The sequence below is a fragment of the Nocardioides sp. Bht2 genome, assembly GCF_047308515.1.
GTDB lineage: Bacteria > Actinomycetota > Actinomycetes > Propionibacteriales > Nocardioidaceae > Nocardioides.
This window is the reverse complement of record NZ_JBLBWI010000001.1, coordinates 675,074-788,083: the sequence shown is the minus strand read 5'-3', so window position 1 is coordinate 788,083 and position 113,010 is coordinate 675,074. Positions and strand designations below refer to the sequence as shown.

104 protein-coding genes, 1 tRNA gene and 1 pseudogene (2 of these 106 only partly in view) are annotated in these 113,010 nt (G+C 68.8%); 55 read left to right on the top strand and 51 right to left on the bottom strand.

Annotation, left to right across the window (positions count from 1 at the left end; genetic code table 11):
- The 4 genes from ACLM5J_RS03755 to ACLM5J_RS03740 all read right to left on the bottom strand — a co-directional run.
- On the bottom strand, positions 1-26 hold the 5' portion of the coding sequence (locus ACLM5J_RS03755) for a hypothetical protein (protein ID WP_413654714.1). 415 nt of this gene lie to the left of the window's left edge; the window shows 26 of its 441 coding nt (coding positions 1-26); the start codon lies at positions 24-26; its stop codon lies off the left edge, out of view.
- Between the two features lie 172 nt (positions 27-198).
- Positions 199-984, bottom strand: coding sequence for an SDR family oxidoreductase (locus ACLM5J_RS03750; RefSeq protein WP_413654713.1), 786 nt, complete (start codon positions 982-984; stop codon positions 199-201).
- 74 nt (positions 985-1,058) lie between these two features.
- On the bottom strand, positions 1,059-1,652 hold the full coding sequence (locus ACLM5J_RS03745) for a copper resistance protein CopC (RefSeq protein ID WP_413654712.1): 594 nt from the start codon (positions 1,650-1,652) through the stop codon (positions 1,059-1,061).
- Complete coding sequence (locus tag ACLM5J_RS03740) at positions 1,637-2,209, bottom strand: hypothetical protein (RefSeq protein ID WP_413654711.1); 573 nt, start codon at positions 2,207-2,209, stop codon at positions 1,637-1,639. The genes ACLM5J_RS03745 and ACLM5J_RS03740 overlap by 16 nt, the downstream gene beginning before the upstream one ends.
- Before the next feature lie 144 nt (positions 2,210-2,353).
- On the opposite strand from ACLM5J_RS03740, the gene ACLM5J_RS03735 reads away from it, so the two are divergent.
- From ACLM5J_RS03735 to ACLM5J_RS03705, 7 genes are all read left to right on the top strand, one after another.
- The gene (locus ACLM5J_RS03735) at positions 2,354-2,704 is read left to right on the top strand and encodes a hypothetical protein (RefSeq protein WP_413654710.1); all 351 of its coding nucleotides are present in this window, start codon (positions 2,354-2,356) and stop codon (positions 2,702-2,704) included.
- On the top strand, positions 2,701-2,928 hold the full coding sequence (locus tag ACLM5J_RS03730) for a hypothetical protein (protein WP_413654709.1): 228 nt from the start codon (positions 2,701-2,703) through the stop codon (positions 2,926-2,928). Before ACLM5J_RS03735 ends, ACLM5J_RS03730 begins: the two co-directional genes overlap by 4 nt.
- Positions 2,929-3,009: 81 nt before the next feature.
- A complete protein-coding gene (recC, locus tag ACLM5J_RS03725) occupies positions 3,010-6,354 on the top strand; it encodes an exodeoxyribonuclease V subunit gamma (protein WP_413654708.1) in 3,345 nt (1,114 codons plus the stop codon).
- A complete protein-coding gene (locus ACLM5J_RS03720; protein ID WP_413654707.1) occupies positions 6,351-9,710 on the top strand; it encodes a UvrD-helicase domain-containing protein in 3,360 nt (1,119 codons plus the stop codon). Before recC ends, ACLM5J_RS03720 begins: the two co-directional genes overlap by 4 nt.
- Positions 9,707-11,503: an exodeoxyribonuclease V subunit alpha gene (gene recD, locus ACLM5J_RS03715; RefSeq protein ID WP_413654706.1), complete on the top strand. Its 1,797-nt coding sequence runs from the start codon at positions 9,707-9,709 to the stop codon at positions 11,501-11,503. Before ACLM5J_RS03720 ends, recD begins: the two co-directional genes overlap by 4 nt.
- A gap of 85 nt (positions 11,504-11,588) precedes the next feature.
- A complete protein-coding gene (locus ACLM5J_RS03710) occupies positions 11,589-12,311 on the top strand; it encodes a hypothetical protein (RefSeq protein WP_413654705.1) in 723 nt (240 codons plus the stop codon).
- 104 nt (positions 12,312-12,415) lie between these two features.
- Positions 12,416-13,738 (top strand): hypothetical protein, encoded by a 1,323-nt coding sequence (locus ACLM5J_RS03705; protein WP_413654704.1) that lies wholly within the window; start codon positions 12,416-12,418, stop codon positions 13,736-13,738.
- Positions 13,739-13,777: 39 nt separating this feature from the next.
- Here the strand turns inward: ACLM5J_RS03705 and ACLM5J_RS03700 are convergent, their stop codons facing one another.
- On the bottom strand, positions 13,778-14,626 hold the full coding sequence (locus tag ACLM5J_RS03700; protein ID WP_413654703.1) for a polysaccharide deacetylase family protein: 849 nt from the start codon (positions 14,624-14,626) through the stop codon (positions 13,778-13,780).
- A 158-nt stretch (positions 14,627-14,784) separates the two neighbouring features.
- On the opposite strand from ACLM5J_RS03700, the gene ACLM5J_RS03695 reads away from it, so the two are divergent.
- Positions 14,785-15,930 carry an acyl-CoA dehydrogenase family protein gene (locus ACLM5J_RS03695; protein ID WP_413654702.1) on the top strand — a complete coding sequence of 382 codons (1,146 nt, stop codon included), beginning with the start codon at positions 14,785-14,787 and terminating at the stop codon, positions 15,928-15,930.
- A gap of 20 nt (positions 15,931-15,950) precedes the next feature.
- Positions 15,951-16,511, top strand: a complete 561-nt coding sequence (gene thpR, locus ACLM5J_RS03690; RefSeq protein WP_413654701.1) for an RNA 2',3'-cyclic phosphodiesterase — start codon at positions 15,951-15,953, stop codon at positions 16,509-16,511.
- A gap of 17 nt (positions 16,512-16,528) precedes the next feature.
- Here the strand turns inward: thpR and ACLM5J_RS03685 are convergent, their stop codons facing one another.
- A complete protein-coding gene (locus ACLM5J_RS03685) occupies positions 16,529-17,143 on the bottom strand; it encodes an ACT domain-containing protein (protein ID WP_413654700.1) in 615 nt (204 codons plus the stop codon).
- Positions 17,144-17,264: 121 nt separating this feature from the next.
- On the opposite strand from ACLM5J_RS03685, the gene ACLM5J_RS03680 reads away from it, so the two are divergent.
- Positions 17,265-18,215, top strand: a complete 951-nt coding sequence (locus tag ACLM5J_RS03680; protein ID WP_413654699.1) for a 1,4-dihydroxy-2-naphthoyl-CoA synthase — start codon at positions 17,265-17,267, stop codon at positions 18,213-18,215.
- A gap of 27 nt (positions 18,216-18,242) precedes the next feature.
- Here the strand turns inward: ACLM5J_RS03680 and ACLM5J_RS03675 are convergent, their stop codons facing one another.
- A complete protein-coding gene (locus tag ACLM5J_RS03675; protein WP_413654698.1) occupies positions 18,243-19,397 on the bottom strand; it encodes a tyrosine-type recombinase/integrase in 1,155 nt (384 codons plus the stop codon).
- Positions 19,398-19,411: 14 nt separating this feature from the next.
- Positions 19,412-19,987: a hypothetical protein gene (locus ACLM5J_RS03670; RefSeq protein WP_413654697.1), complete on the bottom strand. Its 576-nt coding sequence runs from the start codon at positions 19,985-19,987 to the stop codon at positions 19,412-19,414.
- 111 nt (positions 19,988-20,098) lie between these two features.
- Between ACLM5J_RS03670 and ACLM5J_RS03665 the strand changes: the two genes are divergently transcribed.
- The 9 genes from ACLM5J_RS03665 to ACLM5J_RS03625 all read left to right on the top strand — a co-directional run bounded on the left by ACLM5J_RS03665 (position 20,099) and on the right by ACLM5J_RS03625 (position 25,720).
- Positions 20,099-20,290, top strand: coding sequence for a helix-turn-helix domain-containing protein (locus tag ACLM5J_RS03665; protein WP_413654696.1), 192 nt, complete (start codon positions 20,099-20,101; stop codon positions 20,288-20,290).
- On the top strand, positions 20,235-20,996 hold the full coding sequence (locus tag ACLM5J_RS03660) for a helix-turn-helix domain-containing protein (RefSeq protein ID WP_413654695.1): 762 nt from the start codon (positions 20,235-20,237) through the stop codon (positions 20,994-20,996). Before ACLM5J_RS03665 ends, ACLM5J_RS03660 begins: the two co-directional genes overlap by 56 nt.
- Positions 20,997-21,269: 273 nt before the next feature.
- Positions 21,270-21,629 (top strand): hypothetical protein, encoded by a 360-nt coding sequence (locus ACLM5J_RS03655; protein WP_413654694.1) that lies wholly within the window; start codon positions 21,270-21,272, stop codon positions 21,627-21,629.
- Between the two features lie 284 nt (positions 21,630-21,913).
- Positions 21,914-22,192: a hypothetical protein gene (locus ACLM5J_RS03650; protein ID WP_413654693.1), complete on the top strand. Its 279-nt coding sequence runs from the start codon at positions 21,914-21,916 to the stop codon at positions 22,190-22,192.
- Positions 22,189-22,626, top strand: a complete 438-nt coding sequence (locus tag ACLM5J_RS03645) for an HNH endonuclease (protein WP_413654692.1) — start codon at positions 22,189-22,191, stop codon at positions 22,624-22,626. Before ACLM5J_RS03650 ends, ACLM5J_RS03645 begins: the two co-directional genes overlap by 4 nt.
- Before the next feature lie 456 nt (positions 22,627-23,082).
- Positions 23,083-24,366, top strand: a complete 1,284-nt coding sequence (locus ACLM5J_RS03640; protein ID WP_413654691.1) for a phage major capsid protein — start codon at positions 23,083-23,085, stop codon at positions 24,364-24,366.
- Positions 24,363-24,530: a hypothetical protein gene (locus ACLM5J_RS03635; RefSeq protein WP_413654690.1), complete on the top strand. Its 168-nt coding sequence runs from the start codon at positions 24,363-24,365 to the stop codon at positions 24,528-24,530. Before ACLM5J_RS03640 ends, ACLM5J_RS03635 begins: the two co-directional genes overlap by 4 nt.
- A gap of 333 nt (positions 24,531-24,863) precedes the next feature.
- Positions 24,864-25,385, top strand: a complete 522-nt coding sequence (locus ACLM5J_RS03630; RefSeq protein WP_413654689.1) for a hypothetical protein — start codon at positions 24,864-24,866, stop codon at positions 25,383-25,385.
- A gap of 104 nt (positions 25,386-25,489) precedes the next feature.
- Entirely contained in the window at positions 25,490-25,720 is a 231-nt protein-coding gene (locus tag ACLM5J_RS03625; RefSeq protein WP_413654688.1) for a DUF2188 domain-containing protein, read from the top strand.
- Positions 25,721-25,894: 174 nt separating this feature from the next.
- Here the strand turns inward: ACLM5J_RS03625 and ACLM5J_RS03620 are convergent, their stop codons facing one another.
- A complete protein-coding gene (locus tag ACLM5J_RS03620) occupies positions 25,895-26,119 on the bottom strand; it encodes a hypothetical protein (protein WP_413654687.1) in 225 nt (74 codons plus the stop codon).
- Positions 26,120-26,437: 318 nt separating this feature from the next.
- Here ACLM5J_RS03620 and ACLM5J_RS03615 point away from each other — a divergent pair, with 318 nt between their 5' ends.
- The 3 genes and pseudogenes from ACLM5J_RS03615 (at position 26,438) to ACLM5J_RS03605 (ending at position 28,167) form a co-directional block, all read left to right on the top strand.
- Positions 26,438-26,581 (top strand): hypothetical protein, encoded by a 144-nt coding sequence (locus tag ACLM5J_RS03615; protein WP_413654686.1) that lies wholly within the window; start codon positions 26,438-26,440, stop codon positions 26,579-26,581.
- Between the two features lie 60 nt (positions 26,582-26,641).
- Positions 26,642-26,773: pseudogene (locus tag ACLM5J_RS03610) on the top strand (DUF3024 domain-containing protein); the annotation flags it as partial.
- A 452-nt stretch (positions 26,774-27,225) separates the two neighbouring features.
- Complete coding sequence (locus ACLM5J_RS03605) at positions 27,226-28,167, top strand: YwqG family protein (protein WP_413654685.1); 942 nt, start codon at positions 27,226-27,228, stop codon at positions 28,165-28,167.
- 61 nt (positions 28,168-28,228) lie between these two features.
- On the opposite strand, the gene ACLM5J_RS03600 is transcribed toward ACLM5J_RS03605, so the two are convergent.
- On the bottom strand, positions 28,229-31,411 hold the full coding sequence (locus ACLM5J_RS03600) for an SNF2-related protein (protein ID WP_413654684.1): 3,183 nt from the start codon (positions 31,409-31,411) through the stop codon (positions 28,229-28,231).
- Between the two features lie 182 nt (positions 31,412-31,593).
- Here ACLM5J_RS03600 and ACLM5J_RS03595 point away from each other — a divergent pair, with 182 nt between their 5' ends.
- The 5 genes from ACLM5J_RS03595 (at position 31,594) to ACLM5J_RS03575 (ending at position 40,521) form a co-directional block, all read left to right on the top strand.
- Positions 31,594-32,907: a hypothetical protein gene (locus ACLM5J_RS03595; protein WP_413654683.1), complete on the top strand. Its 1,314-nt coding sequence runs from the start codon at positions 31,594-31,596 to the stop codon at positions 32,905-32,907.
- 90 nt (positions 32,908-32,997) lie between these two features.
- On the top strand, positions 32,998-35,595 hold the full coding sequence (locus ACLM5J_RS03590; RefSeq protein WP_413654682.1) for a LuxR C-terminal-related transcriptional regulator: 2,598 nt from the start codon (positions 32,998-33,000) through the stop codon (positions 35,593-35,595).
- Between the two features lie 126 nt (positions 35,596-35,721).
- The gene (locus ACLM5J_RS03585; protein WP_413654680.1) at positions 35,722-38,970 is read left to right on the top strand and encodes a hypothetical protein; all 3,249 of its coding nucleotides are present in this window, start codon (positions 35,722-35,724) and stop codon (positions 38,968-38,970) included.
- Between the two features lie 25 nt (positions 38,971-38,995).
- Complete coding sequence (locus ACLM5J_RS03580; RefSeq protein WP_413654679.1) at positions 38,996-39,736, top strand: DNA alkylation repair protein; 741 nt, start codon at positions 38,996-38,998, stop codon at positions 39,734-39,736.
- An 86-nt stretch (positions 39,737-39,822) separates the two neighbouring features.
- Positions 39,823-40,521: an NAD-dependent deacylase gene (locus tag ACLM5J_RS03575; protein WP_413654677.1), complete on the top strand. Its 699-nt coding sequence runs from the start codon at positions 39,823-39,825 to the stop codon at positions 40,519-40,521.
- 19 nt (positions 40,522-40,540) lie between these two features.
- Here ACLM5J_RS03575 and ACLM5J_RS03570 read toward each other — a convergent pair whose 3' ends face one another.
- The gene (locus tag ACLM5J_RS03570; RefSeq protein WP_413654675.1) at positions 40,541-41,323 is read right to left on the bottom strand and encodes a TetR/AcrR family transcriptional regulator; all 783 of its coding nucleotides are present in this window, start codon (positions 41,321-41,323) and stop codon (positions 40,541-40,543) included.
- Positions 41,324-41,420: 97 nt separating this feature from the next.
- Here ACLM5J_RS03570 and ACLM5J_RS03565 point away from each other — a divergent pair, with 97 nt between their 5' ends.
- The 4 genes from ACLM5J_RS03565 to ACLM5J_RS03550 all read left to right on the top strand — a co-directional run bounded on the left by ACLM5J_RS03565 (position 41,421) and on the right by ACLM5J_RS03550 (position 47,386).
- Positions 41,421-43,541, top strand: coding sequence for an MMPL family transporter (locus tag ACLM5J_RS03565; protein ID WP_413654673.1), 2,121 nt, complete (start codon positions 41,421-41,423; stop codon positions 43,539-43,541).
- A 63-nt stretch (positions 43,542-43,604) separates the two neighbouring features.
- Complete coding sequence (locus ACLM5J_RS03560; protein WP_413654672.1) at positions 43,605-45,512, top strand: anthranilate synthase family protein; 1,908 nt, start codon at positions 43,605-43,607, stop codon at positions 45,510-45,512.
- Positions 45,513-45,527: 15 nt separating this feature from the next.
- Positions 45,528-46,112 (top strand): anthranilate synthase component II, encoded by a 585-nt coding sequence (locus ACLM5J_RS03555; RefSeq protein WP_413654671.1) that lies wholly within the window; start codon positions 45,528-45,530, stop codon positions 46,110-46,112.
- Entirely contained in the window at positions 46,112-47,386 is a 1,275-nt protein-coding gene (locus ACLM5J_RS03550; RefSeq protein ID WP_413654670.1) for an anthranilate synthase component I family protein, read from the top strand. The genes ACLM5J_RS03555 and ACLM5J_RS03550 overlap by 1 nt, the downstream gene beginning before the upstream one ends.
- A 30-nt stretch (positions 47,387-47,416) precedes the next feature.
- Here the strand turns inward: ACLM5J_RS03550 and ACLM5J_RS03545 are convergent, their stop codons facing one another.
- Both ACLM5J_RS03545 and ACLM5J_RS03540 read right to left on the bottom strand, forming a co-directional pair.
- Positions 47,417-48,841, bottom strand: a complete 1,425-nt coding sequence (locus ACLM5J_RS03545; protein WP_413654669.1) for an ATP-binding protein — start codon at positions 48,839-48,841, stop codon at positions 47,417-47,419.
- Positions 48,841-49,539: a response regulator transcription factor gene (locus tag ACLM5J_RS03540; RefSeq protein WP_413654668.1), complete on the bottom strand. Its 699-nt coding sequence runs from the start codon at positions 49,537-49,539 to the stop codon at positions 48,841-48,843. Before ACLM5J_RS03540 ends, ACLM5J_RS03545 begins: the two co-directional genes overlap by 1 nt.
- Positions 49,540-49,713: 174 nt before the next feature.
- On the opposite strand from ACLM5J_RS03540, the gene ACLM5J_RS03535 reads away from it, so the two are divergent.
- Positions 49,714-50,220, top strand: a complete 507-nt coding sequence (locus ACLM5J_RS03535; protein ID WP_413654666.1) for a hypothetical protein — start codon at positions 49,714-49,716, stop codon at positions 50,218-50,220.
- Here ACLM5J_RS03535 and ACLM5J_RS03530 read toward each other — a convergent pair.
- The 3 genes from ACLM5J_RS03530 to ACLM5J_RS03520 are packed head-to-tail and all read right to left on the bottom strand — an operon-like array spanning position 50,213 to position 51,935.
- On the bottom strand, positions 50,213-51,070 hold the full coding sequence (locus ACLM5J_RS03530; RefSeq protein WP_413654664.1) for a fructosamine kinase family protein: 858 nt from the start codon (positions 51,068-51,070) through the stop codon (positions 50,213-50,215). The genes ACLM5J_RS03535 and ACLM5J_RS03530 overlap by 8 nt on opposite strands.
- Positions 51,067-51,564: a low molecular weight protein-tyrosine-phosphatase gene (locus ACLM5J_RS03525; protein ID WP_413654662.1), complete on the bottom strand. Its 498-nt coding sequence runs from the start codon at positions 51,562-51,564 to the stop codon at positions 51,067-51,069. Before ACLM5J_RS03525 ends, ACLM5J_RS03530 begins: the two co-directional genes overlap by 4 nt.
- Positions 51,564-51,935, bottom strand: coding sequence for a phage holin family protein (locus tag ACLM5J_RS03520; RefSeq protein ID WP_413654660.1), 372 nt, complete (start codon positions 51,933-51,935; stop codon positions 51,564-51,566). The genes ACLM5J_RS03525 and ACLM5J_RS03520 overlap by 1 nt, the downstream gene beginning before the upstream one ends.
- A 92-nt stretch (positions 51,936-52,027) precedes the next feature.
- Here ACLM5J_RS03520 and ACLM5J_RS03515 point away from each other — a divergent pair, with 92 nt between their 5' ends.
- Both ACLM5J_RS03515 and ACLM5J_RS03510 read left to right on the top strand, forming a co-directional pair.
- Positions 52,028-53,137 (top strand): histidinol-phosphate transaminase, encoded by a 1,110-nt coding sequence (locus ACLM5J_RS03515; protein WP_413654658.1) that lies wholly within the window; start codon positions 52,028-52,030, stop codon positions 53,135-53,137.
- A 116-nt stretch (positions 53,138-53,253) separates the two neighbouring features.
- Positions 53,254-54,252 (top strand): glutathione S-transferase family protein, encoded by a 999-nt coding sequence (locus tag ACLM5J_RS03510; protein ID WP_413654657.1) that lies wholly within the window; start codon positions 53,254-53,256, stop codon positions 54,250-54,252.
- Positions 54,253-54,258: 6 nt separating this feature from the next.
- On the opposite strand, the gene ACLM5J_RS03505 is transcribed toward ACLM5J_RS03510, so the two are convergent.
- Positions 54,259-54,804, bottom strand: a complete 546-nt coding sequence (locus tag ACLM5J_RS03505) for a TetR/AcrR family transcriptional regulator (protein WP_413654656.1) — start codon at positions 54,802-54,804, stop codon at positions 54,259-54,261.
- A 97-nt stretch (positions 54,805-54,901) separates the two neighbouring features.
- Here ACLM5J_RS03505 and ACLM5J_RS03500 point away from each other — a divergent pair, with 97 nt between their 5' ends.
- The 6 genes from ACLM5J_RS03500 to ACLM5J_RS03475 all read left to right on the top strand — a co-directional run bounded on the left by ACLM5J_RS03500 (position 54,902) and on the right by ACLM5J_RS03475 (position 61,794).
- Positions 54,902-56,425, top strand: coding sequence for an MFS transporter (locus ACLM5J_RS03500; RefSeq protein WP_413654654.1), 1,524 nt, complete (start codon positions 54,902-54,904; stop codon positions 56,423-56,425).
- Positions 56,426-56,546: 121 nt separating this feature from the next.
- Entirely contained in the window at positions 56,547-56,897 is a 351-nt protein-coding gene (locus ACLM5J_RS03495) for an ArsR/SmtB family transcription factor (RefSeq protein ID WP_413654653.1), read from the top strand.
- Positions 56,897-57,841 carry a cation diffusion facilitator family transporter gene (locus ACLM5J_RS03490; protein WP_413654652.1) on the top strand — a complete coding sequence of 315 codons (945 nt, stop codon included), beginning with the start codon at positions 56,897-56,899 and terminating at the stop codon, positions 57,839-57,841. Before ACLM5J_RS03495 ends, ACLM5J_RS03490 begins: the two co-directional genes overlap by 1 nt.
- Positions 57,842-58,139: 298 nt before the next feature.
- Complete coding sequence (gene pdhA, locus ACLM5J_RS03485; protein WP_413654650.1) at positions 58,140-59,321, top strand: pyruvate dehydrogenase (acetyl-transferring) E1 component subunit alpha; 1,182 nt, start codon at positions 58,140-58,142, stop codon at positions 59,319-59,321.
- Positions 59,321-60,307: an alpha-ketoacid dehydrogenase subunit beta gene (locus ACLM5J_RS03480; protein WP_413654648.1), complete on the top strand. Its 987-nt coding sequence runs from the start codon at positions 59,321-59,323 to the stop codon at positions 60,305-60,307. Before pdhA ends, ACLM5J_RS03480 begins: the two co-directional genes overlap by 1 nt.
- An 11-nt stretch (positions 60,308-60,318) precedes the next feature.
- Positions 60,319-61,794 carry a dihydrolipoamide acetyltransferase family protein gene (locus ACLM5J_RS03475; RefSeq protein WP_413654647.1) on the top strand — a complete coding sequence of 492 codons (1,476 nt, stop codon included), beginning with the start codon at positions 60,319-60,321 and terminating at the stop codon, positions 61,792-61,794.
- 126 nt (positions 61,795-61,920) lie between these two features.
- Here ACLM5J_RS03475 and ACLM5J_RS03470 read toward each other — a convergent pair whose 3' ends face one another.
- The 9 genes from ACLM5J_RS03470 to ACLM5J_RS03430 form a co-directional block, all read right to left on the bottom strand.
- The gene (locus ACLM5J_RS03470) at positions 61,921-62,790 is read right to left on the bottom strand and encodes an SDR family oxidoreductase (protein ID WP_413654645.1); all 870 of its coding nucleotides are present in this window, start codon (positions 62,788-62,790) and stop codon (positions 61,921-61,923) included.
- A 42-nt stretch (positions 62,791-62,832) separates the two neighbouring features.
- Entirely contained in the window at positions 62,833-63,528 is a 696-nt protein-coding gene (locus tag ACLM5J_RS03465; RefSeq protein ID WP_413654643.1) for a GTP pyrophosphokinase family protein, read from the bottom strand.
- Between the two features lie 128 nt (positions 63,529-63,656).
- Positions 63,657-65,135, bottom strand: coding sequence for a carboxyl transferase domain-containing protein (locus ACLM5J_RS03460; RefSeq protein ID WP_413654641.1), 1,479 nt, complete (start codon positions 65,133-65,135; stop codon positions 63,657-63,659).
- Complete coding sequence (locus ACLM5J_RS03455) at positions 65,132-66,118, bottom strand: NAD-dependent epimerase/dehydratase family protein (protein WP_413654640.1); 987 nt, start codon at positions 66,116-66,118, stop codon at positions 65,132-65,134. The genes ACLM5J_RS03460 and ACLM5J_RS03455 overlap by 4 nt, the downstream gene beginning before the upstream one ends.
- Positions 66,119-66,191: 73 nt before the next feature.
- Complete coding sequence (locus ACLM5J_RS03450; protein ID WP_413654638.1) at positions 66,192-67,034, bottom strand: S1 family peptidase; 843 nt, start codon at positions 67,032-67,034, stop codon at positions 66,192-66,194.
- Positions 67,035-67,116: 82 nt separating this feature from the next.
- Entirely contained in the window at positions 67,117-68,628 is a 1,512-nt protein-coding gene (locus ACLM5J_RS03445; RefSeq protein ID WP_413654636.1) for a M1 family metallopeptidase, read from the bottom strand.
- A 63-nt stretch (positions 68,629-68,691) separates the two neighbouring features.
- Positions 68,692-69,207 carry a GNAT family N-acetyltransferase gene (locus ACLM5J_RS03440; RefSeq protein ID WP_413654635.1) on the bottom strand — a complete coding sequence of 172 codons (516 nt, stop codon included), beginning with the start codon at positions 69,205-69,207 and terminating at the stop codon, positions 68,692-68,694.
- On the bottom strand, positions 69,204-70,124 hold the full coding sequence (locus ACLM5J_RS03435) for an oxidoreductase (RefSeq protein ID WP_413654633.1): 921 nt from the start codon (positions 70,122-70,124) through the stop codon (positions 69,204-69,206). Before ACLM5J_RS03435 ends, ACLM5J_RS03440 begins: the two co-directional genes overlap by 4 nt.
- A complete protein-coding gene (locus tag ACLM5J_RS03430) occupies positions 70,121-70,951 on the bottom strand; it encodes a maleylpyruvate isomerase family mycothiol-dependent enzyme (RefSeq protein ID WP_413654632.1) in 831 nt (276 codons plus the stop codon). Before ACLM5J_RS03430 ends, ACLM5J_RS03435 begins: the two co-directional genes overlap by 4 nt.
- A 58-nt stretch (positions 70,952-71,009) precedes the next feature.
- Between ACLM5J_RS03430 and ACLM5J_RS03425 the strand changes: the two genes are divergently transcribed.
- The gene (locus ACLM5J_RS03425; protein ID WP_413654630.1) at positions 71,010-72,755 is read left to right on the top strand and encodes a thioredoxin-like domain-containing protein; all 1,746 of its coding nucleotides are present in this window, start codon (positions 71,010-71,012) and stop codon (positions 72,753-72,755) included.
- Positions 72,756-72,763: 8 nt separating this feature from the next.
- Here ACLM5J_RS03425 and ACLM5J_RS03420 read toward each other — a convergent pair whose 3' ends face one another.
- From ACLM5J_RS03420 to ACLM5J_RS03380, 9 genes are all read right to left on the bottom strand, one after another.
- Complete coding sequence (locus ACLM5J_RS03420; protein WP_413654628.1) at positions 72,764-74,014, bottom strand: HipA domain-containing protein; 1,251 nt, start codon at positions 74,012-74,014, stop codon at positions 72,764-72,766.
- The gene (locus tag ACLM5J_RS03415) at positions 74,014-74,280 is read right to left on the bottom strand and encodes a helix-turn-helix transcriptional regulator (RefSeq protein ID WP_413654627.1); all 267 of its coding nucleotides are present in this window, start codon (positions 74,278-74,280) and stop codon (positions 74,014-74,016) included. Before ACLM5J_RS03415 ends, ACLM5J_RS03420 begins: the two co-directional genes overlap by 1 nt.
- Before the next feature lie 120 nt (positions 74,281-74,400).
- Entirely contained in the window at positions 74,401-74,772 is a 372-nt protein-coding gene (gene mnhG / locus ACLM5J_RS03410; RefSeq protein ID WP_413654626.1) for a monovalent cation/H(+) antiporter subunit G, read from the bottom strand.
- Positions 74,769-75,053 (bottom strand): monovalent cation/H+ antiporter complex subunit F, encoded by a 285-nt coding sequence (locus ACLM5J_RS03405; RefSeq protein ID WP_413654624.1) that lies wholly within the window; start codon positions 75,051-75,053, stop codon positions 74,769-74,771. Before ACLM5J_RS03405 ends, mnhG begins: the two co-directional genes overlap by 4 nt.
- The gene (locus tag ACLM5J_RS03400) at positions 75,050-75,628 is read right to left on the bottom strand and encodes a Na+/H+ antiporter subunit E (RefSeq protein WP_413654623.1); all 579 of its coding nucleotides are present in this window, start codon (positions 75,626-75,628) and stop codon (positions 75,050-75,052) included. The genes ACLM5J_RS03405 and ACLM5J_RS03400 overlap by 4 nt, the downstream gene beginning before the upstream one ends.
- On the bottom strand, positions 75,625-77,319 hold the full coding sequence (locus tag ACLM5J_RS03395) for a Na+/H+ antiporter subunit D (RefSeq protein WP_413654621.1): 1,695 nt from the start codon (positions 77,317-77,319) through the stop codon (positions 75,625-75,627). Before ACLM5J_RS03395 ends, ACLM5J_RS03400 begins: the two co-directional genes overlap by 4 nt.
- A complete protein-coding gene (locus tag ACLM5J_RS03390; RefSeq protein WP_413654619.1) occupies positions 77,316-77,771 on the bottom strand; it encodes a Na(+)/H(+) antiporter subunit C in 456 nt (151 codons plus the stop codon). Before ACLM5J_RS03390 ends, ACLM5J_RS03395 begins: the two co-directional genes overlap by 4 nt.
- A gap of 31 nt (positions 77,772-77,802) precedes the next feature.
- Positions 77,803-80,691, bottom strand: a complete 2,889-nt coding sequence (locus tag ACLM5J_RS03385; RefSeq protein WP_413654618.1) for a Na+/H+ antiporter subunit A — start codon at positions 80,689-80,691, stop codon at positions 77,803-77,805.
- 181 nt (positions 80,692-80,872) lie between these two features.
- Positions 80,873-82,756: an acyl-CoA dehydrogenase gene (locus tag ACLM5J_RS03380; protein ID WP_413654616.1), complete on the bottom strand. Its 1,884-nt coding sequence runs from the start codon at positions 82,754-82,756 to the stop codon at positions 80,873-80,875.
- A gap of 171 nt (positions 82,757-82,927) precedes the next feature.
- On the opposite strand from ACLM5J_RS03380, the gene ACLM5J_RS03375 reads away from it, so the two are divergent.
- From ACLM5J_RS03375 to ACLM5J_RS03365, 3 genes are all read left to right on the top strand, one after another.
- Positions 82,928-83,386 (top strand): RrF2 family transcriptional regulator, encoded by a 459-nt coding sequence (locus tag ACLM5J_RS03375; protein WP_413654615.1) that lies wholly within the window; start codon positions 82,928-82,930, stop codon positions 83,384-83,386.
- A gap of 124 nt (positions 83,387-83,510) precedes the next feature.
- A complete protein-coding gene (locus tag ACLM5J_RS03370; RefSeq protein ID WP_413654614.1) occupies positions 83,511-83,945 on the top strand; it encodes a MarR family winged helix-turn-helix transcriptional regulator in 435 nt (144 codons plus the stop codon).
- Positions 83,942-85,366: an MFS transporter gene (locus tag ACLM5J_RS03365; protein ID WP_413654612.1), complete on the top strand. Its 1,425-nt coding sequence runs from the start codon at positions 83,942-83,944 to the stop codon at positions 85,364-85,366. Before ACLM5J_RS03370 ends, ACLM5J_RS03365 begins: the two co-directional genes overlap by 4 nt.
- Here the strand turns inward: ACLM5J_RS03365 and ACLM5J_RS03360 are convergent.
- Positions 85,308-85,871, bottom strand: coding sequence for a hypothetical protein (locus ACLM5J_RS03360; protein ID WP_413654611.1), 564 nt, complete (start codon positions 85,869-85,871; stop codon positions 85,308-85,310). The two genes, ACLM5J_RS03365 and ACLM5J_RS03360, sit on opposite strands and share 59 nt — an antisense overlap.
- Positions 85,872-85,987: 116 nt before the next feature.
- Here ACLM5J_RS03360 and ACLM5J_RS03355 point away from each other — a divergent pair, with 116 nt between their 5' ends.
- The 3 genes from ACLM5J_RS03355 to ACLM5J_RS03345 all read left to right on the top strand — a co-directional run bounded on the left by ACLM5J_RS03355 (position 85,988) and on the right by ACLM5J_RS03345 (position 87,905).
- Positions 85,988-86,428 carry a nuclear transport factor 2 family protein gene (locus ACLM5J_RS03355; protein WP_413654609.1) on the top strand — a complete coding sequence of 147 codons (441 nt, stop codon included), beginning with the start codon at positions 85,988-85,990 and terminating at the stop codon, positions 86,426-86,428.
- A gap of 176 nt (positions 86,429-86,604) precedes the next feature.
- Positions 86,605-87,099, top strand: a complete 495-nt coding sequence (locus tag ACLM5J_RS03350) for a SigE family RNA polymerase sigma factor (RefSeq protein ID WP_413654607.1) — start codon at positions 86,605-86,607, stop codon at positions 87,097-87,099.
- Positions 87,096-87,905 (top strand): hypothetical protein, encoded by an 810-nt coding sequence (locus ACLM5J_RS03345; RefSeq protein ID WP_413654606.1) that lies wholly within the window; start codon positions 87,096-87,098, stop codon positions 87,903-87,905. Before ACLM5J_RS03350 ends, ACLM5J_RS03345 begins: the two co-directional genes overlap by 4 nt.
- A gap of 54 nt (positions 87,906-87,959) precedes the next feature.
- On the opposite strand, the gene poxB is transcribed toward ACLM5J_RS03345, so the two are convergent.
- The 3 genes from poxB to ACLM5J_RS03330 form a co-directional block, all read right to left on the bottom strand.
- A complete protein-coding gene (gene poxB, locus ACLM5J_RS03340) occupies positions 87,960-89,693 on the bottom strand; it encodes a ubiquinone-dependent pyruvate dehydrogenase (RefSeq protein ID WP_413654605.1) in 1,734 nt (577 codons plus the stop codon).
- A 72-nt stretch (positions 89,694-89,765) separates the two neighbouring features.
- On the bottom strand, positions 89,766-91,403 hold the full coding sequence (locus ACLM5J_RS03335) for an ABC-F family ATP-binding cassette domain-containing protein (RefSeq protein WP_413654603.1): 1,638 nt from the start codon (positions 91,401-91,403) through the stop codon (positions 89,766-89,768).
- A gap of 81 nt (positions 91,404-91,484) precedes the next feature.
- Positions 91,485-92,123 carry a DUF2461 domain-containing protein gene (locus ACLM5J_RS03330; protein ID WP_413654602.1) on the bottom strand — a complete coding sequence of 213 codons (639 nt, stop codon included), beginning with the start codon at positions 92,121-92,123 and terminating at the stop codon, positions 91,485-91,487.
- 148 nt (positions 92,124-92,271) lie between these two features.
- Here ACLM5J_RS03330 and ACLM5J_RS03325 point away from each other — a divergent pair, with 148 nt between their 5' ends.
- Together ACLM5J_RS03325 and ACLM5J_RS03320 are read left to right on the top strand one after the other, a co-directional pair.
- A complete protein-coding gene (locus tag ACLM5J_RS03325) occupies positions 92,272-92,805 on the top strand; it encodes a DUF4232 domain-containing protein (protein ID WP_413654601.1) in 534 nt (177 codons plus the stop codon).
- A gap of 102 nt (positions 92,806-92,907) precedes the next feature.
- Positions 92,908-93,339 (top strand): VOC family protein, encoded by a 432-nt coding sequence (locus ACLM5J_RS03320; RefSeq protein ID WP_413654600.1) that lies wholly within the window; start codon positions 92,908-92,910, stop codon positions 93,337-93,339.
- A gap of 49 nt (positions 93,340-93,388) precedes the next feature.
- Here ACLM5J_RS03320 and ACLM5J_RS03315 read toward each other — a convergent pair.
- From ACLM5J_RS03315 to dcd, 3 genes are all read right to left on the bottom strand, one after another.
- Positions 93,389-93,464 (bottom strand) — tRNA-Gly (locus ACLM5J_RS03315).
- A 33-nt stretch (positions 93,465-93,497) separates the two neighbouring features.
- Positions 93,498-94,268: an SGNH/GDSL hydrolase family protein gene (locus ACLM5J_RS03310; protein WP_413654599.1), complete on the bottom strand. Its 771-nt coding sequence runs from the start codon at positions 94,266-94,268 to the stop codon at positions 93,498-93,500.
- 167 nt (positions 94,269-94,435) lie between these two features.
- On the bottom strand, positions 94,436-95,011 hold the full coding sequence (dcd, locus tag ACLM5J_RS03305; RefSeq protein WP_413654597.1) for a dCTP deaminase: 576 nt from the start codon (positions 95,009-95,011) through the stop codon (positions 94,436-94,438).
- A 280-nt stretch (positions 95,012-95,291) separates the two neighbouring features.
- Here dcd and ACLM5J_RS03300 point away from each other — a divergent pair, with 280 nt between their 5' ends.
- On the top strand, positions 95,292-95,792 hold the full coding sequence (locus tag ACLM5J_RS03300; protein ID WP_413654596.1) for a hypothetical protein: 501 nt from the start codon (positions 95,292-95,294) through the stop codon (positions 95,790-95,792).
- Positions 95,793-95,801: 9 nt separating this feature from the next.
- Here ACLM5J_RS03300 and ACLM5J_RS03295 read toward each other — a convergent pair whose 3' ends face one another.
- The 3 genes from ACLM5J_RS03295 to ACLM5J_RS03285 form a co-directional block, all read right to left on the bottom strand.
- Positions 95,802-97,721 (bottom strand): CocE/NonD family hydrolase, encoded by a 1,920-nt coding sequence (locus ACLM5J_RS03295; RefSeq protein ID WP_413654594.1) that lies wholly within the window; start codon positions 97,719-97,721, stop codon positions 95,802-95,804.
- Positions 97,722-97,839: 118 nt separating this feature from the next.
- Entirely contained in the window at positions 97,840-98,259 is a 420-nt protein-coding gene (locus ACLM5J_RS03290; protein WP_413654592.1) for a hypothetical protein, read from the bottom strand.
- Between the two features lie 51 nt (positions 98,260-98,310).
- A complete protein-coding gene (locus ACLM5J_RS03285; RefSeq protein ID WP_413654591.1) occupies positions 98,311-98,940 on the bottom strand; it encodes a TetR family transcriptional regulator in 630 nt (209 codons plus the stop codon).
- A gap of 120 nt (positions 98,941-99,060) precedes the next feature.
- Between ACLM5J_RS03285 and ACLM5J_RS03280 the strand changes: the two genes are divergently transcribed.
- The 3 genes from ACLM5J_RS03280 (at position 99,061) to ACLM5J_RS03270 (ending at position 101,624) form a co-directional block, all read left to right on the top strand.
- Positions 99,061-100,164, top strand: coding sequence for a ferredoxin reductase (locus ACLM5J_RS03280; RefSeq protein WP_413654589.1), 1,104 nt, complete (start codon positions 99,061-99,063; stop codon positions 100,162-100,164).
- Between the two features lie 28 nt (positions 100,165-100,192).
- The gene (locus ACLM5J_RS03275; RefSeq protein WP_413654588.1) at positions 100,193-101,332 is read left to right on the top strand and encodes a fatty acid desaturase family protein; all 1,140 of its coding nucleotides are present in this window, start codon (positions 100,193-100,195) and stop codon (positions 101,330-101,332) included.
- 76 nt (positions 101,333-101,408) lie between these two features.
- Complete coding sequence (locus tag ACLM5J_RS03270) at positions 101,409-101,624, top strand: hypothetical protein (protein ID WP_413654587.1); 216 nt, start codon at positions 101,409-101,411, stop codon at positions 101,622-101,624.
- A 94-nt stretch (positions 101,625-101,718) separates the two neighbouring features.
- Here ACLM5J_RS03270 and ACLM5J_RS03265 read toward each other — a convergent pair whose 3' ends face one another.
- Positions 101,719-105,132: a (Fe-S)-binding protein gene (locus ACLM5J_RS03265; protein ID WP_413654586.1), complete on the bottom strand. Its 3,414-nt coding sequence runs from the start codon at positions 105,130-105,132 to the stop codon at positions 101,719-101,721.
- 194 nt (positions 105,133-105,326) lie between these two features.
- Here ACLM5J_RS03265 and ACLM5J_RS03260 point away from each other — a divergent pair, with 194 nt between their 5' ends.
- The gene (locus ACLM5J_RS03260) at positions 105,327-106,292 is read left to right on the top strand and encodes an EamA family transporter (RefSeq protein WP_413654585.1); all 966 of its coding nucleotides are present in this window, start codon (positions 105,327-105,329) and stop codon (positions 106,290-106,292) included.
- A gap of 10 nt (positions 106,293-106,302) precedes the next feature.
- Here the strand turns inward: ACLM5J_RS03260 and ACLM5J_RS03255 are convergent, their stop codons facing one another.
- From ACLM5J_RS03255 to ACLM5J_RS03240, 4 genes are all read right to left on the bottom strand, one after another.
- Complete coding sequence (locus ACLM5J_RS03255; RefSeq protein ID WP_413654584.1) at positions 106,303-106,464, bottom strand: hypothetical protein; 162 nt, start codon at positions 106,462-106,464, stop codon at positions 106,303-106,305.
- 27 nt (positions 106,465-106,491) lie between these two features.
- A complete protein-coding gene (locus ACLM5J_RS03250) occupies positions 106,492-107,913 on the bottom strand; it encodes an SIR2 family protein (protein ID WP_413654583.1) in 1,422 nt (473 codons plus the stop codon).
- 77 nt (positions 107,914-107,990) lie between these two features.
- Entirely contained in the window at positions 107,991-110,477 is a 2,487-nt protein-coding gene (locus ACLM5J_RS03245; protein ID WP_413654582.1) for a hypothetical protein, read from the bottom strand.
- Positions 110,478-110,507: 30 nt separating this feature from the next.
- Complete coding sequence (locus tag ACLM5J_RS03240) at positions 110,508-111,272, bottom strand: IclR family transcriptional regulator (protein ID WP_413654581.1); 765 nt, start codon at positions 111,270-111,272, stop codon at positions 110,508-110,510.
- Positions 111,273-111,421: 149 nt separating this feature from the next.
- On the opposite strand from ACLM5J_RS03240, the gene ACLM5J_RS03235 reads away from it, so the two are divergent.
- The gene (locus tag ACLM5J_RS03235) at positions 111,422-112,492 is read left to right on the top strand and encodes an MBL fold metallo-hydrolase (RefSeq protein ID WP_413654580.1); all 1,071 of its coding nucleotides are present in this window, start codon (positions 111,422-111,424) and stop codon (positions 112,490-112,492) included.
- A gap of 50 nt (positions 112,493-112,542) precedes the next feature.
- Here the strand turns inward: ACLM5J_RS03235 and ACLM5J_RS03230 are convergent, their stop codons facing one another.
- Positions 112,543-113,010: the 3' end of an MFS transporter gene (locus ACLM5J_RS03230; RefSeq protein ID WP_413654578.1), read on the bottom strand. The gene runs 726 nt beyond the window's last position; only the last 468 of its 1,194 coding nucleotides appear in the window; its start codon lies off the right edge, out of view; the stop codon is at positions 112,543-112,545.

Sequence of the window (113,010 nt, the reverse complement as noted above, 5' to 3'; positions counted from 1 at the left end):
AGGAGCGGGGCGAGAAGGCGTGGCATCGCTGCGATCATGCCAACCGGCTCCGACAGATCCTGAGCTGGTCGCGGTACTGATCCAGACCGGTGGGAGCAGGAAATGACAGACAGTCAGCAAGTGGTGCAAGATGTGATCAGACGCCCAGCAGGTGACCCGAGACTCCTGCTGGGCGTCGTTCATTTCCTGCCGCTCGGGCTACTTGCTGCGCGGCGCTGCCAGGTAGCGGTTCAGCAGTCGCAGAGCCCACGCCGGCGTGACCTGGGCTCCGGAGAGCAGGGCCTTCGCCTGTAGCCCGACGGCACGGTGGACGGGCCCCTTGCCGGCTGCCGCAGCGGCCTCCAGCACTGCCTGCGCGACGTCGTCGGCGGTGAGTCTGATGCCGAGCGACTCAGTGCTGCGGGTGTGCATCTCGTCGGTCATCGCGGTCGCCACGAAAAGCGGCCAGAGCGCCGTCACGCTGATGTCGTGCTCGCGCCACTCCAGATCGAGCGCCTCGGTCAGTCCCCGGACGGCGAACTTGGTGGCCGAGTAGGTGGCCAGCTCAGGCTGCCCGTAGATCGCGGACGCCGACGCCAGGTTGATCACCCGCGCGCCGCGGGTCCGGGCCAGGTAGTCGAACGCGGTGTGGCAGCCGTTGAGGACGCCGGTCACGTTGATCTCGACGATCCGCTGCTGGAGCCGCAGGTCGATCTCCTCGAACCTGCCGGAGGAGAGGATGCCGGCGTTGTTCACGAGCACGTCGAGGGTGCCGTCAGGGCCGACGAAGGTGGCCAGCGCCGAACGCCACGCCTCGGCGTCGGTGACGTCGAGCAGACCGGTGACCAGGTGCTCGCTCGCTGTCGCCTGCGCCAACGAGGCCAAACCCAGCTCGTCGACGTCGAAGGCGCCGACGCGGTAGCCCGCGTTCAGGAAACGGAGTGCGGTGGCGCGGCCGATGCCGGCTGCGGCGCCGGTGATCAGGACATTCGGACGAGAACTCAACTCAACCCCCTGGGAGACGACGCCTCAGTGTGCCGTAGGCCCAAGGGGTTGAGCAGGTGTCTTGCCGGACGGACTCAGCTGGCGGGCGGTGCCGTCGGCTTCGCGTCGTCCTCGTCGTCGCCCTCGCGGCGGCTGCGGACTACCGCGACGCCGGCCAGTCCAGCCGCGAGCACCGCGACGCCGGCCAACAGCCAGACGGCCCACATCGGGAACTCGTCCTGCTCCTGGTCGGAGAGCGACTTCGCGTCGGCGGGTTCGCCGAGGGTGCTGACGTCGCAGGTCATCGGGTCGGCCTGCTCGCCACCCTCGGCGACCTCGAACTCGTAGTTCCCGCGGACCGGGTGGCCGTCCTCGCTCGTCACGTCGTACCGGATCGTGTGGACACCCGGCTCAAGTGCGTCGACGCGGGCACACAGGTAGCTGGTGTCGCCTGCGGTCTTGGCAGCACTGATCGGCAGACCCTTGTCGTCGGCGTCGAGGAGCGCGATCTCGTTCTTGCCGTTCGGGTCGAGTGCCTCACCGAACCGGAGCGCGATCACCTCGGCACCGGGGGCGACCTTGTCACCGGGACCGGGACTGCCGTCGAGCAGGGTGGTGTGCGCCCAGGCGGTGGAGGTGCCGGCGAGGAGCAGGGCGGGGGCCGCGAGGCCGATCAGAAGTTTGCGCATGCCAATCGGTTATCCATCAGTTCGGCAGGGTGCACGACGATCGACTTGGCGGCGTCGCCCACCTTCTGCGGGTTGGTCACGGTTGCGGTTCCGGCGCCCTGGGCGTCGGAGGTGAAGGCGAGGTGGACCTCGTTCGGCGGCTGGTCGCTGCCGGCCGGGTCGAAGGCGAAGTGAGCGCCGCCGTTGTCGACCTGGCACTTGGCAGCATGCAGGTGCAGCATGTAGTCGGTCTCGGCAGCGAGGCCGGTGAGCTCGACGGTGACCGTGGTGCCGTCACCGTTCTCCGCCACCCAGACGTCGCCCGCGACCGAGTCGCTGCCAGGGGGCGCGGTCTTCAGCTTGGTGAACTTGCCGGTCCGGACGTCGGCCCCGGTGAGTTCGTTGGCCGGAGTGGCGTCGGGCTCGTTCATGACGTGGCCGCTGTGGTCCTCGGCCCCGTTGTTGGAGCTGTGGTCGTCGCCGGCGTGGTCCTTGGACTTGTCGTCGTCGGAACCGCAGGCCGTCAGGCTCAGTGCGAGAAGTGCAGCGACACCCAGTCGCAGAGTCGTGGAACGCATGGCCTCCATTGTGCCGGAGGGGAGGTTGGCGGGGGCGGGGACTCCTTCGGGCTCGGTCGGCCCGTGGCGTTGATGGCATAGATCGGACACTTCGCGCCCCCGCCGGTGCCGGTTCTGGAAGGCTGGGCCACGAAGGAGGGCGATGTGTGGCGTTGGACGGACGGGTTGCCGGTGACCGCGGTGTTCTGCGGCGTCTGGGCGACCGAAGCCTGGGGTGATCGTGTCGGCTTCTCGGTAGCGATCCTGATCGGAATCGTGGCCGGGGTGGGCTGGTTCTGGCTCGCGCCTGTCGGGTTCGCCAAGAAGGCCTGGCTGTGGGTGCTGTACCTCGCCGGAGTATGCGTCGCTGGGGCCGTCGCCGGCCAACTGGAGGGGCCGGGACTGTTGCCGGGCGGGCTCGCGGTCCTCGGCGTCGTCGGCGGGCATCTTGTTGCGGAGCGGTTCGCGTGGCAGCGCAGGCCTGCGACGGCCACGCGGCACGAGTTGATCGGGTGAACGTCTCCGCCGACCTGGGTCTGAAGTGGGCGCGAGATGCTGCGCTCCTCGGAACGCTGATGATCGTGGTCACGCTCGGAGCGATGTACTTCGACCGCGGTGTGCCGTGGGGCTTCTACCTCGCGGGTGCCGCTGCCCTCGGCGTCGCCTGGTGGCGCGACTGGAAGTTGGAGCGTCTCCGCATCGAACACGAGGCCGCGGTAGCGCGGTGGGGCCGGCGCTGAACTACCGGCGGAAGCGTGCGGCACACCGTGCCGCGGGTGGCTGGGAGGGCTGTGTCGGAAGGGCGTGGAAGGGTATGCCCCGTGACCTTGCACCTGCACCGCGCCGAGCGCACCGACCTCCTGGCTGAGGGCCTGGGGCGGATGCTCGCTGCGCCGTTGCCGGATCCGTTCGTGCAAGAGGTCGTGGTGGTGCCCGCGCGCGGCGTCGAGCGTTGGCTGGGTCAGCAGCTCTCGCACCGGCTCGGGGTGGGCCCGCGCGGCGGGGACGGCGTCTGTGCCGGGGTGCGCTTCACCAGCCCGCACTCATTGGTCGCGCTCCTTCTCGGCCGGGAGAACGACGACCCGTGGCACCCCGACCGGCTGGTCTGGCCGGTGCTCAGCGCCATCGACTCCAGTCTCGACGCGCCCTGGGCCGCCACCTTGGCTGCTCACCTCGGCCACGGGCTGAGCGGGCCGGACGCCGAGCTGCGGCACAACCGGCGCTACTCCGTGGCCCGCCGGCTCGCCGGGCTCTTCGCGTCCTACGCCACGCAGCGTCCGCAGCTGCTCACCGATTGGCGCGAAGGCCGCGACACCGACGGCGTCGGAAACCCGCTCGACGCAGACCTACGCTGGCAGCCGGAGCTGTGGCGCTGGGTCCTCGACCTGGTCGATGAGCCTGCCCCGGACGCCCGTTTGCTGCGGGTCGTCAGCGCGCTCCGCGACGGTGAGGTCCCCGCCGACCTGCCGCCACGGCTCTCCCTCTTCGGGCATACCCGGATCCCGGCCAGCGAGGTCGAGCTGTTGGCCGCTCTCGGTCGACACCGCGACGTCCACCTCTGGTTGCCGCAGCCCTCCGCCGCGCTCTGGGTGCAGTTGAACGCCGTCACGGCTGCCGGTCCGGTGGCTCGCGACGCCGACACCGCAGGGCAGCAGATCGAGCACCCGCTGCTGGCCACTCTGGGGCGCGACGCGGTCGAGCTGCAACGCACACTGGCTGCGGCCGGAAGTGCCGTCGACCATGAACCGGCGACCGTCGAGGAGGGCAGCGACACTCTGCTCTCCCGGCTCCAGGCGGACCTCCGTGCCAACCGGGTCCCGGTGCCCGGCTCGGCCGCCCCCGATGACGACTCGCTCCAGGTCCACGCCTGTCACGGCCCGGCCCGGCAGGTCGAGGTGCTGCGCGAGGTGCTGGTCGGCCTGCTCGCGGACGATACGACTCTGGAACCGCGCGACGTCCTCGTGATGTGTCCCGACATCGAGACCTACGCCCCGCTGATCCAAGCCGGCTTCGGTCTCGGTGAGGTCGAGCCCGGCGAGCCCGGCCACCCGGCGCATACGCTCCGGGTCCGCCTCGCCGACCGCTCACTCGCCAGCACCAACCCGCTGCTCGCGGTCGCTGCTCGGCTGGTGCAGTTGGCCGGCGGCCGGGTCGGCGCTACCGAGGTGCTCGACCTGCTCGCCACCCCGGTGGTCGCAGGCAGGTTCGGGCTCGACACCGACGATCTGGCCACCATCGCCCGCTGGGTCGAGGAGTCCGGTGTCAGCTGGGGCATGGACGCGGCCGGCCGGGCCGAGTTCAAGCTCGACTCGATCGGCCAGAACACCTGGCGCGCCGGCCTCGACCGAATGCTGCTCGGCGTCGCGATGGCAGAGGGCCACCACGGCCGCCTCGGACCGGCACTACCACTCGACGACGTCTCGTCCGGTGATGTCGAGCTGGTCGGCCGGATCGCCGAGTACGTCGACCGGGTGGCCACCGCGATCGACGCGATCCTCACCGCCACCACCGTCAGCCAATGGATCGCCCGGCTCACCGAGGCGGTCACCGCGATCACCCGGGTCCCGCAGCGGGACGTCTGGTTGGTGGCCCAGTTCGAGCGGGAGCTCGCCGCGATCGCTCAGTCCGCTGCCGAAGAGACCACCCTGGCGCTCAGCGACATCCGCACCCTGCTGGAGCACCGGCTCGCCGGGCGCCCGACCCGGGCCAACTTCCGGACCGGCACGCTGACGGTCTGCACCATGGTGCCGATGCGTTCGGTGCCACATCGCGTGGTCTGCCTGATCGGCCTCGATGACGGCATCTTCCCGCGGGTCCGTGCCGTCGACGGTGACGACGCCCTCGCCCGTTCGCCGCGCACCGGCGAACGCGACCTCCGCAGCGAGGACCGCCAGCTCTTCCTCGACGCCGTCCTGGCAGCCACCGACAAGTTGGTGATCACCTACAGCGGCGCCAACGAACACTCGGGGGCCGAACGCCCGCCGGCCGTCCCGCTCGGCGAGTTGATCGACGCCGCCAAGCAGACCGCGCCCGAGGCGAACGTCGTGGTCCGCCACCCGCTCCAGGCGTTCGACCGCCGCAACCTGGAGCCCGGCCTGGTCTCAGCGCGCCGACCTTTCTCGTTCGACCGCGCGGCGCTGGCCGGGGCCCGGGTCGCCGAGGGAGAGCGTCGTCCTCGCGGTCCGCTGCTCAGCGCTCCGCTCCCGGCCCGGCCGACCCGCGAGGTGTCGTTGGTCGACCTGCAGCGCTTCCACGCCCACCCGGTCCGTGAGTTCCTCCGAAGCCGGTTGGAGGTGACCACTCCGCTGGAGGAGGAGATCGCCGCCGACGCGATCCCGATCGACCTCGACGGGCTCGCCAAGTGGGGCGTCGGGGACCGCCTCCTCAACGACGTCCTGGCCGGTCTCGACCCGGCCGAGAGCATGCTCGCCGAACAGCTCCGCGGCAAGCTGCCGCCGCTGGCCCTCGGCACCCGCGCGCTGGCCGAGATCGTGCAGAACGTCCAGCAACTCGTCAACCGCACTGCGCCGCTGCGCCAGGGCACGCCGCGCTCCGTCGACGTCGATGTCGACCTGGGCGAAGGCCGCCGTCTCACCGGCACGGTGACGGGCATCTTCGGCCACCAACGGGTCGCGATCACCTACTCCCGGATCCGGGCCAAGCAGCGGCTCGCCAACTGGATCGACCTGGTCGCGCTCGCAGCCTCCTACCCGGACGAACATTGGACCGCCTCCGCGGTCGGGCGAGGCCGCGCGGGAGTCACCCAGGCACTGGCCGGACCGCTCGACCATCGCGCTATCGACCACCTACGGGTGCTCGTCGACCTCTACGACCAAGGGATGCGCGAGCCCCTGCCGATCCCGTTGGAGACCGCTCTCGGCTGGGCCGAGGGGCAGTTCCAGGCCCAGCGCGGCAACCCGGCCGACCCGTTGGAAGCGGCCCGGAACGCCTGGTTCCCGCGCCAGGCCCGCGACTTCACCATCGACGGCGACTGCGACGACGCGTCGCTGCGGATGGTCTACGGAGACAAGGCGGAGCTGGATGTGCTGCTCGGTCCGGTCCGTGACGACCAGCCCTTCGCCGAAGCCGGGCACCGGCTCGGCCAGTTGGCCTGGCGGCTCTGGTCCCCGCTGCTGGAGGGTGGCGAGCGGGTGATGTCGCTGTGAGCCCCGACCTCGCCCCGTTCGCGATCACCGATCCGCTGCCCACCGGAACCACGCTGCTGGAGGCCAGCGCCGGCACCGGGAAGACCTGGACCATCGGCGCCCTGGTCGCCCGCTTCGTCGCCGAAGGGGTGGCCACCCTCGAGGAGATGCTGGTCGTCACCTTCGGCCGCGCCGCCAGCCAGGAGCTGCGCGAGCGGGTCCGCAGCCAGTTGGTCGAGCTGGAGGCCGCGCTCGGCGCCCCGGAGACCGTCCCCGGCGGCAATGAGGTGGTCGACCTCCTGATCGGGGTCGACGACGACGAACGCCTGCGCCGCCGTCGCCGGGTCCGCGAAGCACTGGCTGGCTTCGATGCCGCCACGATCGCCACCACCCACCAGTTCTGTCAGCTGGTGCTGCGGAGCCTCGGCGTGGCCGGCGACACCGACGCCGACGCGACCCTCGTCGACGACCTCGACGATCTCGTGGTGGAGGTCGTCGACGACCTCTATCTCCGGGGGTTCGCGCGCAGCGACGAAGGCCCGGCGTTCAGCCGGCGGACGGCGCTCGCGATCGGCCGCGCCGCGATGGGCGACCCGCAGGCCCGGCTGCAACCCACCGACGACGACCCTGCCGGAGGGCCCGGGCGTCGGGTCGCCTTCGCCGGACTCGTCCGCCAGGAGGTCGAGCGCCGCAAGCGGAAGCTCGGTGTCCTGGGCTACGACGACCTGCTCAGCCAACTCGCCGACGCGCTCGTCCACCCGGACGCCCCGGCCCGGGTGCGGATGCGGCAGCGCTGGAAGGTGGTACTGGTCGACGAGTTCCAAGACACCGACCCGGTGCAGTGGCAGGTCCTCGACCGGGCGTTCACCGGTCACGCCACGATGGTGTTCATCGGTGACCCGAAGCAGGCGATCTACGCCTTCCGAGGCGGCGACGTGGTCACCTATCTCGACGCCGCCGAGACGGCCGGGGACCGCCGGACCCTAGGCACCAACTGGCGCTCCGACCCGCCGTTGCTGGACCGGCTCAACACCGTCCTCGACGCGGCCGCGCTCGGTGACCCGCGGATCGTGGCGCGGCACGTCGACGCCGCCCACACCGGTTCGCGGCTGATCGGCGCGCCGGAGCCGGAGCCGTTCACCGTCCGGGTGCTCAACCGCTCCGACTTCGGCTCCAAGGGTCGACGCAAGGTGGCGATCGGGCGGATCCGGCCCGCCGTCGCCGCCGACTGCGCCCACCAGATCAAGGCTCTGCTCGCCTCGGACGCCACCTTCGACGGGCGGCCGATCCGGCCCGGCGACGTCGCCGTACTGGCACATACCGGCAAGCAGTTGCAGCTGGTCTACGACGCCCTCAGCGAGCTCGGCGTCCCCGCCGTCATCGCCGGCGGTGGCAGCGTCTTCTCCACACCTGCGGCACGCGAGTGGCTGGCGCTGCTCGAGGCGCTCGAGCAACCGCACCGGGCCGCCCGCGCCCGAGCGGCGGCGTTGACCGCCTTCGTCGGCGTGGACGCCGTCGCCCTGGACGCCGACCCCGATCTCACCGACCGGCTCTCCCAACGCTTCGTGGGCTGGGCGGGCCTCTTCGCCCAACGTGGTGTGGCCGCGGTGTTGGAGGCCAGCGTGGTCGGTGGCCTCTACGCCCGGGTGCTCGGCGATACGGGCGGGGAACGCCGCCTCACCGACCTCAAGCACGTCGGCCAGGCGCTGCACCAGATGGTGCTCACCGAGCGGCTCGGCCTCGTCGCGCTGGTGCAGTGGCTGCGCCGTTCGATCGCCGAGGCAGCCACCGACACCGGGAGTGAACGGACCCGGCGTCTCGACAGCGACGCCGCCGCCGTCCAGCTCGTCACCATCCACGGCAGCAAGGGGTTGCAGTACCCCGTCGTGCACCTTCCGTTCGTTGCCGACCGGTGGGTCCCCGAACCGGATATCCCGCGGTTCCACGCGCCCGCCGACCACCACCGGGCGCTCGACGTCGGCGGCCCCGGTGGCAGCGGTTGGCACGAGGCGCTCCGGTTAGCCAAGGCCGAGGAAGCGGGGGAGTCGCTGCGGCTGCTCTACGTGGCGATGACCCGCGCGCAGAGCCAGGTCGTCACCTGGTGGTTCCCCTCCACGAACACTCCTGACTCGTCGCTGCACCGGCTCCTGGTCGGTCGGGGGCCGGGCCACGCCGCAGTCCCTGACCGGCACGAGCTGCCCGACAACGACGACGTGATGGTCTACTTCGAGGCCTGGCAGGCCCGCGGCGGACCGACATGGCGACGCGTCGAGCCGCCGGCCGCTTCGCCCGAGCTCGTCTCCGAGGAGCGTTCGCCGCTCGGCGTCCGCGAGTTCGGGCGGGTCGTCGACACCGCCTGGCGCCGGACCTCCTACTCCGCGTTGAGCGCTGCCGCCCAGCAGGCCGCAGTCCCGTCCGCGGGAGCGCTGCGGATCGGTGAGGTGGGCAGCGAGCCCGAGGAGACCCCGAAGACCGACGAACCGGCCGGCGTCGACACCAGCACCTCGCAGAACCAGCGCGCCCAGGAGACCGCCGACGGCGCCGACCCGCTAGCGACCCTGTCGCCGATGGCGACCCTCCCGGTGGGAGCGACCTTCGGTTCCCTGGTGCACGGCGTCCTGGAACACGCCGACCCCCAGGCAGCCTCCTGGCCCGACGAGTTGCGTCGGGTCGCCGCCGAGCAGCTGCTCCGTTGGCCCGTCGAGCTGGATCTCGACGTCCTGGTCGATGCCCTCGTCGAGGTCTGCGCCTCGCCGCTCGGCTCGTTGGCCGGCGACGTGAGCCTGGCGCAGATCCCGCTCACCGAGCGGTTGCGCGAGCTGGAGTTCGAGTTCCCGCTCGCCGGGGGCGACCATCCCACGGTGACAGCTCCGGTCCTGCTCGGCGACCTCGCACCGGTGCTCCGCCGGCACCTGCCCACGGGCGATCCGCTGCTTCCCTACGCCGACGCCCTCGCAGACCCGGCGCTCGGCACCCAGAGCCTGAAGGGCTACCTCACCGGCTCGATCGACGTCGTGCTCCGCGTCGACGGGCGCTACCTGGTGGTCGACTACAAGACCAACTGGCTGGGCCCGATGGGCGAGCCACTCTTCGCCGACCACTACCGGCCGTCAGCTCTGGCCGAGGCGATGGGCCACTCCGACTATCCGCTGCAGGCAGTGCTCTACGCCGTCGTCCTGCACCGCTATCTGCGTTGGCGCCTACCCGACTACGACCCCGACCAGCACCTCGGCGGGGTGCTCTACCTCTACGTGCGCGGCATGTGCGGTGCCGCGACGCCGCGGATCGACGGCGAACCGACCGGTGTCTTCGCCTGGCGACCGCCGACCGCTCTGGTCCTCGAACTCAGTGACCTGCTCGACGGAGGCGCACGATGAGTGAACTGTTCGAGCCGGACGGTCCTTACGACCAGCGGCTCGCCCTGCGTGCCGACGGCACGCTGGCCGCCTTCAACCAGGCGGGTGTCCTCAGTGCGGCCGACGTCCACGTCGCCACCCGACTCGGGGCGCTGGCCGGGGAACACGACCCTTCCGTCCTGCTCGCGGTAGCGCTGGTCAGCCGCGCGGTCCGGGGCGGCTCGGTCTGCCTGGACCTAGCCGAGGCGCGGGTCAGTCTGAGCGAGGTGGCCGCGGAGCTGCCGTGGCCGGAGCTCGACGGCGGCGCGGATGACACCTGGCTGGCTCGCGTGCGGAGCAGCCCGCTGGTCGCCGCGGGCGTGGTCCACCTCGACTACGACCTGGTCTACTTCGATCGCTATTGGCGCCAAGAGGTCCAGCTCTGCGACGACTTGCTGGCCCGTGCCGCGCGTGGCATCACCCTCGTCGATGACACCGTCCTCGCCTCTGCCGAGCGGCTCTTCCCCGGCGACTCCTACGCCGAGCAGCGCGCCGCCGCGCTCGCTGCGGTCGGGTCGCGGACCACGGTGCTGACCGGCGGCCCCGGCACCGGAAAGACCACCACGGTCGCCGGGCTCCTGGCCCTCCTTGCCGCGCCTGGCGGGCGAGCGCCGCGGATCGCCCTGGCTGCGCCCACCGGCAAGGCCGCCGCGCGGCTGCTGGAGGCGGTGCAGGGCGAGATCGCCCACCCGCGGTTCACCGAGGCCGAGCGGGAGGTGTTGGCGGAGCTGAGCTCCTCGACGCTGCACCGGCTGCTCGGTTCGCGCCCCGACAACAGCACCCGGTTCCGGCACCACCGCGGCAACCGACTGCCGCACGACATCGTCGTCGTCGACGAGACCTCGATGGTCTCGCTGACGATGATGGCCAGGCTGGTGGAAGCCCTGCGCCCCGAGGCCCGGTTGATCCTGGTCGGTGACCACAACCAGCTCGCCTCGATCGACGCCGGAGCCGTCCTGGCCGACCTGGTCGCCGGCCTTCCCGACGGGCCCGGTGCACCGGCGGTCGTCGGTTCGCTGCACACCAACCACCGCTCCCAGCGGGACATCATCGAGCTCGGCGAGGCGATCCGGGCCGGTGACGCGGACGCCGCCGTCGCGCGCCTGCAGACGCCGTCCGACGAGGTCACCTACTCCGACCAGACCGGTGTCCTGGGGGACGACCTCAAGGCGAGCATCCTGGAGGTGGCCCTCGCTGTCCGTGCCGCCGCCCGGGCCGGTGATGCGGTAGAGGCGCTGAGTGTGCTCGACCGGCACCGCCTGCTCTGTGCACACCGCGACGGACCCCTCGGTGTCGAACACTGGAACCGCCAGGTCGAGGAGTGGATCGCCGAGGCCACCCGCGGCGAAGGGGACGATCCGCTGATCGACCCCTGGTACGTCGGTCGCCCGGTCCTGGTGCGGGTCAACGACTACTCGCTCGGCCTGCACAACGGCGACGTCGGGGTAGTGATCCGGGAGCCGGACGGATCGGTGCGGGTCGCCTTCCAGAGCACCGGCGGGATCGTCGCGTTCCCGCCGTCGCGACTCTCGGCGATCGAGACCATGCACGCGATGACGATCCACAAGTCGCAGGGCTCGCAGGCCGCACAGGTCACGGTATTGCTACCGGAGGAGGAGTCCCGGTTGTTGACCCGCGAGCTCTTCTACACCGCCGTCACCCGTGCCCGGTTCCGAGTCAACGTGGTGGGTGCCGAGTCGGTGGTGCGGTCGTCGCTGGCCCGCCGGGTCAGCCGAGCGAGCGGGCTGCGACAACGGTTGGAGCCGACCAGGTGAACGCTCAGGCGATCCTCCGGTTGCTCTGACAGCCCGGCACCGGTGCGGCGATGATGTGCGGGCGAGAACGAGCGGAAGGCAGGCGATGAAGCGGATTTCTGGACCCACCCGATGGAGTGCGGCGGCGTTGCTCGTGCTTGCCGGCGTCACCGGTTGTAGCGGCGACGACGACGCGTCCGAGGCGCTGACCGACCGCGACGGCGCGGACGTCGTGAAGACGGTCGCCGCCGATATGGCGAAGGTGAACGCGATGCACGTCTCCGGCGTCTCCGAGGAGGCCGGCACCACGGTGACCTTCGACCTCTCCACGGACCGGGTCGGCCACTGCGTCGGCGAGATGAGCATCGGGGCCGGCAGCAGCCAGTTCGTCACCGACGGCAAGCAGTTCTTCATCAAGGGCAACGACGCTTTCTGGTCCTCGACCACCGAGGACGCCGGCACCGCGAAGAAGGTTCTGAAGTTCATCGGCGGGAACTGGGCGCTGGTCGAGGGCGCCGAGTTCGCCGAGTTCTGCGACCTGGCCAGCATGCTGGAGGGGATCGGCGAACAGCCCGAGGACGCCGAGCTGAAGGTGAGTGACGACGTCACCGTGCACCGCGGCGACAAGGTGGTGAAGGTGGTCTCCACCCGTAAGGACGGCGACGTGACCACCACGCTGGTGACGAGCAAGGCGCCGCACCGGATCGTGCGCAGCGCGCGGACCGGTTCGACCACCTCGACCCTGGAACTCAGCGACTTCGACGTGCCGGTGCGCGCGGTGCTCCCGGCCGAGGGCGACTACGTGGATCTTGCGAAGCTGACGAAGTAGGCGCAGCGGGCCCGGAGTACGGCAGACTTGGTCCGATGGCCCAGCCGGTTTCGGCGCGGGCCCGCGGGGTAGAAGAAGGCTCGGGTACGGGCTAGGAGATGAACGTGGAGTTGCACGAGCAGTTGGCAGCGCTTGCCGCGCAGCGGGGGCGCGAGGTCTTCGCGAACCCGGACGGGTTGCGCGCGGCGCTGGAAGATTTCCTCGACGAGCAGAGTGCCTCGGTCGGAGAACTCAACCTTCTTGTCGACGCCGTCCGCCTCGGCGGACTGGCTCAGGTGGAGGCCAACCTGGCGCGCGGTGCGCAGCCGGACGCCGCCGTCGCGGCAGCCGGTGAGTTCCTGGCCAGGCAGCGCGGCACGACCGAGCAGGGCAGTTGCCAGTGGGCGTGCGCGGCACTCGGCTACGCCGTCGGCATGGTGCCGGCCCCGATCGTGCAGCGGTTGCGCGACTCGTACCGCAGCTCGGGCGCACCGCTGCCGCCGCAGTCCGGTCAGCCCGCCCAGCCGCCGACGGTGTCGCCGGCCTACCCGACCGCGCCGATGGCTCCTGCACAGGGTGGCTGGTCGGCACCGCAGCAGCCGTGGTCCCCGCAGATGGTCGCCGGTGCACCGGGAGCACAGTCCTGGGGAGCGCCGCCGGCCAAGAAGAGCAAGGGTCCGCTGATCGCCGTCGGTGTCGCGGTGGCCGCGGTCCTGATCGGCGGCGGCGTCGTCTGGGCCGTGGTCGGTTCCGGCGACGACAACGACAAGAAGTCGGCGAGCGACCCGACCTCCAAGGTGAGCGAGTCGGGCGGCTCGGACACCCCCAAGCCGTCCGGAGATGCGCTCGCCGAGAAGTCCCCGGTGGAGATCCGCGACGCCGTGGTGGCGCAGATGAAGGACGTGAAGTCCCTCAATATGGCGGGCGAGGTGACCACCGATGGCGAAGAGATGACGATGGACATCTCGATGGACACCACCGGCCGTTGTCAGGGCACGATGGAGATGCAGGGCGGCCGCGCGGAGATCGTCTCCGACGGCACCGACATGTATATGAAGGGCAACGAGCAGTTCTGGATCGTCAGCAGCGGCGAGGCGAACCCGGAGCAGTTCATGCTCGACATGTTCAGTGACAAGTGGGTCCGGATGGCCGGTTCCGCAGCAGACGCCGACGAGTTCTGCGACCTCGACAACATGCTCAGTGAGTTCGTCGGGAACAGTGGCTCCGACGTCGATTTCACGGTCAAGGGCACCACGATCCACAACGGTTCCGAGGCGGTCGAACTGACCTCCGACGACGGCGGCACGATGCTGGTCGCCAACTATGCGCCGTACCACGTCCTGAAGTTGGTGGACACCGGTGACGAACCGGGTGACTTCGAGTTCAGCCGGTACAACGAGGAGCTGAACCTCAACATCCCCAAGGACTACATGGACATCCCGTCCTGATCGGCCGGGCGGTGCGCTGGCGCCGCCCGGGCTCGGCGCTCAGCGCCAGTCGAGGTAGCTGACGCCGGGCTTGGTGGTCCCGAACAGCTGGGTGACGGTGACCAGGGTGAAGCCGCGGCGCTTCAGTTCGCGCACCATCTGCGGAATGGCGTCGACCGTGGTGGGCCGGATGTCGTGCATCAGGACCACCGTGTTCCGCTTCACATGGTTGAGCACCGAGTTCCGGACGTGCTTGGCGTTGCGGATCTTCCAGTCCTGGGTGTCGATGTTCCACAGCACCTCAGCCAGCCCGGCCCGTTTCTCGGCCTTCAGCACCTGCTTGTTGCTGGCGCCGTAGGGCGGGCGGCAGAGCGTCGGCCGGATGCCGGTCGCCTGCTGGATCAGTTGCTTGGTGCGGTGCAGTTGCCAGTCCAGATCCTTCGGCTTGAGCCGCCGCAGATCGGCGTGGTTCCACCCGTGGACGCCGACCTCGTGTCCTTCACGGCTGATCCGGGCGGTGGTCTTCGGGTGCCACTTCACCATCTGGCCGACCAGGAAGAAGGTGGCCGGCACCTTCTGGTTCTTCAAGATGTCGAGCAGTCGCGGGGTGGGCAGGCTCGGACCGTCGTCGAAGGAGAGCGCCACGCAGCGCTTCTTGGTGCAATCGACCGGCTCGAACTCGGCAGGCTGGGGCTTCTTCGACACCGGCGGCTTGCTGTGGGCGTCGTCGTCGGTGGCGAGACCGCCGTCGACCTCGGGCTGGCTGTCGGTGTCGCCCTCGGCACTTGGTGCCTGCTCGACCTGGGTCCGTGACGCCGTCGTCGCGGCGCCCTCCTCACGCAGGATCGGTTGCCCGATCGCCACCATCAGAGCGCACGCCAGCAACAGCACCAGCACGCGTGCCTGCATTCCTCAACCCTCTTCGCTCAGCCCGGCCCCACCCCGGAGCAGCTTTCCATATCCACCTATCCCACGCGGTGGCTTCCCCCAGGGTTGACAGAGCACGGCCTGGAATCTTGTGAAAAAGTCCAAAGGCACGTTGCGAGATCCTGGTTACTCTTTGGTACATGAAGCGCACGATCTACGACGCCGACCACGAATCCTTCCGCGACTCCGTCGCCGCCTTCCTCGACCGGGAGGTCAAGCCGCACCTTGAGGAGCACGCCACGAACAAGGCGTTGCCGCGCGAGTTCTGGCTCGGCGCGGGAGCCCAGGGGTTCCTCGGCCTGGAGATCCCGGAGGCGTACGGCGGCTCCGAGGCCGGCGACTACCGGTTCAACGCCGTGCTCACCGAGGAGCTGAACAAGGTCAACGCCGCCTTGGGCTCGTGCGTCGGTATCCACGCTGACATCACCGCCCCCTACCTGGTCGAACTGGGCACCGAGGAGCAGAAGCAGCGGTGGTTGCCCGGCGTCGCCTCCGGTGAGATCCTGCTCGCGATCGGGATGACCGAGCCGTCCGGCGGCTCCGACCTCGCCGCGTTGAAGACCACCGCCGTCCGCGACGGTGACGACTGGGTGATCAACGGCTCGAAGACCTTCATCACCAACGGCTACTCCGCGGACCTCGTCATCACCGCCGTGCGGACCAGCCCGGAGAAGGGTGCCCGCGGGATCACCCTCTTCGCGATCCCGGCCGACGCGCCCGGCTTCAGCCGCGGCCGCAAGCTCGACAAGGTCGGCCAGGACGAGTCCGACACCGCTGAGCTCTTCTTCACCGACGTCCGCCTCGGCGACGACCACATCGTCGGTGACCTCGACGGCGGCTTCATCCACATGATGCAGAAGCTCCCGCAGGAGCGGCTCGGCTGCGCCATCTCGAACACGGCGCACGCCAAGCAGATCCTGGTCGAGACGCTGCAGTACACGAAGGAGCGCCAGGCGTTCGGTGCCCCGATCGGCAGTTTCCAGCACAACAAGTTCCTGCTTGCCGACCTCTTCACCCGGATCGAGGTGACCGAGGCGTTCATCGACCAGTGCGTGATCGCCCACGACAAGAAGGAGCTCACCTCGGTCGACGCCGCGAAGGCGAAGTGGTGGAGCTCGCAGATCCAGAACGAGGTCATCGACCACTGCGTGCAGCTGCACGGCGGCTACGGCTTCATGAACGAGTACCGGGTCGCTCGCGCCTGGCGTGATGCCCGGGTCTCGAAGATCTGGGCCGGCTCGAACGAGATCATGAAGGAGCTGATCGGCCGCGACCTCGGCCTGTGAGTGGTCCGATGCGGTGTTTCGTGGCCGTGGTTCCCCCGCCCGACGTCGTCGAGGAGATCGACGCGTTCTGGGAGCCGCGGCGCGGAGCCGCTTCGTGGCGGTGGACCGCACCCGAGCAGTGGCACCTCACCCTGGCGTTCCTGCCGCGGGTGGAGGAGTACCTGCTCGACGAGCTGATCGAGAGGTTGGCGGCCGCGGCTCAGCGTCGCGGTCCACTGCGGCTGGCGATCAGCGGCGGCGGTGCGTTCCCCGACGTGGCCCGGGCCAAGGTGCTGTGGGCCGGGCTTGAGGAGGGCGGTGACGTGGACGAACTGTCCCGGCTGGCGACCGGGGCCCGCAATGCAGCGGTGGCGACCGGCGTCGAGGTGGACGGCACCAGGTTCCGGCCCCACCTCACCCTGGCGCGGCTCGGGCATCCGGAGGAGGTGACCCGCTGGTTGCGGGTGGCGGACACCTTCACCTCGGCGCCGTTCGCCGTCACCGAGATGGTGTTGATCGCCTCGCACCTCGGGGAAGGTGCGCGGCGCCGTCCCCGCTACGAGAGGTTGGCGGAGCTCCCGATCGGGTCGCTTGGGACCTGACCTGAGGTGTCACGCCGTCAGGAACGGGAGATGGTGATCGCCAGTCCGATCAGGTGCCCCATCCGGGCCAGCTCCGACTCCAGGTACTCGGGGCCTCCGCGGCGTCCGACCACGACGATGTCGTTGAGTAGCGGCGCGGCGGCGAGGACGGTGTTCTCGTCGTCGCTCTCCACCATCGTGCTGCGGTCGATGTCGAACCAGCCCAGCTCGTCGGGTGCGGCGGAGGTGGAGTGCAGGACGGTGACGCCGTCCTCGGTGCGCCGGACCCGGGCGGCCCAGTCGGAACGGAAGACGGCCGGGATGAGCTCGATCAGCCGGTCGAGGGCCTGGACCGGGTGCTCGGAGAGCTCCTCGACGGCTTCGAGGTCGAGGAAGAGGTTGCCGCCGGCGGCGTAGCGCGAGATCCAGAGGACGTGGACGCCGTCGAGCAGGTTGCAGGCCGAGACGATGGAGTCCGGCATCACCCCGGGCGCGGTCTCCAGCAGCACATCGTCGACCGCGGTGCCGTCGTCGGCTCGGTGCTCCACGACTTCGATCGCCTCGATGTCACCACCGGCTTCACCGATCGCTGCGGCGACCCGGCCCAATGAGCCGGGAACGTCGGGCAGTTCTACGCGCAGTAGGAACGGCATGCACACCACGATAACGACCTCGTGTTTCCGCCGCGTTGCTTCTCGTGGAGTGGTCAGCTGTGGCGCCCTGGCCCGGGGGTCTGATGCGGACGGCGGTGAGCGCCCACTAACGTGACCCACCATGAGCGCTATCGAGGGTGTGTCCCAGACGTTCGACGCTTCGGCCTGGAAGCCGGTGCCGGGGTTCGAGGACCTGACCGACGTGACCTACCACCGGGCGGTGGACCACGGCACCGTCCGGGTTGCCTTCGACCGCCCCGACGTGCTCAACGCGTTCCGGCCCAACACGGTCGACGAGCTGCTGCGGGTGCTGGAGCACGCGCGGATCTCGGCCGACGTCGGCTGTGTGCTGCTCACCGGCAACGGCCCGAGCGAGAAGAACGGCAAGTGGGCCTTCTGTACCGGTGGCGATCAGCGGATCCGGGGGCGTGCCGGCTACCAGTACGAGGCTGACGGCGAATCGCTGGCGACCGGTGCCACGGGCGCCGAGGAGCCGAGCCCGATCGACAAGGCCCGGTTGGCGCGGCTGCACATCCTCGAGGTCCAGCGGCTGATCCGGTTCATGCCGAAGGTCGTCATCTGCCTGGCCAACGGCTGGGTGGCCGGCGGCGGGCACTCGCTGCACGTGGTCTGCGACCTCACCCTGGCCAGCATCGAGCACGGTCGCTTCAAGCAGACCGACGCCGACGTGGGCTCGTTCGACGGCGGCTACGGTTCGGCCTACCTCGCACGTCAGGCCGGGCAGAAGTTCGCCCGGGAGATCTTCTTCCTCGGCCAGGAGTACTCCGCCGAGGACGGCGTCAAGATGGGCGTCGTCAACAAGGCCGTCCCGCACGCCGAGCTCGAGGCCACCGGCCTGGAATGGGGCCGGATCATCAACGGCAAGAGCCCCACCGCCCAGCGGATGCTCAAGTACTCCTTCAACCTCCTCGACGACGGCCTGGTCGGCCAGCAGCTCTTCGCCGGCGAGACCACCCGTCTCGCCTACATGACCGACGAAGCCGTCGAGGGCCGCAACCAGTTCCTGGAGAAGCGGGAGCCGGACTGGAGCCCGTACCCCTGGTACTACTAGAATTCGGCGTTTCCGCAGGTCAACGGGCTAATTGGCCGCCTTGTTCCCCACGTGTTCCCCAAGCGCGGCAGCAACTAGGTCCGCAGCCGCCGTTCGCGTCCGGTCCTCAGCGTTTGGCCACAGGTGGGCGTAGGTCGAGAGCGTGGTGGTTGCGCTGGCGTGCCCCAGCGCCCGCTGCACGGTCACCACGTCGCAGCCCGCAGCGATGAGGCCGCTGGCGAAGTAGTGCCGAAGGTCGTGCAGTCGTACGTCGACGTCGGCCGCGTCCCTGGTGGCCCGCCAGCGCCAGGTGATCGCGTTGTCGTACAGGGGCCCGTTCCCGACGGTGAACAGCCAGCCATCCTCGTGTGGCGGGTGCTCAGCTACGTGCTGGGAAAGGATCGCCACGAGGCCGTCGGGCAAGTAAACGGTCCGCTCCGACCCGTACTTCGGCGGCACTACCTTGAAGGTCTGGCCATCCCGCTGCAACTGCCTCGTCACGCGGAGGGTGCGGCGCAAGAAGTCGATGTCCCCGACCTGAACGGCCGCCGCCTCGCCCTTGCGTAGCCCGGCGAACGCACACAACGCGACGTACGCCCGGAACCCGTGCCGGGTCGATACCCGCTTGTCCTGATCCGCGTTCGCAAGCAGTAGGCCGACGTCCTCGGAGGACGGCAGGCGCATCGCCGCCTCGGCCTTCCGTCTGCGGGGGAGGGCCACACCCTCGGACGGGTCGCGGGCGATCACGCGGTCCGCGACCGCAGCCCGCAGCGCGCCTCGAATGATCGTCATGCGGGTGTCGATCGTGGTCGCCGCCAACGTCGCCGTCATGCCCTTCACCCACGCCTCGACGTGGGACTTCCGCAGGGACCGCAGGGGCACGTCCTTGAACGTGCAGGTGTCCACCGTGCGGTCGGCGTTGTCCCGGGTCGAATCGACCCACACTTGGTTGGGCGACCAGGTGGCGTAGAACCGCGCCAGCGTGACCTTCCCGGCGTTGGGGTCAACCCATTCGCCTTTGACCATCGCTGCCGTTTCGGTGGCCAGCCAGTTGTTCGCGTCAACCTTTCGCACGAACGCCCGCGTGTGGTCCCTCCCGGTCTCGTCGCGGTATCGGCCCAGCCAGCGCTTCCCGACGCCGTGGCGGGCAGTCCGTACCTGCTCGCCGGACTCCTTGTCCGTGGTGAACCACAGGTCCCGCACGTGTGATGTCGCCATCACTCCCCCTTTCGCTGGCGCGTGGTGATGAACCCGCGCTCGGTGGCCCGCTTCACCCAGTTGGACGCGGTGCGGAGGGATGTGTCGAAGTGGTCCCTGACCGCAGCAGTCGGCGCGCCGTCCAGATTGGCCTTGTAGACACGGGCCACTTCGCGGAGTTGGTCGTCGTTCACGCGTCGCCGCGCCTGCTGGACCTTCCGCACGCCTTCGCGGCCCAGATCTGGACCGATCTCCCAGGCGGACCCGGCTTGCGAAACGGAGCGCTTGGCCGCCAGGTATCGGACGCCGTGGTCAAGCATGTCCCTGACGCGGATCGCGCGCAGGTCGGCTGTCTGCACCTCACGGTCATCGGGCTCGACCATGAACGCCCCAGCGCCCATGCATACGGGCCGACCGCCGATGACGGCGAAGGACGCGCGGTGCGCAGCTTCGCCCTCCCGCTCCGACAGAAAGACGACCTCAAACTGGAGTGGCAGGGTCGTGCCGTCATCGCCAACGCCGACGTAGTCAACGTCTTCTGGGACACGGATGACGGTCTGCTGCCCGCCCTGCGTCTTGGGGTAGAACTCGAACATACGCAACTCCTGTGTCAGATGCTTACGCTTCCTAGCGTACGCAATTAGCGCAAACCTAGTCAACGAGCACCACCGGGAACTGCCCGGATGTGATGACGACAGGAGTGCGAAATGCCAGACCACATGACCACGGCCGAGGTTTCGGAACTGATCCGAACCCCGGCCGAGACGGTCCGCTATTGGCGACACATCGGAAAGGGGCCGCGCTCGTTCAAGGTCGGCCGCCGCGTGCTGTACCGGCGCAGCGATGTCGATTCTTGGTTGGAGGCGCAGTACGCCGCCGGGGACCAGGCGGGCCAGTGACCACGTGCGCGACTTCCGCGAATGGGTTCTGTGGTCCGTCGGGGTATCCATCGAAGTTCCCGACGATCCGGCCGTCCCCGAACGAGAGCGCCTCAGGCGCGCAATCGGCCCTGACAGAGCGAGGCGCGTGCTGACCGCCCTGGCGGCCCATGCCGACAATGACGGCCGCGCGTTTCCGTCGGTCGGGACGTTGGTGGAACTGACGCGCCTTAGCCGTTGGACGGTCCGAGACGCGCTCGCTTATCTGGCTGCCGCCGGGGTCATCGCGCAGGCAGGCACACGTGGTCGCGGCGTCGTGGTCTGGCTGCTGTCTCCTGGCGGGGATGCGCGCCATGGCGGGGACCCCCGCCAAGTGGCAGAAACCGGCTCCCTCCTGGCGGGCAACCTGGCGGGCGACCTGGCGGGCGACCAGGCGGGGGTCCCCGACGCTGAACAGGGACAGGAACCTGAACGGATAACTACGGGGTCGACGCAAGCGCCGACCGTGCGTCCCCATCCCCCACATTCGGCCCGACTCGCGGCGGTCGCCGCGCTGCTGTCCGCCGCCGACCGCGACGACCTGGACCCTGGCCTGGTCTGGCATGGGCTGACGACACACGGGGACGTGAAGCACCCGGACCTGTATCTAGCGGCGCTCGGCGAACACGGCCAACTCCGTGGCTACCTGAACAGCCACGAGCACTTGTTGGACGGGGGTACGCCATGACCCTGACCGACGACGACGGGACACCGCTGCGCCGGACCCCTGACGGCGACATCGTGCCGGACGTGGAACCCGCAGCCCCTCGGCGGCGAGCGCCTGCCCCTGATGCCACCGCGCCGACGTTCCCAGCCGGGACGCCGTGCGCGGACCCCGACCACGGCCGCGCCCGGGCATCCCATTGCCCGTGCTGCTGGTCCGAGATCAAGGCCGGTGACCGGCCCATCACCCAACTAGGCCAGCGGTACACCGCTGCCATCGACTAAAGGAGACACCACCATGCCGAACACCCGACAGGGAACGATCCGCCATAAGGATGGCTGCCACGGCGGGCCCCTGAGCGAGTCGACTGGCAAGCGCGGGGACATCCGCGTGAAGTGCGCGATCTGTAAGGCGTACACGTTCATCCCGGCACCACCGACTCCGCAGCCGGAGCCCGTGCCTGCCGCTGTCGTTGCCGAATCGCTGATGACCTACCGCCTCTGGATGGGCTGCGTGGACTGTGGCGCGGACATGTGGGTGACCAGCAACCGACCTCGCGTCGCGCGCTGCCGGAACTGCACCCACGCCCACCGATCCCGGGCGCAGCGTCGCGCCGAGCGGGCCGTCGCGATCAGCAAGCGGCGGGTGGTGGCATGACGGTGTTGACCATCGTGGCCAGCGGTCCCCGCTGCGGCCACTGCAACGGCCCCACCGTTACCGACGGCACCACCATCCGCCGGTCCCACGTCACGTGGTGCCCCAACGCTCGACCCACACCAGCCCCCAGCGCCGCCCCGTTGCTGGTCGCGCAGCCGCAGGACAGCGCCACTGCTGGCACCTGGCGTGACCTGCGGCCAACCGGCGAAGCGGGGCGGCTGGTGCGGCGACATGGCCTGCCGCATGGCCATGTTCCGCGCCCAACAGGAACAGGAGACCAACGCATGACCACGATCCCCGACCACGTACCCACCGACCTCCACCAGCCCGCACAGGCACCGGACTACACCGACGCCGAGATACAGGAGTTCGCCCGGGTCGGCCACCAGTTCGACGCCCCCGAGTCGTTCCTACGCCGCAACGAGATGCTCCTGCTCGGCATCCGCATGCGCCCGGCGTTCTGCCACCACTGCCGCCCCGACTACCGGCTACGCCCGCAGTCCGGCACCGGCTGGGGGATCGAGTGGTTCCATGCCGACGACTGCCCAGGGGTTGATGAATGAGCACCCACGGGCGGACCACCCGCCGATTCAGACGCCTAGCCGCCCAACTGCGGGCCCAGCGTCACCAGTGCTGGAACTACCCGACGTGCCCGGGTATCGACTACGGCGCACCACGCGGACACCCCCGCGCGTTCACCGCCGACCACATCCGCCCGTTGTCGGAGTTCCCTGATGGCGCGGAGGACCCGGCGAACCTGCGGGCGTCATGCCACGGATGCAACGCATCACGCGGTACCGGCCAACCACGGGGACAGACACCAACACCCTTACAGCCCGACGACCTAGTGAACCGACACAACTACAGCCCGGAGGCTGGGGGGCCCGTATCCCGGGACTGGAACCACGACTGGGTAACCAACCGATGGCACCAGGCCAACCCCACCACCCCGTGCGTGTGCCGCACAGTCCCTCAGGAACGCACCTACAGCCCGTGACCACCACACAGACTGCCCCACCCCCCGGACACCACACCCCCGGGGTAGGGGCGTTCCGATCACGGCAGGTCACAACGAGCGGCCCACTCCGCAGGTAGTGGTCCGTTTCCCCCCGGCCTCCCTGACAGGGGGTCGCGCGCGCGTGACCCGCACTTGACCTCCATCCCCCGGCGGATCGTAGGGTTTGGGCATCCGATCACCGGACGAGCGCCGGGGTGGTCAACGCCGAGGAGGAGCCGCAAGGCCAACTCGGCGGAGGAACCACCTGGCGAAGTTCGGCGCAGCGCGGCCAGCGGTATTCAACCCGTCCGTCACGCCGGACCGGACGCCCCACATCGAGGCCAGCGGCCGGTATCCAGCCCGTCCGTCGCCAGTCAGCCCGCCGGGGTCCATTCATCTCGTAACTACGTCCCCGTGCGCAGGCGTCGCCGCGCCGGGGTGAATCGGAGAAACACCATGACGAACAAGAGCATCCTGTCCACTGCGCTGGGCGCGCTGGGCGACACCGGCACCGCGCCGGGCAACCTGACTGACATGCGCAAGCACGCAACTACCGCGTGCCAGGGCAAGAGCCCTGACGACCTGCGGCGCGTGGCCGCCAAGGGCCGGGACGCGATCAGCGACCTGCTCGGCGGCAAGTCTCTGGACGACGACCGGCAGACGCTGGCCCTGGTGGGCGCGGCTGCTGCCGACCAGTTGGAGCGCATCCAGAAGTCCGCCGACCTGATGTCGCGGTTCGACGGCATGGGCCGCGACCCCGAGGACGACGGCAACGGCATCGGCGGCACCATCGGGCGCAGCAAGTCTGACCGCCGGTTCTCGGCCCGCGCAACGCTGGCCAAGGCACCGGCCCGGATGCTGGACCCGCACACCAAGGCGCTGGCTGGCTCCGGCTCCATCGTCGCCCCGGCCGGACTGGTTACCGGCGACCCGGTGCCGCTGGGCCGCCCCGTCGTCGGCCTGCTGAACGTCATCAAGGCGACCGAGCTCGACACCCCGCCGACGTTCGACTACCTGCGGCAGACCACCCGCACCAACAACGCAGCACCGGTCGCCGCAGGCGGCACCAAGCCCACCTCTGCCCTGGGCCTGGAGCGTGTCGAGGACCGGCTGCGGGTCATCGCCCACCTGTCCGAACCGATCGACAAGTACTGGCTGGCTGACCTGTCCGCGCTGGAGATGTTCGTGGCCGATGAGATGGCCTACGGCCTGGAAGTCGCGCTCGAGGCGCAGGTGCTGAACGGCAGCGGGACCGGCGAGAACATGACCGGCATCCTGAGCACCGCCAACATCGGCGTACAGACGTGGTCCGTGGATGGCTGGGAGACCATCCGCAAGGGCATGACCAAGTTGTTCAGCCTCGGCAGCGGCACCCCCGTCGTCGTGCTGAACCCGGCTGACCACGAGGCCCTCGACCTGACCCGCACCACCACTAACGCGTTCCTGGCCCACAGCACGCGCGACATGGATGGCGCGGCGGTCAACAGCCCGCTCGGCGGCAACCCGCTGGCCGCCTGGGGTCTGGGCGTGGTGCTGTCGAACGGCATGCCTGCCGGGACCGGCCTGCTGATGGACCCCGACGCCGTGGAGCTGATGACCGACGGCCAGGTGTCGATGGACTGGAACCCGTTCAGCGGGTTCGCCAAGAACGAACTGGTCGGCCGGTGCGAGGGTCGGTTCGGCCTCAAGGTCACCAAGCCGCGTTCCTGCGTGAAGTTGACCATGACGGCGGCCCCGTGACGGGTCACCTGATCGGCGGGCCGGGGAGCGCCGCTACGGCGGCGTTCCTCATCCCCACCGTCACCGACGCTTACGGCGTGGGTGACCCCCGCGACATCAGCGACGAGACGCGGGACCACTATGCGAACTGGGACACCGTTCCGGCGGACCGCGACAACAACTGAAACCTCTGGCGTCAACGTCACCCCGGCCCGGCACGTACCTGGTTCATGCCCTCCAGCCGGACCACATGGGGAGCGATGGCGAGGAGCGCAGTTCTCCATCAGTGCATTGATCCACCAGCGCCAGAAACGCCCGCTCGCGGCAGATGGTGGCCACGACGGGCAGACGACCGCCCCGAGAGTCCAACGCGATCCTCGGGGCGGTCTTCCGGCAGTTTTCCGCCGCTCTTTGTCGGCACCCAGCGATAGGGTCCGAACTATGAGCAACGACCCCTGCGCGGAATGCGGCTCCCGCGTATACCTCCAGGGATCGTTCGAAGAGCAAGGATCGGTGACATGGACTCGGTTGGCGACACGCTCGGTGCGCTCGACGGCGGCGCTTGGATAGCACTTGCGGCACTAGCGGTCAGCATCTTCACGCTCTGGCGACAACATCGCGCAGGCGGGAGGGCACACTTCACCGCAGAGTGGGAGGACGAGAGAAGCCTCGTATTCGTCAACCATGGTCCTGGAGCGGCCGTCGACGTGAGGGCGGAACTCCAAGGCGGTGATGGTCGAAGTGATCCGGTTGAGGTGCCCTACCTTGCGGCGCTGCAAACAATGCGGATGATCCTCGCTCGTGAACGAGCCTGGGGCGCTGCACCTTCAGGCTCGCTCAGGGTCGGTTGGAATGACAGCCGATGGAAAGCGCAGCAGGTCGACATCGTGTTGCCCGAGCCACCGCGTCGGCCTGCCTCGCTCCCCGGTGCGCGGGTCGGCGCAGGTGATATCGAGAAGGCCATTCGAGCGGTGGCCTCCGACGAAGCGCGCAAGGAACTCAACCAACAGGCGCGCAGGGGCAGACGGAACTCGCGCTAAGACCACCGCCTGCTATGCGTGGTCTAGTCCACTCTCGGATTCTGTCGGCACCGACTGCGACCATCGAATCTCACAGAAGCCGAAGAATCGGAAGGACAAGGAACATGGCAAAGGGCGACATCGAAACTTATTACGAAGACGGTCAGTGGAAGAACCGGCCCCAAGGCAACGACAGGGCGAGCAACACCCATTCCACTAAGGCTGAAGCGCAGGCAACCGGGCGGGGCATGGCTATCGACCGGGGCGTAGAACACGTGATCAAGAAGCAAGACGGAACCATTGGCGAGCGGAACACCTACCCGCGCAGCCGTGACACGAACCCGCCCAAAGGCTGAACTTGGTGCGGCGCAGCGGCCTACGCCCTTCGCCGGGCGCAGCGCCGCTGCGGGCGTTCGTGATGCTGCGCGTGCGTAGGACGTGCGAGCAGACCGGACCCATCGAACGGGCAGGAAAACCTCCGGCTCCGCCCGCCAATCGGAGAGCGGGGCCGCTCTGTTCGTTCCTCGCGGCTATTGCGGCCCCGGCATGTCCGCGACCTGACAGAGAGCGTCCGCCAGAGTGCGCATCTGCGCGGCAGACAGGTCGTCCAGCGCGCCATAGCCCGCTAGTGACGTACGCACGCCGTCCTCGTCGGACCACATCGGCGTCAGGGTGGCGAGCACTTCGCCGCCTGCGATCACGGGTACCTCAGCGCCTACTGCGGTCATCTGTCGGGCGTTCACTGTCCAGGTCATGGCTTTGACGGTAGGTCCCCAGGCGTCTAAAGGGCAGAGGGCAAATCGTCTAAGTTCCGTAGACGCCGAGCGGTGGTCTGACGTTCCCCACCTGTTCCCCAACATGCTCACACCCGGCCAACGGTTGTCACCGCGTTTCCGCAGGTCAGGCCAACATTGCCAACCCTCTCCATCGCTGGCCGCCGACCGTGACAATGTTCCCCTGGTACTACTGATCTGACGCGTTTGCGCAGGTCAGGCGGGGTTCACAGTCGAATGGTCCGCATCCAGTCCGCATAGATTCCGCAAGATTCCGACGGGAGCCACCGATGAGCGGGGTTGATCGGGCTTCCTGAGGTCGACCTTCACCGGATCCGACTGTGGGCGCGTGAGCGCGTTCCGGAGCACCCCTGGGACGAGCTCAAGGTCGACACTGACGTCGCGGACCGACACGTCACCATCGTCGAGGCCCGACCGCTCTAGGACGGCGTGGGCGAGCGCGCCCGGTTCCCGCTCGCTCGCCTGCGCTGAACCAGGACGACCGGGCTGTGGTCGATCTATTGGCGCGATCGAAACCTCAAATTCAACGAGTGCAAGCGGAAGGCGTCGAGCAAGAACGTACAGTCGCTGCTCGACCACATCGGGGACTCGGGCGACCCGATCTTCTGGGGTTGAGTCTTGGTGCGTCACCCGCGGACGATGCGGCAGCATTGCCTGTTGCGTACCTCGGGTCAGCGGGAACGACGTGTCCGGTTGTCACTTATTAAGAGACAAACGGACAGCCAGCTGCCTTGTCCGACACCGAGGCGTGCAACAACGCTCCTGTTGTTCAGTTCTTCCTGATGTTCGAGTAATCCGAACATCAGGAAGAACTGAACGGAGCGTCTCATGACTGACCTGTTGGCCGAACTGATGCCTCGCTTCGAGGAGTACGGACTATGCGTCGACGCGCACCAGCCGCGCAAGCACGACGCTGGCTACGACCTGGGCCTGGTGTTGTCACGAGGCGGCATGTTGCTCGGCCCGAGCCCGATCCCTGAGGGGTTCTTGGATCTGACCGACAGGTTGAACCTCAGATCATCAGCGACTACCTCACGAGATCCGCGGCGCGCTGAGATGATTCGACAATGTCGTGGTTTCGTCGTGAGAAAGAGTCGCAAACTTCACCACCCCTAGGCGCAGCTTCTGCGCCAGAGGTCAAGGATCTGGCGGCGGTCACGCGCATTGCTCGTGAGCATCTTGATGCGGAGACCGCTGAGCGATGGCTGGCCATGGTGCGGCCCGCCGTTCGGCTGGTCGCGGCCTGCGACGGGGACGCCGTGATAGCTCGTTTCGGTGGCCGCCCTGTTGTTCCTGCGGAGTTCGCGTGGCCAGTGTGGGAGGGAGCGGGTCCGTTGTCTTTCGTCGGCGAGATCGACCTGGCGGCGCTCGCCGCGACCGGGTTGGAAACCGGCATCGAGCTGCCTGTCACGGGCCGGTTCTTGGCGTTCTACTTCGACGGCTCGTACAACAACTTCGAGAGCGTCGTCGGTACCTGGGACCGCGAGAGCCTTGCGGGCGCACGGTTGATCCACATCTCCGAACCGCGAACGAGCGGCGCATCCATCGCCCCACCGACCGGAGTGGACGAGTTTGGTGAGCTTCTCTTGAGCGGACGCCAGATCACCACGTATCCAGGTTGGGACCACCCGCTTCTTGCGGCGGAGTTCGACGCTGGGGACCAGGACTCCGAGGCCTGGCCTGCTCATCCGGTCCAGAGCGACGAGTTCAACGAAGCACTGCTTGCGCTGGATGAGGATGACTCCCCACGCCACCAGATCGGCGGTTGGGCCGACGCCGTTCAAGGCCCGGTCGAACTAGAGGTTGCTCAAGCGGCGATCCCCGGGGACACCGTCGATGACGATGCCGCCGTCGTTGCCGAAGCTTCCGTATGGCGCCCGTTGCTGCAGGTGGACTCGGACGACGGCGGACTGATGTGGGGCGACCTCGGGACGCTCTACTGGCTTCGCAGGGAGTCGGCTCAGCCAGCTTCGGACCTGGACCTGATCTCGTTCACTTGGCAGTGCTGAACTGGTCAGCTCGGTTGGTGCTGCCTTGATGGCGCTCCGGTCGGGCTGACGCATCACCGGCCTACGCGAACAGCTCCCGGACGTCGTCCGCGCCGATCCCAGCGCTGAGGGCGCCGTCGCCTGAGAAGACGGAGGCGAAGAGTTCGGCTTTACGTTCCTTGAGGGCGACGACCTTCTCCTCGATGGTGCGCGCGGAGACCAGCCGGTAGACCATCACCGGCCGCTGTTGGCCGATCCGGTGCGCCCGGTCGACGGCCTGGTTCTCGGCCGCTGGGTTCCACCAGGGGTCGAGGACGAAGACGTAGTCGGCTTCGGTGAGGGTGAGGCCGACGCCGCCGGCCTTGAGGCTGATCAGGAACGCATCGCCGTCGCCGGACTTGAACGCGTCGATCTCGGCGGCACGATGCCGGGTGGCGCCGTCGAGGTACCTGACCGTCAACCCCTCCGCCTCCAACCGGGTGCGGGCACGCTTGAGGAAGCTGGTGAACTGGCTGAAGACCAACGCCCGGTGCCCCTCGGCCGCCAGCTCGACCAGATGCTCGGCCAGCACCTCCAGCTTCGCGGAGCCCACCTGCTCGTGCTCCTCGTCGACCAGCGCCGGGTCCAGGCTGAGTTGCCGCAGCCGGGTGAGCGCGCTGAAGATCGCCACCCGGTTGGAGTCGAAGTCGTCGACCAGTCCGAGGATCGCCTGCCGTTCGCGCTGGAGCCACGTGTCGTAGAGCCGCTGGTGGTTCGCGCCGAGGGTCACCTCGAGCACCTGTTCCTGCTTGGCCGGGAGATCGGCGGCGACCAGATCCTTCGTCCTGCGCAGCACGAACGGCCTGATCCGAGCCCGGAACCGCGCCAGGGCAGCGGCGTCGCCCTGCTTCTCCACCGGACGCACGACGTCGTCGACGAATCTCTTCGGTGACGGGTAGAGGCCGGGCGCGGCCACTGAGAGCAAGGACCACAACTCCATCAACCGGTTCTCGAACGGGGTACCGGTCACCGCGAGCCGGAACGGGGCCTCGAGACGCCGCACCGCCTGGTAGGTCTTGCTCTGGTGGTTCTTGATCGCTTGGGCCTCGTCCAGGACAAGGCCGCCCCAGGTCAGGTCGGCGTACGCCTCCGCCTCCAACCGGAACAGCGTGTAGGAGGTGACTATGACGTCGGCGCCCGCCGCGACGTCGGCAAGCGACTCACTGCGCCGCGACGTCGACGCGTCGAGGACCCGCACCTTCAACCCCGGCGTGTGCCGGGCCGCCTCGGTGGCCCACGCCGTCATCACGCTGGTCGGCGAGATGACCAGGAACGGGGCCGCGCCGTGCGCCCGGGCATGGCTGATCAACGCCAACGTCTGCAGGGTCTTGCCCAGTCCCATGTCGTCGGCGAGGATCCCGCCCAGCTCCAGTTGCCAGAGCTGAGCCAGCCACCGGATCCCCTGGAGCTGGTATGGGCGCGGGGTGCTGACCAGCCCCACCGGGTCCACCTCCGGCAGCGACTCCTGGGTGATCAGCGCGCGCGCCGCCTCCACCCAGCGGGCCGCGAGTGCGTCCACCTCGCCGAGCTCGTCGAGTTCGGCCCACAGACCCAGATCACGTTCGTTGACCCGGACCCGCTCGGGCCGTGCGCCACGGATCTCGGCGGCCGCCGCGACCAGCTCCGCGAGCTTGCGGAACTCGGCGCGGTCGGTGGAGAGGTGGAGTCCGCTGGGGAGCACCAGGAGCGGTTGTCCGGCGGTCAACGCACCGAGCAGGTCGGTCAACGGAACCTGCTCGCCCTCGACGTCGATCACCACCCGCAGATCCAGCCAGTCGGTGCCTTCGGCAGCGTCGTCCTCGTCGGCGACGAACTCGATCGTCGGCGCTTCGATCGCGGCCCGGAAGTGCGGGCGCGGACCGGTCTCCACGACCTCGATCGCACGGTGGGCGAGGAGAGCCGGGAGTTCGTCGGCGACGAACTCGACAGCCGCGGCCGCAGTCAAGGTGGCCGCCGGTTGCAGGTGGGCCCATGGCGCCGACTGCTCGCGCAGGGCACGCTCCAGCGCCGGTCGACGGACGGCCGGCGCAGGCAGATTGCTGTCGAGCGGGTAGTCGACGTCGGCGTAGCGCCAACGCCACGAGAGTTCGGCGGTGAGCTCGGTCCACGCCACCACCAGCTGCAACCGTGGCGGGATCTCCTCGGGCAGGCGCACCGAGGAGTCGGAAGAGGTGATCGGCAGTTGCTGGCGGAGCCGAGGGAGGTAGTCGGCCTCGAAGCTGGCTCGGTCGGCCGCCGGAACCTCGACGGCGCCGCCTCGCTGGTGCACCCGCAGCAGCGCCTCGGGGAGGTGGTGGCGGAGCGGCGCGAGGACCAGGCGCAGCTTCGGGTGGCGGGCCGTCGATCCCTCCCGGGTCGGTGCGACCAGTGCGACCGAGTGTGGCTGCCGCCCCAGGAGCAGCAGGGAGTTACCGGTGAGGAACTGGTCCTCGTGCCAGACCCCGAGCCGGAGCTGGGCGCCGTCGGGGCTCGACACGACATCCAGGACGGCGTCGAGAGGATCCGCGGTCGCAACGCTGGAGATCCGTTCGCCACCGAGCAACGGGATGCCGGCCGCCTGGGCCTGGACGAGGAGCTCAGGCAGTTGCGGTCCGATCAGAGTGAGGTCGACGACGTCGCGGGGCGCGGCCCCGGGGACCGCGCGCACGATCCGGTTCAGCACCGCGAGTTGCTCCGGATCGTGGGCGTCGTCGTACTGGGGCGCCTCGGCGGTCGCCCAGGTGATCCCGGTCTTGATCCAGTTGTCCCGAGCACCCTGACGCATCGGCCGTAGCCAGAGCTTCTGGCCGGCTTCGGCGTGCTGGCGGTAGCGACGCCGGTTCGGTGCCGGGATCTCGAACTGCAACGCCAGCCTCTTGCGCGCCGTCGGCGCGGTGCCGGCCTGTTCGAGGGGGACCAGCAACTGGTCCAGCGTGCGCTGCCAGGCCGGCGTCGTCGGGGTTGCCTGCAGAGACTCCGACGACCGGATCTGCAAGAGCGCGGCCGCGGCGTGCTTGCACTGGTAACCGACCGGACAGTCGCACTGCGCCTTGATGGTGTCGCCGTCGATCCGGATGGAGACCCGGTAGGGAGTGCGGCTGCTCCCGGCGACGAGGCCGGTAACCGTCGTCCCGTCGCCGACGCCGCCCTCCACCGCGGTCGAGAGCACCCGGCGGTTCGCCGCATAGCTGCGGCCACGCGCGAGAGTTCCGGGGTCGAAGGCCCGGAAGAGTGCCGCGTCGCTCATCGTCACTCGTCGCATCCGCCCAGGGTCGCATATCGGGCTGGATAGCCCACGATCTGCGCGGAGCCCGTCGGGGCCGACCCGGGCTCGACCTTTCGCTCATCTTCTTGTTCGCCCCCTGGCCGCTCAGTACAGTTCCGGCAACCAGCCGACCGGCGGACGGATGCAGAGGAGCTCGACCGCTCATGACGATCCACTTTCCTGATCTGGCGGAGCGGGTCCGCAGCCAGGCCGAGCTGCAGCCCGACCTCTACGGCGACGTCGACTTCACCGTGATGCCGTACCGGTGGACGGTCGACCCCGACGATCGATCGGCGCTGAGCTCGTGGCTCGCGGAGCGAGGGCCGCTGTTGGCGGACGAGAGCCTGATCGAGCTGATCCGGACCGCCACCCTGCTCGGAGACGTCGTCGCCGATCCGTATGCGGCGCTGGTCGAGACCTACGGGATGAAGGGGCTGATCGGCATGCTGTCGACGGCCTGCCGTGACGGGATCGACGCCGTCCCGGACGCCCCGGACGAGCTGCGCACGTTCCTCGCCTCGATGGAGGCGACACCGGCCTGGCTGGACATGGAGCTCGTGGAGGAGGGCGCTCGCCACTCCCGCGTCCCCGCTGCCTTCCTCTCGCCGTTCATCATGCGGGGCGCCTTCCTCGGCACCTTCACCAACACCTACGCCGCGCTGCCGATGGCGCTGACCGGTGCGCTCTCGGGGAAGCGGGCCGCTCGACGGGTGATCGAGACCAGCAGCTTCTTCCTGCTCACCACCTTGCCCGGCGCCCTGGAGCGGCACGGGATCGGCTTCGAGACGGCCGCGCACGTACGGTTGATGCATTCAGTGGTTCGCTACAACGCACTCAAACGTTCGGCGAAGTGGGACCGCGAGGTCTACGGCATCCCGGTGCCGCAGGTCGACCAGATGCCCGCGGGGATGATCAACATCCTGGTGCTGGCCCGCGCCGCACTCGCCGCCGGCCGGACCGAATGGACGCCGCGGGAACGCGCGATCCACGAGTTCGTCCGCTACCGCTGCTTCCTGCTGGGGATGCCCGAGGAGCTGCTGTCGAGCGACCCGGCCGGCATCATGCGCGCCTTCGCCACCCGGCAGGCGACGTTGCGGCACTCCTTCGACGACGAGATCTGCGGCGAGCTGGTCCGGTCCACGATGGCTGCCTACCTGTTGCCGGACCACTCGCTCGGTAACCGGGTCGGTGACCGGATCGAGCGGGCCTGGAGCAAGGTCTTCGTCAGCCAGACCATTGCCCGCGGCCCGGGAGTGGCGGCGTCGATGGGCATCGACGTCACCGCCGCCGACAAGCTCGTCGTCGCGCTCACCGCCCCGTTCGTGCTGGGGCGGCTGCGGCTGGTGATGGCTGCCGGACAGCGCCCACGCCTGGCCGGCTGGTCCGATCGGTACGCCCAGCGAGTGTTGAACAGACGGCTCACCACGTACGGCATCGACGCGATGATGACGGAGAACCACGGCGCCATGTCGTCCTGAGCGGGCGGGCCACCTTGATCAACCGCCTGCGGGACCCGACGCCGCGCCCCTAACCTGGAGAGCGCGCATCTACTCGGGACGAGGTGAGCGATGCCAGCCCATCCGTCGGTACTGCTCCACCGGCATCGCCTGCACGACCTGCTCGATCAGAGCGTCAGCAGGTTGACCGTCATCTCCGGGCCGAGCGGCTTCGGCAAGACCAGCCTGGTCCGGGCGTGGGCGGAGACGTCGACGGCGAGCGATCTGGTCTGGGTCACGCTGGAGAGCGACCTCGACTCCCGTGCCGCGTTCTGGCAGACCGTGCTGGCAGGTGTCGGGCGAGCCGGCCTCGTGGGCCGCTCGGCGTTGGCCCTGGCCTCGGAGATAGAGGAGTCCGACGACCCGGCTGCGGTGCTCGCGCGCGGGTTCAGCCTCTGCCGGACGCCGCTGCTGGTGGTCGACGCCTATGAACGCCTACGGACGACCCCGGAGCTGGTGGACGCCGACCTCGCCCGCCTCGCCCAGCTCGTGCCGCAGTTACGGATCGTGGTCACCACGCGCACCTCCAGCGGTCTGGCCAGTCCGGCCCGCAGCCTGCGCGGGGAGGTGCAGTTGCTCAACCCGCGCGACCTCGCCTTCACGCTTGCTGAGACCGCGGACCTACTCGGTGCCTTCGCGGCACCGATGCCGGACGCCGCCGCGTCCAGGCTGCACCGTGCCACCCGCGGCTATCCGCTGGCGTTGCGTGCTGCCCTGCTGTCGTCCGCCCCGCTCGACGGGTCGTTGCCGTCACCGCCGAGTGCGGAGCTGGACGGGTGGCAGCGTCTCGTCGCCGAAGACCTCAGGATCCAGCTGCAGCAGCGTTCGGCCTACGACTTCGTGCTCGCCACCAGCGTGCCGCCCTACTTCGACGCCGACCTCGCCGTCGCGCTGGCGCCGCAGGCCGCGGAACCCGCACGGGTGAAGGAGATCCTTGACGATCTGGAGTGGCACGGGTTCGGGCGTTGGATACCGTTCGCGCCGGGAACGCAGGTCTTCCAGTACGTCGAGTCGCTGCGCGAGGTGATGCTGGTCGAGGTTCGGGGCTGGTCGCGACCCGACCAGGTCCGCGCCGCGGAGTCCAGTGCGATCTGGCTGGCCAGTCACGGTGGCTATGAAGCTGCCCTGGAGATGGCGGTCGGCGCCGGACTCTTCGGCGTCGCGGCGTGGGTCTATGCGGGCGTGGTCGGCACCAACCAGGACGCCGTCTCCTCGAACCTGGTGAACCGGCACCTGACATCGGTGCCCAGCAAGGCGTTGATCAACTTCCCGGCACTAGCCTTCGGGCGCGGACTGGCCTGCTTCCGGGACCCTTCGTTGCGAGGTGCGGCTGCGGAGTTCTTCAAGATCTCTGCCGAGTGGGAACGCCCCAAGCTGGCCAGCCCGACGCTCGCGCACTTCCTGCTCGGACACCTCGCCCGGACCGTCAGTCTCCGGCTGCTGGGTCGTAGCGAGGAGTCGGCTCGCGCGGCGCTGCGGGCGCTCCACTTCAACGATGCAGTCCCTGCTGCGGAGCGCGAGGTGGTCGCCGATCTGCAACCGATGGTCCTTCGCAATCTCGCCTACTCCCTTTATCTGGAAGGAGATCTCGCGAAAGCGCGAGAGGTGGCCAGCCGCGCGATAGCGACGGCCGCCGAGGCGACCGCGCGTAACCACTCGATCGCCCACGCGCTCGGGATGTCTGCCTTCGAAGGCTGGGTCGATCAGGCGCGCTCGGTGCAGGCACAGCTGGACCCGGGTGGGTGGCGGCCGGGGGAGGAGTGCACCCACGTCAACGCCGCTGGCCGGATCGGCGAGGCGATCCTCAGCCTCGACACCTTCGACCACAAGGCGGCCCTCGCCCGCTTCGAAGGGTGCGGAGTGGTCTTCGAGACCACCGAGTTCTGGCCCCTCCACGCCTGGGTGAGGCTGCATGCCCAGCTAGGTCTCGGCAACTCCGGTGCCGAAGCCCGGAAGATCGCCGAGCAGCTCCAGCGTCGGCCGATGCCGCCGTGCATGACCGACAACCTGGCCAGCGCCGCGGTGGGCAACGCTCTCGCGATCGCGTGGCTCGCAGCGGGAAACGGTGCCAAAGCAGCAGCTCTGCTACGTCGTCCCACGCGGTTCGGTGGTCAGCTCGCACCCGCCGCGTTGCTGGCGAAGCTCGCCGCCGGCGACGCCGACGCGGCGTGGAAATCCCTTGCCGGACAGGAGTCTCAGCCCGGGCATACAGCACGGTCGCGGGCGGCGACCCTCACTCTCGGAGCGGCTGCCGCCCACCGCCTCGGCCATCAGGAGTCGGCCATCGCGTTGTTGGAGAGAGCGGTGGCCCAGGTCGGTGCCACCGGCGCGCGCCTGCATCTGGCCTACCTGCCGACCGACGACCTGGTCGACCTCCGCGCTCTCGCGGCGCGGCGCGGCAGCGCTGATCTTCAAGCCCACTTGGCGATCGGTGTGCCGGCAGCGTTCGAGACGGCGAGCAACGCGGTGGTCACCTTGAGTGAGAAGGAGCGCGCGGTGGTCGCCGCCATGGTCGAGCACCCGACCCGGAGTGCGATCGCCGCAGCCCTGCATATCTCGGAGAACACCGTGAAGACCCATCTGCAACGGATCTACCGCAAGCTCGGGGTCAACTCGCAGGCGGCAGTGCTGGAACGTGCCGTCGAACTGGACCTTCTCGACGCCCCTTAGCCGGTCCGGACCGGGTGAATCTGCGGGCGAATCATGCCCCAGTTCCTGGCTGTGCGTGCGTCGGTCGCGGTTCGGTGGGGCGACCGGTGGCGCCAGGGCCACCGGCGTCGTCAGGAGTGGCTTGTGATGTGGGAACGTCGTCGACCGGGTCGGGCCAAGGCACAGCTCTCTGCGCTGGCAGTGATGGCGATGGTCGCGCCGTGGGGATTCACCAATGCCGCAGCAGCTGACGACGGGGCGGCGCCGGAGCCGACGAACGTCGCCGAGACGGTTCGGGCCGAGACGGTTCCCGACGAGGCGTCGACCGCTGGTCCGGCGGCGCCCGATCCTGTGACGGCGCAGGAGCCTGAAGTCGGACCGGGTTCGGTGCCCGGTCCCACTCCCGAGAGTCAGCAGGCCTCCGAGCCGCCGGAGACCGACGAACCGGCACCGACGCCGGATGCCGTTGACCCGGCTGACGTCGCAGAACCGACCGTGGTCCGGCTCGAGCCGACCACGTCCGAAGCGGAGGTCGGTGCCGACGTCACCTTCACACTCTGGGCGGGTGACGACACCGCCCAGACCACCGCTGTCACCGACGAAGCCACCTTCGAGTTCGTCGGTGGCAGCGGAACCTGTACCGGCAACGTCTGCAGCACCACCCGCGCTGGCAACTATGTGATCAAGGCGAGCTGGCGAGGTTTGGTCGACGTCGCCTCATTGCGGGTCTACCCGGGAGCGCCGGCCACGTTCGAGCTCTCGCCCGCCCGGGTCACCGCTCTCCCGGGTGAGCCGCAGCTGTTCGATGCGCGCTGGTCGGACGCCGGCGGGAACCCGATCGAATCCTTCGGCGGTGGCGTCGAGGTGGACCACGGTCCCGACGTCGCCTGCACCGTCGCCGGTCCGTCGATCACCTGCCGCTCGGCTGTGGTGGGCAGCCACACGATCACCGCGTCTCCGGTGAGCGATCCGTCGACCACCGCGCAGGCCCAGCTGGTGGTGGAGGACGGGCCGGGGGCCGTCGGGGGACTGGAGACCGTCCTCGGCAGCGAGACGTTCGAGGCCGGGGCGCCCTTCGCGGTGACCGCCCGGGGACTCGATATTGCTGGGGAGCCGGTCGATGTGACCGCACAGACCACCTTCCGGATCCTGCACTCCGGTGGCAGCGATCTGACCGAACCGGTTGGGGACTGCGCTGCTGGCAGCTGTCGGATCGAGCGGGCCGGGGCGTACCAGATCCTCAGCATCTACCGCGGCCGTCATGCCTATGCGCAGATCACCGTGTCGCCTGCGGCGCCGGTCGAGATGCTCTTCTCGCCTTCAGACATCCATGTCGGCGTCGGCACACCGGCGGTGCTGGTCCCCGTTGTGGTCGACCGTTTCGGCAACCGTTCGCAGCCCGACGATCTCGGTGCCGTGACGCTGCGCGTCGAGGCGCCGGCCCAGTGCATGGGCGTCCTGTGTGGCTCGATGGAGCCGGGAAGCTACCGGGTCGACGCCGCCTTCGGCGACGTGGTGGCGACGGCGAGCCTGCGTGTTCACCCGGCTGCGACAGCGGACCCGAAACGCGTCGCTTCGATCAGGGTCGCGCCGGCGGCACCGACCGTCCCGGCCGGTGAGCCGGGAGAGTTCGTCGTCTACGGCTTCGATGCGCAGGACCAGCCGCTGGGTACCGTCTCCGACGGCGTCACCCTGGCGGTCGACGGTGCTGGGAGCTGGCGGACCCCTCGTGGTCGCCAGTCGCGCGGCTGCGAGGCTCTGACCTGCAGTTCGACGCTGGTCGGCGAGTTCGGGGTCACGGCGACATTCGGCGCGCTGAGCGCCACCAGCACGTTGACGGTGGTAGCCGGCGACCGCGTCGGCAACGGTCTCGCGCCGGCGAACGCGGTCGTCAGAGCAGGCGAGCGGCAGACCTACGTCTACGGCAGTCTCGACGAATACGGCAACGTCGCCGGACGGCCCTCGGGCTTCATCCAGATGTCGATGGTCGCCAGCTCCGGTGCCCAGTGCGACGGGTACGAGTGCTGGGCGAACACCCCGGGAACCTATGTGATCGGCGTCGACAGGTCGTCCCGAACCGGTTCGGACGTCGACTGGGGAATGAACGCGCTGCTGACCGTCATTCCCGCCGACGTCGAGCGGATCGAGGTCACCGCGACGCCCCGGAGGGTCGCAGCCGGCGAGGAGATCACGTTGAGTGCGACCGCCTACGACCCTCAGGACCGCGAACTCGGTGACGTCACCGAGGAGACCACCTTCACCAGCGTCGGTGCGATGAGCTGCGTGGCCGAGCTCTGCCGCAGCACGACGGCCGGGACCTTCTCGATCACCGGGACCTTGGGCGAGCTGAGTGACCGCGTCGACGTCGAGGTGGTCGCCGGGGACGCCGACCACGATTCGTTGACGCCGCAGACCGCGACGCTGCGGGTCGGGGAGGCCGTTGACTACTCCGTCAGTCGCTACGACGAGTTCGACAACCTGATCGCCGTCGTCACGAGCGCCTACAGCTTTGACGCAAGCCCCGGGGCCACCTGTGATGATGCGCGGTGCTCCTCGCGCCGGGTGGGTAGCCACGACGTCACCGCGACGGCGTTCGGACAGCCCGCGCTGAGAGCCCGGTTCACGGTCGAGCTGCCGGAGGAGGCCTACCTCGTGGTGTCGCCGGCCGAGGCCGAGGTGCGGGCAGGTGAGAGAGCCGCGTTCACCGCCGTGCTGCACGACGAGTCCGGCGGCGTCGTCGAAGACGTGACCGAGGAGACGACCTTCACGGCCGGGGAGGGTGCCTCGTGCGAGCTCGCGGCGTGCACCGGCACGGCGACCGGCCGGTACCTGGTCAACGGTGTCTACGGCGAACTCACCGACGACGCCGCCTTGGTGGTCACGGCGGCGGAGGTGGACCGCATCGTCCTCAGCCCGGATGCAGCCGTGATCGACGCCGGTGATCGGCAGTCGTTCGGGGTTACCGGCTACGACGCCTTCGGCAACGTGGTCGGGGAGCTCACCGAGGATTCCGACTTCGCGATCTCGGGCAACGGCCGTTGCGAGTCGAACGCCTGCGGTGCCGAGCGTGGTGGGGCCTATCGGGTGACGGCCAGTTACCGGGTGCCGGGGGCTGAGCGGGCAGCGGCGGCTGCGCCGGGCGAGCTGCTCAGCGCTGAGGCTGCGCTGACGGTCCGTGCGGCCGACACCGACGACCCGGACACCGACGACCCGGGGACGGGCGAATCGGGCGACAACGACGATGCCGACGACCCGAGCAACGACGCTCCGTCGAGTGCCAGGGATGACGCGCAGGAACTGCCCGCCACGGGCGCCACGCTCGTCTGGTGGCATCTGCTGCTCGCCCTGCTGCTGGTGACGCTCGGCGGCGTCGGGCTTCGCCGCCGTCGAGGCTGAGCGGTCCGGCTCGTATCGTGATCGCGTGCCCACCTCGACCGCTGACGACGTCCGCGCCGCGCTCGCGCTGCGTGCCGACCCCTACTACGCGGCGCAGTTGGCCCGGTTCTTCCAGACCCACCCCGGTGGCTATGGGGAGGGCGATCTCTTCATCGGGGTCCGGGTTCCCGCGGTGCGTGCGGTGGCCAAGGAACACCGCGGGTTGGCATTGGCCGAGGTCCGCGACCTGTTGGACGACGACGAGCACGAGCACCGACTGGCCGCCCTGGTGCTGGCCGTCGACGCCTTCCGGAGGGCGCTCAAGCCGCGCAGCAACGACGCTGCGTTGCGTGAGGAATTGCACGCGCTCTATCTCGACGCGGTCTACGCGGGGTGCGTCAACAACTGGGATCTGGTCGACGTGTCGAGTGAATGGTTGGTCGGCGAACACCTCCGGACGACCGGTGCCGGGACCGCGCTGATCCGGGACCTGGTGGCGGAGGAGGACCTGTGGCGCCGACGGGTCGGGATCATCGCGACCTTCGCGCAGATCAAGGCCGGCCAGGCGCAGCCGACCTTCGACGTCGCCGCGATGGTGCTGGCCGACCGGCGGGACCTGATCCAGAAGGCGTCGGGCTGGATGGTCCGTGAGGTCGGTAAGCGGATCGATCGGGCGGTGATGGTCGACTTCCTCACCGAGCACGCCTCCCGGATGGGGCGCACCGCGCTCTCCTACGCCGTCGAGCACCTCGACCCGGAGCTGCGTGCCCATCTGCGCGCGTTGTGACCAGCGCTGGGCGAGGTGATCGGGTGCACATCGCACCGGCTACTCTGGTCGCCGCTTACGAGACCTAACGAGTTCGGAGTCACCTGATGAGGATCGTGGTGCTGACCGGTGCCGGTATCTCCGCCGAGAGCGGGGTACCGACCTTCCGCGACGCCGACGGCCTCTGGGAAGGACACCGGATCGAGGACGTCGCGACACCGGAGGCGTACGAAGCGCAGCCGACCGCGGTGCAGCGGTTCTACGACGACCGCCGTAAGTCGCTGGCCGGAGTCGAGCCGAACCCGGCCCACGTCGCTCTGGCCCGTCTGGAGGAGGTCCTCGGCGAGGATCTCTTCCTGGTCACCCAGAACATCGACGACCTGCATGAGCGGGGCGGCTCGCAGCAGGTCGCGCACATGCACGGCGAACTGCTCAAGGCCTGGTGCCGTTCCTGTGACGGGCGGGTGCCGTGGACCGGGGAGCTCGCCGACTTCCCGCCCTGCCCGCGTTGCGGCGTCTCGGAGCTGCGACCGGACGTGGTCTGGTTCGGCGAGATCCCCTACGGCATGGACGAGATCCAGCGCCGGCTGCTCCGCGCCGACCTCTTCGTCTCGGTCGGCACCTCGGGCGCGGTCTACCCCGCTGCCGGATTCGTGCAGTTGGCGGCGTCGTGTGGGGCCAAGACCCTGGAACTCAATCTCGAGCCGAGTGAGGGCACGCACTTCTTCTCCGAGGCTCGACACGGCCGCGCCGGCGACCTGGTGCCGGTCTGGGTCGACGAGGTGCTGCGCTCGTACGGCTTCTGAGCGCTCACGCCCTTGAGCCCTACGGGTTCTGCCACGGCGAGCTCTGAGCCGCCAGCTCGGCGGCCAGGATCGCCTTCAGCCGACTGCCTTCCGGCTCAGCCTCCAGGCCGAGTGGCGGGAGCTGGGAGTGCATGGCGGCGGTGAACATCGCGGCGCTCTCGATGACGCGCGGGTCCATGTGCCCGAAGACCTCCAGGGTGACCACCCCGTAGAGGGTCTGCCAGGCACGCATGAAGATCCAGATCACGCCTCGTTCTGCCGCTGGGATGGTGCTGGCGTCGATCGGCAGCAGCGGGTCGAGGACGGCCTCGCGCACCGACGGCTCGAGCTCGTCGAGGGACGGATGCGCGATACCGCGCTCCTGCCAGATCCGCACCAGCAGGCCGTTCATGTAATGCCCGGAGGTGGCCGAGGTGAGCAGCTCGCGGCGCACGCAGCTGCTGTCGGCGATCGGGTTGGCGAAGATCAGGCCGAACTCGCGCGGGTTGGTCAGGGCCCAGGCGCGGAACGCAGCCGTGGCGGCGACGAGCTGACCGGCCGGGTCGTCGTCGGGGTACCGCGCGGCGGCCTCGGCGAACGTCGCGGTGGCGGCCTTGTCGATCTCGAAGGCGACCAGGTCGACCAGCTCCTGATAGCTGGCGACATAGCGGTAGAGCGCCGGGGCGGTGATCCCCATCCGTTGCGCGATGGCGCGCAGGGAGAGCTCTTTGCCCTCGGCGAGCAGGGTCCGCGCGGTGGTGACGATCTCGGCGTAGGTGGCTTCGCGTTGACGTTCGCGGCGACCCGGCGTGGTGCTCGTCACTCTTCTCCTTGGGCCCGAAAGGTCTTGACCCGGGGAGTTTACACCGTTTACGGTTAACGCCGTTAACTCTAATGAAGGTCCTTCACAGGGGTAGGTCATGGTTGATCGTTGGGGCAGGTTCGTCGCACGTCGTTCGTTGCCGGTGCTGGTGGTCGCGCTGCTGACGGCAGTGCTGGCCGGGGTCTACGGGTTCGGCGTCTTCGGCAACCTCGCCGACGGCGGGTTCGACGACCCGAACTCCGAGAGCGCCCGGCAGTTGGAGCTCCAGCGCGATGTCTTCGGCAACCAGGGTGTCGACGTCGTGGCGATCTACTCCAGTGACACCTTGGCGGCCGACGACCCGGCGTTCGAAGAGGCGGTCACCAGCACCCTCGCCGGGCTCCCCGACGGCGTCACCGTGCGGAGCTGGTACGACACCCAGGACCCGTCCATGCTGAGCCGTGACGGCGATGCGGTGACCGCTTTCATCTCGCTGGCCGGCGATACCCAGAACGAGAACTCGGAGAGCTTCAAAGAGGTCAAGCCGCTGCTGGAGGCCGAAGGGCTGGAGACCGAGATCGCCGGTACCTGGGCGGTCTACGACGACGTCAACGAACACACCAGTGCCGACCTCAAGCGGGCCGAGCTGATCGCGCTGCCGCTGGTGCTGCTGCTCTCCCTGGTCATCTTCGGCAGCCTGGTCGCGGCCAGCATGCCGGTCCTGGTCGGCGCCGTCGCGGTGATCGGTGGCCTCGCCGTGGTGCGGCTGATCGCGGTCTTCACCGAGGTCTCCATCTTCTCGATCAACATCATCACCCTGCTCGGGATGGGGTTGGCGATCGACTACGCCCTCTTCGTGGTCAGCAGGTTCCGCGAAGAGCTCAACGCGCGCGGCGACGAGCCGGATGCCGTCAGTGATGCGCTCCGCCGGACGATGGCCACAGCCGGTCGGACCGTCCTCTTCTCCGGTCTGACCGTGGCGGCGGCGATGAGCTCGCTGCTGGTCTTCCCGCAGGGCTTCCTCCGCTCGATCGGCTATGGCGGCATGGCCGCGGTGATCGTGGCGATGATCGCCTCGTTGACCGTGCTGCCCGCGGTCCTGGGCCTGCTCGGACGCCGGATCGACGCCGGCCGGGTGCCGCTGCTCAACCGTCGGGCCAAGGACCCGCACGCTGAAGAGCACGGAGCCTGGGCGCGGCTGGCCCACACGGTGATGCGGCGCCCGGTCTTCTACGCGGTCGGGATCACCGTGATCCTGCTCGGCATCGGCGCGCCGTTCCTCGGGGTGAAGTGGGGGAGCGTCGACTACCGCGTGCTCCCGGACAGTGCCGGCGCGCATATCGCCGCGCAGCGATTGAACGACGACTTCGGGCCGGAGCGCTCCACCGCGAATATCTCGCTGTCGGGCGCCCAGGGCGACGCCATCGAGCAGTACCGCGCCGAACTGGCGCAGGTCGACGGCGTCCTCGGTGTCCAGGTGCTGGCGAGTGAAGGCTCCGAGAGCCTGCTCCAGGTCGCCTGGGAGGGGAACTCGCAGACCGAGGCCTCGCAGCAGAAGATCCATGACCTGCGTGAGATCGCCCCGCCGGACGGCGCCCAGGCGTTGGTGGGTGGATTGAGTGCCGACACGGTCGACCTGCTCGACTCGATCGGCTCGCACCTGCCCTGGATGGGTCTGGTCGTCGTCTTCGTGATGCTGGTGCTGCTCTTCCTGGCCTTCGGGTCGGTGGTGCTGCCGTTCAAGGCGATCGTGATGAATGCGCTCTCGATCACCGCGTCGTTCGGCGTCGTCACCTGGATCTTCGCCGAGGGGCACCTGGAGAACCTGCTCGGTTTCACCAGCTCCGGCTTCCTCGACGCCACCCAGCCGATCCTGATGCTGGCGATCCTCTTCGGGCTCTCGATGGACTACGAGGTCTTCCTGCTCTCGCGGGTCCGTGAGGAGTGGGACCGCAGCGGCGACAACGACCGCGCGGTCGCGGTCGGCGTCCAGAAGACCGGTCGGATCATCACCTCGGCCGCGCTCCTGCTGGCGATCGTGATCGGAGCCTTCGGGACCAGCGGGATCGTCTTCATGAAGATGATCGGGGTCGGCATGTTGGTGGCCCTGCTGATCGACGCCACCATCATCCGGGCGCTGCTGGTGCCGGCCACGATGAAGCTGCTCGGGCGCTACAACTGGTGGGCCCCCGCACCGATGGCGCGGTGGTGGCAGCGGTACGGCTTCAAGGAGAGCTGAGGTCGGTCGCCGCCGGGTGGACAGGGGCCTGCGGCCGGCGGCTGAACGATTAGAGTTTTCCCCATGTCTGAGAACCTCGCTGCCCCCTCCGCGCTCGACGCGATCATGGGGTGCGAGGCCTGGGCGGTGATCCGGCAGGGAGACCAGCCGCACGCCAGCCTGGTCGGTGGCACCCGGACGGTCGTGGAGAGCCTGCTGGACGTCCCGCTCGTCGAGGGTGTGCCCGCCGACGGCGCGACCCTGGACCGGCTGCTCGCGGTGCCCTTCCGTCAGGTCGCCGAGCGTGGCTTCGAGGCGATCGACGACGGCACCCCGCTGGTCGTCGTCGAGCTCACCGAACAGCACCAGGTCGCCGTCGAGGCGTTGATCCAGGCGCTCCCCGAGGCCGAGCTCGAGTTCGCCGACCGGGGCGGCTTCGAGATCGACGACGACGCGTACGGCAAGCTCGTCGAGCAGGTGATCTCCGCAGAGATCGGCCACGGCGAAGGCGCCAACCTGGTGGTGGCCCGCAACTTCCGCGCCAAGCTCGCCGAGTTCGGTGCCCGCGAGGCGTTGACCGTGCTGCGCCGCCTCCTGGTGCGCGAGCGCGGAGCCTATTGGACCTACGTCTTCTTCACCGGCGACCGTTTCCTGGTCGGCGCCAGCCCGGAGCGGCACGTCAGCGTCGTCGACGGCAACGTCCGGATGAACCCGATCTCAGGCACCTACCACCTGCCGAAGACGGCGCAGCCGATCGAGCAGACCAAGGCCGAGTTGCTGGAGTTCCTCGCCGACGAGAAGGAGATCTACGAGCTCTTCATGGTCGTCGACGAAGAGCTCAAGATGATGTGCGACATCTGCAGCGAGGGCGGCCAGGTGCTCGGCCCGTTCCTCAAGCCGATGACCCACCTCGTGCACACCGAGTACCTGCTCGCAGGCAAGACCAAGCGCGACGTCCGCGAGGTGCTCCGCGACACCATGTACGCCGCCACCCTCACCGGCTCCCCGGTCGAGAACGCTTGCAAGCTGATCAAGGCCTACGAGCCCGAGGGCCGTGGCTACTACGGTGCCGCGCTGGCGCTGATCGGCCGCGGCGCCGACGGCTCCTCGACGCTCGACAGCCCGATCGTGATCCGCTCGGCCGACGTCGGCCTCGACGGCACGCTGCGCGTCGTCGCCGGAGCCACCCTGGTCCGTGACTCGGTGCCCGCCAACGAGGTCCGTGAGACCCACGCCAAGGCCGGTGGCATCCTGTCGGCCTTCGGACTGGTGCCGCCCGCCGCAGCCCCGGCCGGCAGCCTGGGTGCGCTGGCCAGCGACGAGGACGTCCTGATCGCGCTCAACGAACGGAACCAGCGGCTCAGCAAGTTCTGGCTGACCAACCAGGCCGGGAAGACCCCGGACGTCGCGCTGCGCGGCAAGAGCGCCGTCATCCTCGACGGCGAGGACGACTTCGTGAACATGCTCCGCCACATCCTGGCGGTGCTCGGCATGACCTCGTCGACGGTCCGGCACGAGGATTGGAAGCCGGGCGCGCTCGACGGACACGACCTGGTCATCGTCGGGCCCGGCCCCGGCGACCCGCGCGACGGCAGCGACCCGAAGATCCAGCGGATCCGTGGCGCCGTCGACGAGTTGCTGCTCGCGGGCCAGCCGATGCTCGCCGTCTGCCTCGGCCACCAGACCCTCTGCGAGCGGCTCGGGCTGCCGTTGGCGTTCAAGGACATCGTCTTCCAGGGCACCCAGTCCCCGGTCGAGCTGCCCGGCGGGATCGAGCGGGTCGGCTTCTACAACACCTTCGTCGCCCGGGTCGGTGCCGAGACCCCGCTCCCGGACGGCGTCAGCGTGGCCACCGATGCGGTGACCGGCGACGTGCACCAGATCACCGGGCCCACGTTCCGCGGGATCCAGTTCCACGCCGAGTCGGTGCTGACCGAGAACGGCTTCGACCTGATCCACGACCTGGTCCGTGACCTGCTGGTCGCGCCGTAGCGTCATGGCGGTCCCGTGAGGAGCCCGCGGGTAGTGGTGGTCGACCACCACGATTCCTACACCTACAACCTGGTCCACCTGATCGCCGCGGTGACCGGCTCGCTGCCCGATGTGGTGCAGCATGACGAGGTCGAGGCAGCCGCGTTGCTCGAGTTCGACCGGATCGTGCTCTCGCCCGGTCCCGGACACCCTGCGGTGCCTCGGGACTTCGCGGTCGGCGGTGCGGTGCTGCGGGCCGGCACCGTCCCGGTGCTCGGGGTCTGCCTCGGGATGCAGGGGCTGGTCACCACCTTCGGCGGCGAGGTCGCCCGGATCGCGCCGGCCCACGGTGAGCTGGCCCAGGTCCGGCACCGGGGGGACTCGGTCTTCGCCGGACTGCCGACGCCGTTCGACGCCGTCCGCTACCACTCGCTGGCGGCCACTCGGATCCCCGAGGCGCTGGAGGTGACCGCCTGGTGTGCGGGGGCGAGCGGCGAACCCGACGTGGTGATGGGGGTCCGGCATCGCACGCTCCCCTTACACGGCGTGCAGTTCCACCCCGAGTCGATCCTCTCCACGCAGGGCGAGGCGCTGGTCCGCAACTTCGTGGAGCGCCCGTGATGGGCGCCGGGGCCGACCCGTCGGCGCGCTTCGTCGAGGTGGCCGCGGAGCACGCACGCTGCTTCTGGCTCGACGGCGGTGGCGCTCGGAGCTGGTCCGGTCGACGATCCCTGATCGGCTGGCTCGACGACGACGACCTCTCCCTCAGCTACGACGCGGCGACGGCCACGGTGCGGGCCCACCGGGGCGATGCCTCTGAGGTCGTCGGTACCGACATCTTCGAGGTACTCGATCGCTACCTGGAGCTTGATCGCCTTGCTGCACAGGGTTCTGACGCTGACTCTGTGCACTGGGTCGGCTACTTCGGCTACGCCTCCCGGCCGGATCTCCCAGCCCGGGTCGACCCTGGCGACCCGGCGCCGACCGCGGTCTGGATGCGGACCAGACACGTCGAGTTCTATCGGCACGAGGTCAGCGAGGCAGCGGCCCCGGCGTCGGTAGCCGAGCCGACCGAGGTGGCGACCCCGGCCGACTACCAGGCTGGATTCGACCGGGTCCAGGAGCACCTGCACGCCGGCAACTCCTACGAGGTGAACCTGACCCACCGCGAGCCTGTGGACGAGGCGCTCGAACCGCTCGACACCTATCTCCGGTTGCGGCAGCTCAACCCGGCTCCGTACGCAGGATTCCTGCAGCACAACGGAGGTTGGCTGTTGAGCTCGTCGCCGGAGCGGTTCGCTACCGTGGACGCCGACGGGTGGGTGGAGACCAAGCCGATCAAGGGGACGACCCCGCGCGGCGACACTCCCGCGGAGGATGAGGCCCACCGTGTACGCCTCGCGCAGGACGCCAAATACCGCGCCGAGAACCTGATGATCGTCGACCTGCTCCGCAACGACCTGGCGATGGTCTGCGAGCCGGGATCGGTCGAGGTGCCGGTGTTGATGGAGGTGGAGAGCTACCGCTCGGTGCACCAGTTGGTCTCCACCGTCCGCGGCCAGCTCCGCGCCGAGTTCTCGACGCTCGCCGCCCTGCGCGCACTCTTCCCGGCCGGCTCGATGACCGGGGCCCCGAAGCTGCGGACCATGGAGATCATCGCCGAGGTGGAGAACAGCGCCCGCGGCGCCTACTCCGGCGCCTTCGGCTGGATCGCCTCCGACGGTCGCGCCGATCTCGGCGTGATCATCCGCAGCATCAGTGGCGGCACCGACCTGCTCGGACGACGGCGCTGGCAGTTGGGTACCGGCGGCGGGATCACCGTCGGTTCCGACGCCGCGGAGGAGTACGCGGAGACCCAGTGGAAGGCCGCGCTGCTACGCAGGGCCCTGGGGTAGACCGGGGCTTCCGGGCTCGTCGGCCCGGAGTCAGGCGTCCGGGTCGCTGGACGGCGTCGGGCCACCCGGCAAGGAGAGCGTCAGGCAGGCGCCGCCGCCGGGAGCCTGGGTGGCGTCCACCCAGCCGGAGTGGCGCAACGCGGTCTGACGCACGATGGAGAGCCCCAACCCCGAGCCCGGCATCGACCGGGACTCGTCGGAGCGGTAGAAGCGTTCGAACACCTTGGCCCGGTCGGCCTCCGCGATCCCGGGGCCCTGGTCGGAGACGGTGAGGACGCCGTCGACCAACCGGACGGTGACGGTGCCGCCGGGCGGGCTCCACTTGACCGCGTTGTCCAGCAGGTTGGTCACCGCACGCTCCAGCGACGCCTCCTCGCCGGTCACCCACCACTCGTTGGTGGCCACATCGAACTCGACGTCGACGGCGCGACGGCGGACCCGGGTCAGCGCTCGCTCGATGATCGCCTCCAGGTCGACGGGTTCGACGACATGCGGGCTCTGCTCGTCACGGGCCAACTCGACCAGGTCGCCGATCAGGCTGGTCATCTCGTCGATCTGGCCGCGGACGTCGCCCAGCAGTTCGCGCCGTTGCTCGTCGGGCAGCCCACCCGAGGAGTCGGCCTGGATCAGCAGGTCGAGGTTGGTGCGCAGCGAGGTGAGCGGGGTGCGGAGCTCGTGGCTGGCGTCGGCGATCAGCTGCCGTTGCCGATCTCGCGATGCTCCGAGGGTGACCACCATCGAGTTGAAGGCGCTGGAGAGTCGGGCGATCTCGTCGGTGCCCTCGACGGTGATCGGGGTCAGCTGGTCGGTCCGTGCGATCTCCTCGGCCTTGGCGGTGAGTCGGCGAACCGGGCGCAGGCCGTTGCGGGCGACCGCCCACCCGGAGAGCCCGGCGATGATCACGCCGGAGAGCCCGAAGGAGAGCATCACGATGCCGAGCCGGTCGAGGATCTGCTCCTGGGAGGTCAGCGGCTGCGCGATGGTGAGCGCGATCCCGGTGTCCTTCGTCGGCACTGTCACGACGCGGTAGCTGGTGCCCTCGGCGTCGATCGTGCGGATCACACTGTGCCGGTCGCCGCGGGCGACCTCGAGCTCGTACTTCCCCAGCGGCAGGTCCGGGCCGTCGTCCATGGTCAGGGTCGCGCCGGTCGAGGAGATGAAGACGATCCGGACGTCGGCGGCGCCGAACGCCCAGGACGGCAACTCCCGGCCCGCACTCAGCTCCGGCAGGGTGGAAGAGGTGGCGGACTTCTGGGCGCGATCGAGCAGCGTCGCGTCGAGCGTGCTCTGCATCTGCATCCGGACGGTGACGAAGGCACCGAGTGCCACGAACGCCACGGTCAGGCCGACCGCGAAGGTGGTGAGCAGGGTGACCCGGCTGGCCAGGCTGCGGCGGTAGTGCCACCAGCCGTCGTCGGTCTCCTCCTGCTGGTGCGCCGCGGGGGCGTCGACCATCAGCTGGACTCCTTGAGGACGTAGCCCACGCCCCGCACGGTGTGCAGCAGCCGTGGCTCGTTCTCGGCCTCGGTCTTGCGGCGCAGGTAGCCGATGTAGACCTCCAGCGAGTTGGCGGTGGTCGGGAAGTCGTAGCCCCAGACCTCCTCCAGGATGAACGACCGTTCCAGCACCCGCCGCGGACGCCGGAGGAACATCTCCAACAGTGCGAACTCGGTCCGGGTCAGCTCGATCGACCGTTCCCCACGCTTCACCTCGCGGCTGCCGAGGTCGAGGCTCAGATCGGCGAAGGTGAGCACCTCGCCACTGTCCTCGCTCGGCACCACCCGGCGCAGCAGGGCGCGCAGCCGAGCCAGCAACTCCTCAAGGGCGAACGGCTTGGTCAGGTAGTCGTCGGCACCGGCGTCCAGGCCCGCGACCCGGTCGCCGACGGCGTCCCGCGCGGTGAGCACCAGGATCGGGACGTCGTTGCCGGCGGAGCGCAGTGCCTTGGTGGCCTCGATCCCGTCGAGGCGCGGCATCATCACGTCCATCACCACGACGTCCGGGTGCAGACCGCCGATGGTGGCGAGCGCCTCTGCGCCGTCGGTCGCCATGGAGACCTTGAAACCGTTGAACTCCAGCGAACGGCGAAGGGACTCGCGGACGGCGCGGTCGTCGTCGACCACCAGCACGTGGGAGGAATTCGTGGGGCTCACATGCTCACTCTGCCAGCCCTGCCTGAGCCGTGCCTGAGAAGCGGGCCAGAGTCGTACGAGAACCCGGGAGAAGGGGGTACCCAAAGTTGCGTATGTTCGCTCCGGGTCGGTCCGTCGCTGTCGTCCGGGGTGCCACCGTGACGGTCACGGTCGGCAAGGAGGTGACGGTCAACGATGGTGTCGATCAGTCGGCGTGCCTTCCTGACCACGGGGGTCGCCGCCGCAGCGACCGGCGCCGTGGGCATCGGCGGATGGGCGGCGGCGCCGGGCAGCGTCAAGTACCGACTCAAGGAACAGTTCGGCCTGAACCCTGATCCCTACGTGCCGGACGTGCCCGCCGGCCGGGTCCGGGTCGACTCCCTGAAGTCAGCGGCGATGGGCGATGAGGTCCGGCTGTTCACGGCGGTGCCGGACGGCTACGGAGCCGGCGCCGGCCTTCCGGTGCTGGTCGTCCTGCATGGCGCGAGTGCGACCGTGGAGGAGTTCGCCGGCTTCGGCTTCGGGCAGTTCGCCACCGCGATCGCCCGCGAGGGGTTCCCGATGGTGCTGGCCGGTACCGACGACGGACCGAACGGTTGGCTTCCTGACGGCGTCCAGGACCCGTGGACGATGCTGGTCGACGAGCTGCCGACCTGGGCTGACAACGCGTTCGCCCATGGTCGGCGTCGTCGTGTCAGCTGAAACGGGCGGCGACAGTAGCGGCACGGGCCCCGTAGCCGCCGCCGAACATGGCGGCATGGGTGAGTAGCGGGAAGAGCTGGTGGAGGCCGATCCGGTCCTCCCAACCGTCCGCGAGCGGGTACTGCTCGTGGTAGCTGTCGAGGACCCGCTGCAGATGCGGGAGTCCGAAGAGCGCGAGCATCGCTAGGTCCGTCTCGCGGTGACCGCCGTACGCGGCCGGGTCGATCAACCGCACGACGCCGTCTGCGGACCAGAGCACGTTGCCGTTCCAGAGGTCGCCGTGGAGAGGGGCCGCGGGCTCCACCGGGACCAGCGAGCCGAGCCGGGGGAGCACCGACTCGATGGCGGCGCTCTGCTCGGCGCTGAGCCGACCCCGGTCGTGGGCCAGCTTCAGGTAGGGCCGGACCCGGTGCTCGGCGAAGAACTCCGCCCAGTCGGGGGCTGGGGTGTTCCGCATCGGCAGGCGTCCGATGAAACCGTCGCTCTCGCGCCCGAATCCGGAGACGGCGGCCGCATGCAACCGGGCCAGTGCGTGTCCGAAGGAGGCGGCCGCCTCCACCGTCGGCTTGCTGGTCTCGATCCAGGGCAGGATCAGGCAGTCGTCGTCGACGGCGAGCGGCTCCGGCACCAGGTCGGGTGCGGCCTGCGCCAACCAGACGAGGGAGTCGGCCTCGCTGGCGAAGAACCGTTGCGGCGGCCGGACGTGGGACTTCACGAAGACGGCTCGGCCATCGGCCAGCCGGACCCGGGTCGCCGTGCAGATGTCGCCCCCGGCCACCGGTGAGGTTGCGGCCACCGCAGCGCCGAGCAGTTCCTCTGCTCGCCGTGCGATGGTCGGGTTCCGGGTCATGGCAGGCGCGATCCCTCAACGGTCGCCGCGATCTGCTCGACCAGGGCGTCGCTGGTCCGCTCGATCATCCGCAGGACGAGGGCGAAGCCGTCGTCGCCGCCGTAGTACGGGTCGGGCACCATCCCGTCGCCGGGCTCCGGGTCGAAGGTCCGGAAGAGCCGGGTCCGTTCGGTCTCGCCGCCGAGGTCGTTGAGGTTGTCGGCGTCCATCGCCAGCACCAGGTCGTGGTCGGTGCCCGCGGTGGGGAACTGGCGCGCGCGGTGCCGGGTGGCGTCGTAGTTGTGCTGGGTGAGTACGGCGGCGGCGCGCTTGTCCATCGGGTCGCCGACGTGCCAGTCGCCGGTGCCGTAACTGTCGGCCACGACCAGTTCGCCGAGTCCGGCCTCGGCCAGCTTCGCGTTGAGGACGACGTCCGCGATCGGGGAGCGACAGATGTTGCCCAGGCAGACCAGCGCGATCCGGTACGGGCCCTCGGAGTGTGCGGCGGGCAGCATCAGTCCTCCGCAACCACGATGTTGACGAACCAACCCACGATGCTGATCACGATGGAGCCGCCGACCGCGGTCCAGAACCCGTCGACGCTGAAGCCCACGTCGAGGACGCCGGCGATCCAGTCGGTCAACAGCAGCATCAGCGCGTTGATCACCAACAGGAACAGGCCGACGGTGACGATGATGAACGGGATCGAGAGGATCTTGACCACCGGCGCGACGAAGATGTCGATCACGCTGAGGATCGCTGCGACGATCACCAGAGGGAGAATCTTCTCCTGCCAGTCACCGCCTTCGAACCAGATGCCGTCGAAGAACCACGCCGCGACCGCTAGGCCGGCGACGTTGGCAATCATCCACCTCAGGAAAGTCACGGCACCAGAGTAGAAGAATCTGCGAAATCGTGACCTGGATCGTGACCTGGGGCCTCTTGCGGTGGCTGTCGCGAGGCTCGATGCTGGCGGGCATGGCCACCACACCCATGCCTCGGGCTTCGGTAGCGGAGATCCCGCCGTACGTGCCCGGCCGCACCCCTGTCTCCCGTCCGGGCTTCACCAGTTACAAGCTGAGTTCGAACGAGAATCCCTACCCGCCGCTGCCCGGTGTGCTCCAGGCGGCCCAGGGTGCACTCGAGCAGCTCAACCGCTATCCCGACATGGGGAACACCGCTTTGTACGGCGCGTTGGCGTCGCGTCTCGGTGTCGCGACCGACCAGCTCGCGCTCGGTACCGGGTCGGTCGGGCTGCTCTTCCACCTGGTGCAGGCGTTCGCCGGACCGGGTGATGAGGTGGTGCATGCGTGGCGCTCGTTCGAGGCCTATCCGATCGCGATCGCGGCAGCCGGGGCGAAGTCGGTCGCGGTGGGCCTGACCGCCGCGGGCGAACATGACCTCGAGGCGCTTGCTGAGGCCGTCACCGAGCGGACCAGGGTGCTGATCGTCTGCACGCCCAACAACCCGACCGGGACGGCGGTCACCCAGACCGCGCTGCGCACCCTCATCGAGCGGGTCCCGCCCCACGTGCTGGTGCTGGTCGATGAGGCGTACGTGGAGTTCGTCCGGATGCAGGACGCCGTCGACGGTCTGGCGCTCCAGCGCGAGTTCCCCAACGTGGTCTCGTTGCGGACCTTCTCCAAGGCGTACGGCCTGGCCAACCTCCGGGTCGGCTACGCGATCACCACCCCGGAGATCGCGCTGCCGCTGCGCGCGGTGGCGACGCCGTTCGGGGTCTCCACGGTCGCGCAGGCTGCTGCGGTGGCCTCGCTCAAGGCCGAGCAGGCGCTGATGGGCCGCGTCGATGCGTTGGTGCGTGAGCGGTCCCGGGTGCTTGCCGGAGTCCGCGAAGCAGGGTGGCAGCTCCCCGATGCGCAGGGCAACTTCTGCTGGTTCCCCTTCCCCGGCGACGCCGACGCGACGGCCCGGTTCGTCGCGGCGGCCGCGGCGGTCGGGATCTCGGTACGTCCGTTCGCCGGCGAGGGTGTCCGGGTCAGCGTCGGCGAGCAGGCCGGCAACGACCGGGTGATCGAACTGGCGCGGCGCGTGGCGGACGAGTTCGGAGTGCGATCGCTGCGGAGCTGACAGCAGTCAGCGTTTCGATGGTGTGGCGCGGACGCCGATCCGTTCCAGGATCCTGTTATCGGTTACGGAAGTTGAGAGTTTGACTAGATCGGCCGGCGACCTGGCACCATGGCGGTATGAGCGCGGATGAGCAGAAGGCGTCGTACGTCGAAGCGGGCAAGGAGTACGACCGGGACATGCGCTACATCCCGGACCGGATCACCGCCGAGCCCGGGCGTTCGCGCGATCCGTATGACGTGACCGCCGACGCCGACAGCGGCGCCATCGAGACGCCGACCTGGCCGGTCGAGGCTGGCCGATACCGTCTGGTCGCCGCGCGAGCCTGCCCCTGGGCCAACCGCTCGATCATCGTGCGGAGCCTGCTCGGGCTTGAGGACGTCATCTCCCTCGGTACCCCTGGCCCGACGCACGACCAGCGCAGTTGGACCTTCGACCTCGACCCGGACGGCCGCGACCCGGTGCTCGGCTACGAGCGGCTGCAGGAGGCGTACTTCGCGCGCTTCCCCGACTACCCGCGCGGGATCACCGTGCCGGCGATCGTCGACGTGCCGACCAAGGCTGTGGTCACCAACGACTTCCCGCAGATCACCCACGACCTCTTCTTCGAGTGGCGCGACTTCCACCGCGCCGATGCTCCGAACCTGTGGCCCGACGAGGTCCGTGAGGAGATGGAGGTGGTGATGAAGCGGATCTTCACCGAGGTCAACAACGGCGTCTACCGATGTGGCTTCGCCGGCTCACAGGAGGCGTACGACGCGGCCTACGAGCGGCTCTTCGCCGCGTTGGACTGGTTGGAGGAGCGGCTCACCGGCCGTCGCTACCTGATGGGCGACGCCATCACCGAAGCCGACGTTCGGCTCTTCACCACGCTGGTCCGTTTCGACGCCGTCTACCACGGGCACTTCAAGTGCAACCGGAACAAACTGATCGAGATGCCCGCGCTCTGGGGCTACGCGCGCGACCTGTTCCAGACGCCGGGCTTCGGCGAGAGCGTCGACTTCGAGCAGATCAAGCGGCACTACTACGTGGTGCACAGCGACATCAACCCGACGCAGATCGTTCCGCTCGGCCCCGACCCGTCCGGTTGGGCGACGCCGCACGGGCGCGACGCCTGAGACAGGTTATCGGGCGCTGGCCTTGAGTCGGTCGACGACCGCGAGCAGGTCGTCGATGGAGTGGTCGAAGGTGCCGGCGGTCCAGACTCCCGGCATCGCTGAGTGGTAGTAGAGCCCCTCGCCGATCAGCATGATCGCGTCGGCGATCGCGTCGTCGCCGACCTCGTCGCGGACCAGGTCGCCCCAGGCCTTGTGGATCCCCTCGATCGCGGTGATCGCGGGTTGCCAGGAGCTCTGGGCGAGCCTGAGCACCGCACGGTAGACCGGGTCCTCCTCCTCGCTGGTCTCCCACGAGGTCCGCACGTAGTTGCGCGCCGGACCCTCCGGGTCGGTGCGCATCTGTTCGAGCTCGGTCTCGGCGACGACGTTGAACCGTTCGAGGAGGGCTTCGGCGAGGGCTTCCTTGGACGGGAAGTGGTACAGCACTCCGCCCTTGGAGACGCCGGCCCGGGCTGCGACGGCGTCGATCGTGGCCGCGCGCTCGCCGTCCGTACGCAGGATCTCGGCGTATGCGTCGAGCGCCTTCTCTCGGGCGTGGGGAGGTCGAGCCATGCCCCGACCCTATCCATCCGTCGTCGACCGCGTCCGGGCGCGTTCCAGCGCGTCGCCGAGTTGGTAACTGTACCGTCTGGACGGTACAGTTATGGATATGAGCGCAGTACTGTCACCCGTCACCAATCCGTCGTCGCCGCTCTCGGCTCGACGACGTTGGGCTGCGCTCGCGGCGCTGATGATCCCGGTCCTTCTGGTCTCGATCGACAACACCGTGCTCAGCTTCGCGGTGCCCTCGATCACCCGCGACCTGGCGCCGAGCGGCAACGAACTGCTCTGGATGATCGACATCTACCCGCTCGTGCTCGCCGGACTCCTGGTGCCGATGGGCAGCCTCGGTGACCGGATCGGACGACGTCGCCTGCTGTTGATCGGTGCCACGGGATTCGCCGCGGTCTCCGCGCTGGCCGCTTTCGCGCCGAATGCCGGCAGCCTGATCGCCGCCCGGTTCTTCCTCGGCTTCTTCGGCGCCATGCTGATGCCGGCCACGCTCTCGCTGATCCGCAACATCTTCACCGACGACAGTGAGCGCCGGATCGCGATCGCGATCTGGGCCTCCGGCTTCTCCGGTGGCGCCGCGCTCGGTCCGCTGGTCGGTGGTTGGTTGCTGGAGCACTTCTGGTGGGGTTCGGTCTTCCTGCTCGCCGTCCCGGTGCTGATCCCCTTGTTGCTGATCGGACCGATCCTGCTTCCCGAGTCGCGCGACCCGAACCCGGGCCGGGTCGACCTGATCGGCATCGCTCTGGTGAGTGGTGCCCTGGTCGGCGTCGTCTTCGCGATCAAGTCCGCTGCCTCGGGCGATGGCTTCACGGTGGCGATGCTCGCTGCCGCGGCCGGTCTGGCTGCCGGATACGGCTTCGTGCGCCGGATGTTGCGCTCGTCGAACCCGATGCTCGACGTCCGGCTCTTCCGGAACCCGATCTTTTCCGGTGCGTTGGCGGTCAACCTGGTCAGTGTCTTCGCGCTGGTCGGCTTCCTCTACTTCTTCACCCAGTACCTGCAACTCGTGGCCGGCCACGGCCCGATGGACGCCGCGGTCCTGCTGATCCCCGGCCTGGTCTGCACGGTGACCTTCGGGCTGGCGGCGGTGCCGTTGGTCCGCCGGATCGGTCCGCGGCGGGTGATCATGCTCGGTCTGGCGCTCAACTCGGTCGCCTACCTCGTGGTGGCGGCGCTGGGGCACACCGGCTCACAGACCGCTCTGCTCACCGGCTTCATCATGCTCTGCGCCGGCGTCGGGATGGCCGAGACGATCTCCAATGATCTCGCCCTCTCCGCTGTGCCGCCGGCCAAGGCTGGTGCCGCCTCCGCGGTCTCCGAGACCGCCTACGAGGTCGGCGCGGTGCTGGGCACCGCGGTCCTGGGCAGCCTGCTGAACCTCGCCTACCGACAGGGCGTCGAGGTGCCGGCCGGAGTCAGTGCCGAGCAGGCCGAGCACGCCCAGGGAACGCTGGGTGGCGCGGTCCAGGTCGCCGAGGGGTTGCCGCACGAGCTCGGACAGCGGCTCTTCGACTCCGCGACCGCCGCGTTCGACAGCGGCGTCACCTGGACGGCGGCGATCGGCTGCCTGCTCAGCCTGTTGGCGCTCGTGGTTGCGCGCCGGACGTTGTGCCACGCCTGATCCGGGCGCCCCGCGCCGAGTGATCTGCGCCTGAAGAACGCCGCCTCGACCTTGGTCGGGGCGGCGTTCTTGTGGTCCCTGATGCTTGCCTGCTTGAACATGCATGTGTGAACATATGCGTATGTACGAATATAACGATTGGATCGAGCCGGACGAGAGCGAGATCGCCGTCTGTGTCGAGATCTTCTCGCTGCTCGCCGACGCCACCCGGATGCGGATCGTGCTCGCCCTGCGCGAGGGTGAACAATCCGTCGGCGCGATCGCCGGGCTGGTGGGCAAGTCCCAGGCCGCCGTCTCGCAACACCTCGCCAAGCTCCGGATGAGCCGGTTGGTGACCACCCGGCACGAGGGGGCCAAGGTCTTCTACCGACTGGCCAACGACCACCCGCTGGAGCTGCTCCAGGTGGCGATCCGTCAGGCCGAGCACGCTGTCGGCGGAGCGCTGCGTCACCACGACGATCGGACGAAGTGATGGGCGTCGGGCACGGACACGGGCACTCCGGCGGCGGTGGGCATGCCGAGGGCCGGGCCGCGGATCGGGGCCGCCTGATCAAGGTGCTGGCGGTGACCGCCGTCGTTCTGGTGATCGAGGTGATCGGTGCCTGGGTGACCGGCTCGCTGGCACTGCTCGCCGACGCCGGGCACATGGCGACCGACGCTTCGGCGGTGCTGATCGCGCTGTCCGCCTCGTATGTCGCCACCCGGCCGCCCGGGCCGCGGGCCACCTTCGGGCTGCACCGCGCCGAGATCCTCGCCGCATTGGTCAACGCGGTCGTCCTGCTCGGTGTCTGTGGCTGGCTCTTCTGGGCCGCGATCGGCCGGCTGCGCAACCCTGAGACGGTGCACGGTTCGGGCATGGTCGGCTTCGCGCTGCTCGGCCTGCTGGCCAACCTGGTCTCGCTCTTCATCCTGATGCGTGCCGACCGGAGTTCGCTCAACATCCGCGGCGCCTTCCTGGAGGTTGCGACCGACACGCTCGGCTCCGTACTCGCCCTGGTCGCCGGTGTGGTGATCTGGGCGACCGGCTGGGACCGCGCCGACGCCTTCGCCTCGCTGGCGATCGCCGTGCTGATCCTGCCGCGCTCGATCTCGCTGATCCGCGACAGTGCGGCGGTGTTGCTGGAGACCGCGCCGGCCGGCCTCGACCTGGCCGATGTGCGGCGTCACCTGACGGAGGTTCCCGGCGTCGTCGACGTGCACGACCTGCATGCTTGGACGATCACCTCGGGGATGCCGAGCCTCTCGGCGCACGTCACCGTCACCGACGAACTGCTGGCCCAGGCCGGCGTCGGCGAGGTGCTCGACCGGGTCAGCGCCTGCGTCGCCGACCACTTCGGTATCCGGCACGTCACCTTCCAGATCGAGCCGGTCAGCCACCGGGCGCACGAGGACCTCGGCGAACCCGGCTGCGACTAGCCGCCCCGCCCCGTGCGGACGTCATGCGTTGTATGGACCCGCTCCCTCTGAACGTATGACGTCCGGGGGCGAGGAGGGGAGTGGCGACGGCGATTTCGTTGGGCGTCCAAGCGGATTGGCCGACTCGGCCAGGCTGCCGGTACCTTGGCAGAAGAGCGCGAATGTGTCGCCGATCACACGATCGGTGCGCCTTCGCGCCACTGCCACACCCCCGGGCCCACACCCGGGAATCCGGGGGAATCGATGGCCGGGCGACCGACGATCTCGGAGCCCGGGCGTAGTGACAAGGAGCGACAACGTGACCCCTGCTGACTTCGGGCCCGACCTGGTGGAAGTCTTCGGACCCTCCCAGGCTGACGGCGGCCCCGAGCTGATTCAGCTCCTCACTCCGGAGGGGGAGCGGGTCGAGCACCCGGAGTTCTCCTTCCAACCCCGCGACGCCGACGGCAATCTGCTGGACCCGGACGAGACGATCCGCGGCTTCTACCGGGACATGGTGCTGACCCGTCGCATCGACACCGAGGCGACCGCGCTGCAACGCCACGGTGAACTCGGTCTCTGGGCCCAACTGCTCGGCCAGGAAGCCGCGCAGATCGGCGCCGGCCGGGCGCTCCGCCCGCAGGACTTCGCCTTCCCGACCTACCGCGAACACGGCGTCGCGTGGTGTCGTGGTGTCGACCCGCTTCGGCTGCTCAGCCTCTTCCGCGGCGTCGACCACGGGTCGTGGGACCCGGCCGAACACAACTTCGGGCTCTACACGATCGTGATCGGTGCGCAGACCCTGCACGCCGCCGGCTACGCGATGGGGATGCAGCGCGACGGCGTCGTCGGCACCGGAGACCCACAGCGCGACGCCGCAGTGCTCGCCCACTTCGGTGACGGCGCCTCCTCCCAGGGCGACGTCAACGAGTCGTTCATCTTCGCGGCCTCCTACAACGCTCCGGTGGTCTTCTTCTGCCAGAACAACCAGTGGGCGATCTCCGAGCCGATCGAACGACAGAGCCGGATCCCGCTCTACCAGCGGGCGCTCGGGTTCGGATTCCCCGGCGTCCGGGTCGACGGCAACGACGTGTTGGCCACCTACGCCGTCGCCACCGCCGCGCTGCAACGTGCTCGTGACGGCCAGGGACCGAGCTTCGTCGAGGCCTACACCTACCGGATGGGCGCGCACACCACTACCGACGACCCGACCCGCTACCGACTCAACGACGACCTCGAACACTGGAAGCTGAAGGACCCGATCGCGCGGGTCAAGGTCTACCTGAGTCGCAACGGCCTCGCCGACGACGCCTTCTTCGACGCCGTCCAGGCCGAGGCCGACGAGCTCGGCCACCAGCTGCGGGAAGGCTGCAAGAGCCTGCCCAACCCGGTACCCACGGCGATCTTCGACAACGTCTACGCCGAGGAGACCGGCGAGCTCGCCCAGCAGCGCGCGGTCTTCGAGGAGTACCACGCCGGCTTCGAGCGGGAGGTGCACTGATGGGTGCCACGCAGCGGATCACGCTCGCCAAGGGGCTCAATGCCGGGCTCCGTAAGGCGATGGAGGACGACCCCAAGGTTCTGATCATGGGCGAGGACGTCGGCAAGCTCGGCGGCGTCTTCCGGATCACCGACGGGTTGCAGAAGGACTTCGGTGAGGACCGGGTGATCGACTCGCCGCTCGCCGAGTCCGGCATCGTCGGAACCGCGGTGGGCCTTGCCCTGCGGGGCTACCGCCCGGTGGTGGAGATCCAGTTCGACGGCTTCGTCTACCCGGCCTACGACCAGATCGTCTGCCAGGTCGCCAAGATGCACTACCGCTCGCAGGGGCGAAGCAAGATGCCGATGGTGATCCGGATCCCGTTCGGCGGCGGCATCGGCGCCGTCGAGCACCACTCCGAATCGCCCGAGGCGCAGTTCGCGCACACTCCCGGTCTCAAGGTGGTGGCCTGCTCCAACCCGGTCGACGGTTACTGGATGCTGCAGCAGGCGATCGCCAGCGACGACCCGGTGATCTTCTTGGAGCCGAAGCGGCAGTACCACGCCGACAAGGCCGAGCTGGACGTTGAGGCGACCCCGCCGCCGCTCTTCACCTCGCAGGTCAAGCGGAGCGGCAACGACGTCACCCTGCTCTCCTACGGGCCGACGGTGAAGACCGCGCTGTTGGCGGCCGAGGTCGCCGCCGATGAAGGCCGTTCGCTGGAAGTGATCGACCTGCGGACCCTGTCGCCGCTGGACATGGGGCCGGTCCTGGATTCGGTGCGGCGCACCGGTCGCGCGGTCGTCGTCCACGAGGCGCACATGAACCTCGGGATGGGTGCCGAGTTGGCCGCGCGGATCACCGAGGAGTGCTTCTACTCCCTGGAGGCACCGGTGCTGCGTGTCGGTGGCTACGACACGCCCTATCCGGCGGCCCGCAACGAGGAGGAGTTCCTGCCCGACCTCGACCGGGTGCTGGACGCCGTCGACCGTTCCTTCGGGTACTGAGAGTGAGTGGCATGTTCGAGTTCAAACTGCCCGACGTCGGTGAAGGCCTGACCGAGGCGGAGATCGTCTCCTGGAAGGTGAAGCCCGGCGACGTCGTCGAGATCAACGATGTGATCGTGGAGATCGAGACCGCCAAATCGTTGGTGGAGTTGCCCTCGCCGTACGCCGGCACGGTGCTGAACCTGCTGGTCGCGGAGGGTGAGACGGTGCCGGTCGGCACCTCGATCATCGCGATCGGCGACGCCGGGGAGCAGCCTGCGCAGCCGGCCCCCGCGGCACCCCTCGGCGAGATCGACCTCTCCAACCCGGCGGCTTCCGGTGGTGGCGAGGGCGAGAGCCTGGTCGGCCGAGCGCCGGCGGAACGCGGCGCGCAGCGTCGGCGCCGGAAGCTGGTGGAGGCTGCCGGCGAGCACGTGGCGCGCGCGGGGGTGCACGACACCTTCAACGCGGGCGCCCCGCCGCAGACCGAGCAGGTGGAGCAGATCGTCGCCGCGGTGGCTACCCAGACCGCCGACCAGCAGGCGGGCCAGACGCCGGTGGCGGCTTTGGCGGTCACGCCGAGCGCTCCGGCCGATCCGGCAGCTCAGCGCGCCTTGGCGAAGCCGCCGGTGCGCAAGCTCGCCAAGGATCTCGGGGTCGACCTGACCTCGTTGACGCCGACCGGCCCGAACGGCAGCGTCTCGCGGGCCGACGTCGAGCAGGCTGCGAGTGCGGCTCCGGCGCTGACTACGGTTCCCGACCTGACTGCTGCTTCGACAGCGGTGGCACCCGGCGTCCGGGAGACCCGGGAGCCGATCAAGGGGGTCCGGAAGGTGATGGCCGAGGCGATGGTGGGCTCCGCGTTCACCAGCCCGCACGTCACCGAATGGATCACGCTCGACGTCACCCGGACCATGGAGTTCGTCGAGCGACTACGGGGACACCGCGACTTCCGTGAGGTCAAGGTGTCGCCGTTGCTGATCCTGGCGCGGGCGGCGATGGCGGCGATGCGCCGGACCCCGATGATCAACTCCTGGTGGGACGGCGCGGCCGGCGAGGTCGCGGTGCGGCACTACGTGAACCTCGGCATCGCGGCAGCGACGCCGCGGGGCCTGGTGGTGCCGAACATCAAGGACGCCGACCAGCTCAGCCTGGTGGAGTTGGCCGGGGCGCTCGGACAGCTCACCGAGACCGCCCGGTCCGGGCGCACCCAGCCGGCGGAGATGTCGGGCGGCACCTTCACCATCACCAATGTGGGTGTCTTCGGTGTCGACGGTGGCACCCCGATCATCAACCCAGGTGAGTCGGCGATCCTCTGCTTCGGCGCGATCAAGAAGCAGCCTTGGGTGGTCACCGATGCCGACGGCAACGACACGTTGGCGATCCGCCAGGTGACCACGCTCAGCCTGAGCTTCGACCACCGCCACATCGACGGTGAGGCGGGCTCCCGCTTCCTCGCCGACGTCGCCTCGGTCCTGGAGGACCCGGCCAACGCCCTCCTGCTCTGACCCAGCCAGCCCCACTTCTGTCCACAGCAGACCCTCTCCCACCAGATAGTCCCTGACGTTTGGCCCCTGAATTTCGCGATTTGAGGGGCGAAACGTCAGGGACTATCGGGGTTGTGGACGAAGGCGTCAGTTCGCGCGACGGGAGGAGAACCGGGTGAAGAGGGTCATGCCTTTGCCCAACGCGGACGACGCGAGCCGGTTGGTGGCGACTCCCCTGGGGCGGCGCGGGTTCTTGATCGCGTCGGTGCCGCCGTCCGCGTAGACGACGGAGCCGACCATCAGGCTGGCGGCGTCCGATAGCAGGAAGCCGATCAGTGCGGCGATCTCCTCGGGGCGCCCCGGCCGCTTCAGAGCCGTCGGGTAGGCGTCGGCGAACCGGCCGAAGACCGGGTCGGCCTTGACCTCGGTGGTCATCGGCGTGGCGATCAGGCCGGGGGCGACGGCGTTGATCCGGATACCAGCGCCGGCCCAGCGCGCCTTGACGCCCTCGGTGCGCGCCCACCAGGCGAGCGCGGCCTTGCTGGATGGGTAGGCGATCACGGCGGGGACCTTCGCGGCCTCGGCACGTGCCTTGGTCTCATCGCCGCGCAGGCACGCTTTGGCCACCGGCGCGGACCAGGCGGGCTGGCAGGTGGTCGAGTTCGACGAGAGCATGACGACGGCGCCGTTGCCCGCCGCGGCCAGTTCGGCGTGCAGCCCTTCCACCAGTTCGACGGCGCCGAAGTAGTTCACCGAGACCAGGAGTTCGGGGTCGACCCCGGTGATCCCGGCCAGGCCGGCGCACGGCACGACACCGTGGATCACCGATGCCTGTGCGCGGATCGCGGCGATCACCTCGCGGCGTCCGGCAGCCGTGCCGAGGTCGCCGACCACGTCCGCTCGGTGCCGGTCGACCCCGATCACGCGATGGCCTTGGTTGCGCAGCAGGTCGGCAGTCGCCTGACCGATCCCGGAGGCGGCGCCGGTCACGAGATAGGTGCGGGGCTGTTCAGTCACGACTCGCGAACATACCGCAGGTATGGCCTCGGTGCGGCCGAATCAGGGACGCCGCAACGACTCGACCTCGTCCCGCATCCGGCCCATCTGCCGGTCCAGGTCCGCCGCCGTCAGCGCGACCTCCCGCAGACTCTCGACCAGGTCGGCAGGTACCGCGCCGGCGTACTTGTAGTAGATCCGGTGCTCGACGCTGGCCCAGAAGTCCATCGCGATGGTCCGGATCTGCACCTCGACCGGTACCTGAATGGTGCGGTCGGAGAGGTAGACCGGCACCTCGACGATCAGATGCAGGCTCTGATAGCCGTTCGCTTTGGGCGACTCGATGTAGTCCTCGGTCTCGATCAGTTCGACGTCGGGCTGTCGGGTCAGCATCGCGGCGACCTGGTAGGTGTCCTCGACGAACGCACAGGTCACCCGGATCCCGGCGATGTCGCGGACCTGCTCGCGGACGATCGGCAGCTCGGGCGGGCAGTCGATCCGTCGGACCTTCTCGGCCAACGATTCGAGCGTCTTGAGTCGCGTCTTCACGTGCTCGATCGGGCTGTAGTCGTGGGTCAGCTCGAAGTCGCGGCGCAGGATGTCGATCTTGGTCGCGACCTCGTCCATCGCGCAGCGGTACTCGAGGGTGAAGCGCGACAGCTCGTCGCGAAGCTCGACCAAGGACTCGTCCGGCGCGTCGGCCCCGGCGTCGCCCAGCAGGGTGCGCAGCAGCTCGAACGGGCTCGCGGTCGTACTCATGGCGCCTATTCTCCGCGACGCCGCCAAGTCGCACGTTGTTGCCATCCGCCGACGCTGCCGAACGTTCGGCCCCAAGAAACGGCGTTCTGAGGTGCCGAACGTCAGGGACTATCGGGAAAGGGAGGAGGTCAGAGGTAGCGGGCCGAGCGGGCTTCGACGGAGCCAGGGCCGCTCGCCAGCAACTGAGCCAGCTCGTACTCCAGGACGCCGCCGACGCGGCGGCAGAACTCCTCGGGCTCGTCGGCGGCGTCGGGTAGCTCGGCGACGATCCGGTCCACCACACCGGCGGTGTGCATGTCGATCGCCCGCACCTGCTGGGCCCGCGCCATCTCGGGCGCATGGTCGAGGTCGCGGTGCACGATCGCAGAGGCGCCCTCGGGCGGCAGCGGTGAGAGCCAGGCGTGTTGGGCGGCGATCACCCGGTCCGCGGGGAGCAGCGCGAGCGCGCCGCCCCCGTTGCCCTCGCCGAGCATCAGGCAGAGCGTCGGCGCATCCAGGGTGACCAGGTCGGCCAGGCAGCGGGCGATCTCGCCGGCCAGCCCACCCTCCTCGGCCTCCACCGAGAGCGCTGCGCCCTGGGTGTCGATCACCGTCACCAGCGGCAGGTTCAGCTCGGCCGCGAGCCGCATTCCACGTCGCGCCTCGCGCAGCGCACCAGGGCCGAGCGGGTGCGCCGCCGTCTGGCCGCGCCGGTCCTGGCCGAGAAAGACGCACGGCGCCTCGCCGAACCGCGCCAGCGCGATCAGCAGGCCCGGGTCCGACTCACCCTGACCGGTGCCGTTGAGCGGCACCACGTCAGAGGCCGCGTAGCGCAGCAGTCGCCGCACGCCCGGTCGCTCCGGACGACGCGAGCGGGTGACGGCGTCCCAGGTCTCGACGTCGGGGATCGGCAACGCCTCAGGCGCGGCGACCGGCTCGATGCCGAGCCGGGGTGCCTCAAGGATGGTCAGTGCCCGGTCCAGGATGTCCGCGATCTCCGACGGTGGCACGACCGCGTCGATGATTCCGTGCGCATAGAGGTTCTCCGAGGTCTGCACGCCTTCGGGGAACTCCTTGCCGTACAGCGCTTCGTAGACCCGCGGCCCGAGGAATCCGGTCAGCGCACCGGGTTCGGCGACGGTGACGTGGCCGAGCGACCCCCACGAGGCCATCACCCCGCCGGTGGTGGGGTGACGCAGGTAGACCAGATACGGCAGCCCTGCCGCCTTGTGCCGCGCGACGGCTGCGCTGATCCGCACCATCTGCACGAACGCGGGGGTGCCTTCCTGCATCCGGGTCCCACCCGACGTCGGCGCCGCCAGCAAGGGCAGACCCTCGGCGGTGGCCCGCTCGATCCCGGCAACGAGCCGGTCCGCGCTGGCCCGGCCGATGGATCCGGCAAGGAACCGGAACTCGCAGGCCACGACCGCGACCCGCCGTCCGCGCATCAGCCCTTCGCCGGTGACGATCGACTCGTCGAGCCCCGTCTTCTCCTGCGCCGCCGCCAACTCGGCGGCGTACCCCTCACTGATCGGGCCGCGTACCGGCGGGGTGTCCCAGGAACGCCAGGAGTCGGCGTCCAGGACGAGGTCGATCAGCTCATGGGCGGAGAGGCGCTGGGTGCTCACGCCCGGTGATTCTGCCAGTCCGCGAGGAGTTCGGCCTCGGCTTCGCGGCCCATACCTATCGGCGCGATCCCGTCCGCGGAGCGCAGCCACGCCAACGTGTCTCCGGCCGTCTCGGCGAGGCCGCGGGTCTGGAGACCGGCCGCGTAGGAGGCGGTGACGTCGTGGCTCACCAGCCCCGCGTAGTCCGGAAGCGGCAGCCAGAGCGGAAGCGAGCCCGGACCCATCCACGGTGGTACCTCCCGGTCGAGCAGGAACGACTGGTCGACCCAGGTGAGTCGGGGATCTACCGCCACGCCACGAGCGATCTCGGCCAGTGCGGCCCCACGGGTGGTGGGCTGCCCGGTGCCGTCGAGGATCGCCACGGTGCGGCGCTCGGCGAGCAGCACCAACCACGCAGCGAGGTCGCGGACGTCGATCACCTGCACCGCGTCGTCGGGTGAACCAGGAGCCAGCACCTCGCCGCCGTCAGCGAGCCGAGCCGGCCAGTAGGAGAAGCGTCCACTCGGGTCGCCCGGGCCGACGATCAGACCGGGCCGGACGATCGTGGCCGAGGCGGCGCCGTCGAGGACGGAGAGCTCGCAGGCCCGCTTCATCGGGCCGTAGGCCTCAGGCTCCACGGTGAGGTCTGCGTCCTCGTCACGAGGCTCGACCAGCGGCAGGTTCTCCGGGGTGCCACCGGGGGTGGCGTCGTCGGCGTAGACGTTGATCGTGGAGACGAAGACCCAATGGCTGTTGGGGAACGCGGCGACCGCGGCGCGGACCCGGCTGGGGTGCCGAGCCACGTCGACGACGACGTCGAAGGTCTCGTCGGCCAGCGCATCGGGTACCGGTTCGTCACGGTCCCAGGCCACCCAGCGGGCGCCGTCGGGAGCGCCGCCGGAGCGGCCACGGGTCGCGCAGACCACGTCGTGGCCGACCGCGACGGCGTGAGCCGCGACCGCGCGGGAGAGGAAGACCGATCCGCCGAGCACCAGGAGCTTCATCCTTCGACCCTCGCCGTCGCTACGGTCCGGGGCAAGGATTTATGCGCAGAGCGGAACGGCCTCCTCGGTGATCTCAGAGGCCGAAGTTCGCCAGCCAACTGCGGACCACAGGGATGTCGACCCGCTGGTAGCCGTCGAGGTAGCGGCAGTTCTCGGTGTATCCGTAGGAGGTCACCCCGACCACGACGCCGTCGAGCCACAGGGAGCCGCCGGAGTCACCGAAGCAGGTCCCGCCGGTGCCGAACGGGTCCTTCTCGTTGCCGTTGGTCTGGATGATCTGGGGCGTGATCTTCTGGCCGGGCATCGTCACGTAGCGCCGGATCAGTGGATAGCTCATCGGCGTCGGCTTCTGGGGTCCGGCGTCGGGTTTGCGTACCTCGGTCCCGTAACCGACCGCGGTGAAGAGAGCCTTCCGCGGCTGCTTGACGGCGTCGACCGCACCCACCGTCGAGAGCGGCGCAGGCGCGATCCCGACAACCGGCGCGTCGAGCACGATAACCCCGACGTCGTTCCAGTTCCGCAGATCCGTGAAGTCGCTGTACTGGGGGTGTGTGTACGCCGTCCCGGACCGGTATCCGGCCGCTGCCAACTCGGCTGCGGTGTAGCCGGCGGTGACGTCGCCGGCCACCGGCAGCGGCGACGGCGGCGCTTCGGCGATCACGCTGTCGAAGGTGACCAGTGTCTTGCCGAGCGTGCCCGAGGTGCAGTGCGCGGCGGTCAACAGGACCGTGGGACTGACCAGGGTCGCCGAGCACCGGAACCGCCCGGTGGCGTCGTAGAAGGCGATCATCGCCACGTTGGGATGGGTTTCGCCGTCGGGGGTGCCGCCGGTGCTGGCCGCAACGGGGCCTGCCGGGGCAAGAAGTCCGAGGCTCACGATGGCCACGGCCAGTGCTGCGAGTACGCGGTTGCGCATGGATGTCCCTCCGAGTTGGGGATGAGGGTTCCAGAAGACACCCGCGTTCCGGCCCCTGGGAAGGGACCGGATTGGGGAAAACTCAGCGCGCCGGCGTGGTCTCGCCGAGCAACCAGGCGTCGAAGAGGTCGCTCAGGTCGGTGCCGGTCTGCTTCTGTACCCAGGCCAGGTACTCGTCCCGGGTGGCGTTGCCGAACTTCTTGAGGGTCGGCCAGGCGCGCACCATCACCCAGAAGTCCTGCTCGCCGACCTTCTCGCGCACCTCGTGCCACATCAGCGCGGGCGAGTAGTAGACGTTGGTCTGGGCGAAACTGCGCGGGTCGTAGTCACCGGGCGGGCCATCGGCCTCCCGGCTCTGTCGTTCGTAGAGGGCGGCTTCACGCAACACCTTCGACAACTCGATCTTCTCGGTCTCGGCGCGGAGCAGGAACTCGAGGTAGGTGGTCATCCCCTCGTTCATCCACACGTCGCGCCAGTCGGTGGGCGAGACGATGTTGCCGTACCAGTGGTGCGCGATCTCGTGCAGGACCGTGCCCGGCGCCAGGGCGTAGTCGGTGTTGCCGTAGGTGATCGTGGTCTGGGTCTCCATCGCCGACTCCGACGGCACGACCACCGAACCGAGCCGGTCGAACGGGTACGGACCGAGGCGGCGCTCCAACCAGGCAAGAGCCTTCGGCGTATACCGCAGCGCCTTCAGCGCGCTCGGCTGGTCGCGCGGCGTCCAGTAGGTCAACGGGACCCCGCTCGCGGACTTGTCCTGGGTGAGCACGTAGTCGTCGATGGCGATCGTGGTCAGGTACGAGGAGGCGGGCGAGTGCAACCGGAACTCGGTGATGGTCTGGCCGTCGACCTCGCGCTTGTCGAGCAGTTCGCCGTTCGCGACGCCGACGTAGGGGGCGGGCACGGTGACCGTGAAGTCGTAGAAGGCCTTGTCCGCAGGCTGGTCGTTGACCGGGTACCAGGTGAAGGCGCCATAGGGCTCCTGCATCGTCCAGACGGCGTCGTCGGTGACGGTCCAGCCGAGGGTGGTGAAGTCGCTGCGGGTGGTCGGGGCGTCGAACGGCTCCGGAGCGCCGCTGTAGGCGATCGTGACCAGGTGTCGGTCGTCGGTGGTGATCGGGGACTCGACAACGAGGTCCTTGCCGATCTGGGTGGCCTTGACCTCGACGCCGTCCAGGACGACCTGGTTGACCTTCAGCGATTCGCCGAGGTCGAGCTGGAACTGGGCCTGGGTGCGTGCCGCCCGGAACGCGATGGTGGCGATGCCGTCGAGCTTGTTCCCCTCAGGCGTCCAGGTCAGGTCCAGGTGGTACTTGAGGGCGTCGACGCTGGGGTCGCCGACGTTGGGATAGACGCTGTCCTCGACGGTGGTGCTGAGCGCCGCGTCCAAGGCGGGGTCCGCCGGGTCGATGTCGCGCTGGGTGATCAGCTCCTCGTCGGTGCCGCTGCTGCTCGGCGACGCCGGCTCGCTGGGGGCCGGGGTGCTGCTCGCCGGGCTCTTGTCGCCGTCGCGGAGAACCAGGACCGCGACCGTCACGGCTGTGGCCACGAGGACCACCAGAGCGACGATCAGTGCAGTCAGTTTGGCGCGCATCGAGGATTCTCCTGGGTAGAGCGGGGCGGGGATGGTGCGCCTCCTACCCGAACTGGGCGTGGCTCAACCACCAGACCCTTCAGTCTCTCCGGTCCGCTGCATCAGTGCCACCTGTTTGCCGGCATTACCGAGCCGAGTTATCTCCCGATAGCCACGTCCAGCATGGAAGGCCAGCGAGGCCTGGTTGGGCGGGTCGACGTTGACCTCGAGGGTCATGGGGCAATGCGGCCCGGTGTCGGCCTCCAGCTCCGCGTACGCCCTCGAGCCGAGGCCGAGCCGGTGGAACGGGCCGTCGATGACGACGCGATCCAGGTACCGGAAGTCGCTCAGGTTGTCGCTGAACCAGCGGTAGTAGACCGAGTCGTACTCGACGCCGGGGGCGAAGGTGAGCACGAAACCTGCCCGCTCGCCTTCGTGCTCGATGATGAACGCACCGGCGGCGCGATTCAGCAGATAGTGCAGGCGTTCCAGGTCCATCGCGGAGAGGACGTCGACGAAACGCTCGTTGAGGTCGAGCACCCAGGCGTGGTCGTCGACCACGATCGGACGCAGCACGCTGGGGAGTCCGGACGTCGTCACGGCCAGCTCAGTCCGACCGTCTGCTCGCTGAGTCTCCACAGCGCGCGTTGGGCGTTGCCGTTGCGCGCGAGCCGGGACGGGGTGACCACCTTCGGCAGGCCACGGAGCTCCCGGAAGCCGCTGGGCCCGCAGAAGGTTCCGCCCGGAAGGTCGGCGGTGGCGGCCATCAGGGTCGGCAGGGCACCCATCGACGCGCTCTGCGCGGTGGCCCGTGCGGTGGCGTCGAAGACGCTGGCCAGCGCGCCGCCGTGCTGCATCGTCTGGCCGTAGGAGAGCAGGTTGGTCGCCGAGTAGCCGGGGTGGGCGGCGAGCGCCTGCAACGGGATCCCTTCGGAGTCGCTGCGCCGCTGGAGTTCGAAGGTCATCAGCAGGTTGGCGAGCTTGGTCTGGGCGTAGACGGGCCAGCGTCGGTAGCTGCCGCTGGCGTCGCGCGGCTCGCCGAGCGGGGCGCTGCGGGCCAGGTGGTGCATCGCGGAGGAGACCATCACGACCCGTCCGCTGCCGGTGGCCACCAACTGCGGGAGCAACAGCCCGGTGAGCAGGAACGGCCCGAAGTGGTTGGTCGCCATCTGCAGGTCGAGGCCGTCGGCGGTCCGCTGCTGCGGGGTCGCCATCACCCCGGCGTTGTTGATCAGCACGTCGATCGCGCCCAGGCGCACCGAGCGGGCGGCGGCCCGGCGGACCGAGGCCAGATCGGCCAGGTCCACGACCAGCGACTCGAGCTCCGCCTTGGGCGCGACGCGGTGGATCGCTTCGATCGTGCTCGCGATCCGCTCCGGCGAACGGCCGGCGAGGATGACCCGTCCGCCGGCCAGGGCCAGCTGCCGCGCGGTCTCGCGACCCAGGCCGCTGGTGGCACCGGTGACGGCGAAGGTGCGTCCGGTCTGATCGCCGAGGTCGGCGAGGGTCCAGATCACGGGGTGACCGCCAGCGCTTCCAGTACCCGGCGGCCCAGCTCCTGGTCGCCCTCGACGGTGACGGCGCCGGGTTCGGCCTCGACGTCGGCAGCGGATCGGCGTCCGCCGCCGAGCACGGTGAAGGCCTCGACGCCCAGGTGCAGGCGTGCGGTCATCTCACCATCGGCGGCGACCTGCTCGGCGCGGCCCTCGTCGTTGATCCGCACGGCGAGCGGCAGCTGGCCTTCGACGTGCAGCGCGATGCTGGTTCCGGCCGGCGGGGAGACCCGCTTGCCGACGACGACCGGTAGCGCGGCGGAGAAGATCGTCACCACATGGTGCGCCGCGGGGGAGTCGAGGTTGCCGGGGCGCTGGACCGCGCGGCGGATGTCCTGCTCGTGCATCCAGACGTCGAGCGGTCGGTTCCGGAGCAGGGTGCGCCAGCTCCAACCGATCGCGCCGAAGACACCGGGCGCGTCGGCGTCCGCGTCGGTGGGCGGCGATGCGAGGTGCTGGGTGTGCCGGGTGGTCGCGGACTCACGCAGCTCGGCCAGCAGCTCGTCGGGCGTCCGGTCGCGGCGCGCGACGACGCCCTGTTCGGTGAAGCTGCCCATCGGGTTCTTCACGTGCTCGGGTTCGCCGATGTCGACCTGATCGTCGCCGGGCGCCCCGACCAGCAACGCCTCAAGGTGTGCGGTGTGCGCGACCACGGCGTGCACGTCCCACCCGGGCAGGTCGGTGGCCCTCGCCCAGTCAGTGGGGTCGAGCTCCTCGACGAGTCGGGTGAAGTCATCGATGGACTGCCACCAGATGTCGATGTAGCCGGTCAGCTCTTCGGCGTCGCTCATACTTGCGCACCTTACTGGGCGCTCACAGCGCTGGTGGTGGGTTGGCAGACTAGAGGGCATGACGGCACGAGTGCGAGCCCCTGAACTTCGCGGACGTGGGTGGCTGAACACCGATGGCCCGTTGACCCTGCGCGAGCTGCGCGGACGCTTCGTCCTGCTCGACTTCTGGACGTTCTGCTGCATCAACTGCCTGCACGTCCTGGAGGAGCTGCGCCCGGTGGAGGCGGAGTTCGCCGACGAGCTGGTGGTGATCGGGGTGCACTCGCCGAAGTTCGTGCACGAGGCCGATCCGGTGGCGTTGGCGCGGGCGGTGGAGCGGCACGCGGTCCATCACCCGGTCCTCGACGATCCGGAGCTGATCACCTGGCAGGCCTACACGGCCCGTGCCTGGCCGACGCTGGTGCTGATCGACCCGGAGGGCTACATCGTCGGCACCTATGCCGGGGAGGGCCACGCGCATGCATTGGCAGCGACGCTGGCCGACCTCGTCGAGCAACATCGCGAGCGCGGCACGCTGCAGCCGGGCGACTCGCCGTACGTGGCACCCGCGCCGCGCGACTCCGAGCTCAGCTTCCCCGCGAAGGCGATCGTCGTCGACGACGCGATGTTGGTCGCGGACGCCGGGTCGCGCAGCGTGGTCGAGCTCCGCGGCGGCACCGTCACGCGGCGGTTCACCGGGTTCGCGGAGCCGAATGGCCTCTGCCAGCTTCCGGACGACGTCGCCGCGACGGTGGGGTACCAGGTGGTGGTCGCCGACACCGTCGGTCACCGGCTGTGGGGTCTCGATCTGGCCAGCGGCGACCAGCGGGTGGTGGCCGGCGACGGGCGTCAATGGATGCAGGGCGATCCGACGACGTCGCTGAGCAGTCCGTGGGACGTCGTCTGGTGGCAGGACCGGGTCTGGGTGGCGATGGCCGGGGTGCACCAACTCTGGGTCTTCGATCCGCGGACCGGTGCCGTGGAGATCGTCGCCGGGACCACCAACGAGGGCCTGCTGGACGGCCTTCTGCCCGAGGCCTGGTTCGCGCAGCCGTCGGGGCTCGCCGTCGATGGTGACCGACTCTGGATCGCCGACTCCGAGACCTCCGCGCTGCGCTGGCTCGAGGCGACGGAAGAACCCCGCGAGCAGTGGCGGGTGCAGACCGCCATCGGGCTGGGCCTCTTCGACTTCGGCTTCAAGGACGGCGACCGGGAGCGGGCGCGGCTCCAGCATCCGCTCGGTGTCGCCGTCGATGCCGAGCACCGGGTGCTGGTCGCGGACACCTACAACGGTGCGATCCGACGCTTCGATCCACGGCAGGGTCTGCTGGAGACGATCGCGGTCGGCCTGGCCGAGCCGTCGGGCTTGGTCGATGCCGACGGATGGCAGGTGGTGGAGTCCGGTGAGCATCGGATCGCGCCTCTGGTCGAAGGGGGCGAGGTCGACGAGTTCGAGGCTCGCACCCAGCGCCCGGTGACAGAGCTGGGCACAGTGGTGCGGCTCAGCGTCCCGTTCACCGCCCCGCCCGGGCAGAAGGTCGACGACCGGTTCGGCCCGGCCACCCAACTCATCGTCACCGCCACCCCGCCCGCGTTGCTCCGTGACGGCGAGGGGCGCGGCATCGAACTCGGCCGCGAACTCCAGCTCGACCCTCGAGTCGGCGAAGGGGTCCTACACGTGGCCGCCCGAGCCGCCTCCTGCGACATCGGCGACGGCGAAGGGGCCGCTTGCCGGATGCATCAACAGGACTGGGGCGTCCCGATCCAGATCACCGCCGACGGTCCCACCGAGTTGGTGCTACCACTAGGCGGCACCGACACCTGACGGCGCGGCTAGCGCCAGCCTCTACTGCCCCAGTGCGCTTCGAGGCGGGGGATGAGCTGGTGGACGCCGTCGGGCGGAGTGACGCTGTGGGCGGCAACCCAGACGGCGTCCACCAGCTCAGCCACGGTGTTCCTGACTCTCCCTGGGGAGGTGCCCCAGGAGGAGCCCTCTGTGATCAGGTCCTCCAGGCTGAGGTGGTCGAGGTTGCCGCGCCCGTTGATCAGGTGGCCTGTCCCCTTGAACCGTGGACTGAGGTAGCGGACTGGGGCGACGTCGTACAAGGGCGCGAGGCTCACCTCCCCGGTCTCTTCGATCATCAGCGAGTAGTTCTTCGAGTGGGCGTCCGCGTTGCCGATGAGCGCGTTGAAGCAGACGGCTTGGAGCAGCGTGCGCCGGAAGCTGTCTGGGCTCGCTGCGCGGGGAGCAGCCAGGGCTGCCAGCTGTCTCAGCCGGGAATTTCCGGCGTTGGTCTGCAACTCATATTTGGCGGAAGGGTCGAGGCCCAAGGCCTGGCAGAAATCCTCTTGGTGTGCACGCCGCCCATCGGGTGCGCGGTCGTACCTGCGAACGACGATCGCGGTGCGGGAGCCGAAGACCTGCAACGTGCTCTGCGCAGCAGGCAACCCGACCCGAGCAGCGACTTCCAACGCCCAGTGTTCGGCGTGAACCAGGTGCGGCACTGGCGTGCTCAAGGGTTCCGGCTTGATCAGATGACTGCTCGGAGCTCCGTCCGAGGGCCAGCCCCACCCGTCGTCGACACGCGTCAGGAGAAGCTTGTCCTGGATGCCCGCGAGCGAAGCGTGGAGATGGGTGCCATCGGGTGCGCTGGACGTGGGCAGGCTCTCCACCAGCGTGGTGACTTCATCGCGGGATAAAGGAGTGACCGTCCCTTCTCCGGGCACGTGTCCCGTGCGCAGGAACTGAACCGCGCCCGCGCACTCTGCGCCCACGTGGTCGAGGAGCGCCATCTTGTCCACGACGGCCACCTTCACGTGCGCCGCCAGTTGAGCGCGCAGGTTTCCCTCCGGAAGGAGCCCTTCAAGGAAAGCGGCGACTGGGCGCTTGGTGGGGTCGTGCGGGTGGTCGACGAGGGGATCTGCGCCGATGGGCAACGAGAGTGACAGGACGCGGCTTCCGACGCCGAATCGCTCGATCGCCTCGGGGGCGAAGGTCAGGCGGTACCGGTAGCGAGATGGTTCATCGAGTACTGCGATCCGGCGCCCTCGTAGCCAGACATGGAGTACCGAGTTGGGCGCCATTACGTCGCGCCGTTGTCGGGTTGGGTCTCTGCGATCCGCACGACGGCGAACTTGGGAACAACAGCCAATGCCTGGCCGCATTCCGCCAGCGCCCGGGTCACTGTGTCGATGGAGACTCCGGCACCGTTCTCCAGTCGGACCAGAGTCATCCGGCCGACGCCGATCCGGTCAGCCAACTCCTGCTGGGTGAGGCCCTGCGCCTTGCGCGCAAGTTCGACCGCTTCTCCCAACTCAGAGGCCGTCAGAACCTTGAGCGCTTGATCCATATATCGATCATAGCGCCACTCCCTGGCCAATGATCGTTTTTTGGATCATTTCGCCCGTGCTGCACAATGCACGAAATTTCGATCAGGCGGTTCTGTCGTTACTTCGACGCCTGGCGTCGCTCAGGGCGCGCCGCGCGGCTCGTCGCGGGACGCCTTGAGTACGCCGGAGAGTTCGTCGACGAGGAGTCGTTCGGTGTCGAGCTGGCCGGCGCGGACCGAGGCCCGGGCGACCATGTGGTTGGCGACCGGCGAGGTGATCATCTGGAAGAGCCCGACCAACGCCAGCAGCCCGACCACCTCGAGGTCGCGGAAATGGAAGCCCAGGCCGATCAGGACCAGGACCAGGCCGAGGACCTGGGGCTTGGTGGCGGCGTGCATCCGGGAGAGCAGGTCGGGCAGGCGGAGGACGCCGATCGCGGCGATCAGGGCGAGGGTGGCGCCGGTCAACATGCAGATCGCGGCGATCCAGTCCGCGACGGTGGTCCAGTTCATCGCTCCGCCTTCTCTGCTTCGATGTCGTCGCTACCGCGGGTGAACCGCGCGATGCTCACCGAGCCGACGAAGCCGAGCAGGGTGAGCACCAGCAGGATCGGCAGGGTGAAGGTGTGGTCGTGTCGGGCAGCTTCGACGCCGACCCCGCAGATCATCACGGCGATCAGCACGTCGAGTGCCACCGTGCGATCCAACATCGTGGGCCCCATCGTGGCGCGGGCCAGCAGCAGCAGGGCGGCCAGCCCGAGCATGCCCAGGGTGATCCACAGGACCACGGTCATCGGATCGCCTCCTCAGGCGTGGGTACGGGCGGAAGACCGCTTTTGAACGCCGCCAGGACGCGCTGTTCCTGGGCCAGCACGGCCTGCCGGAACTTCTCGACCTCAGCCAGGTTGCGCACATTGAGCACGTGCAGGAACAGGGTGTGGGTGGAGCGCCGGGCCTCGACCACGATCGAGCCGGGGATCAGCGACGTCATCTCGGCGACCACCGTCAGCACGAAGTCGGACGGCGTGGTCAGGTCGACCTGGACCACCGCGTTGCGGAGCTTCCGGTTCGGCCGCAGGACGACGCCGGCGACCTGGACGCTGGAGACGATGACGTCCCACCCGAATCGGATCACCAACCAGGCCAGCTGGATCGGCCTCGGCCGTAACTGCATCCGCAACGGCGGCAACGGGAAGACCAGGCAGATCAGGACCGCGACCACCACGCCGAGGACGGCGTTGCCCCAGGTGAAGCTGCGCCACAGCGCCATCCAGACCAGGGTCATCCAGACGACGACGGGCCACTGCAACGAGCGGTACCGCGCCGGACGGACGCTGCCGTCGCGGCGGGTGCGGAGTTCGGGGCTCATGAGTCGTCTCCCAGCACCGAGGAGAGATACGGCGTCCGCTCCATCAGGTCCTCGGCCGCCCGGTCGGTGAAGGCGAACAGGGGGCCGGCGACCAGGGTGAGCAGCAGGCTGAACCCGATCAGGACGGCGGTCGGTCCGACCATCGAACCGGGCAGCCTGCTGGGCAGGGCGCCGTCACGGAGCAGTTGGTAGAGGTCGCGGTCTGGCGACTCGTCGTCGACCACCCGCCGGGCGTTCTCCAGGTCGACCCGGCCGAACGCGGTACCGGCGACGTGGACATGGTCGCGGTGCACGACCATCCCCTGGTCGGTGTGCTCGGGGCCGCCTTCCATCTCGGGCAGGGCACGGGCCATCTCGTGAGCCTGCTCCGGCGTGCGCCAGAACGCCAGTGCCCAGGTCTTGGCGATCGCGTAGAGGGTCAGCAGGCTGGTCAGTACGCCGCCGATCACCAGCACGATCGCCAGCCAGCCGCCGTCCGCGAGTCCGGCCTGGAGCAGCCCGACCTTGCCGATGAAGCCCGACATCGGCGGGATGCCGGCCAGGTTCATCGCCGGGACGAAGAAGAGCAGTGCGAGCAGCGGCGAGATCCGCACCAGACCGCCGAGGCGCAACAGGTGGGTACTCCCTGCCCGACGTTCGATCAGACCGACCACCAGGAAGAGCGCGGTCTGGATCGTGATGTGGTGCGCCACGTAGAAGATCGCGCCGGAGATCCCGGCCTTACTGGCCAGGCCGATCCCGAAGATCATGTAGCCGATGTGGCTGACCAGCGTGAACGACAACATACGTTTGATGTCCGACTGGGCGACCGCGCCGAGGATGCCGACGACCATGGTCAGCAACGCGGCCCAGAGCAGCAGGTCGGAGAGTGCGGAGTCGGGGAAGAGCAGCGTCTGGACGCGCAGGATCGCGTAGACACCGACCTTGGTCAGCAAGCCGGCGAAGACGGCGGTGACCGGGGCGGGGGCGGTGGGGTAGCTGTCCGGGAGCCAGAAGGAGAGCGGGAAGACCGCGGCTTTGATCGCGAACGTGGTGAGCAGCAACAGCTGCAGGATCAGCGCGACGTCGCTCGGCGTCGACTCCAAACGGACGGCGAGCTGAGCCAGGTTCAGCGATCCGGTCGCCGCGTAGACCGCGGCCAGCGAGATCAGGAACAGGCTGGAGGACAGGATGTTGACGACCACGTAGATCGTCCCGGCCCGGATCCGGGCACCGGTGCCGCCCAGGGTGAGCAGCACGTAGCTGGCGAAGAGCAGCATCTCGAACGCGACGAAGAGGTTGAACAGGTCTCCGGCCAAGAAGGCGTTCGCAACGCCGGCGACCAGAACCAGGAAGGTCGGGTGGTAGACCGAGACCGGGGTCTCGCTCTCATCTCCGGTCATGCCCTGACCGAGGGAGTAGAGCAGAACCAGCAGGGTGACCACCGCAGAGACCAGCAACATCAGGGTGGCCAGCCTGTCGGCGACCAGCGCGATGCCCAGCGGGGACTCCCAGCCGCCCAACCACAGCACCTGGGGGCCGTTCTGGTCGGCGGCCACGAGCAGCGCTGCGGCGATCGCCACGACCATGCTCAACACCGTGATGGTGACGATCTGCTGCGCCCGCGGGCGGTGCGAGAAGGTCAGCGTGAGCCCGGCACCGAGAAGCGGCAGCACGACGGGCAGCGGAACCATCCAACTCAGATCGTTCATGCTGTGGTGCCTTCCTCTTCGTAGACCTCGTCGGTGGCGGCGTCCTCTTCGGTCGCTCCCATCGACAGGTCGTGGCTGTCGGACGCTTCGTCGGCTGCAGCCAGACGACGGATCGCGGCATCCTCGACGTCGTCCTGGACGTCGTCGTTGCCGTTCAGCTGCCAACTGCGGTGTGCCATCGCCAGGAGGAAGGCGATGGTGCCCAGGGTGATCACGATGGCGGTCAGGACCAGCGCCTGAGGTAGTGGATCAGCCATGTCCTCGACGTCACTACTGCCGATCACCGGCGCGTTGCCGGCAGGTCCGGAGGCGATCATGAAGAGCAGGTTGACGCCGTTGCTCATCATCACCAGGCCGATCAGGACGCGGGTGAGGCTGCGCTCGAGGATCAGGTAGACGCCCGCGCCGATCAGGCTGGACGCGACCAGGATCAAGGTCAGGTTGGCGTTCATCGGCCACCTCCGGGGTGGGGCGGTAGGAGGCTCATAGTCGCAACGCCTGTTCTTCGGCCCGCTCTTCGCGCAGGATCTGCCGGTCGAGGCGGGAGCCGAGGGTACGCAGCAGGTCGAGGATCAGTCCGATCACGACCAGGTAGACACCGACGTCGAAGAGGACGGAGGTGACCAGGTGCGGTTCGCCCAGGACGCCGAGATGGAAGGTGAATTCCGCGCTCTGCAGCACCGCGCCGCCGAAGCCCAGCGGGAGGAGCGCGGCCGCGGTGGCGACGAAGAGACCGAAGCCCATCAGCACACCCGCGTCGATCGGGGCCGCCTCGTCGAGCTCGTAGCGACCACCGGCCAGGTACCGGACCATCAGGGCCAGGCCGACCACCATGCCGGCTGCGAAGCCACCGCCGACGTGGTTGTGGCCGGCGAGCAGTAGGTAGATCGAGAGCAGGACCATGGTGTGGAAGATCAACCGGGTGACGACCTCGAAAATGATCGAGCGGCGGTCCGGGCTCAGGGTCCGGGGCCCCGGCAGCCAGACTCGGCGACCGGGCGCGGTCGGGATCTTCTGCACGGTGTCGGGGTACGGAATCTCGTAGACCCGGCGGATGCCGGCGATCCGGGTGTCCAAGAAGATCAGGCTGGCGACGCCGGTCGCCGCTGCGACCAGAACCGAGATCTCGCCCATCGTGTCCCAGGCTCGGATATCGACCAGCGTCACGCTGACGATGCTGCGGCCACCGCCGTACTCCAGGGCCGGTCCGGGGAAGCCGACGGAGACCGGGTCCTCGCTGCGGGCGTTGGTGGTCAGCAGCATGAAGCCGGCGACGGCGATGCCGACCGCGGCGCCCAACGCCATCCGCAGATAGCGGCGGGGGCTGAGTGGCCGGTCCGTGAAGTACTCGGGGAGACGCCGCAGCACCAGCACGAAGACGACCAGGCTGGTGGTCTCCACCAGGATCTGGGTCAACGCAAGGTCCGGGGCGCCGTGCAGCAGGAAGAGCATCGCGGTGCCGTAGCCGGTGATCCCGACCAGGATGACCGCACGCATCCGGCGGCGCGAACGCACGGCGAAGAACCCGGCGATGACGGTCAGCGCGCCGACCACGGCCTGCACGGGGTTGTCCCAGAGGATCACCTCGTAGTCGTCGCCGAGCGAGCGGACCAGGACAGCGCCGGGAACCGCCAGCACGACCAGCAGGATGATGGCGAGGTAGGCGGCGACCGAGCCTCGTTGCGCGAGACCGGTCACCTCGACGGCGGTGCGGTCGACCATCCTCATCACAGCCCGGTAGGCGCCGTCCGCGCTGCGCTGCGGCGAGAGCGTGGCCTGCAACTGGGAGAAGCTGATCCGCTTGGTGAAGAGCCAGGTGCCCAACAGGAAGACGAGCAGCGAGAAGAGCAGCGGCAGCCCGAGCCCGTGCCACAACGCCAGCTCGGCGTGGTGGTAGCCCTCCGGATAGCGGTCGAGGTGCGGCTCGAAGAGGTGGGTCAGTGCCGGGCCGACGAAGCCGAGGACGAAGGTCGCCCCGGCGAGTAGGACCGGGCTGGCCGCGAAGCCGATCGGGATCGGGCGCACCACCGTCGGCGCGGTGTCGGGCTTGGCCGCGAAGGCGCCCCACAGGAAGCGGGCGGTGTAGGCGACGGTGAAGACGGAGCCGACCAGGATGCCGCCCAGGACCACCCAGGCGGCGAACGGCGAGATGTCGGTGCCGTCGCCGTTGGGGGCCTGCGCGACGTCGAGGAGTGCGGCGAAGACGCTCTCTTTGCCCACGAAGCCGAGCAGCGGTGGAAGGCCGGCCATCGAGGCACCGGCCAGGGTGGCGGCGATCGCGATGACCCGCATCTGGGACCCGACCCGGGAGAGTTCGCGCAGGTCACGGGTGCCGGTGCTGCGGTCGATGATGCCGACCACCAGGAAGAGTGCCGCTTTGAAGAGCGCGTGGGCCAGCAACATTCCGAGACCGGCGAGGGTGGCCGACCGGGTGCCCTCGCTGAAGAGCACCAGCAGGAAGCCGAGTTGGCTGACGGTGCCGTAGGCGAGCAGCAGTTTGATGTCGTACTGACGGATCGCGCGCCAACCGCCGAGCAGCATGGTGATCACACCGAGGGTCAGCACGATCTCGTGCCATCCGGGCACCATCGCGAAGGCGGGGGCCATCAGGGCGACGAGGTAGACACCTGCTTTGACCATGGAAGCGGCGTGCAGGTACGCGCTGACCGGGGTCGGTGCAGCCATTGCGCCGGGCAGCCAGAAGTGCAGCGGGAAGAGTGCCGACTTGCTGATCGCACCGACCAGCAGCAGGATCACCGCGGTCGTCGTCCAAGCACCGGACGGCGGGTCGGCCAGGATCTCGCTGATCCGGTGGGTGCCGGTCTGCTGGCCGAGCATCAGCATGCCGACCAACATCGCCAGGCCACCGAGGGTGGTCACGATCAGCGCCTGCATCGCGGCCACGCGGCTGGCCCGCTTGGCGGGGTCGGAACCGATCAGCAGGTAGGAGAAGACGGTGGTCAACTCCCAGAAGACGAAAAGGATCAGCAGGTCGTCGGCGAGGACCAGGCCGAGCATGGCGCCGGCGAAGCCGGTGAAGACACCGGTGAACATCGGAAGCGCAGGGTCGTCGTCCTCGAAGTACCAGGCGCAGTAGGCCAGGACGAGGACGCCGATGCCGCTGACGATCAACGACATCAACCACTGCAACGTGCCCATCGCGAACGCGAGTTCGAGATGGAGACCCGGGAGCCACTCCCAGGCTTCGACCAAGACTTCGCCGTCGGCGATCCGGTTGGTCAGGGTGAGCGTCCAGATGAAGGTGATCAACGGGACGCTGGCAAGAACGAGGAAAGCGCGCCTGCCCCAGAGCTTTACGAAGGCAGGGGAGAACGCGGCGATAGCGAAGTGGGCGGCAACAAGTGCAAGCAAGCGCGGGCCTTCGGTCGGGGGGCCGAATGGTCTCCGCTCATTCTACGGGTCCCGCGGGCGTGCTCCCGACCGCTTGCGCGTTCGTGAAACGGCCGGCGGCCACCTGCGGTAGTGCCTCACCGAGGACGCGGAAGGGCCGCCCCGCCGAAGCGGAACGGCCCTTCTCGGACGGCGTCTCAGATCAGAACGCGGCCTCGTCGAGGTCCATGATCGAGAGGTCGGTGGCTTCGGCCAGCGCCCGCTCCGCGGTGATCTTCGGGAGCACGTTGCGAGCGAAGTACTGCGCCGCAGCGACCTTGCCGGTGTAGAACGCCTTGTCCTTCTCGCTGACGTCGCCGCCGAGCTTGGCCAGGGCCACCTCGGACTGGCGCAGCAGCAGCCAGGAGCAGACGATGTCGCCGAGCGCCATCAGCAGGCGGCTGGTGTTCAGGCCGACCTTGTAGATGTTGCGCAGGTCGCCGCCCTCGGCGTTGACGTCGGCGCTCATCAGTTGACCGATCATGGTGGCCACGATCGCGTTGGCGTCCTCGAGGGCCTTGGCGAGCAACGCCCGCTCGACCTTGATCTCGGGGTTGCCGTCGGCGTCCTTGATGAACGCCTCGATCTCGCCGGCGACGTGGCCGAGAGCCTTGGCCTGGTCCTTGACGATCTTGCGGAAGAAGAGGTCCTGGCCCTGGATCGCGGTGGTGCCTTCGTACAGGGTGTCGATCTTGGCGTCGCGTACGTACTGCTCGATCGGGTACTCGGTCAGGAAGCCCGACCCGCCGAAGGTCTGCAGCGACTCGGTGCCCAGCAGCACCCAGGAACGCTCCGAGCCGTAGCCCTTGACGATCGGGAGGAGCAGGTCGTTGATCTTCATCGCCAGCTCGTCGTGCTCGCCGTTGGCCTCGGCGATCATCACCTTGTCCTGCCAGGAGGCGGTGTAGAGCACGAGGGCCCGCATCGCTTCGGCGTAGGACTTCTGCGTCATCAGCGAGCGACGTACGTCGGGGTGGTGGGTGATCGTGACCCGGGGAGCGGTCTTGTTGGCCGACTCGGTGAGGTCGGCGCCCTGGACGCGCTCCTTGGCGTACTCGAGCGCGTTGAGGTAACCGGTGGAGAGGGTGGCGATCGCCTTGGTGCCGACCATCATCCGGGCGTTCTCGATGACGTCGAACATCTGGGCGATGCCGTTGTGGACCTCGCCGACCAGCCAGCCCTTGGCAGGCTCGCCGCCGCCGACCTGCGGGTCGCCGAAGGTGACCTCGCAGGTGTTGGAGACCTTGATGCCCATCTTGTGCTCGACGTTGGTGACGTAGATGCCGTTCCGCTCACCGTTGAGCTCGCCGGTCTCGTGGTCGAAGTGGTACTTCGGCATCCAGAAGAGGCTCAGGCCCTTGGTGCCCGGGCCGCCAGCGCCCTCGACGCCCTCGGGGCGGGCGAGCACCAGGTGCATGATGTTCTCGCTCATGTCGTGCTCGGCGGAGGTGATGAACCGCTTCACGCCGGTGACGTTCCAGGAGCCGTCCTCGTTCGGGGTGGCCTTCGCGCGGCCGGCGCCGACGTCGGAGCCGGCGTCCGGCTCGGTCAGCACCATGGTGCAGCCCCACTGGCGCTCCACCATGATCTGCGCGACGCGCTCGTCACGGGCGACACCGTTGGCGTTGTTCCAGAGCACGCCGGCGAACGGGGCGCCGGCTGCGTACATGTGGATCGGTGCGTTGGCGCCGAGCACCATCTCGCCGATCGCCCAGTTCAGGGTCGGGGGCGCGAGCGTGCCGCCGAGCTCCTCGCGGATCTGGAGGCGCCAGAACTCGGCGTCCATCCAGGTCTGGTAGCTCTTCTTGAAGGAGTCGGGGATCGGCGCGGTGTTGGTGGCCGGGTCGAAGACCGGCGGGTTGCGGTCGCTGTCCTCGAAGGAGGCGGCGAGGTCTTCGCGGGAGAGACGCTCGACTTCGGCCAGCACCTCGCGGGCTGTGTCGAGGTCGACCTCGGTGAAGGGACCCTGGCCCAGGATCTCCTGCGTGTTCAGTACCTCGAAGAGGTTGAACTCGATGTCGCGAAGGTTGCTCTTGTAGTGGCTCACTGATCCACCCTTTTCCGTCCGGTCTGGTCGAGTCGGGCAGCTTGCTACCCGTCGGTAACTTCTATTGTGCTGGGTCGCGGCCTGCAAATCAAGGCGTCGAGAGCGATCTCGCCCAGGTTGTCGCCGTGGGGTGAGGGGAAAATTCGACCTGTGGTCTGACAGACTGCGTACATGCGCGTCTCTGCCAAGTCCGACTACGCCCTGCGTGCCCTCATTGAGATGGCGCGTCGGGAAGGCTCTGGTCCGGTGAGCGCCGAGGAGCTGGGGCGGCTTCAGGACATCCCGCACGGCTTCCTGCAGGCGATCCTGGCGGACCTCCGTCGCGCCGGAGTGGTGGTGTCGCAACGCGGCCAATCGGGCGGCTGGCGCTTGGCCGGCAAGCCGGAGAACGTCTCCATCGCCGACGTGATCCGCGCCGTCGACGGACCACTGGTCTCGGTCTACGGGCTGCGTCCGGAGGCGGTCTCGTACAACGGCAACGCCGAGGTCCTGCAGCACGTCTGGATCGCGGCTCGGCGCTCCTTGCGCGAGGTCTTCGAAGAGGTCTCGATCGCCTCACTCGCCGCTGGCGAGTTGCCTGAGGCGGTCACCTCCCGCACCGCCGATGAAGACGCCTGGCAGCCCCACTAGCCGCCGAGGGCGCACAAATAGCCCCCGAAGGCGCACGAATGGCCACCGAGGAGGCGGCTGAGGGTGGGGAAGCTTGCGCTCGAGGATTAATCAAGCAGCTTGATCAATCTGCTTTACTGGTTGCGTGGATGCTCGCAAGCCTGAAGACGCTCGCCAGTTGGCCAACGAGCTCGCTGACTTCCTGCGACCCGCGGTCGCCCGGATCGCGACGCTCCGCACGCTGTCGTCAGGCAAGGTCGGCGTGCTTCGGCATCTCTCGGTTCATGAGCGAGCCTCCGGTGCTGAGCTCGCTGAGGCGATCGGCGTCAGTGCTCAGGCGATCTCCTTGGTCACCAAGGAACTCCAGGGGTTGGCTTACATCGAGCGTCAGCCCGATGAGAGCGATCGACGCCGCACCTGGTTCGTACTCACCGAACAGGGCCGGGATCGTCTCGCTGCCGAGATCGCGGTCAGCAGAGGTTGGCTGGCGTCGGTCATCGAGGAGCGCCTCACCGCTGCCGAGCGTGCCGAACTCGCCGCCGTCATGCCGCTGCTGGATCGACTGGTGGCAGATCGATGACCACCGACCGCTCCCGATTGGTGCCGACGCTGATCTATGCGTCCCTGTCGACGGCGGTCGTCTCCTCGCTCGGCATGCTGTTGGTGCCGTCGATCGCGGCCGACATGGACGTCAGTATCAGCACGGCGCAGTGGATGTTGACCATCAACCTGCTGGCCGGAGCGATCGCGACGCCGGTGATGGGGCGCCTCGGCGATGGCCCCCACCAGAAACGGCTGCTTCTGATCGCCCTCGGCGTGGTCCTGCTCGGCTGCGTGGTCGCTGCCCTCGCGCCGACCTTCGAGATCTTCCTGATCGGCCGCGCGTTGCAGGGACTCACCTACGGAATCGTGCCGGTGACGATCGCGATCGCCCGCCAGCGAGTGGCTCCAGAACATGCGCGCAACGCCATCTCCAGTCTTTCGGTCACTGTCGCCAGCGGGATGGGGATCGGCTATCCGCTGACCGGCGTGATCGCCGGGAACTGGGAGTACCGCGCCGCCTTCTGGTTCGCGGCGCTCTTCGTGGTCACGGCGCTCGTGGCGGTCGCCCGCGGGGTCCCGGCCGACATCGTCGACGGCGTCGAGAAACGACCCTTCGACGTGCCGGGCACGCTGCTGCTCGCCTCCGGTCTCGGGCTGTTGCTGCTCGGGATCAGTGAGGGCGGCAAGTGGGGCTGGCGGTCGCTCGAGGTTGAGGCCGTACTGATCGCGGCCGTGGTGCTGCTCGCGTGCTGGGTCGTGGTGGAGCTACGAGCGTCGCACCCGTTGATCAACCTGAGGGTCTTCACCCGCCCCGACGTCCTGTTGGCCAACTCGACGGCGATCGCCCTGGGTGGCGCGCTCTACATCGGTCTCTCGGTCAGCAGCCTGGTGGCGCAGGCGCCCGAGGAGAGCGGTTACGGCTTGGCGCTCCCGGTCTTCTGGGCAGGGTTCGTGATGCTGCCGCTCTCGGTGGGCAGTTTCACCGCCAATCGGGTGGTGCGCCGGATCAGGCGCCGGATCGACCTTGCGATCCTGCTGCCGATCGGCGCCGGAATCATGGCGGGTGCTGCCGCGCTGCTCTGGGTCGCGCACTCCGAACTCTGGGAATTGCTGGTCGGGATGCTGCTCTTCGGCTGGGGTCTCGGCGCCAGCTACGCCGCGATGCCTGCGCTGATCGCGCGCAGCGTGGCGGCGGAGGAGTTGGGCAGTTCAGTCAGCTTCAACCAGGTACTCCGCACGGTCGGCAGCTCGTTCGGGACGGCGGTCTCCGCGGCTGTGTTGGCAGCCCATGCGGGCCCGGGCGGCGCAGCGACCGACGCCGGCATCGCGGGCACCTTCCAGGTGAGTGCGCTGCTGTGTGGTGCGGTCTTCGTGGTGCTGGCGGCGCACCGGCTGGTCTTCAGGCGGGGACACGCGTCAGCGCGGGAGCCACGCGACGCCGGGGACGCAGTCGGCTGACCGGGCGAACGGCGGGTACCCGGATCAGGTGACCGACGCCGGCCAGAGACTCGGCGAGGTCGATTGCAGCGGCGTCGTCCTCGAGGGCGAGCTGGTGCAGGTTGCGTGCGGGCAGGAGGCGAGCCCAGCGTCCCGCGATCTCGGTCGCCGTAGCGTCGGTGCCGGTGATCGCGACGTGGGTCTCCAGGCCGGCCAGGTGGTCGAGGATGAGCGCGGCCTGGCCGAGGTCGGCGTCGGCGTAGGTCGGCATGCTGACCACGACGTCCTGTTGCCCGCGCCAAAGATGCCGGGTGATCTCGGCCCAACTGCCTTCGACGTCGCGGCGCTCGAGGCCGACGGCGCGGTGGGTGCGGAGCATCTCGCGACTGGCCGCTTCGAGATCGTCGGCGGCCACGTCGAGGAGGTGGAGGCCCGCATCGGCGAGCAGGGTGCGGTGGGCCTCGAGTTCGACCTGGTCGATGTCGAGAGTCGGGCCGATGTGGAGCACGAGTCGGTTCTTGGCCATGGCGCGAGGCTGGCAGTCGGGCGTTGCGGTGCGACGAACGCAAGGTGAACAGCCCCGGTGGGCCGAGGTGAAATTCAAACCTAGAACATGTTCTAGATTCCGCGTAGTCTGCGGGCATGACGATCAACTGGAACGCAGCCGACGACGACCACCCCGCCCGCCGCGCCTCGCAGCGCTCGTACGCCGCCGTGGCGAAGGGCGACCTCGCCGAGTGGTTGACCGTCTATGCGCCGGACGCCGTCCTGGAGGACCCGGTCGGACCGTCGATGTTCGACCCCGAGGGCAAGGGCCACCACGGCCACGCCGGGATCAGCGCGTTCTGGGAGGAGGCGATCGCCCCGATCGGCTCGTTCGAGTTCACGATCAACGAGTCGTTCGCCAACCCCGGCAGCAACACCTGCGCCAACGTCGGCCAGATCAAGACCACCTTCCCCGACGGCAGCCACACCACCACCGACCTGGCGATGGTCTACATCGTCAACGACGCCGGCCAGGTCGTCTCGATGCGCGCCTTCTGGGAGCCCGAGCGGTCGATGGCGACCTTCACCCCTGCCTGAGCTGCTCAGAACTGGACGCGGCGGTGACCTCGGGGGAGGACACCGCCGCGTCCTGCTGTTCAAGGGTGGTTCGGCGGGTGAGCTTCCTCCTTGGCGGGAGTTCCTGAGGACCGGTGTGTGACACGGTGCGCGCTGACGGCGTCAAAGGTGGTGTCATCACATGAACCAGGAGAGACATGACCGACCAGAGCCGCACCGCCGCCTTCGAGGAGTTCGCACGTGCGCGGACAGCGCATCTGCTCCGCTCCGCGTGGCTGCTGTGCGGTAGCCGTACTGAGGCCGAAGATCTCGTCCAAGAGACGCTGGTCAAGGTGTATGTGCGGATGCACCGGATGCTCGCAGCCAAGCTCGACAATCCCGCTGCCTATGCGCAGACGACGCTGACCCGGACCTTCGTCAGCTCCCGACGCAAACGCAGCAGCACCGAGCAGCCGTACGCGGACCTGCCGGACGACGCGGTGAGCGACCATGCGGACGCGTCGACGCTGCGGGTCGACCTTGCCGAGGCGCTCGCCGAGGCGTCGCCGACCGATCGCGCGGTGCTGGTGCTGCGCTACCTCGACGACCTCTCGGTCGAAGAGGTGGCCGACATCCTCGGTCTCTCTCCTGGGGCGGTGCGTAACCGAAGCATGCGTGCGTTGGCGCGGATGCGTGAAAGGAGCCTTCGATGAAGGACGACGAATTCGCAGATCTGCTGGGCCGTGCCACCCGCGACATCCCTGCCGACGTCGAGCGGCTGGTGGCCGACGCCGGCGCCCAGGGGCGGCGCGCCCTCCGGCGCCGTCGGGTGGGTGCCGCCTTCGCGGCGGCCGGCGTCACTGCCGCGGTGACCTTCGGGGCCACGCTGCCCGATTGGGGTGGCGGCGACACTCCGACCCCGGTGGCGCAGCAGAGCCCCGGTTTCGCCAGCGCACCCAGCGGCGCGGCGTCGCCCGGCCAGTACCAGCAGCCGACCGAACCGGATCGGCCGATCACCATCGATCCGGAGGCCGTACCGCAGCTCGTGGGGGAGGCTGCGGGAGCCACCGAGATCGGTCCGCTCCTCGATCAGCACCCGTACTCGCTGGTCGCTGAGGAGAACGAGCTGATCCTGCACTTCCGGCTCGACGGCACCTTGACCACGGTGATGATCACGCCCGCCGATGAGTCGACATTCTGTCGTGCGCTGGCGCGGGGGTCGAAGGCAGAGAAGCGGATGGGCAAGGCACCCGGAAAGCTGGGCCAGCCCGCAATGACCTGCCGGGCGGTCGATGGCATCGAGGTCGCATCGGTCACCTCGGGACCGGTCGGCAGCGAGGTCAAGGTCGGCACCGCGATGGCCTGGAACCACGGTTACCGGATCGATGTGGTCTCCTACAACGTCGCGGCGGGGAAGAACGCCGACGGCAGCGAAGACGTGCCGGCGCTCCGCGAGCGGCCGTTGGTCGACGGAGACACCCTGGTCGACCTCGTCACCAGCGAGGCCTGGTTCGACTGACGCGGTTACGCGGGGTGTGGGCGCCAATCGGCTGCCCGCACCCCGAGCCGCTGCTCAGCTGAAGATCCTGCGGAACACGTTGGTGTCGGCGAGATCGACCAGCTCGTCACCGCGACCCGACATGATGGTGCGCAGCGCGTAGAGGGTGAAGCCCTTCGCCTGCTCGGCAGTGACCGTCGGCGGGATCGACAGTTCCTGGCGCGCGGTCACCACATCGACCAACGCCGGACCGTCATGGGCGAAAGCGGCGGCCAATGCATCGGCCAGCTCCCCCGGTTGCTCCACCCGCTGGGCATGCAGGCCGATCGCGGCGGCGACGTCGGCGAAGCTCGGGTTGTCCAGGTCGGTCCCGAAGTTCACGAAGCCCGCGGCCTTCATCTCCAGCTCGACGAAGTTCAGCGACGAGTTGTTGAAGACCACGATCTTCACCGGCAGCTTGTTCTGACGCAGGGTGAGTAGTTCGCCGAGCAGCATCGAAAGGCCGCCATCGCCAGACAGGGCGACGATCTGTCGTCCGGGGTAGGCGGTCTGCGCGCCGATCGCGTGCGGGACCGCGTTCGCCATCGTGCCGTGGGCGAACGACCCGATCAGTCGCCGCCGACCGTTCATCCGCAGGTACCGTGCGGCCCACACGACGGGTGAGCCGACGTCGGGGATGAAGACGGCGTCGTCGGTGGCGAGTTCACTGATCAGGCGGGCCACGTACTGCGGGTGGATCGGCTTCTTGTGATCATCGACCGCCAACTCGTCGAGCGCCTCACGCGCCTTGCGATAGTGCTTGACGCAGCTGTCGAGATGTTTGCGATCGGTCTTGGCGGGCAGCAGTGGGAGCAGCGCGTCCAGAGTGTCGCCGACGTCGCCGACCAGGCCGAGGTCCAGTTGTGCCCGCTTGCCCAACTGCTCGCCGCGGATGTCGACCTGGATGACTTTCGCCTTACTGGGCAGGAACTGACGGTAGGGGAAGTCGGTGCCGAGCATCAGCAGGGCATCGCAGCTCTCCATCGCCTTGTACCCCGAGGTGAAGCCGAGTAGGCCGGTCATCCCGACGTCGAACGGGTTGTCGTACTCGAGGAACTCCTTGCCACGCAGGGCATGGACGATCGGGGCCTGCAACTTCTCCGCCAGGGCGAGGACCTGTGCATGTGCACCTTCGGTGCCGGCGCCGCCCAGGATCGTCACCCGTGAGGCGCCGTCCAGGATCCCGACCGCGTGGGCGAGCTCGTCGTCGCTGGGCCGGATGATCGGGTGGCTGACGCTGATCGGGGCGGGCTCGCCAGATCTACCGGACGCTTTGGTCAGGAAGATCTCCCCGGGGATCACCACGACGGCGACGCCCCGCTTCTCGATCGCGTTACGGACCGCGATCTCCAGTACCCGCGGCAGTTGGTCGGGGGTCGAGACCAGCTCGGAGTAGACGCTGCACTCGCGGAAGAGCTCGTTCGGGTGGGTCTCCTGGAAGTACCCGCTGCCCACCTCGACAGCCGGGATCTGGGCCGCGATCGCGAGTACGGGGACGCGGGACCGTTGGGCATCGAAGAGCCCGTTGATCAGGTGCAGGTTGCCGGGGCCGCAGCTGCCGACACAGACCGCGAGCTCGCCGGTGAGGCCAGCGTCAGCGGCGGCTGCGAACGCCGCTGCCTCCTCATGCCGAACGTGCTCCCAGTTGATCGTTCCGGAGCGACGCAGCGCGTCGGTGAAGCCGTTGAGGGAGTCGCCGGGCACTCCGTAGACGCGGCTCACGCCCGCTCGTCCCAGTGTCGCCACGATGCCGTCTGCGATGGTCGCCATCAGTTCCGTCCTCCGAGCGTCGGAAATGCTGCCGCTTCGACAGTACCCACGAACGAGGCGGTGGCGACACGGTCAGCGCACGAGGACCTGCCCGTCCGCAACCTCCCAACGCTGATCGAGGCGGACGTTCTGCAACAGCCTGCGGTCGTGGGAGACCAACAGCAGCGTGCCCTCGTACTTTTCGAGGGCCTGCTCGAGTTGCTCGATCGCGGGCAGGTCCAGGTGGTTGGTCGGTTCGTCGAGGACCAGCAGGTTGACGCCACGGGCCTGCAACAGCGCCATCGCGGCGCGGGTCCGCTCCCCGCCGGAGAGTCGGCCGACCTCGCTGGCGACCTGGTCGGCCTTGAGCCCGAACTTGGCGAGCAGGGTGCGGACGTCGGCAGGCGTCATGTCGGGTAGCACCGATTCGAAAGCGTCGCCCAGGGGCAGCTCTTCGGCGAGGCCGGTGCGGGCCTGATCGATGCCACCGATGGCGACGGTGGCACCGAGGCTGGCGCGGCCGTCGTCCGGGGTGATCTCGCCGAGCAGCAGGGCGAGCAGGGTCGACTTTCCGGCGCCGTTGGGGCCGGTGATCGCCACCCGGTCGCCTGCGCTGACCTGGAGGGAGACGGGGCCGAGGGCGAAGTCGCCACGTCGGACGGTGGCGCAGTCGAGGGTGGCCGCCACAGTCGAACCGCGCGGAGCAGCCGCGATCTCGAACTGCAGGACCCACTCCTTGCGCGGCTCGGCGACCTCCTCCAGGCGGGCGATCCGCGACTCCATCTGACGTACCTTCTGCGCCTGCTTCTCGCTCGACTCGCTCTGCGCGCGGCGCCGGACCTTGTCGTTGTCCGGGTTCTTCTTCATCGCGTTGCGGACACCCTGGGAGCTCCACTCGCGCTGTGTGCGGGCGCGGGAGACGAGGTCGGCCTTCTTGTCGGCGAACTCTTCGTACGCCTCGCGGGCGTGCCGCTTGGCGGTGGCCCGCTCGGCGAGGAAGGAGTCGTAGCTGCCGTCATAGACGGTGATCTCGTTCTGGGCCAGGTCCAGCTCGACCATCCGGGTGACGCAGCGGGCCAGGAACTCGCGGTCGTGGGAGATGAGCACCACGCCGGCACGCAGGTTGGAGACGAACGACTCCAGGCGTTCGAGTCCGGCCAGGTCGAGATCGTTGGTGGGCTCGTCGAGCAGGACGACGTCGAATCGGCTCAACAGCAGGGAGGCGAGGGCGACCCGGGCTGCCTGGCCGCCGGAGAGCGACGTCATCAGCGCGTCGGCGCCGACCTCGAGTCCGAGCTCGGCCAAGGTGCCGGGGATCCGGTCGTCGAGATCGGCGGCGCCGCTGGCCATCCACCGGTCGAAGGCGACCGCGTAGGCGTCGTCGGCTCCGGCGACGTCGCTGCCGAGCAGAGCGGCGCTCTCCTCCATCGCCCGGGTGGCTTCGGCGGCACCGGTCCGGCGGCCGATGTAGCCTGCGATCGTCTCGCCTTCGAGCCGCTCGTGCTCCTGCGGTAGGTAGCCGACGAACGCGTCGGCGGGCGCCGTCGACACGGTGCCTTCGAGGGGGGTGTCGATTCCGGCGAGCAGCCGTAGCAGCGTTGACTTGCCGGCACCGTTGGCGCCCACCACGCCGACGACGTCACCGGGGGCAACGGTCAGGTTGAGCCCTTCGAACAGGGTCCGGTGGCCGAACCCTCCAGCCAGGTCTTTTGCTACGAGGGTGCCGCTCACGGCGCCATCCTAGGCGCGGCCTGCGTTGGCGACGTCATACGGTCCGTGGAGCCGCTTCCTCGGAGCTATGACGTCCTGGGGCTACTCCAAGGTGTCGGTACGGGCGGCGATCCACTCGACGAGAGGGCGCAGTTCGCGCCAACCGGTCCGGACGACGTCGACCAGCTCGGGGGAGTGGATCACCGGTTCGAAGCCGAGCGACCGGTTGACGAAGAGCGAGCGGTGGCGGAGCAGGTCGATCCGGGGATGGTCGGCGTCGTAACCGCGGGGCTTCGTCTTGAGGGTGTCGCCGCCGATCTCCCAGCTGTTCTTCCCGAGCCGCTTGAGGATCTTCTCGAGTTCGGCTCCGGTGAGGTCGTTGTCGATCGCAGCCCGGACGGCGGCCAATCGCTGTGCGCTGGCCTCGTAGAAACCTCCTCCCAACCGGACACCGCGCGCGGAGAGTTCGAGGTACCACCCGGTGGCCGGTGCCACTCCGACGAAGGCGCCCTGGTGGGTCTTGTAGGGCGTCTTGTCCTTCGCGAACCGCACATCTCGGTATGGCCGGAAGATCTTCATCGCCCCGAACTCGGGCTCCAGAGTGGTGGCGAGTGCCTGGAACGGTGCTTTGACGGCGTCGTTGTAGGTGGCTTTGTGCGCCTCCCAATACGACTTGGTGTTGTCGATCTCCAAGTCGTCGTAGAAGTCGAGCGCTGCCTCGGTGAAGCCGGTGAAGTCCACGTGGCCACGGTAGTCCGTGGCCGCTCGGCGCCTGGTGGCGCGGGTGGAGAGTTTCTTCGGTGATTCTCAGGCGCCACCTCTCGCGGATCGACGTCGAGAGGCGTTTGCTGGAGGGACGGGGCAAGCCCGCACAGGCGAAGGAGGACGGATGCGAACGTCAGGGTCCACCGCCGGATGGCGTCGAGTCGGGGCAGCGGCCGGGGTGCTGGTCATCGCCGGGCTGCTGATGCCGGTGACTGCCGCGCCGCAGGCAGGCGCGGCCGCGCCGCCGTCATGTACGGCGGGGATGACGAAGGTCAGTTTCCGGGCACTCGACGGGGCGGCGGGTTCGGTCTACGGCCGGATGCGGGTCAGGAACGTCTCGAACCACACCTGCACGATCCGCGGCTACGGCGGCATCTCGTACGTCGGGTACGGCAACGGGACCCAGATCGGGGCGCCGTCCCAACGTGAGCCTGCCGTCGTCCGGACGGTCACCCTGCGACCGCAGCAGGTCGCCAAGGCGCGGGTCCGGATGGTCGAGGCCGGCAACTACGGGGTACGACGCTGCCGTCCGACGGCGGTCGACGGCTTCCGGGTCTACCTACCCGGTGAGACTCGCTCCCAGTTCGCCCGGTACACGACCACGGGGTGCCGTAACCCGAACGTGCACCTGCTGTACTCCCGCCCCTACCGCGGCTAGGGGCGAACTTGATGCGACCTGGATGTCGGAGCCGGGTGCAGCGATGAATCCGATGACGGCGGGCGGTCTGCACGTCATCACCCACGACCAGAGGAGCAGAGCATGGCAGTGTTGAATCCTTACCTGAACTTCCGTGGCACCGCCCGTGAGGCGCTTACCTTCTACCAGGCGATCCTGGGCGGCGAGCTCACCACGTCGAGCTACGCCGAGATGGGCGGTTTGGAGCAGATGGGCGTCAAGGAGTCCGAAGCCGAGTGGCTGATGCACGGCATGCTGGTCGTCTCCGACTCGATCAACCTGATGGGCGCCGACGTTCCGACCGCCCATGGTGACAGCATCGAGAACGGCCACATCTCGCTCAGCGGCTCGGCTGACGACGAGGCGTTCCTGCGCGACGCTTTCGCCAAGCTCGCCGACGGCGGCGAACTCCATGTCCCGTTGGAGAAGGCGCCCTGGGGCGACTACTTCGGCCAGACCGCCGACAAGTTCGGCGTGAAGTGGCTGGTCAACATCGCCGGCGCGCCGTCGAGCTGACCAGATGCGAAGAGCCGCCCAGCTGTTCCAGCCGGGCGGCTCTTCTGCATGGAGCGGACGACGAGACTCGAACTCGCGACATCGACCTTGGGAAGGTCGCGCTCTACCAACTGAGCTACGTCCGCATGACCGGGGTGTGACCTCGGTCGCGGTCGATGCTACTCGACCGGAGCGAGGTCGGGACGCTTGGGGCTGATCGTGTCGCCCGACGAACGCCCGGTCACCCGGCGCTGCACCCAGGGCAGCATCTCCCCGCGCATCCAGGCGGCGTTGTTCCGCATCTGCTCACGACGGGCCACCGGCACCACCTCCGGCAGCGTCGGTGCCGTCAGGGTGTGCGCGACGCCGAGCAGATCGAGCACCTTGATCGCCATCTGCTGGTGACCCGGCGCGGCCATGTGCAACCGGTCGCTGTCCCAATAGCGCGGGTCGCGGTACTCACGTGCGCGCCAGAAGTCGAGGACCAGAGCGCCGTGCTTCTCGGCGACCTCGCGGACCAGTTCGTTGTAGATCGCGAACCGGCCACGGGTCGGCTTGAAGAGCGGGAACGTGCCGGCGTCGAACGCCGTCCACATGACCAGGGTGGCCCCGGTGTCGGCCAGCCGCCCGACAGCGTCGTCATAGGAGGCGACCAGTGCGTCGATGTCGACCTTCGGGCGCAGGATGTCGTTTCCGCCGGCGTAGATGGTGATCAGGTCCGGTTGCAGCGCGACCGCCGGCTCGATCTGCTCGGCGATGATCTGCGGCATCTTCCGACCGCGGATCGCCAGGTTGGCGTAGCGGAACTCAGGGTTCCCCAGGGCGAGTTGCTCGGCGGTCCGATCGGCCCAACCACGGAGGCCGTTCGGACGGGTGGGGTCCGGGTCGCCGACACCCTCCGAGAACGAGTCGCCGAGAGCCACGTAGCGCGAGAAGAGCTGGTTACCCATGAGTTCATGATGCGCCCCGACGCAAAGAACGCCGGAGTAGGGGTCGTCGAGCGGCCCCGGAGTGTGAGCTGGCGCAGGTCAGTGCGCGGTCGGTGCCGGTTCGGCCCGTACGCCTGCCGGTTCGGCGCGTGTGCCTGACGGTTCGGGCCGTATGCCTGACGGTTCGGCTAGATCGAGGTGCGGTGGAAGTTCTGGAAGGAACGCGACGGGGTCGGGCCGCGCTGGCCCTGGTAGCGCGAGCCGTACTTCTCGGAGCCGTAGGGGTGCAGGGACGGCGAGGTGAGCCGGAAGAAGCAGAGCTGACCGATCTTCATGCCGGGGTAGAGCTTGATCGGCAGGGTCGCCACGTTGGCGAGCTCCAGGGTCACGTGACCGCTGAACCCGGGGTCGACGAAGCCGGCGGTGGCGTGGGTCAGCAGACCGAGGCGGCCTAGCGAGGACTTGCCTTCGACGCGGGCGGCGATGTCGTCGGGCAGCGAGACGACCTCGTAGGTGGAGCCGAGGACGAACTCGCCGGGGTGCAGGATGAACGGCTCGTCGTCGATCGGCTCGACCATCCGGGTCAGGTCGGACTGGTCCGCTGCCGGGTCGATGTGCGGGTAGCGGTGGTTCTCGAAGACCCGGAAGAAGCGGTCGAGGCGGAAGTCGATACTCGACGGCTGGACCATAGCCTGCTCGTAGGGAGTGATCGAGATCCGGTTCGCCTCGATCTCGGCCAGGATGTCGCGGTCTGAGAGCAGCACGCCCCGAACCCTATCCTCCCCGCGCTATCCGGGCTGGAGGTGACCGAAGGTCGGCAGAAAATGCGGCTGGGCCCTTGCCTGAGGCGAATTAATGAGGTTAGGCTTACCTAACGGAATCAAGCGGCGTTCTCTCCGCCGCGCACGGGCCCGCCGGGACGCCACACCCACAGGGCAACAGTGACGATCACCGCCTGAGTTGATGGTCTCGGCGGGGGTCGTCACTTCTCTTTGCTGGCCGGTTCGCTGCCGGGTAGCGAACTCCGCCAGATAGCCTGCCCTGGTGACCGTGCAGAACCAGCTCTCCCAGCCGTCCCCCGCGGAGTCCGAACTTCCGCCCGCTCGCGAGACCTGGACGAAGCTGTTCGTCGGCATCGCGGTCTTCCTCGTGGTCCTCTTCTTCGCGGTCCGGATCGGCGCCGAGCACGGCAACCAGGTCCGCTTCGGATTCCCCGACAAGGTGGACGGGATCCGCGTCGTCCAGCCCGACCGGGCTCCCGAGGCACGGGGGCGCGACCTGTACGTCCGCTACAACAGCGCCAGTGACGACGTCGCCAGTCTGGTCGTCGAATGGCTGCCCGAGACCGCCCCCGAAGAGGTCACCTTCGACGGCATTCGTCCCGCCGCGCGGGGCAGCTACGCGTGTCGGGTGCTCAACGACGACGCGGTCTGCCTGACCACCTTCAAGGACGGCGTGATCCGGGTCAGTCAGAAGCGCGCCTCGCTCGACGAGATCACCGAGCGGGCGGGCTCCTTCCTGAAGGGGATCAAGCTCCCCGACTGAGCTCGCTCGCTACTTGATCACCGGCAGGGTGAGCCGCGAGCGGTACTTCGCCGAGTTGTGCACGGTGAGCACGGTCAGCGTTCCGGGCAGGTCGGGGATCGTCGGCAACAGGTGCGGGATGTCGAACGCCTGAACGGCGATCCGAAGCCTGTGGCCCTTCTTGATCCGCGCGCCGGTCGGGAAGATCTCGACGTCGATCGCGCCCACCTGGTTGGCGCCCAGCGGCTTCTTCGCGGCCTTGGTGAACGGGTGGTACGGCTGCAGGATCTGGCCATCCAGGAAACGGGTCCGCTTCCGGTCCAGAGCGCGGTGTGAGAGCACCTGCCAGCCGCCCGTCAGCCGGGTCACCGTGCCGTTCGGTGCGACGTCCTCGACCGCAATGCTGAGCATCCCGTCGCCAGTGATGCTGGAGGCGTAGATCCGGGCGTTGAGCGGGCCCTGGAACGACAGCGGCTTGCGTAGCGGCGCCGAGTCGAAGGTGACGCCGGCGGCATCATTGAGCGCGTTGTTCTCCAGGCAGGGGTTGGCCAACCCGCTCAGCTTCGGCAGGCCCGCCGTCCACTGGTTCATCGAACGGGTGCAGAGACCGGCAACCGGGATCGGGTAGACGCTGGCCGTGCCGCTGCGGGCCTTGCCGCGGGTCAGGCCGCCGGGCTTCATGTTGGCGGCGCTACCGGAGAGGGAGAAGCTCACAGCCTTGTGCCGCTTGCCGATCCACTGTGAGCCGGAGCGCCACCGGCCGGTGCCCTGCTCGTACCAGGTCAGAGGCGGGATCTCCTTGTCCAGCCGCCGATCCTTGCGGCCCTTGACGTAGCGGTCGAACCAGCGGAGCTGCAACTCGCTGATCGAGCCGTGGCCCGCCTTGACGACGTCAGCGCCCGAGGAGCCCTGGAGGTGGTCCCAGGGGCCGTAGATCATCCTCACCGGGACTCCACGCTTGCGGAGGTTCTCGAAGACGAGCGGCGTCCCGCGCTGGAAAAGGTCGAACTCGCCACCGACCAGGAAGGTCGGCACGTTGATCTTCTTGAGCACCTCGATCGGACTCCGTTCCCGGTAGAACGGCCCGTCGAAGGCGGGTTCGCCGCCGAGTAGGGCAGTGACCAGCATCGGGGTGGTGAAGGTGAGCGCGCCGCTCAGGTGGCTGAGTAGCGCCACCACGCCGGAGCGCGGGTCGCTGGCGGTGACTGCTGGCGGGATCACGCCGGTCGCGGTCACCAGACCCATCCACAGTGGCATGAACCCGACGTCGATCTGGCCACCGGAGGCGACGACGTCACGGTAGACGTCGGCGGCGGGGACCTGCGGGAAGATCGCCTTGAGCCCCTTCGGGCGCGCGGAGGCGGCCCAGAGCTGGGAGATGCCCATGTAGGACGGTCCGCTCATCCCGGTCCTGCCGTTGCTCCACGACTGCCGGTGCGCCCAGTTCATGACTTCGCCGGCGTCCTTGTTCTCGCGCTTGGCGAACGCCTGCCAGATGCCTTCGGAGCTGCCGGTTCCCCGCGCGTCGACGGTGAGCTGCAGGTAGCCCCGCTTGACCAGGTAGCTGGCGTCGGCTCCGCCGAGACCCATGCTGCCGCCGGCCATCACCGTCTTGTTGTACGCGGTAATGGTGACGATTACTGGGAGCTTCTTCTTGACCACGGCGCCGGACGCCGTCACCGGGCGGATCAGGTCGCCGCGCAGGATCGTGCCGTCGGACATCGGGATCGCCAGATCCTTGACGGTGGTGGTGCTCGGGTACTGCGCGGGCCGGGCCTTCCATCGGGGCGCCGCGGCTGCTCTGGCGGCAGGTGCCGACGTGGCGGCGGGGGCCGTGGTGGCCGCAGCGCTGCGCGGGGCGTTCGCGTTCGCCGGCAGGGTCAGCGCGCCGGCGAAGGTGAGTGCGAAGGTTGCTGCGACGGCGCAGGTGCGGGTGCGCACGGAGTTCATCTGGCGGTTCCTCTCGAAGATCCCAGTGAGGGGTCAACGAGGCCGGAGCGGATCAGGTCACGTCGCGGCTGGGTCGGCGCGTCTCAGGTGAGCGCCGTCCGGGTGCCGGGAGGGAGGGTCAGCTCTGCAGCGCGCGACCGTGCAGCGTGCTCAGCATCGGCGCGGCTTCGCGCAGCTGCTGCAGCAGGTTGACGACGTCGTGCGGCTCCAAGGTGCGCGACGTCGACGGCATCCCGGTGATCCGGTCGAGGGCGAGCTCTTCGGGGAGCCGGATGCCGATCTCGAAACGGTAGTGGGTGTCGCGCTCGCTGAAGTCGATGTCGGCGACCGTGCCGGAGTGGTAGTCGCCGGAGATGGAGTCCCACAGCACGACACGCTCGCCGGGCTCCAGGCCGCGTTCCAGGGCGAGGTCGGAGTGGTTGAGCAGGAGCGACCGCGAGCGGCGCGTCAGTTCGCTCATCTCGATCCCGATCAGCTCCACGTTGACCACTCCCTTCGCGTCGAATCCCTTGCGGATACGCCGTTCTGGGGGTCTCAACGACTCAGGTCGGGCAACGTCACGGGGTTGCGGAACGAGATCTGTGTGACCTCAATCAAGTGGGGTCCAACCGGCTGCACCGACGACTATCATCCGGGCCTGATTGCGCAGGGTCTCGGTGATCTCGTGACGCCGTGCGGGTTCGGCATCGATGAATTCGGCGGCGGCCGAGACCATCAGGTCGACGAAGAGCCCGGCCAGCAGCGACAGGTCGCGCGCCCCCCAAGCCGCCAGTTCCGGCATCCGGGCCAGATCGCGGGCGAGTTCGCGGCTGAACAACTCCAGTTCGCGCCGGATCGCCTCGCTCACCACGCTGACGCCGCCGTACCGCTCCCGGCTGATGAAGCGGAAGTGGGCCAGGTCGGCGGCGAGGTGGCTGGCGAGAACTTCGACCGAGTTGTCGATCAGGGCCTCGGGGGTCGGGTCGCCGCGACGTACTTCGTTCAGCATGGTGCGCAGGCTGACGAACGACTCGTCGACCAGGGCCAGCCCGAGTTCGTCGACGGTGGCGAAGTGCCGGTAGAAGGCGGTGGGCACGATCCCGACCTCGCGCGCGAGTTGGCGCAGGGAGAGCGCCGCGAAGGCGCCGTCGCTGAGCAGGTCGAGGGCGGCGTCGAGGATCGCACGCCGGGTGCGGTCCTTCTTCTCCTGCCGGCTCTCGGGGGCTGGGGCGTCGGTCACAGAGTGCAGTCTAAGCGCTCAAGCCGGGTTCTCGGTGAACAGTCGTACACCGTGGCCGAGGTCACTTGGTTGCGGGGTTGACGGCCATGCTGGGCCCGGTCGTACATTTTCAGTGTACGAATGTTCACTGAATCGGAGATGGCTACGATGAACATCGCCTCCACCCTTCTTCGCTCCCGCGCGGTCGCCTCGCTGACCTCGCCCCACGGCGTCGACCGCTACTTGGAGCTGGTCAACCCGATGTGGGCGGCGCACGAGGTGCGCGCCCGGATCGTCGACATCCACCGTGAGGTGGACGTGCCCGGCCACCCGCCGGTCGCCACCCTCACTCTCCAGCCGACGTCGACCTGGCGCGGTCACCGTGCCGGCCAGCACGTCCAGCTCGGCGTCGAGATCAACGGCGCGCGCCGTACCAACCGGGTCTTCTCGATCTCCAGCCCCGAATCGGGCCCTGGCGACCGGTTCACGATCACGTTGCGGGCCAACCCCGACGGCGTCGTCTCGCGCTACCTGGTCGAGGAGGCCCGTCCGGGCCAACTCGTGCATCTCTCGCAGGCGCAGGGCGAGTTCCTGCTGCCGGACCAGGTGCCGGATCACATCGTGCTGATCTCCGGTGGCTCGGGGATCACGCCGCTGATGTCGATGCTGCGCTCGCTGCAGCGGCGGACCCACCGTGGTCGGATCACCTTCCTGCACTACGCGCAGTCGCCGGCGCACCAGATCTTCGCCGAAGAGCTAGCCGAGACCGCCCGCTCGGGCTACGGCGTCGACGTTCACCTGCTCCACCCCGAGTTGGGCGACCCCGCGCTCAGTCCGGCATGGCTGTCGCGGTTGGTTCCCGACTACACCGACCTCCCGACCTGGGCCTGTGGCCCGGCGCCGCTGATCGAGGCGGTGCGGGGTGCCTATGCCGACTCGGAGTCGTTGCACCTCGAGTACTTCCAGCCGCCGCGCAGCACTGCCGGTCTGGCGGGTGGCGAGGTGAGCTTCACCCGCAGTGGCGCCGTCGGCGAGAACAGCGGCGCGACCCTGCTGGAACAGGCCGAGGCGCTGGGTCTGCGTCCCGAGTCCGGTTGCCGGATGGGGATCTGCTTCTCCTGCGTCGCGACCAAGACCGAGGGCACCGTCCGCAACGTGCTGACCGGCGAGACCTCGTCGCTGCCCGACGAACAGATCCGGATCTGCGTCTCTGCTCCCGACGGCGACTGCTCCGTCGATCTCTGACCCTCTCCCTCCACGGAAGGAAGCACCCATGACCAGCACGACCCCCCAGGCTCGCAGCGACAAGTTCCTCCTGACCGCTGAACAGCTCGAACAGTTCGGCGCCGAGTTGGACGCCATCCGGCACCGCGTCATCGCCGACCTCGGCGAGGAGGACGCCACTTACATCCGTAACGTCGTCAAGGCGCAACGGGCCTTCGAGGTCGCCGGCCGTGCCCTCTTCTACCTCCCACCGGCCTGGCCGCTGGCGGTCGCCTCGCTCAGCGTCTCCAAGATCCTCGACAACATGGAGATCGGCCACAACGTGATGCACGGCCAGTACGACTGGATGGGTGATCCGGGCCTGAGCTCGCGCATGTACGAGTGGGACAACGTCTGCCCCAGCGACCAGTGGAAGGTGTCGCACAACCACATCCACCACACCTACACCAACATCCTCGACAAGGACCGCGACATCGGTTACGGGATCCTGCGGATGGACGAGGATCAGGAGTGGCGACCGTACTACCTGGGCAACCCGGTCTATGCGTTCTTGCTGATGACCTTCTTCGAGTGGGGCGTGGCGCTGCACGACCTCGAGGTCGACGAGATCTTCGCCGGCAACAAGACCTGGGCCGAGACGGCGCCGCTGCACGCCGGGTTGCTCCGCAAGATCCGCCGCCAGGCGCTGAAGGACTACCTGATCTTCCCGGCCCTGACCGGCCCGCTCTTCGTGCCGACCCTGGCCGGTAACGCCGTGGCCAACCTGGTCCGTAACGTCTGGGCGTTCAACATCATCTTCTGCGGCCACTTCCCGGCGGGTGTCTCCACCTTCACCATCGAGGAGACCGAGAACGAGACTCGTGGCGGCTGGTACTACCGCCAGTTGCTCGGCTCGGCGAACATCACCGGATCGAAGCTCTTCCACGTGATGAGCGGGAACCTGAGCCACCAGATCGAGCACCACCTGTTCCCCGACATCCCCGCCCGTCGCTACCCGGAGATCGCCGCGGAGGTGCAGGAGATCTGTGAGCGCTATGGCCTGCCGTACAACACCGGACCGCTGCACAAGCAGCTCGGCAGCGTTGCGAAGAAGATCCTCCGCCTCGCCCTGCCGAACCGCCTGCCGTGGCACCGCAAGGCCGAGTCGGACGACCTCGCGGGCGCTCCGGTGACGGCTTCGGCGGCGTGAGATGGGGCACGAATCAGCGGCCAACAAGGCCGATTCGGTTGTCCTGATCACCAGCCTGTCTGAGACTGGACGCATCATGAACCAGCAACGTGACCACATCAGCCGGGCCGAGATCCGCAAGGACGCCGTCCAGGACTCCGTCGACGCCACCATCAACGCGGTCGCGGCGGTCGGCAGCACGGTGACCGGTGCGGTGCGCCAGATCGCGCACACCCTCGGCGGGCTGGCAACCGAGCTGTTCGAGATCCGCGCCGCGGCGCGGCGGGCCAGCAGCGAGCACCTCGACGACTGAGTTCGCTCGGTCTGGCCGGTCGGACTCACCGCTGTACTGAACGAAGAAGAACCGCCCCGCAGCTTCGGCTGCGGGGCGGTTCTTCGTGTCTCGATCAGATGTCGAACAGGGAGTTCGCCTGGTTGATATCGACCTGCTTCGGCGTGTTCGCCTCAACGGGTGCTGCGGGTGCTTCCGGCTTGGCCGGGGCCTCCTCCTGCGCCGGGGCTTCTGCCGGAGCAGCGGCCTCGGGTTCGGCGGCGGGCTCAGGCTCGGCCGGAGCGGCTGCCTCGGCGGCGGGCTCGGCCGGGGCGGTTGCCTCGGGAGCCGCCTGCTCGGCAGCGGGCGCCGGAGCGGCTGCAGGTGCGGCCGGTTCCGGGGCGGTGATGTCGAACAGCGAGCCCATCGCGTTGATGTCGACGCTCGGTGCTGCCGGTGCTGCCGGTGCTGCCGGTGCTGCCGGTGCTGCCGGTGCTGCGGGCTTCTCGGCCACGGGAGCCGGGGCCTCGGCCTTCGGGGCGGCCTCGACAGGTGCCGGTGCCTCTGCCGCCGGGGCAGCAGGAGCTGCCGGGGCCGCGATGTCGAAGAGCGAACCGCTGTTGAGGTCGACCGCGGGAGCCTCCGCCTTCGGTGCCTCGGCCTTCGATGCTGCCGGAGCAGCGGGAGCCTCGGCCGCAGGAACAGCGGCAGGTGCTGCCGGGGCTGCGGCCGGCGTGGCGATGTCGAAGAGCGAACCGCTGCTCAGGTCGGCCTGCGGAGCAGCAGGCGCTGCCGGAGCTTCGGCCTTGGGTGCCTCAGCCTTAGGTGCCTCGGTCTTCGGCGCCTCTGTGGGGGCGACGTCGAAGAGTGAGCCGCCACCCAGGTCGGCCGCGGGCTTCTCGGCAGCCTTCGGCGCTTCGGCCGGAGCCGCCACGTCGAAGAGCGAACCCGAAGCGGCAGGTGCCGCCGGCTTCTCCTCGGCCGGAGCCGGGGTGTCGAAGAGCGAACCCGAAGCAGCCGGGGTCGCCGGCTTCTCCTCAGCCGCAGCCGGGGTGTCGAAGAGCGACGACGACGTGGAAGCCGCAGGTGCCGCTGGCTCATCGCCGAACAGCGAACCGCCCGAGGATGCCGGAGCGGCAGGTGCCGCCGGCGCGTCACCGAAGAGCGAACCGCCGGACGAAGCCGGAGCGGCAGGTGCCGCCGGCGCGTCACCGAACAGCGAGCTGCCGCCGTCGGCCGCCGGTGCTGCAGTCGCCGGAGCAGCTTCGGCCGGAGCCGGGGCTGCTTCGGCGGGGGCAGCCTTCGCAGCCGGGGCGACCGGGGCAGCCTGCGCCTGGCCGGGCTTGAGCTTGGTCGCGACCTCGCCCTTGACCGAGGCCAGCAGCATCTGCGCGACGTCGAGGATCTCGACCTCTTCGCGGGCGCCGCCGTTCGCCTGCTCGGCGGTCAGGCCGTCCGCCAGCATGACCCGGCAGAACGGGCAGCCGACGGCGATCTGGTCGGCGCCGGTCGCCACGGCTTCCTTGGTGCGGTTGACGTTGATCCGCTCGCCGAGCGTCTCCTCCATCCACATCCGGGCGCCACCGGCGCCACAGCAGAAGGAGCGCTCGGAGTTGCGGTCCATCTCCTTGAACTCCGCGCCAGGCAGGACCTGGAGGAGCTCGCGCGGCGGGGCGTAGACACCGTTGTGACGACCGATGTAGCACGGGTCGTGGTAGGTGATCGAGCGCTTGTGGGCGCCTTCGCCGTCCTTGATCGGGGTCAGCTTGCCCTCGCGCACCAGGCGGTTCAGCAGCTGGGTGTGGTGGACGACCTCAAGCTCGATGCCGAAGTGCTTGTACTCGTTCTTCAGCGTGTTGAAGCAGTGGGCACAGGTCGAGACGACCTTCTTGACCTTGTACTCCTTGAACGTCTCGACGTTCTGCTGAGCCAGGCCCTGGAAGACGAACTCGTTACCGGCGCGGCGGGCAGGGTCACCGGTACAGGTCTCGCCGTTGCCCAGGACGCCGAAGGTCACGCCGGCCATGTCGAGCAGCTCGGCGACGGCGCGGGTGGTCTTCTTGGCGCGGTCCTCGTAGGCGCCGGCGCAGCCGACCCAGAAGAGCCAGTCGACCGACTCCAGGGACTCGATGTCCTCGCCGACGACCTGGACGTCGAACGGCAGGTCCTTGGCCCAGTCCATGCGGGCGTTGGCCGACATGTTCCACGGGTTGCCCTTGTTCTCCAGACCCTTGAAGAGACCGTTGAGCTCGGCCGGGAAGTTCGACTCCACCAGGACCTGGTAGCGACGCATATCCATGATGTGGTCGACGTGCTCGATGTCCACCGGGCACTGCTGGACGCAGGCACCACACGAGGTGCAGCTCCACAGCACGTCCTCGTCGATGACGTAGTCGGCGCCCTCGGGGTTGTAGAACCAGTCCTGGACCTCGGTGTTGGCGCCCTGGGCCTCTTCGCCGGCGCCGGAGCCGATCAGCGAGGTGCGGGCCGCGGCGGACTCCTCGCCTGCCGACGTCGCGTAGGCGTGCTCGCGCAGGCCCATCATCAGCAGCTTCGGGGAGAGCGGCTTCTCGGTGTTCCACGCCGGGCACTGGCTCTGGCAGCGGCCACACTCGGTACAGGTGGTGAAGTCGAGGATGCCCTTCCAGGAGAAGTCCTGGATCGAGCCGACGCCGAGCACAGAGTCCTCGTCGAGGTCGTCGATGTCGTCGAGCGTGATCGGCTTGCCGCCGGAGGTCAGCGGCTTCATCGCGCCGAGAGCGGTGTCCAGCGGGACGGCGCCTTCGCTGCGGCGCTCGGTGGACTCGCGCTTGAACCAGATGTTGAACCAGGCGGTGAAGCGGTGCCAGGCAACGCCCATCGTGAGGTTGTTCGCGATCACCAGCAGCCAGACCATCGCGGAGACGATCTTGAACATGGCGATGAAGTAGATGATCCGCTCGAGCGAGGCGGCGGAGTCGGGGTAGAGCGCGTCGCCGATCCAGGAGCTGATCGGGAAGTGCGCGCGGTCGTCGTGGCCGAAGAGCTTCCACTCGGCGCCACGGATGAAGAGGATCGCGGAGGACTCCAGCAGCACCATCGCCTCGACGAAGTACGCCTGCCACATGGTGGAGCCGAAGAACCGGCTCTGACGGCCGTCAGCGGCCGGACGGTGGCGCAGGCGGTAGACGATCAGCGGAATGATCGCCAGGGTGCCCAGCAGGCCGAGGATCTCCGCGGTCCACTCGTAGACGATCCAGTGGCCGATCAGCGGCCACGCGAACTCGGGATCGAAGAGCTGGAAGTAGGCACTGCCCACCGCCGTGGAGAGGAACAGGAACGCGGCGAAGGCGAACCAGTGCAGAACACCGACCCACGTCCACTGCAGCATGCGGGTGTGAAGGAAGGTCTCCTTCAACATGGTCACCGTACGGCGCCCCGGATTGTCGGTGCGTCCAGTCACGGACTGGCCGATCCTGATGGTCGTCAACATGGAGCGCACCGCGCGTGCGGTGAGCGCCACAGCAACGACCGTGATGGCCAAAGAGACCACGATCGCAAAGATCTGCATGGGTCCAACTCCTCATGAGTCAGGCGGAGACATACCTACTCCGAGCCTATTGCCCAGGCCGTTCGGCCGTCAGGTTAGGCAAGGGTGACTTGCATCCTACCGGTGAGTAACTGTGGTTGTCGCTGACCTCTGATCGTGGTTGGTTGTCCGAAAATCGCGCGCTTTCTGCCGGGGGCTGCTGAGACCCTGGAACAGTGACTGTGGCCCCCGACAAAGCACGACCTGCCGCACAGACCGCGGCCCCACTCGCGGTTGCGATCGCGCTCCTGCTGGTCTACGTGATCTGGGGGTCTACCTATCTCGGGATCCGGGTCGTCGTCGAGGACGTGCCGCCGCTGCTGGGGATGGGGTCGCGGTTCCTGACGGCGGGGCTGCTGCTCGCCGGCCTGCTCGCGTTGCGCGGCGGCCTGCGTCGACTCCGGGTGAGCTTCGCGGAGTGGGTGGGCTGCGCCTTCCTCGGCTTGATGCTCCCGGTGCTGGGCAACGGCCTGGTCGCCCTCGGTGAGAGCCGCGGTGCGCCGTCCGGGGTGACGGCGCTGCTGATCGCGACCGTGCCGCTCAACATCATGCTCTTGCGCGCGGTCACCGGAAGCCGTCCGGGCGCCGTCGCGTTGATCGGAGTCGTGGTCGGCCTCGCCGGCGTCGGGCTGCTGGCGTTGACCGGCGGCGGTTCGGGTGCGGATATCCCGCTCGGTGCGACGGTGCTGGTCCTGGTCGCGGCAGCGTTCTGGTCCTTCGGCTCCTGGTACCAGCCCCGGCTCACGATGCCGACCGACCCCTTGGTCGCCACCGCCCACGAGATGATCGTCGGCGGCGTTCTCCTGCTCGGCTTCGGGCTGATTCGCGGAGAGCGGACCGGGTTGACCGGGCATCCGACCGATGCCTGGGTGGCCTGGATCTACCTGGTGCTCTTCGGGTCGATGGTGGGCTACACCGCCTACGTCTGGCTGCTGCACAACGCCCCGATCTCGCTGGTCGCCACCTACGCCTACGTGAACCCGGTGGTCGCGGTGATCCTCGGTGCGCTGATCCTCGACGAACCGGTCACCGCGATCATGCTGTTCGGCGGCAGCCTGATCGTGATCGCAGTAGCCGTGGTCATCACTGTCGAGCGCAAACCGCAGACTGTGGTGTCCAAGGCCCCAGCTGAGGTCTGCTGAACGCCGTCAGCTACTTCTTGCTTGCCTCTGTCGTGCTCTTCGTCGGCGCGGAGGGCTTGCGGGAGGAGGAGGTAACGAACCGGCCCGTGATGGCGCTGCGACTCACCGCTGAGCCGACGCGCCAGGTGCCGTTCGACATCTGCTGAACCGAGGTCTTGGCGGTGGACTTCACAAGGACACTCCTTCCGTTGCTCTTACGCTACACCTGGGACTTGATGGCGTCGGTCACCTCGAGCCGCGCTGACCAGTCGTTGGCGAGACCCGCGAGGACTTCGAACCAACTGTCGAGGTCGTGGTCGCGCAACAGACTGGGCGTGGCCGACGAAAGCACCGCCGTGGCAAAAGGAGGGCCTCCGGGCACCGCGACGGTGATGGGTGACGCGACAACGGACCGCCAGCGCCGAGTTGAGTCCGGGTCATCGACCGGCTCTCGGGCAACCACGTCGTCGACGGCGAGGCATTCTCCGGCGATCCAAGGACTGTCGAAGTTTGCGGGAATGCGTTTCAGGTGGGCGGGATCCTTGTAGAGCCGATCGGGCCCAGCCCAACGCACCAACTCGCCAGCACCATTGGCAATCCAGAGCGTCAGATTGGCGTCCGCGCCAAGGGCCGCAGCGAGGCGTCGTCGGTCGCCTTCCAGAGCATCTGAGTGCAGCCTCTGGGCTCTCTCGAAGTCCTGACAGAGCCTGGCCCAGAGACTTGATGCCCTCACCTGGGGAGGGCGGTAGTCGCTGGCTTCCTCGTAGGAGAGCTCCCGGATGGCCTGCGCTGAGTCCGAGTGATCGTGAAGCAGAATCGGCTCGATTCCGACGGAGCGCCACTGTTGTTGGAGTGCCCCCTTCACGTGGGTGAACTGAGTTCGTGAGAGACCCATACCGGCTCGTGACAGCAGGGCCATCACCCGCGCTCCGGGATGATCCCGAGTGAGGTTGAAGATCCATTCACGCATGTCTGGGTCTCGGTAGGAGGTTCCGACGAGGATGAGGGGCCCGCGCTGCAACGCCTGCTGGAGCTCTCCGAACTGCCAGGACTTGGTGGAGAGGCCCACGAAATCGGAAAGACCGAGGATGACGTCGGTGGCTGGCGCGTCGGCGTCACGCGCGATGGCCCCGTGCAGATGGTGGACCTCGACGCTGTCTGCGTCTCCGCGAGGAGTTGCGCTCGCTCGCGTGTACGGACGCTCTTTGCGGCCCTCCTCCTGGAGAGCGGCGGCAACGGCCTCTTCGAGGAGTGTGTCGAAATTCAAGGTGAAGAGACGGGTAGAGCCGGGAGTTCGCTCTGCGGCGAGGCGTGCGACGGCTCGGTGGAGAGCAGAAGGAAACACCTCGGTGTGCTCTGCGTAGAGAGCGGAATGGAGCAGTGCGGGCCACGCGTCGTCGCCCACGGCTGCACGGGCTGCCTCGACGGCCAGCATTGGATCCTGGCCGCGGAGGAACGCACGCGCCACGCTCGGGTCATCGATCACGTTGCTCCGACAGAGCAGATTGACAGCCAGCGTCTCCCAGTCGGGTAGCCCGACGGTCATGGAGGCACCCGCTCCGAGCAGAACGGACAAGCTCCCGCCCGCCAGCAGAGCACGGAGGCTGCCGGTGGTCGTCGCGTCGAGGTCGGGGGCTGACATGCTCCGAGCTTCGCCGATGCCTCCGACAGTTCGAAGAGTGTGCCTGGGTTCAGGACACCCTGTGCACGGATTTGCTCTCAGCCGCGGACGGTGCGGAGCTTGCCGCGCTTCGTGAAGTTGGCCGCTACGGTGACCTTCTTCCAACGCACCACCTTGCCGGCACGGTTGCGGACCGGCTTCTTGGCGCAGAAGGTGTAGCTGGTGCCCAGGCGCTCGTAGGGCTGGCCGACGGCGGTCATCACCGCGTTGGTGGTCATCCCGCGCTTCAGCAGCTTACGGACCTTCTTGAGCGGCTTGCGGAGCTCCGGGTTGCGGCACGAGTCGGCGCGGACGCCGTGGGCCCGCTCCCACGTCTGCAGATAGGCCTCGGCGCCGCGGATCATGTCGTCGTTGATCGCGGTGCTGCCGCTGACCTTGGTGAGGTCGGCGATCCAGTCGGGGTAGAGCCCGTAGTGCGCGACGCCGTCCGTGTTGATGTCGAACTGCCGCGAGCCGCTGCGCTGCCGGTCCACCCGGACGCCGTTGAACCCGGTCACCGGGTAGGTCACCTTGTTCTTCACCTTGGCGCCGCGCGGCATCGCCTGTTGGGCCAGGCCGTTGATGTCGGCGCCGAAGCCGAAGCCGAAGTAGTACCGCTTGTTGGCCCAGGTCAGGTGCCGCTTCCACTTCTCCACGAAGCCGGTCGCGTCGCCGGCCATCGGAGCCACGAACCCACCCATGTTGTAGATCCGCGGGTAGGCGTCCGGGGTCGACCAGGAGTGCGAGGAGACCACGCCGGAGTACCGCTTGCGCTCCAACAGGTCGAGCGTCGCGGTCCGGGCCTTCACGCTCATGTGGTCCGGGTCGATCAGCATCTTCTTGCCGACCATCTGCTCCAGCACGTTGACGCCGAGGTCGGTCAGGCCACGCCGGTTGCAGTGCGAACCGCTCGGATAGATCGGCAGCGCAGGTAGGGAGAGGCCGAGTTTGGCGACGGCACCGAAGAGTGCGTCCTGGGCTTGGCCGCCGGTCAGGTCCGGTACGCCGAGTTGTGCCTTGTCGGTGGAGTCGCCGGCCTTCGGGTCACAGGCGCCCATCGACCAGAAGCTGCCGGTCTCCAGGAAGTTGGCGAGGTTCACCAGGGGGCCGATACCACCCTCGTCGCCGGCGACGCCGGCCAAGGCGTTGTCGAACTTGTTCACCAACTCCATCTGCCGCACCCCGAGGCCATACAACTCGTTGAGCCCACTGCGGATCTGCTTGATGTCGCAGGCGGCGATGTCGAGCTTCATGGTGCAACCGAACGGGATGCTGACCTCGACACCCATGATGATCGCGAGCTTGCCCTGGTTGATCACCTTGCGGGCTTGGAACGGGTCGGTGACGATCCGGTACCAACCCTTGCCGGGGCCGCCGTACTGGGCGTCGATATACCGCTCCAGTTCGCGCATCCGTTTCGCCTGCAGGCGCGCGGAGTCCATGTCGTTGCAGGAGTTGCGTTTCGCGGGATAGAGGTTGCAGAGCTGGCCGTTCTCCACCAGCAGGTTCACCATGATCCGCTGGCCACCGCGCCAGGCGCGCTCCAGCCACTTGTAGTAGACGCCCTCGTGGGTCAGTGCGTCCGGCTTCGGCCAGCCCTTGAAGGTCGGCCAGCCGATCGGGTCGCGGGTGCCGCCGCTGAGAGCGAGGTCGAGGACGCCGCCCTTGGTGCCCTGCTGGCTCAGGTCGCTGCAGTCGGGGAGCGCGTACGGCGCTCCGTACTTGTGCCACGGGCGGCCACAGTGCACCTCGCCGCCGAGGAACTCGAAGGACATCCCGTGCACGTGCGGGTCGATGTAGCCGCGCACCTCCTGGAACGAGCTGACGCCGGCGTGCGGGTTACCGGAGACGTTGGTGTCGACCTCGGGGTAGACGGCGCAGCCGGTGGTGGTGCGCAGCGCGAAGAAGGTCGGCTCGGCACCGGTGCTGAAGGTGCCGCCCGCATACCGGAGCCAGGTGTCGGTGCCGGTGACGAAGGCGAAGCCCTTGCTGGACCTGCGGGTGCTCCACTCGGCGCTGGCCGACGGCTTCGCGGCCCAGCTGGCGGTGTTGTTGCCGCTGGCGGTCAGGAAGGTGCGCTGCGGGCTGTAGAGCAGGTTGATCCCGAGATCGGTCGCCTGGAACCGGGTGGCGGTGTTCCCGAGTCGGTAGCAGCCGCCGGCCACGGCGTAACGGTTCTCCGGGATGGTCTTCCGAGCCGAACGCAGCGACGTCCGGGTCAGCTTCGGGTCGCGGAGCTTGCGCTGCGATGCCGCGTATGAGGTGTTGCGCCGCGCCGCGACCGCCGTCGTCGGGTCGGCGGTGCCCTCGGTCTCCCCGGCCCGGGTGATCGTGTTCTTGGTGGCGGGATCGTCGTGCCGGTGGTTGTGGCCGTCGAGGGCGAGCCCCAGCGCCTCGGCAGCGACCTCCTTGCTCTGCGCCTCGTAGATGTCGCGCAGCGTATCGCCGCCCGTCATCCGCCACGGCGAGGCGACCAGGGCGGTCGCCAGCAGGGCGATCGAGAGCACGATCGAGAGCATCAGGTGGCGCAGGGAGCGATTCCGCATGAAACCCTCAACGAGGCACTCGGTGTCAGGTCACTCGGCAGGCTTGCTCCGCCCGGCCAGCCGATCACTCAGCAGGGCGGCCGCGCGACGGACGCCGTCGGCGTGCCGGCTGATCGGTTCCGCGCTCCGGGTGAAGGTCAGGGCGAGGCCGGCGACCGGGTAGTCGTTGTGGTCCAGGACGGCGGCGGCGACGCTGGCATAACCGGGTGTCACCTCGCCGTCCTCGGTGGCGAAACCGCGGGCCCGGGTCTCGCTGAGCACGGTGCGCAGACCGCTCAGTGACTGCGGCCCGATCCCATTGCGTGCCACGAACAGGGAGCGGTCCGGGTAGAGCGCCCGTACCTGGGCCGGGGGCAGCGCGGCCAGGATCGCCCGTCCGCTCGCCGTCAGGTAGGCGGGGAGCCGGACGCCGACGTCGGTGACCAGCGGGGGACGCCCGGGCGCCCGGTCCTGCAGGATGTACAGGACGTCGCCCCCGAGCAGTACCGCGAGTTGGGCCGACTCCCCGGTGGCGTCGACGAGTTCGGCGAGTCCGCGCCGGGCGACTCTGGCCAACGGCGCGTGCCGGGCGAACCCACTGCCGACCTCGAAGGCGGCGACGCCCAGCCCGTAGCGCTGCTCGTCGGGGAGATGGACGACGAATCCTTCGGCGACCATGGCGGTGATCAGGTGGTAGGCGCTGCTGCGTGGCAGGTCGCAGGAGCGGGCGATCCGGTCCAGCGGCACCGGTCCCGGTTGGGCGGCGAGGAAACGCAGCACCCGCAAGGTGCGGGTGGCGGCCGGGACCTGACTCATGGCACCAGCAAACAGGTTCCGCCGGTTTCGGGGCAATGGTGCCGGCCGTGGCACTCGGTGCCGCTTGGTCGGAGAACAAAACTCGACACCGAGTGCCACAGGCCGAGACATCCGGCCCGAAACCGCCGCGAGTTCGTAGAGTGTCAAGGGTGACCACTGGAGGAGTAGCAACGGGACATGCCATCTCGCCGGATTCCGGCGTGCACTGGGCCGACGAGGGAGCCTGGAAGGTTGCCGACGGGATCTACCGGATTCCGTTGCCGCTACCGATGGATGCGCTCAAGGCGATCAACGTCTATGTGATCGAGGGCGACTCCGGGCTGACCCTGATCGACGGCGGGTGGGCGATCCCGCAGGCGCGTGAACTCCTGGACACTTCACTCCGTTCGATCGGCTCTGGCTTCGGCGACATCAAGCAGTTCCTGGTCACCCATGTGCACCGCGACCACTACACGATGGCCGCTGTCCTCGGTGGCGAGTTCGGCGCCAAGGTCTCGTTGGGTATCGAGGAGCGTCCGGCGCTCGAGCTCCTGCAGAACGCCGCAGAGCTCACTCAGTCGCCCTTCTTCGCCGTGATGCGGACCGCCGGTGCGGCCGAGATCGCCGAGAAGTGGGATGCCGGCAACGACGGCGAGCTGCCTGACCTGACGCACTGGGCGATGCCGGACGTCTGGCTCGAGGGGGACCACGACATCGCCGTCGGCCCGCGCACCATCGACGCGGTCCACACGCCCGGTCACACCCCGGGCCACTATGTCTTCGCCGACCGCGCCGAGGGCGTGATGTTCTCGGGCGACCACGTCCTGCCGACGATCACGCCGTCGATCGGCTTCACGGTGCCGCCGGCCGACCAGCCGCTGTCGCAGTTCATGGCCTCCTTGGCGAAGGTTCGCGGCCTGCCCGATCTGCGGATCCTCCCGGCGCACGGCCCGGTCGCGCCGTCCACCTATGCCCGTGTCGACGAACTGTTGGCGCACCACGAGGATCGTCTCGACCAGTGCCTCGCCTCGGTGCGCTCCCGTGGTCGGGCGACGTCGCTGGTGGTCGCTCGTGACCTCGGTTGGACCCGCCACGAGCACGCCTTCGACACCCTTGACGTGTTCAGCCAGGGGATGGCCGCGATGGAGACGAAGGCGCACCTCGAGGTGCTGGTCGCCCGGGGCCAGGCCACCGCGATCGACGACCCCGACGGGATCATCTTCGCCCCGGTCTCGGCCTGACGCCGCCGGCTCTACGTCGTCGAACGACACCCCTTGTCCCAGCCCAACGGCTAGGACAGGGGGTGTTCTTCGTGGACGGGGACCAACGCCAGCGCGACGGCGGGGAAGAGTGCCGACGCCGCGAACACGGCCGCAAAGCCCAGGTGGGTGATCGCAACACCGGCTGCCGGCGGAACCGCGGAGGCGGCCAGGAACTGTGCGGTGTTGTGCAGGCCCATCGAGCGGCCCGACCAGCGCGGGCCGGCCCGTTCCGCGACGGCGGCGAAGGCCAGCCCGTTGTCGGCGACGGTGATCATCGAGGCCGCCAACAGTGCGGCGACCGCGACGCCCCAACCCAGCCCCGAGGTGGCGCCGAGCAGTAACAGCACGGCGATGCCCGCGATCGCGATCCAGCGGGTCGGCCGCATCCGGCTACCGACCCGGTCGGAGAGGTGGCCGGCGGCGATCCGGGTCACGGCGCCGGCCACTTGGGTGGCAGCGACCAAGGTGCCCGCGGCCGCCGGTGACCAGTGTCGTTC

Bases quoted from the DNA above. Each gene is read 5' to 3' on its own strand.
- ACLM5J_RS03745 (WP_413654712.1), bottom strand. From the start codon at position 1,652: ATGCGCAAACTTCTGATCGGCCTCGCGGCCCCCGCCCTGCTCCTCGCC.
- ACLM5J_RS03740 (WP_413654711.1), bottom strand. From the start codon at position 2,209: ATGCGTTCCACGACTCTGCGACTGGGTGTCGCTGCACTTCTCGCACTG.
- recD (WP_413654706.1), top strand. From the start codon at position 9,707: ATGAGTGAACTGTTCGAGCCGGACGGTCCTTACGACCAGCGGCTCGCC.
- ACLM5J_RS03710 (WP_413654705.1), top strand. From the start codon at position 11,589: ATGAAGCGGATTTCTGGACCCACCCGATGGAGTGCGGCGGCGTTGCTC.
- ACLM5J_RS03700 (WP_413654703.1), bottom strand. From the start codon at position 14,626: ATGCAGGCACGCGTGCTGGTGCTGTTGCTGGCGTGCGCTCTGATGGTG.
- ACLM5J_RS03695 (WP_413654702.1), top strand. From the start codon at position 14,785: ATGAAGCGCACGATCTACGACGCCGACCACGAATCCTTCCGCGACTCC.
- ACLM5J_RS03685 (WP_413654700.1), bottom strand. From the start codon at position 17,143: ATGCCGTTCCTACTGCGCGTAGAACTGCCCGACGTTCCCGGCTCATTG.
- ACLM5J_RS03680 (WP_413654699.1), top strand. From the start codon at position 17,265: ATGAGCGCTATCGAGGGTGTGTCCCAGACGTTCGACGCTTCGGCCTGG.
- ACLM5J_RS03670 (WP_413654697.1), bottom strand. From the start codon at position 19,987: ATGTTCGAGTTCTACCCCAAGACGCAGGGCGGGCAGCAGACCGTCATC.
- ACLM5J_RS03665 (WP_413654696.1), top strand. From the start codon at position 20,099: ATGCCAGACCACATGACCACGGCCGAGGTTTCGGAACTGATCCGAACC.
- ACLM5J_RS03660 (WP_413654695.1), top strand. From the start codon at position 20,235: ATGTCGATTCTTGGTTGGAGGCGCAGTACGCCGCCGGGGACCAGGCGG.
- ACLM5J_RS03655 (WP_413654694.1), top strand. From the start codon at position 21,270: ATGCCGAACACCCGACAGGGAACGATCCGCCATAAGGATGGCTGCCAC.
- ACLM5J_RS03650 (WP_413654693.1), top strand. From the start codon at position 21,914: ATGACCACGATCCCCGACCACGTACCCACCGACCTCCACCAGCCCGCA.
- ACLM5J_RS03645 (WP_413654692.1), top strand. From the start codon at position 22,189: ATGAGCACCCACGGGCGGACCACCCGCCGATTCAGACGCCTAGCCGCC.
- ACLM5J_RS03640 (WP_413654691.1), top strand. From the start codon at position 23,083: ATGACGAACAAGAGCATCCTGTCCACTGCGCTGGGCGCGCTGGGCGAC.
- ACLM5J_RS03630 (WP_413654689.1), top strand. From the start codon at position 24,864: ATGGACTCGGTTGGCGACACGCTCGGTGCGCTCGACGGCGGCGCTTGG.
- ACLM5J_RS03625 (WP_413654688.1), top strand. From the start codon at position 25,490: ATGGCAAAGGGCGACATCGAAACTTATTACGAAGACGGTCAGTGGAAG.
- ACLM5J_RS03620 (WP_413654687.1), bottom strand. From the start codon at position 26,119: ATGACCTGGACAGTGAACGCCCGACAGATGACCGCAGTAGGCGCTGAG.
- ACLM5J_RS03605 (WP_413654685.1), top strand. From the start codon at position 27,226: ATGTCGTGGTTTCGTCGTGAGAAAGAGTCGCAAACTTCACCACCCCTA.
- ACLM5J_RS03600 (WP_413654684.1), bottom strand. From the start codon at position 31,411: ATGAGCGACGCGGCACTCTTCCGGGCCTTCGACCCCGGAACTCTCGCG.
- ACLM5J_RS03595 (WP_413654683.1), top strand. From the start codon at position 31,594: ATGACGATCCACTTTCCTGATCTGGCGGAGCGGGTCCGCAGCCAGGCC.
- ACLM5J_RS03590 (WP_413654682.1), top strand. From the start codon at position 32,998: ATGCCAGCCCATCCGTCGGTACTGCTCCACCGGCATCGCCTGCACGAC.
- ACLM5J_RS03585 (WP_413654680.1), top strand. From the start codon at position 35,722: ATGTGGGAACGTCGTCGACCGGGTCGGGCCAAGGCACAGCTCTCTGCG.
- ACLM5J_RS03575 (WP_413654677.1), top strand. From the start codon at position 39,823: ATGAGGATCGTGGTGCTGACCGGTGCCGGTATCTCCGCCGAGAGCGGG.
- ACLM5J_RS03565 (WP_413654673.1), top strand. From the start codon at position 41,421: ATGGTTGATCGTTGGGGCAGGTTCGTCGCACGTCGTTCGTTGCCGGTG.
- ACLM5J_RS03560 (WP_413654672.1), top strand. From the start codon at position 43,605: ATGTCTGAGAACCTCGCTGCCCCCTCCGCGCTCGACGCGATCATGGGG.
- ACLM5J_RS03550 (WP_413654670.1), top strand. From the start codon at position 46,112: ATGGGCGCCGGGGCCGACCCGTCGGCGCGCTTCGTCGAGGTGGCCGCG.
- ACLM5J_RS03545 (WP_413654669.1), bottom strand. From the start codon at position 48,841: ATGGTCGACGCCCCCGCGGCGCACCAGCAGGAGGAGACCGACGACGGC.
- ACLM5J_RS03535 (WP_413654666.1), top strand. From the start codon at position 49,714: ATGGTGTCGATCAGTCGGCGTGCCTTCCTGACCACGGGGGTCGCCGCC.
- ACLM5J_RS03530 (WP_413654664.1), bottom strand. From the start codon at position 51,070: ATGACCCGGAACCCGACCATCGCACGGCGAGCAGAGGAACTGCTCGGC.
- ACLM5J_RS03525 (WP_413654662.1), bottom strand. From the start codon at position 51,564: ATGCTGCCCGCCGCACACTCCGAGGGCCCGTACCGGATCGCGCTGGTC.
- ACLM5J_RS03515 (WP_413654658.1), top strand. From the start codon at position 52,028: ATGGCCACCACACCCATGCCTCGGGCTTCGGTAGCGGAGATCCCGCCG.
- ACLM5J_RS03510 (WP_413654657.1), top strand. From the start codon at position 53,254: ATGAGCGCGGATGAGCAGAAGGCGTCGTACGTCGAAGCGGGCAAGGAG.
- ACLM5J_RS03505 (WP_413654656.1), bottom strand. From the start codon at position 54,804: ATGGCTCGACCTCCCCACGCCCGAGAGAAGGCGCTCGACGCATACGCC.
- ACLM5J_RS03500 (WP_413654654.1), top strand. From the start codon at position 54,902: ATGAGCGCAGTACTGTCACCCGTCACCAATCCGTCGTCGCCGCTCTCG.
- ACLM5J_RS03495 (WP_413654653.1), top strand. From the start codon at position 56,547: ATGTACGAATATAACGATTGGATCGAGCCGGACGAGAGCGAGATCGCC.
- ACLM5J_RS03490 (WP_413654652.1), top strand. From the start codon at position 56,897: ATGGGCGTCGGGCACGGACACGGGCACTCCGGCGGCGGTGGGCATGCC.
- ACLM5J_RS03480 (WP_413654648.1), top strand. From the start codon at position 59,321: ATGGGTGCCACGCAGCGGATCACGCTCGCCAAGGGGCTCAATGCCGGG.
- ACLM5J_RS03475 (WP_413654647.1), top strand. From the start codon at position 60,319: ATGTTCGAGTTCAAACTGCCCGACGTCGGTGAAGGCCTGACCGAGGCG.
- ACLM5J_RS03465 (WP_413654643.1), bottom strand. From the start codon at position 63,528: ATGAGTACGACCGCGAGCCCGTTCGAGCTGCTGCGCACCCTGCTGGGC.
- ACLM5J_RS03455 (WP_413654640.1), bottom strand. From the start codon at position 66,118: ATGAAGCTCCTGGTGCTCGGCGGATCGGTCTTCCTCTCCCGCGCGGTC.
- ACLM5J_RS03450 (WP_413654638.1), bottom strand. From the start codon at position 67,034: ATGCGCAACCGCGTACTCGCAGCACTGGCCGTGGCCATCGTGAGCCTC.
- ACLM5J_RS03445 (WP_413654636.1), bottom strand. From the start codon at position 68,628: ATGCGCGCCAAACTGACTGCACTGATCGTCGCTCTGGTGGTCCTCGTG.
- ACLM5J_RS03430 (WP_413654632.1), bottom strand. From the start codon at position 70,951: ATGAGCGACGCCGAAGAGCTGACCGGCTACATCGACATCTGGTGGCAG.
- ACLM5J_RS03425 (WP_413654630.1), top strand. From the start codon at position 71,010: ATGACGGCACGAGTGCGAGCCCCTGAACTTCGCGGACGTGGGTGGCTG.
- ACLM5J_RS03420 (WP_413654628.1), bottom strand. From the start codon at position 74,014: ATGGCGCCCAACTCGGTACTCCATGTCTGGCTACGAGGGCGCCGGATC.
- ACLM5J_RS03415 (WP_413654627.1), bottom strand. From the start codon at position 74,280: ATGGATCAAGCGCTCAAGGTTCTGACGGCCTCTGAGTTGGGAGAAGCG.
- mnhG (WP_413654626.1), bottom strand. From the start codon at position 74,772: ATGAACTGGACCACCGTCGCGGACTGGATCGCCGCGATCTGCATGTTG.
- ACLM5J_RS03405 (WP_413654624.1), bottom strand. From the start codon at position 75,053: ATGACCGTGGTCCTGTGGATCACCCTGGGCATGCTCGGGCTGGCCGCC.
- ACLM5J_RS03400 (WP_413654623.1), bottom strand. From the start codon at position 75,628: ATGAGCCCCGAACTCCGCACCCGCCGCGACGGCAGCGTCCGTCCGGCG.
- ACLM5J_RS03395 (WP_413654621.1), bottom strand. From the start codon at position 77,319: ATGAACGATCTGAGTTGGATGGTTCCGCTGCCCGTCGTGCTGCCGCTT.
- ACLM5J_RS03390 (WP_413654619.1), bottom strand. From the start codon at position 77,771: ATGAACGCCAACCTGACCTTGATCCTGGTCGCGTCCAGCCTGATCGGC.
- ACLM5J_RS03375 (WP_413654615.1), top strand. From the start codon at position 82,928: ATGCGCGTCTCTGCCAAGTCCGACTACGCCCTGCGTGCCCTCATTGAG.
- ACLM5J_RS03365 (WP_413654612.1), top strand. From the start codon at position 83,942: ATGACCACCGACCGCTCCCGATTGGTGCCGACGCTGATCTATGCGTCC.
- ACLM5J_RS03360 (WP_413654611.1), bottom strand. From the start codon at position 85,871: ATGGCCAAGAACCGACTCGTGCTCCACATCGGCCCGACTCTCGACATC.
- ACLM5J_RS03355 (WP_413654609.1), top strand. From the start codon at position 85,988: ATGACGATCAACTGGAACGCAGCCGACGACGACCACCCCGCCCGCCGC.
- ACLM5J_RS03350 (WP_413654607.1), top strand. From the start codon at position 86,605: ATGACCGACCAGAGCCGCACCGCCGCCTTCGAGGAGTTCGCACGTGCG.
- ACLM5J_RS03345 (WP_413654606.1), top strand. From the start codon at position 87,096: ATGAAGGACGACGAATTCGCAGATCTGCTGGGCCGTGCCACCCGCGAC.
- poxB (WP_413654605.1), bottom strand. From the start codon at position 89,693: ATGGCGACCATCGCAGACGGCATCGTGGCGACACTGGGACGAGCGGGC.
- ACLM5J_RS03325 (WP_413654601.1), top strand. From the start codon at position 92,272: ATGCGAACGTCAGGGTCCACCGCCGGATGGCGTCGAGTCGGGGCAGCG.
- ACLM5J_RS03320 (WP_413654600.1), top strand. From the start codon at position 92,908: ATGGCAGTGTTGAATCCTTACCTGAACTTCCGTGGCACCGCCCGTGAG.
- ACLM5J_RS03310 (WP_413654599.1), bottom strand. From the start codon at position 94,268: ATGGGTAACCAGCTCTTCTCGCGCTACGTGGCTCTCGGCGACTCGTTC.
- ACLM5J_RS03295 (WP_413654594.1), bottom strand. From the start codon at position 97,721: ATGAACTCCGTGCGCACCCGCACCTGCGCCGTCGCAGCAACCTTCGCA.
- ACLM5J_RS03280 (WP_413654589.1), top strand. From the start codon at position 99,061: ATGTTCACTGAATCGGAGATGGCTACGATGAACATCGCCTCCACCCTT.
- ACLM5J_RS03275 (WP_413654588.1), top strand. From the start codon at position 100,193: ATGACCAGCACGACCCCCCAGGCTCGCAGCGACAAGTTCCTCCTGACC.
- ACLM5J_RS03270 (WP_413654587.1), top strand. From the start codon at position 101,409: ATGAACCAGCAACGTGACCACATCAGCCGGGCCGAGATCCGCAAGGAC.
- ACLM5J_RS03265 (WP_413654586.1), bottom strand. From the start codon at position 105,132: ATGCAGATCTTTGCGATCGTGGTCTCTTTGGCCATCACGGTCGTTGCT.
- ACLM5J_RS03250 (WP_413654583.1), bottom strand. From the start codon at position 107,913: ATGTCAGCCCCCGACCTCGACGCGACGACCACCGGCAGCCTCCGTGCT.
- ACLM5J_RS03245 (WP_413654582.1), bottom strand. From the start codon at position 110,477: ATGCGGAATCGCTCCCTGCGCCACCTGATGCTCTCGATCGTGCTCTCG.
- ACLM5J_RS03240 (WP_413654581.1), bottom strand. From the start codon at position 111,272: ATGAGTCAGGTCCCGGCCGCCACCCGCACCTTGCGGGTGCTGCGTTTC.